A 115,074-nucleotide genomic window follows, 5' to 3' on the forward strand; every position below is an offset into this window, starting at 1 on the left:
GGTGGCTACCGCGGTGGTCAGCGTGATGACCGTGGTGGCCGTCCTGCCGGTGGTGGGTTCGAGCGCCGTGACGACCGGCCGCGTGGCCCGCGTCGCGACGACGACCGCCCCGGCGGCTTCCGCCGCGACGACAACCGGGGCGGCGGTGGCGGCTTCCGCCGTGACGACCGAGACCGTGACCGTGGCCCCCGCCGTGATGACGACCGGCCGAGCAGCTTCCGTCGTGACGACCGGGCTCCGCGCCGTGAGGACGACCGTGGTGGCCACCGCGGTGGCCAGCGTGACGACCGTGGTGGCCGTCCTGCCGGTGGCGGGTTCGAGCGCCGTGACGACCGGCCGCGTGGCCCGCGTCGCGACGACGACCGCCCCGGCGGCTTCCGCCGCGACGACAACCGGGGCGGCGGCGGTGGCTTCCGCCGCGACGACCGGAGCGGCGACCGTGACCGCGGTCCGCGTCGCGACAACGACCGGGGCAACGACCGCGGTGGCTACCGGGGCCGCGATGACCGTGGTGGCTACCAGGGGCGGGACGACCGGGACCGTGAGCCCATCAAGCGGCTCCCCATCCCCGACGACGTCACCGGCGACGAGATCGACAAGGACGTCCGGCAGGAGCTGATGAGCCTGCCGAAGACCCTTGCCGAGGACGTCGCACGGAACCTCGTCATGGTCGCCCGTCTGATCGACGAGGACCCGGAGCAGGCCTACGCATACTCGCGTATCGCCCTTCGGCTGGCGTCGAGGGTCGCCGCCGTGCGTGAGGCCGCAGGCTTCGCCGCGTACGCCACCCAGAAGTACGCGGAGGCGCTGGCGGAGTTCCGGGCGTCGCGTCGTATGACCGGTTCCGTGGATCTGTGGCCGGTCATGGCCGACTGCGAGCGCGGACTGGGCCGGCCCGAGCGGGCCATGGCCATGGCCGGTGAGCCCGAGGTCCAGAAGCTGGACAAGGCCGGACAGGTCGAGATGCGTCTGGTCGCCGCGGGTGCCCGCAGGGACATGGGGCAGATCGACGCCGCGATCGTCACGCTCCAGAGCCCCGAGCTCGCCTCCAGCGCCGTCCACTCGTGGACGCCGCGCCTGCGTTACGCCTACGCCGACGCGCTTCTCGAAGCAGGTCGCGAGGACGAGGCCCGTGAGTGGTTCGGGAAGGCTCTGGAGGCGGACAAGGACGGTGCGACCGACGCGTCCGACCGGCTCGCCGAACTCGACGGCGTCGAATTCGTCGACGCGCTCGGCGACGACGACGAGCACGCCGGAGAAGCGGGCCGGATCGTTGAAGCCCGGGCCACGGAGGCCCAGGACACGGACGACGAGGACCGGGACGACGCGGACTCGGACAGCGAGCCCGAGGTCGACGAGGATGACGAGGACGGCGAGGCGGACGGGCCCACGAAGGCCTGACCACCGCTGATAGGTCATGAAGAGGGCGGCACCCACATCGGGTGCCGCCCTCTTCTGCGTTCGGACCCACCGAGGCCCACCGAGGCCCACCGAACCTCACCGAGAGTCGAGGCGTCAGGTCTGTTCGGTCGGCCTCACCAGCAGTTGGCTGAGCGCCACGTGACGTGGACGCGTGACGACATAGGCGATGGCGTCGGCGATGTCCTCGGGCCGGAGGGTTTCGAAGGAGGCGTACCACGCCTGGTTGTGTTCGCGTACGCCGTCGCGGATGTGATCCGTGAGCTCGGTGTCGACGGCTCCGGGCTCCACCGAGCTGACGCGGACGTGCTGGGCGGCGAGCTCCTGGCGGAGCGCCTCGCTGAAGGCGGTGACGGCGAACTTGGTGGCGCTGTAGACGGCGGCTCCGCCGATGGCCTGACGCCCGGCGACCGAGCTGATGTTGACCAGGTCCGCCACCCCGCGTCCCTGATCGCGGGCCGCGGCGACCAGGTGCGGCAGGGCGGCGTGCGTCAGGTTCAGCAGGGCCGAGACGTTCAGGTCGACGTTGCGCTGCCATTCGTCGGCCGGCGCGTCCAGGGCCGGGCCGACGAGCATGACGCCTGCCGCGTTGACCAGGATGTCCAGCCGCCCCGTCTCCGCCAGGACGCGGTCGACGAGGGATACGGCCTCGCCGTTCGCGGTGAGGTCGGCAGGGAAGACATGGGCGACCCCACCTGATGAGCGGACAGCGGCGGACACCGTCTCCAGGCGGTCCTTGCGGCGAGCGGTGAGAGCGACGGTCGTTCCCCGGGCGGCCAGGGCACGGGCGGTGGCCTCGCCGATCCCGCTGCTCGCCCCGGTGACCAGGGTGACGGTGCCGGCCAGATCCATGGCGGGAGTGCTCACGATGATTCTCCTCGGGCTCATGCAGAACGAACTGGTTCGTTCTGCATGGCGACCGTAACCCGGATCCCGCCCTGCGGCAAACGAACCAGTTCGTTTAGTCTGGTGGTATGGACAAGGCACAGGCGAGCAGGCGACGGCTGCTGGACGCGGGCGCGGGCGAATTCGCCGCGCACGGGATCGCGGGCGCGCGCGTGGACCGCATCTCGGTTCAGGCGAAGGTCAGCAAGGCGCAGATGTACGCCTACTACGGCAGCAAGGAAGGACTGTTCGACGCCGTTCTCGCCGACCAGGTCGAGGGCATCCTCGACGCGGCCCCGCTGACCGCCGACGACCTGCCAGGTTATGCAGTCCGTCTCTACGACGCCTACCTGGCGCACCCGCAGCTCGTACGCCTGGCCGGCTGGGCCCGGCTGGAGCGGACACCGGTCGGCCATCTCTTCGCCGAGGCCGACGAGTCGCCCAAGCTCCGGGCCATCGCCGATGCGCAGGACGCCGGCCACATCAGTCGCGAGCTGCCGCCGGCCGATGTGCACGCCATGGTCATCTCCCTGGCGATGACCTGGTCACCGGGCAGTCTCACCTACACGGCCACGACCGCTGACCCCGCTGCTGATCACGACCGGCGCCGCAGCAGTCTCGCCACCGCCGTGCGCCACGCCTTCGCCGCCTGACAAAGCCTCCGGCAAGTTCCCTGAAGGATCTTCATGACGGGCGCTCCGGACAAGGACCGCGTCAGTCGAGGTCCAGACTGCGCAGCACCAGCCCCGTGGCCGGCTTGGGACCGAACGAGGTCGACTTCCGGGGCATCGTGACGCCCTGTCTGGCCAGTTCCCGCACCACCTCCTCGCGCACGGGGCGCATCAGCACCGCCGTGGCGTCGTGCCGTTCCGCCTGCTCGACAGCCGCCGCCGTGTCGTGGATGTAGGCGATGTGTTCGGGGGTGTCAGGGATCCGCCACACGTCGTCGAGGAGCGTGGAGTGCAGCACGGTCGCGTCCAGGGCGCGCCAGGCCGCCGGCCGGTCGGCGCGGACCGTGCGGGCCAGCAGCCGCTCGTCCGGCCGGTCGACCAGGTGGAAACGGCCGTCGCCCGCGAGCAGGAAGGCGTTGTCGTCCTCCGTGGCCGCCGCGAGCGCGTCGAGCGCCTGCTGCAGCGGTCCGTCGACGCGCCGGACGCGGAAGCGGCCTTCGAGGGCGCGGAGCGCCTCGGGGACCGGAAGGCGGTGCAGCAGCCGGTGGATGGCGCGCACCCGCAGCGGATAGCGGGCGGTGTCGACGAGCAGGACGAGACCGAAGTCCCAGGGCCCGGGGGCGGACTGCTCCCGCTGGAGCCGCAGATAGGTGGCCCAGCGGTGGTGGCCGTCGGCGATCAGTGCCTGGCGGCGGGAGAGATCGGACTCGATCTCCGCCTGTTCCGCGGGGTCGGAGACGGCCCAGAGACGGTGGCTGAAGCCGTCCTCGGTCGTCGTGGTGAGGAGCGGAAGGCGCTCCACCACCCGCTCGATGACGGCCGTCGTGCCGCTCGGCCCGCCGTCTCCCGCGTAGCTGAGGAGCAGGGGTTCGAGGTGGGCCGCCGCGGTGCGCATCAGATCGGCGCGGTCCTCCACGACATCGGCCATGACGTCCTCGTGCGGCAGGACCACACCCTCCGACGCGGGGGAGAGGGCCAGGGCCCCGATCACACCGCGCTGGAGGATGTCGCCGGCCCGCTGTTCGTAGACGTAGAGCACGGGCACCGGGTCCGGGGCGAGGACGCCCTCCGCGAGCCAGCGCTTCAGGGTGTCGGCGGCCTGCCGGTGGCGTGCCGCGGCCGTGCCGGCCTGCGGGAGGATCAGCCGGACGATGTTGTACGGGTCCGCGGACTCCAGGTGGTGCAGCCCGTCGGGCCGGACGACGACGTCGTACGGGGGCGAGGTCACCGCCGCGAGGCTGCCGACCCGTTCGGGGACGTAGCGCAGTCCACGGAAGGGGACCAGCCGCAGTCCCTCGCCGGCGGCGGGCCCGGATGTGTTCATTCGGGCATCGTATGTGCGCTCCCGCCATGCGCGATGATCGGGGGAGAAGCATGGAAAGAGGAGCGTACGCATATGAGTCAGCAGTACAGGTCCCGGCCGCTCGGAAGCGGAGTGGCGCTGAGTGAGGCGTACGACACGGCCCTGCTCGATCTCGACGGGGTGGTGTACGCGGGCGGCCACGCCATCGTTCACGCCGTGGAGTCGCTGGGCAGTGCGCGCGCGGGCGGCATGCATCTCGCGTACGTGACGAACAACGCCCTGCGGACGCCGGACGCCGTGGCGGAGCACCTGACGGAGCTCGGGGTGCCGGCCGATGCCGCCGATGTGATCACGTCGGCGCAGGCGGTGGCCCGGCTGATGGCCGATCAGCTGCCGTCCGGTGCGAAGGTGCTCGTGGTCGGCGGCGAGGGGCTGCGGGTCGCGCTGCGCGAGCGCGGCCTGGTCCCGGTGGAGTCGGCGGACGACGAACCCGTCGCGGTGGCGCAGGGGTTCGGCGGGCCCGATCTGGCGTGGGGGCGGTTCGCCGAGGCGGCGTACGCGATCTCGCGCGGGGCCGTGTGGTTCGCCTCCAACACGGACCTGACGATCCCCGGTGCCCGGGGTATCGCCCCGGGCAACGGCGCGGCGGTCGAGGTCGTACGGATCGCGACCGGTGCCGAGCCGCAGGTCGCGGGCAAGCCGCTGCCGCCGATGCACCGTGAGACCGTGCTGCGGACCGGGGCGGAGCGGCCGCTGGTCGTCGGGGACCGGCTGGACACGGACATCGAGGGCGCGTTCAACGGCGGCGTGGACTCGCTGCTCGTCCTCACCGGGGTCACCGACGCGGCGCAGCTGGTCGCGGCCGAGCCCAAGTACCGCCCGACCTATGTGGACCGGGACCTGCGGGGCCTGCTCACCGGCCAGCCCGAGGTGTCGGAGGAGGACGGCGCGTTCCGCTGCGGCGGCTGGACGGCCGTGGTGCGCGGGGGCGCGCTCGTGCTGGAAGGCGACGGCGACGCGATCGACGGGCTGCGGGCCCTGTGCGGAGCGGCGTGGACGCATGCCGGGGACGGCTCGTGCGGGCTGGACGCGGGGAAGGCCGTGGCCAGGCTCGGCCTGTAGCGGTGGAGGGCCCGTCCGGCCCGCTCCACGGCGCGGTGGACGTCCTGGTCGGCCCGCTCGCGGGGCCGGCGGCCGGGGCAGCGGTTGCCTCCGGCTCCCCCTGGTGGCCGGAACCGGAGGGTAGGCTACCCTAACCCGGTGTTGGTCGAGAGCCCTGAAACGAACGCCGGTCCCGCGGCAGCGCCGGACGAGCCCGCGCGCACCGGGCGCCACGCGGTACGAGCCGTGGGGCTGCTGGTCGCCGTAGGCGTGCTGGTGCTGGTGTGCCTCGCGAGTATCGCGATCGGGGCCAAGGCCCTGCCCCTCTCCGAGGTGTGGCACGGCCTGTTCCACTACTCGGGCACCAACGGCGACGTCCTGGTGCGGGATGTGCGGGTCCCGCGCACCGTGCTGGGGCTGATCGTCGGGGCCGCCCTGGGACTGGCCGGCGCCGTGATGCAGGCGCTGACCCGCAACCCGCTCGCCGAGCCCGGTCTGCTGGGCGTCAACGCGGGCGCGGCGGCAGCCGTCGTCTCCGCCATCACCTTCCTCGGCGTCACCTCGCTCACCGGATACGTCTGGTTCGCGTTCGGCGGCGCCGCGATCGTGTCCGTCGCGGTGTACCTGCTCGGCGGGAGCCGGTCCGCCAACCCCGTACGCCTGGCGCTCGCCGGCACGGCGGTCACCGCGGCGCTCTTCGGCTACGTCAACGCCGTACAGCTGCTGGACTCGGCGGCGCTGGACCGGCTGCGCTTCTGGACCGTGGGATCGCTGGCCTCCGCGAACCCGGAGACCGTCGGCAAGGTGTGGCCGTTCATCGCACTCGGCGTGCTGCTGGCCCTGCTCATCGCACGGCCGCTCAACGCGCTGGAGATGGGCGACGACACGGCCAGGGCGCTCGGCGCGCATCTGACCCGTACACGCGTCCTCGCGATGGTGGCCGTCACCCTGCTCTGCGGGGCGGCGACCGCCGCGTGCGGGCCGATCGTCTTCATCGGGCTGATGATCCCGCACCTGGTCCGCACCATCACCGGCCCGGACATGCGGTGGATCCTGCCCTACGCGGCCGTCCTCGCGCCCGTGCTGCTGCTCGGCGCCGACGTGGTGGGCAGGGTCGCCGCCCGGCCCGCCGAGCTCCAGGTCGGCATCGTCACCGCGCTGCTGGGCGGGCCCGTCTTCATCCATCTCGTACGTCGTAAGAGGATGGCCCAGCTGTGAAGGCCGCGCAGGACACCACGAAGACCGTCCACGCCGTGCGGACGGCCGGCGGGCTCTCCTTCCGTGTGGACGCACGGGCGTTCGCCGTGATCGCGCTGCTCGTCGCGGCGGCGGCCTTCGCCGCCGTCGTGCTGATCGGCAGCGGCGACTACTCCATGTCACCCGGACAGGTCGTCACCACCCTCTTCGGCAACGGAACCTTCCAGCAGGAGTTCATCGTCACCGAACTGCGGCTGCCGAGGGTCCTCGTCGGCCTGCTCGTCGGCGCCGCGCTCGGTGTCGGGGGCGCCGTCTTCCAGAGCGTCTCGCGCAATCCGCTCGGCAGCCCCGACGTCCTCGGCTTCGGCCAGGGTGCGGCGGTCGGTGCCCTCACCGTGATCGTGCTCTTCCACGGCGGGCCCACCGAGGTCGCGGCGGGCGCCGTCGGCGGCGGCCTGCTGACGGGCATCGCCGTTTATGTGCTGGCCTGGAAGCGCGGGGTCCACGGCTACCGGCTCGTCCTCGTCGGCATCGGGGCAGCCGCGATGCTCACCGCCGCGATCCACTACCTGATCACCAAGGCCAACCTCGTCGACGCCACCCGCGCCGTCGTCTGGATGACCGGTTCGCTGGACGGCCGGGACTGGTCCCAGGTCTGGCCGCTCCTCGCGGTCTGCTGTGTCCTGATCCCCCTGGTCCTCGGCCACGGGCGGGCGCTGCGCATGATCGAGATGGGCGACGACGCCGCCCACTCCCTGGGCGTACGGGTGGAATGCACCCGGCTCGTCCTGCTGGGCTGCGCCGTGCTGCTCGTCGCCGTCGCCACCGCCGCCGCGGGGCCCATCGTCTTCGTCTCGCTCAGCGCCCCGCAGGTCGCCCGCCGCCTCACCCGCGCACCCGGCCCCAACCTGGCCGCCGCGGCCGCCACGGGAGCGGCCCTGCTCCTCGTCGCCGACTGGACCGCCATGAACGCCTTCGGGGACCGCCAGCTCCCGGTGGGCGTCGTCACCGGTGTGCTCGGCGGCTGCTACCTGCTGTGGCTCCTCGTGTCCGAGCGCAGGGCGGGCCGCATATGAGGCCGGACGGGCCGGACCCCTCGCAGACCCATCCCACCGACTCCGGGAGTACGACCATGCAGCGCCTCACCGCGGACTCGGTGACCCTCGGCTACGACCAGCGGGTCATCGCGGAGAACCTCTCGGTCGAGATCCCCGACAACTCCTTCACCGTCATCGTCGGCCCCAACGCCTGCGGCAAGTCGACCCTGCTGCGCGCCCTCTCCCGGATGCTGAAGCCGACCGCCGGAGACGTCCTGCTGGACGGGCAGTCCATCCACCGGATGCCCGCGAAGAAGGTCGCCAGGACGCTCGGCCTGCTGCCCCAGTCCTCCATAGCCCCGGACGGCATCACCGTCGCCGACCTCGTCTCGCGCGGCCGCTACCCCCACCAGGGGCTGCTGCGCCAGTGGTCACCCGAGGACGAGCGGATCGTGAAGGAGTCCATGGAGTCGACCGGTGTCGGCGAGCTCGCCGACCGGTACGTCGACGAACTCTCCGGCGGCCAGCGCCAGCGGGTCTGGATCGCCATGGCCCTCGCCCAGCAGACCCCGCTCCTGCTGCTGGACGAGCCGACGACGTATCTCGACATCCAGCACCAGATCGACGTGCTCGACCTCTGCGCGGAACTCCACGAGACGCGGGGCCGCACCCTCGTCGCCGTGCTGCACGACCTCAATCACGCCGCCCGGTACGCCACCCACCTCATCGCCATGCGCGAGGGCGCGGTCGTCGCCGAGGGCGCGCCCGGCGACGTCGTGACCGCGCAGCTCGTGGAGGAGGTCTTCGGGATGCGGTGCCAGGTCATCGACGACCCGGAGACGGGGACGCCGCTGGTCGTCCCCGCCGCCCGCAGGAAGAGCACGGCGGCCTCCGTCTGAGGCCGCCGCCGGTCACAGCAGTGACTTGAGCTTCAGCAGATCGCGGAAGCCGGCCTCCAGCCGCACCCGGCCGGAGGCCCAGGCCTTCGCGAAGTTCAGCTCGCCGCCGACCATGGCCACCAGGTCGTCCCCGGTCATGGCGAGGCGGATCTCGGCCTTCTCCCGGGGCGGGCCGTCGTACGTGTCCAGCACCCGGATCCGGCCGTTCGCCAGCCGTCCGGTGAACGTCACGTCGAGATCCCTGATGTGGCAGCTCAGCGAGCGGTCGAGGTCGGCGGCGCCGCGGACGTCGCCGTCCGCCCCCGCCAGATTGCCGGAAAGTGTGTCGAGTGCGCTGCGGCACTCCGCCATGGTCGCCATCGTCACCGACGGTACACCGGCCCTTCGGGGTAGCGTTCCCGCATGAGCGACTGGATGCCGGGGCCGGACACGGCGCAGCGGGGTGAGGCGGACGCGGCGCCTCCCGCCGCGCCTTCCGCGCCCTCCTTCGACCCCGCCCCGCCCGCACCCCTCGGCGTGGCCCGCACCCCCACGGGGCACGCCGGTGTGGATGCCCGGCTGGAGCGGCTGGCCGACGCCGACCACCTCGCGGCGGACGGCCACACCGAGGTGTACGAGGATGTACACCGTGGGCTGCGTGACGAACTCACCGCGCTGGACGCACGGACCGCACCCGCACCGACGCCCGCGCACGACAACAGGAGCTGAACGAGAAGTGGCAGGAGTGGCACGTCGCCGCCTCGACGCCGAGCTGGTACGCCGCAAGCTCGCCCGCTCGCGCGAGCACGCGAGCCAGCTGATCGCAGCGGGGCGGGTGACCGTCGGCGGGAACACCGCGACCAAGCCGGCCACCCAGGTCGAGACCAGCGCCGCCGTCGTCGTCGTCAAGGACGACAGCGACCCCGAGTACGTCTCGCGCGGCGGGCACAAACTCGCGGGCGCCCTCGCCGCCTTCGAGCCCCGGGGCCTGAAGGTCGAAGGCCGGCGGGCACTCGACGCCGGCGCCTCGACCGGAGGCTTCACCGATGTGCTGCTGCGGGCCGGCGCCGGACACGTCGTGGCGGTGGACGTCGGCTACGGGCAGCTCGCCTGGTCCCTGCAGTCCGATGAACGCGTCACCGTCAAGGACCGTACTAACGTACGCGAGTTGACGGTGGAGCAGATCGACGGGAAGCCGGTGGACCTGGTGGTGGGAGACCTCTCGTTCATCCCGCTCGGCCTCGTGCTGCCCGCCCTCGCCCGCTGCACCGCCCCCGACGCCGACCTGGTGCTCATGGTCAAGCCGCAGTTCGAGGTGGGCAAGGAGCGCCTCGGCAGCGGCGGTGTGGTCCGCAGCCCCGAGCTCCGGGCCGAAGCCGTACGGGAAGTGGCACGACGGGCCGGTCTGCTCGGCCTCGGTGTCCTGGGAGTCACGGCGAGCCCGCTGCCCGGCCCGTCGGGAAACGTCGAGTACTTTCTGTGGCTGCGGGCCGGCGCACCTGAGCTGGATCCCGCGGATGTCGACCGCGCAGTGGCGGAGGGACCCCGTTGACAACGCAAGCGGCACAACCAGGGAACGCGGAACGCACCGTCTTCCTGCTGGCGCACACCGGCCGCCCGGCCGCGATCCGCAGCGCCGAGCTCGTCGTCCAGGGGCTGCTGCGCAACGGCCTCGGTGTCAGGGCGCTGGCCGTGGAGGCACAGGACCTGCCGCTTCCCTCGTCCGTGGTCACGGTCCCCGACGCGACGCCCACGGCCGTGGACGGCTGCGAGCTCCTGATCGTGCTCGGCGGCGACGGGACGCTGCTGCGCGGGGCCGAGATCTCCCGCGCCTCCGGCGTGCCGATGCTCGGGGTCAACCTCGGACGGGTGGGCTTCCTCGCCGAGGCCGAGCGTGACGACCTCGACCAGGTCGTCGACCGCGTCGTCACCCGGGCGTACCAGGTCGAGGAGCGGATGACGCTCGACGTCATCGTGCACAGCAACGGCGACATCGTGCACACCGACTGGGCGCTCAACGAGGCCGCCGTCCAGAAGGTCTCGCCCGAGCGGATGCTCGAAGTGGTCCTGGAGATCGACGGCCGTCCGGTGACCGGCTTCGGATGCGACGGGATCGTCTGCGCCACCCCGACCGGTTCGACCGCGTACGCCTTCTCGGCGGGCGGCCCCGTCGTCTGGCCGGAGGTCGAGGCGCTCCTCATGGTGCCGATCAGCGCCCACGCCCTGTTCGCGAAGCCGCTGGTGACCTCGCCCGACTCGGTGCTGGCGGTCGAGGTCCAGCCGCACACCCCGCACGGGGTGCTGTGGTGCGACGGCCGCCGGACCGTCGAGCTGCCCGCGGGGGCCAGGGTGGAGGTGCGGCGCGGCGCGGTGCCCGTACGGCTCGCGCGGCTGCACCAGGCGTCGTTCACCGACCGTCTGGTGGCCAAGTTCGCGCTGCCCGTACAGGGCTGGCGGGGCGCTCCGCACTGATTTCCCGGACTGCTGCTCACACCCGCGTGAGTGAATCCTTCACCGGGGCCCGTCGCACACCGGGCCCCGGACCTCGTAAGGTCATGTCCGTGTTGGAGGAGATGCGGATACGGTCGCTCGGAGTCATCGACGACGCGGTGGTGGAGCTGTCACCCGGTTTCACCGCGGTGACGGGCGAGACCGGCGCGGGCAAGACCATGGTCGTCACCAGCCTCGGGCTGCTGCTCGGCGGGCGCGCCGACCCCGCCCTCGTGCGGGTCGGCGCCAAGGCCGCGGTCGTCGAGGGGCGGATCACGGTGTCCCGGGGCGACGCGGCGGCGGTGCGCGCCGAGGAGGCCGGGGGCGAGATCGAGGACGGTGCGCTGATCATCAGCCGTACCGTTTCGGCGGAAGGGCGCTCCCGGGCCCATCTCGGGGGCAGATCCGTGCCCGTGGGGCTGCTCGCCGAGCTCGCCGACGAACTCGTCGCCGTGCACGGCCAGACCGACCAGCAGGGACTGCTCAAGCCCGCACGGCAGCGCCAGGCACTGGACCGCTACGCCGGGGGCGGTGTCGAGGGCCCGCACACCAAGTACGCGGCGGCCTACCGGCGGCTCCGCGCGGTCGTCACCGAGCTCGACGAGCTGACCACCCGGGCCAGGGAACGCGCCCAGGAGGCGGATCTGCTGCGCTTCGGCCTCGAAGAGGTCGCCGCCGTGGAGCCGCTGCCCGGAGAGGACACCGAACTCGCCGCGGAGGCCGAGCGGCTCGGCCATGCCGAGGCACTCGCCTCCGCGGCCGCTCTCGCCCACGCGGCGCTCGCGGGGAATCCGGAGGACCCGGAAGGCGTGGACGCCACCACGGTGGTGGCGGCCGCCGGACAGTCCCTGGACGCCGTACGGGCCCACGACCCCGCGCTGGCCGCGCTCGCCGACCGGATCGGCGAGATCTCGATCCTGCTCGCCGACGTGGCCGGGGAGCTCGCCGGATACGCCGACCAGCTCGACGCCGACCCGCTGCGGCTCGCCGCCGTGGAGGAACGGCGTGCCGCGCTCACCGCGCTCACCCGCAAGTACGGCCGGGCCGGTGGGGACACGGCCTCCGTGCTCGCCTGGGCCGAGGACGGTGCCTCCCGGCTGACCGAGCTCGAGGGCGACGACGACCGGATCGGGGAGCTGACGGCGGAGCGCGACGCGCTGCGCGTCGAGCTCTCCGCCCTCGGCCAGGAGCTGACCGACGCGCGGACCGAGGCTGCGGCACGCTTCGCCGAGGCCGTCACCGAGGAGCTGGCGTCCCTCGCGATGCCGCACGCCCGGGTCTCCTTCGCCATCGGGCAGACCGAGGCGCCGGACGAGGAGTCCGGCATCGACATCGGCGGCCGCAGCGTGCTCTACGGGCCCTCCGGCGCCGACGAGGTGGAGCTCCTGCTGGCGCCGCACCCCGGTGCCCAGCCCCGGCCCATCGCCAAGGGCGCCTCCGGCGGTGAGCTGTCCCGGGTGATGCTCGCCGTCGAGGTGGTCTTCGCGGGCTCCGATCCCGTGCCGACGTACCTCTTCGACGAGGTCGACGCGGGCGTCGGCGGCAAGGCGGCCGTCGAGGTCGGCCGGCGGCTGGCGAAGCTCGCCAGGTCCGCGCAGGTCGTCGTGGTCACCCACCTGCCGCAGGTGGCCGCCTTCGCCGACCGGCAGCTGCTGGTCGAGAAGACCGTGGACGGATCGGTGACCAGGAGCGGCGTCACGGTCCTCGAAGGCGAGGACAGGGTGCGGGAACTCTCCCGGATGCTCGCCGGGCAGGAGGACTCCGAGACCGCCCGGGCGCACGCCGAGGAGCTGCTGGAGACCGCGCGAGCGGACGGGTAGCGGCCCGCCGGCGTCAGTCTCGTGCCGCCCGCCTCACTCGTACGGGTGGGGCGGGCCGTCCGGCCGTCGACGCGACGACGGGAACAACGTTTCGTCAGTCCCGGAACGTGCGTACGGGCTGGCATCCTTGGCGCTGTACTTTCCACCGACTCGGGATCCCCGGGAGCCAATCAACGTGTCACAGCTGCGTACGGTCCAAGTCCTGGGCGGCGGTGCCGGAAGCAGCGCTCACGTCAGCTCGCTCGCCGCAGGGCTGGTCGCCAGAGGCGTGCAGGTCACCGTCTGCGCCCCGGCCGGCTCCGGCCGCGCCCACGGCCTCCCCGCGACGGGCGCCCGCTTCGTCGCGGTGCCCCGGCGCAGCGACCCCGCGGCCGTCGCCGCCCTCCGCACCGCCTGCACCGGGGCGGACATCGTCCACGCCCACGGACTGCACGCCGCCGTACGCGCCGGGATCGCCCTGAGCGGCCGGCGTATCCCCCTGGTCGTGACCTGGCACACGCGCACCCACGCCGACGGGGCCCGCGGCAGGCTGCTGCGGCTGCTGGAGCGGAGGGCCGCCCGCGCGGCCGCCGTCGTCCTGGGCACCTCGTGGGAGCTGGTCGACCGGGCCCGCCACCGAGGAGCCAGGGACGCCCGGCTCGCGCCGGCGGCGATCCCCGCCAGCCGCTTCGCGGACGCCCCCGACGACGGCAAGACGCGCGCCGAACTGGGGGCGGTCGGAAGGCCGTTGCTGGTATCGGTGGCACAGCACGACCAGGAGACGCTGCTGGACGCCGCGCGCGGGTGGAGCGCCCTGGACCCCGTCCCGCTGCTTGCCGTCGCGGGGGAGGGGCCCCGGGCCGGCGCCCTCCGGCGGCGGATCGCGGCGGAGGGGCTGCCCGTCGTCCTCACCGGCGGCTCGGACGGTATCGGGGAACTCCTCGCCGCCGCCGACATCGCCGTCCTGTCCGGCCGCGGGGAGGGAGGACCGCTGCTCGCCCAGGAGGCCCTGCGGCTCGGCGTCCCGCTGGTCGCGGCCCGGGCCGACGGGCTGCCCGAACTCGTCGGCGAAGCAGCCGAGCTGGTCCCGTACGGCGACGCCGACGCGCTGGCCGGAGCCGTCGTACGACTCCTCGGCGACCCCGGGCGACGTGAGCGGCTCGCCGACTCGGGGCGCGCGCAGGCCGCGGGCTGGCCGACCGAGGACGACACGGTCGCCCATGTGCTCTCCGTATACGACGAGTTGGCGCAGCCCCTGGCGGCCGCCCGCGGCTGACCCGTCAGCGGGTGTGGCGGCGGGCGCGCAGGGCCAGGCTCAGGGCGAGCACCGCCTGCGGGTCGTCCAGGTCCGTGCCGAGCAGTTCGCCGATGCGGGCCAGCCGGTTGTAGAGCGTCTGCCGGTTCAGATGCAGGTCGCGCGCGGCCTCCGCCTTGCGGCCCGCATGGGCGAGGTACGCCTCCAGAGTGGGCAGCAGGGCGGGGCGCGACGTCCTGTCGTGTTCGCGCAGCGGCCCGATCGCCCGGTCCACGAAGGACGCCAGATCCGGATGGTCCCGCAGCCGCCACAGCAGCAGATCGATGTCCAGGCTGCGCGCGTCGTACCAGGGGCGCTCCCCGAGCCCCTGCGCGGCCGTCGCCGCCTCCGCCGCGTGCCGCAGCCCCGCGCCCGCCGCCGCCCAGCCGCCCGCGGCCCCGACCACCACGACGACCGGCGTACGGTCACCGGCCCGCTCCAGGCCGGCCCGCCCCGCCCCGGCCCGCAGCGCGGTCGCCACCCGGTCACCGAGCGCCGCGCGGGTGGTCCCCGGGCGCAGCGCCAGCAGCAGCGGGACCCTGCCCTCCACCGGGCGCACCCCCACCAGCACCGGCGCGCCCACCGCCGCGAGCTCCTCCGTCACCGCCCGGGCCAGCAGCGCCCAGCTGCCCGACGGGGCCGACTCGGGCGCGAGCCTCATCACCACCGGCAGCAGCGGATCCCCGCCCGGCCGGAAGCCCAGCACACCGGCCTGCGCGGGAGCGTCCTCGGAAGCGATCCGGCCCTCGGCGAGATCCGTGAGGAAGTCGCCGCGTCCCCGCGCCGCCACCTCGTCCTCCTGACGGGCCTGCATCAGCACGACCGCCAGGATGCCCGCCGCCCGCTCGGCCGCCATCCGGTGCACCGTCACCAGCGGGCCCGACACCGCGAGCAGCACCAGCCGGGCCCGTACGGAACCGGCCCCGAGGCCGCCTCCCGGCACCTCCACCACGAGCGCGCCTGCCGGTGGCGCCTCACGGGCCGCCCGGTCCCCGCGCAGCCCCTCCCAGACCTGCAGCGGATCGGCGCCCACCGGCCCGGCCCCCGCGGCGAACAGCAGCCGGCCGTCCGGAGTCTCCAGGAAGACCGGATTCGCGGCGAAGTCCGCCAGGATCCCCAGGACCTGCGGCACCCCGCCGCCGCCGAGCACCGCCTGCGTGCACCGCCGGTGCACCTCCTCCGCCCGCTGGAGCAGGGCGTAGTGGCCGTTGACGATCTCGGTGTGGATCTCCTCGGTCACCGCCACGAACGGCACCTCGCGGTGCAGCTGCACGAGCGGCAGCCCCGCCGTCCTCGCGGCCTCCACGATCGCCGTCGGCAGCCGCTCGAAACGCGGCCCGAGCTCCACGACCAGCGCGGCGATACCGCGGTCGGCCAGCTTGCGGACGTAGGCGCGCTGGTCGGCGGGCCGGGAACCGAGGCCGAGACCCGTGGAGAGCAGCAGCTCCCCGCCCTTGAGGAGCGCGGGGATGTTCGGCGCCTCCCCGGCGTGCACCCAGCGCACCGTGCGGTCCAGCCGGTCCGCGCAGGTCAGCACCTCCGGCAGTCCGGCGCGCAGCCCCGGCAGCTCCAGCGCCCGCCGCACGGTGATCCCGCCCTCTGTCTCCACCGGCTCCGGCCTCGTGCTTCCGTATCGGCGCGTGCGCGCTCGTGTTCCGTCCGAGGGGCGGGAACGCCCCCGGTCAGGAAGTTACCGGCCCCCGGCCCGGCGCGTCACACCACGGCCACGGCGGGCCTGACGTTGTGGTTCAGATGGAACACGTTGTCAGGGTCGTAGCGTGCCTTGACCCGGGACAGCCGCTCGTAGGCGTGCTCCCCGAAGCCCGCGACGACCCGCTCCTGGCCCTCCCGCCCGATGAAGTTCAGATAGACCGCGCCGCTCGCCCACGGCATGACCGCCCCGCGCACCCGGCGCACCCATTCCTTGCTCAGGTCGTCGTCCGCCTCGCTCTCCCAGACGCCGAACGGATGCACCGCCCACGGGGAGGAGCGCCAGGGCAGGGGGTAGTCGGCCGGCCCCCGGGCCACCGCGCCGCCCATCGGGAACAGCACATGCTGCGAACCGGAGGGGACGGGCATCGTGGCGGCGCCGGCGCAGAAGGCGGCCGCGGCCTCGTCGGGGAAGCCGTCCAGATACTCCGCCGACCAGTAGTTCCGCATGCCGGGCGGGTCGTCGAGCATGCACTGAAGGTCCGCGTAGTCGACCGCGTCGATCACCTCGGCCTCGCGCTCCAGCGCCAGCAGGGGCGCCGCGACCTCGCGCAGCTCCGCCTCCGTACCGGCGTAGGTGACCAGGACCGCGCACACGAGGTGGCCCACCAGGCCCTCGGGCACCCACTCCTCGGGCGGCCCGGTGATGTAGATACAGGCACCGCCCGCCGCGTCCGGGGCGGACTCCATCACGTCCCGGTACGTACGGACCGCTTCCGGGCCGTTCTCGGGGCGGAGGAGGAGCAGCGCCATGCTCATCGCCGGCAGATCGTGGAGCCGCAGCGTCAGGGAGGTCACCACACCGAAATTGCCGCCGCCGCCGTGCAGGGCCCAGAAGAGCTCCGGGTTCTCCTGCGCGCTCGCGTGTACGGAGCCGCCGTCGGCCGTGACCACCTCGGCGGCCAGCAGATTGTCACAGGCCAGCCCGAAGGCGCGCTCCAGCCACCCCGAACCGCCGCCCAGCGTGAAGCCGCCGACGCCGGTGGTGGAGACCCGCCCGCCCGTGGTCGCCAGGGCGTACGGCTGGGTGGCCCGGTCCAGGTCGCTCATGGTCGCCCCGCCGCCGACGCGGGCCGAGCGGGCGTCCCGGTCGACCTCCACCTGGCGCATCCGGCGCAGGTCGATCACCAGACCGCCCTCGCTCAAGGCCATGCCCGCCACGCTGTGCCCGCCCCCGCGCACGGCGACCTCCAGGCCCTCCTCGCGTGCGAAGCGGAGAGCCCGCGCGACATCCGCCTCGGAGGCACACTGGGCCACCACCGCGGGTCTGCGGTCGATCATGCTGTTGAAGACGGCCCGGGCCTCGTCGTAGCCCGGGTCGCCGGGGACGTGGATCCCGCCGGCGAAACCGGAGCGGAGACCGGCCGGAGCGGAGTCCGTCGCAGGGGTGCGGGGCGTCATGGCGTGCCCCCTTCGCAAGGCGTGACAGGGCCCTTCCATCGTAGGTCCGGCCGTGGAAGCCGGCCGTCCCACCGGACCCCGTCACACCCCCCGGATCACCCGACGTACGCCCCGCTGGCCGTCAGCCGCAGCGCCGTGTCGATCAGCGGCACATGGCTGAACGCCTGCGGGAAGTTGCCCACCTGGCGCTGGAGCCCGGAGTCCCACTCCTCGGCCAGCAGGCCCAGGTCGTTGCGGAGGGACAGCAGCTTCTCGAAGAGCCGGCGGGCCTCGTCGACCCGGCCGATCATCGCCAGGTCGTCCGCCAGCCAGAACGAGCAGGCCAGGAACGCGCCCTCGTCGCCCTCCAGGCCGTCGACACCCGCGTCGTCACCCTCGGTGGGGTAGCGCAGGACGAAACCGTCCTCCGTGGACAGCTCCCGCTGGATCGCCTCGATCGTGCCGATGACCCGCTTGTCGTCGGGAGGCAGGAAGCCCATCTGCGGGATCAGCAGCAGGGACGCGTCCAGCTCCTGCGATCCGTAGGACTGGGTGAAGGTGTTGCGCTCGGGGTCGTACCCCCGCTCGCAGACGTCGCGGTGGATGTCGTCGCGCAGCTGGAGCCACCGCTCCAGCGGCCCCTCCGCGTCCCCGGACTCGATCAGCTTGATCGTGCGGTCGACGGCGACCCAGGCCATCACCTTGGAGTGCACGAAGTGGCGGCGCGGCCCGCGCACCTCCCAGATGCCCTCGTCCGGCTCGTCCCAGTGCTTCTCCAGATAGCTGATCAGCTTGAGCTGGAGGCCCATGGCGTAGTCGTTGCGGGTCAGCCCCGTCATGTGCGCCAGGTGCAGCGCCTCGGTGACCTCGCCGTACACATCGAGCTGCAGCTGGTTCGCCGCGCCGTTGCCGACCCGGACCGGGCCGGAGTTCTCGTATCCGGGCAGCCAGTCCAGCTCCGCCTCGCCGAGCTCACGCTCACCCGCGATGCCGTACATGATCTGAAGGTTCTCCGGGTCGCCCGCGACGGCCCGCAGCAGCCACTCTCGCCAGGCACGGGCCTCCTCGCGGTACCCCGTGCGCAGCAGGGACGAGAGCGTGATCGCCGCGTCCCGCAGCCAGGTGTAGCGGTAGTCCCAGTTCCGGGAGCCGCCGATGTCCTCCGGCAGGGACGTGGTCGGCGCGGCCACGATGCCGCCGGTGGGGGCGTAGGTGAGCGCCTTCAGCGTGATCAGTGAGCGTACGACGGCCTCCCGGTAGGGGCCGTGGTACGTGCACTGCTCGACCCACTCGCGCCAGAAGACCTCCGTCGCCTCCAGGGAGGCCTCCGGCTCCGGCACGCTCGGCGGCTCGTGGTGCGAGGGCTGCCAGCTGATGGTGAACGCGATCCGGTCGCCCGGGGCCACGGTGAAGTCGGAGTACGTCGTCAGGTTCTGGCCGTACGTCTCCGCGTCCGTGTCCAGCCACACCGAGTCGGGCCCCGCGACGGCGACCGTACGGCTGTCGACCTTGTGCACCCAGGGGGTGACCCGCCCGTAGCTGAAACGCATCCGCAGCTCGGAGCGCATCGGCACCCGGCCGCTCACGCCCTCCACGATGCGGATCAGCTGGGGGGCACCGTCGCGCGGCGGCATGAAATCGGTCACGCGGACCGTGCCGCGCGGGGTGTCCCACTCCGATTCCAGGATGAGCGAGTCGCCGCGGTACCGGCGGCGGTCCGCCGGCGGCGGTTCCGCCCCCTCCGGGCGGGCGGGTCCAAGCCGCCAGAAGCCGTTCTCCTCGGTACCGAGAAGTCCGGCGAAAATCGCGTGTGAATCGAAGCGGGGCAGGCACAGCCAGTCCGCTGTGCCGTCCCGGCAGACCAGGGCTGCGGTCTGCATGTCTCCGATGAGTGCGTAATCCTCGATGCGCCCGGCCACGTGCGTCTCCAGTCGAACGGCCATGTCGCCCCGGAGGGCGCTTACTGCTGGTCAAGGGGTCGTTGTAATAGAACCGACGAGCTCTTGCACGGGTGAGCGGGCTGGGGTGGAGCCGCTGGGCCGGCCAACTCGGCAGCGAGTGTCCGAGCAGGATACGACGCACCTGGGGGTTCCGCGCGACTGTCCAGCAGTTGTCCGTCGCCTGTCACGGGCGAATGGGTGGGACCTGAAACGGTCGTGGTGATCTTGTGCCCACGCGGGAGGGGCATGGCCGGAAGCGGCCTCCCCTCGTCGCTGTTACCCTGGTAGCCCGTGGACCGGTGGTCGTCCCGACAGTGGACGAGGCCCCCGAACCGCAGCGACGGCGCCTGAAGAAAATCTTCGTACGGCATGCCGGCACGCACCTCACGATCGCGACCACGGGAGCCCCCTTTGGCTATGCAGCCCACATCCACGACGACCAAGCACATCTTCGTCACCGGGGGTGTAGCCTCCTCCCTCGGCAAGGGTCTGACTGCCTCCAGCCTGGGTGCCCTGCTCAAGGCACGTGGCCTGCGGGTCACCATGCAGAAGCTCGACCCCTACCTCAATGTCGACCCCGGCACGATGAACCCCTTCCAGCACGGTGAGGTGTTCGTCACCAACGACGGCGCCGAGACCGACCTGGACATCGGCCACTACGAGCGCTTCCTCGACGTCGACCTCGACGGCTCGGCCAACGTCACGACCGGCCAGGTCTACAACACCGTGATCGCCAAGGAGCGGCGCGGCGAGTACCTCGGTGACACCGTCCAGGTCATCCCGCACATCACCAACGAGATCAAGCACCGCATCCGCCGCATGGCGACCGACGACGTGGACGTCGTCATCACCGAGGTCGGCGGCACGGTCGGTGACATCGAGTCGCTGCCCTTCCTGGAGACGGTCCGCCAGGTCCGCCACGAGGTCGGCCGCGACAACGTCTTCGTCGTGCACATCTCGCTGCTGCCCTACATCGGCCCGTCCGGCGAGCTGAAGACCAAGCCCACCCAGCACTCCGTCGCCGCCCTGCGCAACATCGGTATCCAGCCGGACGCCATCGTGCTGCGCGCCGACCGCGACGTCCCGACCGCCATCAAGCGCAAGATCTCGCTGATGTGCGACGTCGACGAGACCGCCGTGGTGGCCTGCAAGGACGCCCGGTCGATCTACGACATCCCCAAGGTGCTGCACACCGAGGGTCTGGACGCCTACGTCGTGCGCAAGCTCGACCTGCCGTTCCGCGACGTCGACTGGACCACCTGGGACGACCTGCTGGACCGGGTCCACAACCCGGACCACGAGGTCACCGTCGCCCTGGTCGGCAAGTACATCGACCTGCCCGACGCCTACCTCTCGGTCACCGAGGCCATCCGGGCCGGCGGCTTCGCGAACAAGGCCCGCGTCAAGGTCAAGTGGGTTGCCTCCGACGACTGCAAGACCCCGGCCGGCGCCCAGAAGCAGCTCGGTGACGTCGACGCCGTCTGCATCCCCGGCGGCTTCGGCGAGCGCGGTGTGGTCGGCAAGGTCGGCGCCATCCAGTACGCCCGTGAGAACAAGGTGCCGCTGCTCGGCCTCTGCCTCGGCCTCCAGTGCATCGTGATCGAGGCCGCGCGGAACCTCGCCGGGATCACCGACGCCAACTCCACGGAGTTCGACGCGGCCACGGCCCACCCCGTCATCTCGACGATGGAGGAGCAGCTCGCGTACGTCGAGGGCGCGGGCGACCTGGGCGGCACCATGCGGCTCGGCATGTACCCGGCGAAGCTCGCCGAGGGCTCCCTGGTCCGCGAGGCCTACGCCGACGAGCCGTACGTCGAGGAGCGCCACCGCCACCGTTACGAGGTCAACAACGGCTACCGCGCGGAGCTGGAGAAGAAGGCCGGACTGGTCTTCTCCGGCACCTCCCCGGACAACAAGCTCGTCGAGTACGTCGAGTACCCGCGTGAGACGCACCCCTACCTGGTCGCCACCCAGGCGCACCCGGAGCTGCGCTCCCGCCCCACCCGCCCCCACCCGCTCTTCGCCGGCCTGGTGAAGGCCGCCGTGGAGCGCAAGGTCGCGGCAGCGCAGGCGCCCGGCGCCGACGCGTAAGGCGATACGGTTGACCGGGGTACGGGTCCCTCACGGGATGCGTGCCCCGGTTTCTGTTTGTTCGTGGGAGGACGTACATGGGTTTCCAGGACACGCCCGAGGAGTGGCAGGTCACCGCGACGGTGACGCCCTTCACCGGTAACAAGACCAGCGTCCGCACCGACGACGTCGTGATGCCCGACGGGAGCGTCCACAGCCGCGACTACCAGGTCCACCCCGGTTCGGTGGCCGTGCTCGCGCTCGACGCGGACGGCCGGGTGCTCGTCCTGCGGCAGTACCGGCACCCGGTGCGCCACAAGCTGTGGGAGATCCCGGCGGGGCTGCTCGACATCCCCGGAGAGAACCCGCTGCACGCCGCGCAGCGCGAGCTCTACGAGGAGGCGCACGTCAAGGCCGAGGACTGGCGGGTGCTGACCGACGTCTACACCACGCCGGGTGGCTGCGACGAAGCCGTGCGCATCTTCCTCGCCCGGGACCTCTCCGAGGCCGAGGGCGAGCGCTTCGAGGTCTCCGAGGAGGAGGCCGACATGGAGCAGGCACGGGTGCCTCTCGAGGAGCTCGTACGGGGTGTGCTGGGCGGCGACCTGCACAACAACTGCCTGGTCGTGGGCGTCCTGTCGCTCACCGCCGTGCTCGCGGGCGACGGCGTGGACTCGCTGCGCCCGGCCGAGGCGCCCTGGCCCGCCCGCCCGTTCGAGGCCTGACCCGGTCCGGCCGGTCCGCCCTCCCGAGGGGCGGACCGATGCCGGGCCGATGCCGGGCCGACGCCGGGCCGATCAAGGGCCGATCGTACGAAACGCTGATCCGATCGAGGGACGTATCCGCCGCGCTCGGCCGTGATCGCCCGCACCACTGAACTACGCTCGAAAGGCCCCGACCGGACTTCCGGCGGGCAACCGCGTGCAGCGAAGTGGAGCGTGGCCCGTGACCGATCAGGCGGTGGACACCAGCGGCCCGGCCGGAGTGGCGGGGACGGCGGGAACCAGAGAGCCGCCGAAAGTGACTCCGTCTCAGTTCTTCGGCCGGGCACGCGAGTTGAAAGCCCTTCAGGAGGACATCGAGCGCGCGGGCCTGGACACCCTGGCGGGCCGCAAAGCCGCCCGCGCACGGGTCCTCCTGATCGCCGGCAGGCCCGGATCCGGACGCACCGCACTGGCCGCCGAGCTCGCCCGCCGGCTGGCGGAACCCGGCGACTACCCCGACGGCGTGTTCCGGGTCCCGCTCACCGAGCCCGGGGGCGAGCGCGTCCCCACGGAGCGCACCGCACGCGCACTCCTGGACCTGCTCGCCGTGGCCGCCCCGCCCGGTGCGGACGAGGACGAGCTCTCCGAGATGGTCCGCGAAGCCTTCGCCGGGCGCCGGGCCCTGATCCTGCTCGACGACGCCGTCGACGCCGAACAGGTCGAACCGCTGCTGCCGGACAACCCCGACTGCCTGGTCGTCGCCACCGCGACCGGCCCCCTCACCGGCATCCCCGACGTCCGCCCCTGCACCATCGGCGGGCTGGACGCCGGCTCCGCGGTGCAGCTGCTCGCCCGCGCCATCGGCCAGGTCCGCATCACCGTCGACCCGCGGACCGCCGAGACACTCGCGGAGGAGTGCGGCGGACAGCCCGCCGCCCTGACCCTGGTCGCCGGCTGGCTCGCGGCCCGGCCCGGCGCCTCGGTCGCCGATGTCGCCAAGCAGCTGCGCGACCAGCAGGACGGACCCGAACAGCCCGCCGGCGGCCGCCCGCTGGCCCGTGCCTTCCGGCTGGTCCACGAGTCCCTGCCGCCGGCCGCCGCCCGGATACTGCGGCTGCTCGCCCTCGCCCCCGCCGGGCTGGCGGACGCCCACACGGCCTCCGCCCTGGCCGGGTGCTCCGTCTCGGCCGCACAGACGACTCTGGACGACTTCGTCAGGTTCGGGCTCCTCGGATCGAACGGCGCCGAGCAGCCGCAGTACGAGATGCCCGGCTGCCTCGCCCCGCTGGTCCGCGCCGCGCTGGAGGAGCGGGAGCGGCCCGCCGAGATCCAGCTCGCCCGGGCCAGGATGCTGGAGCGGACCGTGCGCCGGCTCCAGGCCTGCCGTGCGGTGACCGACCCCGAGGACTCCCCGGCCCGCCGCAGGCTCGCGGGACTGCCGCGCTCGCTGCGCTTCCCCGGCCCGGAGAACGCCGCCGAGTGGCTGAGGATCCGCGAGCCGGCGCTGCTCGCCGCCGCCCGTGCCGCGGTGCGTGACGGCGACCTGGACACGCTCGCCCGCCGGCTGGTGGCCGCCCTCGTCCGCGCCCTCGCCGTACACCGGGGCACCGAGGCCGCCGCCCCCGTGCTCTACGGGCTGCACGGGCTGGTCCTCGATGTGGCGGAGCGCCGAGACCTGCCCCGGGAGAAGGCCGCCGCCCTGCTCAACCTCGCCGACCTGGACGCCAGGACCGGGCGTACGCGGGAGGCTCTGGCCCGCTACCGCGCGGCGCTGGACGCCGGACGCGCGGCGAACGACCTCTACGCGACCGGCAGGGCGATGGAATCCGCAGGCGGCGCGTACGCCGAGCTCGGGGACTTCAACCGGGCCTCCGACTGGTACGGCCGCGCGCTCGCGCAGCGGCTCACACAGGGGGAGCGGGCCGACGCGGCGCGGCTGTACGGCCGGCTCGGAGCGGTCCACACGTACGCCGGCCGGTACGGCGAGGCACTGCGCGACTGGCGTGCCGCGGCGGCCGGCCACCGCAGGCTCGGGGACCTCCCGGCCCAGGCGCGTGCGCTCAGCGAGGCCGCCCGGGTGCAGGAGTACGCGGGCAGGCCCCAGGAGTCGCTGCACACCTGCCGGGAGGCGGTCGAGCTGGCACGCAGGGCGGGCGACGCGCGTCTCCAGGCCGCGCTGGAGCTCAGGCTGGCGGACACCCTGGACCGGCTCGGGGACCCGGCGGCGGCCAGGCTGCACCGGGCGGCGGCCGACAGATTGCTGGGCGACGAGGGCTCCACCTACGAAATCCGTAGTGCTTCGAACAAAACTTAATGCTTTGTAAGGCTGGACAGCGGGAAGTCCTTCATTAATGATGGCTCTGCCGCAGATCTCTGCGGTGTCCCCCTTTATGCTTGGTTCATGCGGGTATGTCCCGCTACGCCCAGCCAGCCTCCGAGTCAAGGACCGTGATCGACGTGAAGGTCGGCATCCCCCGCGAAGTCAAGAACAACGAGTTCCGGGTGGCGATCACCCCTGCCGGAGTGCATGAGCTCGTACGCCACGGCCACCAGGTCCTCGTCGAGCAGCACGCCGGGGAGGGATCCTCCATCCCGGACGAGGAGTACGTCGCCGCCGGCGCGCGGATCCTGCCCACCGCCGACGAGGTCTGGGCCGCCGCCGACCTGCTGCTCAAGGTGAAGGAGCCGGTCGCCGAGGAGTACCACCGCCTCCGCAAGGGCCAGACGCTCTTCACGTACCTGCACCTCGCCGCCTCCCGCGCGTGCACGGACGCCCTGCTGGAGTCGGGCACGACCGCCATCGCGTACGAGACCGTCGAGACCGCGAACCGCGCGCTGCCGCTGCTCGCCCCGATGTCCGAGGTCGCCGGCCGCCTCGCCCCCCAGGTCGGCGCGTACCACCTGATGCGCTCGGTCGGCGGGCGCGGTGTGCTCCCCGGCGGGGTCCCCGGCACCGGATCGGCCAGGGCCGTCGTCATCGGCGGCGGGGTCTCCGGCTGGAACGCCACGCAGATCGCCGTCGGGCTCGGCTTCCACGTCACGCTGCTCGACAAGGACATCAACAAGCTGCGCGAGGCGGACAAGATCTTCGGCACGAAGGTGCGGACGGTCGTCTCCAACGCCCTCGAGCTCGAGAAGGCGGTCGTCGAGGCCGACCTCGTCGTGGGCGCGGTGCTGATCCCGGGCGCGAAGGCGCCGAAGCTGGTCACCAACGAGCTCGTCGCGAAGATGAAGCCCGGAAGTGTTCTTGTCGACATTGCGATCGACCAGGGAGGCTGCTTCGAGGACTCGTATCCGACGACGCACGCCGAGCCGACCTTCACGGTCCACAACTCGGTCTTCTACTGCGTCGCGAACATGCCCGGCGCCGTGCCGAACACCTCCACGTACGCCCTGACGAACGCCACGCTGCCCTACATCCTGGAGCTCGCGAACCGGGGCTGGGCCGATGCCCTGCGCCGTGACGCCGCACTGGCCAAGGGCCTCAACACCCATGACGGCCAGGTGGTTTACCGCGAGGTGGCCGAGGCGCACGGCCTCGACCACGTCGAACTGAGCGCGCTTCTCGGCTGAGCGGTCAACCCTCCCCGTCAACCTCACGCGTCCGGCCGGACCTTGCCCAGCAAGGTCCGGCCGGACGCGTGAGAGGGCCCGGACCAACTCGCCTGAGACGTAACCCTCCACCCGTTTTGCACCCCCACGAAAGGTGCGCCCCGGGCGCTCCGTGCTCTTGACAGAGGGGTGTTCGATTGCCGACACATCGGGCCCGGTCCGGCGGATTGTGTTGCTGCGAACCGGTGACACGCCATAGAGTCGCCAATCGTCGGCATGGTGCCACGCTGACCTATCGATAAGTTTCCTGGTCACATCCAAGGAGGTAAGACGACTTGTGAATGAGTCGACAATTACTCCCGGGGGTGGTCAACCAGGGATGCCTGCACGGGGTCTGAGCCCGATCGGGCTCGAAGCTGTCGGCTCCGTCGCTGTCCGCACCTTCGCCACCCACCAGCACATGACGACAGCCCCCCAGATGATGGACGGCCTACACGTGAACGCCATGGCCGGCAACGAAAGTGGCCGAGAGACCTCCCACTTCGCCGACTTCGCCGAGGTGCCCGAGGGGCACTTCTACGACCCCGATGCCGAATACGAGCCCGATCCGGAGTACGCGGCCACCCTCGCGCCCGACGCCGCCCGCCAGCGCCGCGAGCGGATCGGCCCGACCGGCCGGCCGTTGCCGTACTTCCCGATTCCAGGTCCCCTGACGGACCACGGCCCCGCGAAGATCATCGCGATGTGCAACCAGAAGGGCGGCGTCGGCAAGACCACGTCGACCATCAACCTGGGTGCCGCGCTCGCCGAGTACGGCCGCCGCGTCCTTCTCGTCGACTTCGACCCGCAGGGAGCCCTGTCCGTCGGCCTCGGGGTCAACCCGATGGAGCTCGACCTCACCGTCTACAACCTGCTCATGGAGCGGGGCATGGCGGCCGACGACGTACTGCTGAAGACGGCCGTGCCCAACATGGACCTGCTCCCCAGCAACATCGACCTCTCGGCGGCCGAGGTGCAGCTGGTGAGCGAGGTGGCCCGGGAGTCGACGCTCCAGCGCGCCCTCAAGCCGCTGATGGCCGACTACGACTACATCGTGATCGACTGCCAGCCCTCGCTCGGCCTGCTCACCGTGAACGCCCTCACGGCGGCTCACAAGGTGATAGTCCCGCTCGAGTGCGAGTTCTTCGCGCTGCGCGGTGTGGCGCTGCTCACCGAGACCATCGAGAAGGTCCAGGAGCGGCTCAACCCCGAGCTGGAGCTGGACGGCATCCTGGCCACGATGTACGACTCCCGCACGGTGCACAGCCGTGAGGTGCTCGCGCGTGTCGTCGAGGCCTTCGACGACCACGTCTACCACACCGTCATCGGACGTACGGTGCGCTTCCCGGAGACCACGGTCGCCGGTGAGCCCATCACCACGTACGCGTCGAACTCGGTCGGTGCCGCCGCCTATCGCCAGCTCGCCAGGGAGGTGCTCGCCCGGTGTCACGCCGAGTGAGTCTGCCGGGGGCCGACGAGCTGTTCCGTACCACCGGGGGCATGGGGCTCCAGGGCTCGTCCCCCGCCGAGCGGCGACGCAAGGCGAACGGCGAGGCGCGGGTTCCCGCACCGGCCGGGGGAAGCGATTCGGCACCGTCGGACACCGGCCAGGGCGGCACTCCGGGCAGCGGCGACACGCCCGCCGGGGCCTCCCGGGAGGAGCACTCCGCGGCGGACGCCGACGGCGGCGGCTCCCGCAGCCGTGCCGACGGGGACGACCGGGGCCAGGCCGCCCCGCCCCGGGCCCGTACCGCGCCCGGTCAGGAACAGACCGGGACGTCCGCCACCGTCCAGCCGCAACGCGGACGCGGGGGCGGGCGGGGAGCCAACCGGCGGCCCAGTGGCCGTGAGCGCCACGACGAGAAGATCACCGTCTATGTGTCGGCCGAGGAACTGATGGACCTCGAGCACGCGCGCCTCGTGCTGCGCGGCGAACACGGACTGGCCGTCGACCGCGGGCGCATCGTCCGCGAAGCGGTCGCGGTGGTGCTGGCCGACCTGGAGTCGCGCGGCGACGCGAGCATCCTCGTACGGAGGCTGCGGGGCCGCTGACCGGCGCGGCGCCGGTAGCCTGCCGGGGGAGGGCCGCCGTACGGACGGCCCCGCCCGGGGCCCACCGCCCGCCTCCCGCCGCACCCCTGGACCCCAGCACATGCCGACTGCCGACGACACGCCCCGCCCGACCCGCCGTGCCCTCGGCCGCGGGCCGGGGATACGGCCCGCGGAGGCGCCTGCGGCCCCGGAGGCTCCTCCCGGACCGGTGAGGGCCGCGGAGGCGCCGACGGCCCCCCCGGCCGCTGACGGGCCCGTGGAGAGCCCTCCGGAGGCGGTTCCGGTGGCCGCCGTGTCCGCGGCTGCCGAAGACGCGGCTGCCGAAGACGCGGCTGCCGAAGCCGTGCCCGCGGCGGGCGGATCCGGGGAGGTGGCCGGCGAGGCCGTCGACGACCGGCGGTTCACCGTGCGGCTGGTCAACTTCGAGGGCCCGTTCGATCTGCTCCTCCAACTGATCTCCAAGCACAAGCTGGATGTGACCGAGGTCGCCCTGTCGAAGGTCACCGACGAGTTCATGGCGCACATCCGGGCCATGGGGGCGGACTGGGACCTCGACCAGACCACCGAGTTCCTCGTCGTGGCCGCGACCCTGCTCGACCTGAAGACCGCCCGGCTGCTCCCCACCGCCGAGGTGGAGGACGAGGCCGACCTGGCCCTCCTGGAGGCACGGGACCTGCTCTTCGCGCGGCTGCTCCAGTACCGCGCGTACAAGAGGATCGCGGAGATCTTCAGCGACCGGCTGGAGTCCGAGTCCCGCCGCTACCCCCGCACGGTGGGGCTCGAACCCCAGCACGCGGAGCTGCTGCCCGAGGTCGTGATCAGCATCGGCCCGGAGGGGTTCGCGCGGCTCGCGGTGAAGGCGATGCAGCCCAGACCCAAGCCGCAGGTGTACGTCGACCACATCCACGCCCCGCTGGTCAGCGTGCGCGAGCAGGCGGAGATCGTGGTCGCGCGGCTGCGCGCGGAGGGCGAGATCAGCTTCCGGGAGCTCACCGAGGACGCGGAGGACACCCTCACGGTCGTCGCCCGCTTCCTGGCGCTCCTGGAGCTCTACCGGGAGAAGGCCGTCGCGCTCGACCAGGAGGAGGCGCTCGGTGACCTCCTGGTGCGCTGGGCCGGCGGCGAGGGGGCAGAACCGGTGGTCACGGACGAGTTCGACCAAGAGGCGCGCGAGCCACAGGAGGACGTACAGGCATGAGCACAGACGACGAGGGGCGCGACGCCCTGGTTGCCGGGCTCGACCTCAAGCCCGCGCTGGAGGCGGTCCTCATGGTCGTCGACGAGCCCGCCACCGAGGAACACCTCGCCAAGGTCCTCCGGCGGCCCCGCAGGGCCGTCGCGGACGCCCTGCGGGAGCTGGCCGACGAGTACACCGTCCAGCGCCGCGGCTTCGACCTGAGGCTCGTCGCCGGGGGCTGGCGCTTCTACACCCGTCCGGAGTACGCGGAAGCGGTCGAGGGCTTCGTCCTGGACGGCCAGCACGCCCGGCTCACCCAGGCCGCGCTGGAGACGCTCGCGGTGGTCGCGTACCGTCAGCCGGTCAGCCGGTCGAGGGTCTCGGCGGTACGCGGAGTGAACTGCGACGGCGTCATGCGGACCCTGCTCCAGAGGGGTCTCGTCGGGGAGGCGGGCGCGGAACCCGAAACAGGTGCGATCCTGTACAGGACGACGAACTACTTTCTGGAGCGCATGGGCCTGCGAGGCCTGGACGAGCTCCCGGAGCTCGCGCCCTTCCTCCCGGAGGCGGACGCGATCGAGGCTGAGACGCTAGAGGGTGTGCCGTCGTTCGATCCGGACGCACCGGACACCCCGGATACTCACGCACACGACAAGACGGATTTTTGATGCGAAGCAGTGGCAGGAACAGCGGAAGCGGCAGCAGCGGCGGTGGCCGGAGCGGAAGCGGCGGCAACAGCGGCGGCCGGAGCGGTGGCGGCGGCCGGAGCGCCAGGAACAACACCGGCACCGGCAGGAACAGCAACCCGAACCCCCGGGTCTCCGGCTCCGGGCGTGAGGACAAGCAGGAGCAGCGCCCCCGCCGGCCCCGCCCCGAGGAGCGCCGCTACGACGTGGGCTCCGACAAGCCGGGCGGCGACGGCGGCCCCCGCAAGGGCCGCGGCGCCGCGGCCCGCGGCGGTGCCAAGGGCGGACCGAAGCCCGCGCAGAACGTGAGCAAGGGCGGCCGGCGCCAGGGCGCGCCCGCCCGCCCCCGCGAGCTGGACGCCAAGATCGAGCAGCGCAACCGCGACCGTTACGCGGACAAGCCCGAGATCAGGACGCCGAAGACGCACCCCGGGGCCGAGCAGGAGGGCGAGCGTCTGCAGAAGATCCTCGCCCGGGCCGGCATGGGCTCGCGCCGGGCGTGCGAGGAGCTGATCGAGCAGGCCCGTGTCGAGGTCAACGGTGAGATCGTCCTCGAGCAGGGCAAGCGCGTCGACCCGCAGAAGGACGAGATCAAGGTCGACGGCCTGACCGTCGCGACCCAGTCGTACCTCTTCTTCGCGCTGAACAAGCCCGCCGGCGTCGTCTCCACCATGGGCGACCCGGACGGCCGCCAGAACCTCGGGGACTACGTGAACAACCGCGAGACGCGGCTGTTCCACGTCGGACGGCTCGACACCGAGACCGAGGGCATCATCCTGCTCACCAACCACGGCGAGCTGGCCCACCGTCTGACGCACCCCAGGTACGGCGTGAAGAAGACCTACCTGGCCGCCATCCAGGGGCCGCTCCCGCGCGACCTCGGCAAGCGGCTCAAGGACGGCATCCAGCTGGAGGACGGCTACGCCCGCGCCGACCACTTCCGGGTCGTCGAGAACACCGGCAAGAACTACCTGGTCGAGGTCACGCTCCACGAGGGCCGCAAGCACATCGTCCGCCGGATGCTGGCCGAGGCCGGCTTCCCGGTCGAGCGTCTCGTGCGCACGTCCTTCGGGCCGATCCCGCTGGGCGACCAGAAGTCGGGCTGGCTGCGCCGCCTGACCAACACCGAAGTCGGCATGCTGATGCGCGAGGTCGGTCTGTAACCCGCGCCCCCGCACCGAACGGCCCGCGGCCGGTTCCTCGTTCACTTTTTCGAACGGGAACCGGCCGCGGGCCTTTCGCGACCGGCGCTTCTTCTTTATAGTCAGAGTGACCATAAAAGAGGAGGGCGGCGTGACGCTCGCGGACGTACTCGATCCTTTGCAGCAGCCCCTGGTGACGGTCCTGGACACCCCGGTCAGCTGGACCGAGGTGCTGGGCTTCGGCAGCGGCGCGCTGTGCGTCTGGCTCGTGGCCCGCCAGCACCTCGCCAACTGGCCGATCGGCATCGCCAACAACCTGTTCTTCATCCTGCTGTTCGCCCAGTCCGGTCTGTACGCCGACGCCGGCCTGCAGATCGTCTTCATCTCCCTCGCCGCGTACGGCTGGTGGACCTGGACCCACGGGGGTGGACCAGGGACATCCGTCCTGCCGGTGCGGAGCACCACCCGCACCGAGTGGACCTGGCTGTTCGCGGCGGGGGCCGCGGGGACCCTCGGCCTCACCCTGCTGCTGTCCCGGGCCACGGACTCGACCGTGCCGTTCTGGGACGCCCTGACCACCTCCCTGTCGCTCATGGCGACGTACGGGCAGTGCCGCAAGCGGGTCGAGTCCTGGTGGCTGTGGATCGCCGCCGACGTGGTCTACATCCCGCTGTACGCGTACAAGGAGCTCTACCTCACCTCCCTGCTGTACGTCGGCTTCCTCACGCTCTGCCTGATCGGGCTGCGCAACTGGAGCCGGGACCTAGCCGCCGGCCGGCGGCAGGACACGGTGGTGCCCGTATGAGGCGCCACGGGCACGGACTGGTCCTCGGCAAGTTCTATCCGCCGCACGCCGGCCACCACCACCTCGTCCGCACCGCACGGGACCGCTGCGAGCGGCTCACCGTCCTGGTCTGCGCCGCCTCGGTCGAATCCGTACCGCTCGCCGACCGGGTCGCCTGGATGCGTGAGGCGCACCCGGACGTCCGGGTGGTGGGGACCGTCGACGACATCCCCATGGACGTCACCGACCCGGCCGTCTGGGACGCCCACATGGAGGTGTTCACCGGCGCCGTTCCCGAACGGGTCGACGCCGTCTTCACCTCCGAGGCGTACGGCGGCGAACTGGCCCGCCGCTTCGGCGCGGAATCCGTCCTCGTCGACCCCGGCCGCACCCTCTTCCCCGTCTCGGGCACCGCGGTCCGCGCCGACCCCGCCGGCTGCTGGGACTACCTGGAGCCGCCCGTGCGGGCCGCGCTCGCGCGCCGGGTCGTAGTCCTCGGCGCTGAGTCCACCGGCACCACCACCCTGGCCCTGGCGCTCGCGGACCACTACCGCCGGCGCGGCGGTGCGTGGGCGGGGACGCGGTACGTCGCCGAGTACGGGCGGGAGTTCAGCGAGGCCAGGCTCGCCGCCCTGCGCGAGCGGTGGCCGGACGCCCGGTGGGAGGACGTCTCCTTCACCACGGACGACTTCCCCCTCATCGCCGAGACGCAGAACGCCAGGGAGGACGCCGCCGCGCGTGCGGGGTCACCGGTGCTCATCTGCGACACCGACTCCTTCGCCACCACCGTCTGGCACGAGCGCTACGTCGGCGGACGCAACCCGCTCGTCGAGAAGACCGCCGACCGGGTCACCCACCACCTCTGGCTGCTCACCGACCACGAGGGTGTCGCGTTCGAGGACGACGGACTGCGCGACGGCGAGGAGCTGCGGCCCTGGATGACGGACCGATTCCGTGCCGAACTCACCCGTACCGGAAGGCCGTTCATCGAGATCACCGGGGACCGCGGCGAACGCCTCGAAGCGGCGGTCGCCGCCGTGGACGAGCTCCTCGCCACCGGCTGGCACTTCACCGCACCCCTGCCGGAGCGGCGATGAGCGCCGCACCCGAGGGGTACGACCCCCACGCCTTCTTCCCGTTCGCCGTCACCGTCGACCTCGCCGTCTTCACGGTCCGCGAGGCACGGCTCCATGTACTGCTCGTCGAGCGCGGCGAGGCCCCCTACAAGGGGCGGTGGGCGCTGCCCGGCGGCTTCGTCCTGCCCCGGGAGTCCGCCGAGGAGGCCGCCCGCCGCGAGCTCGCCGAGGAGACCGGCCTCACGAAGAAGTCCGTGTGCTCCTTCCACCTCGAACAACTGCGCACCTACAGCGATCCGGACCGCGACCCCAGGATGCGGGTCGTCTCCGTCGCGTACGCCGCACTCGTGCCCGACCTCCCCGAACCGCGGGGCGGCGGGGACGCCGCCCACGCCCGGTGGTGGGACGCGGGAACCACCGGGCCGCTCGCCTTCGACCACGACCGCATCCTGGCCGACGCGCACGACCGGATCGGCGCCAGGCTCGAATACTCCTGCCTGGCCACCGCGTTCTGCCCCGCCGAGTTCACCCTCGGGGAGCTCCAGGGGGTCTACGAGACCGTCTGGGGCGTCGAGCTCGACCGGCCCAACTTCCGGCGCAAGGTCCTCACCACGCCCGGCTTCGTCCAGGCCGTGGACGGACCGCCGCGCCGCACCGGCGGACGGGGAAAGCCGGCCGCTCTCTACCGGGCGGGTGCCGCCACCGCCCTGCACCCTCCACTGCTGCGCCCGGAAGGACGCCCTGAAGGACGGACATCATGATCCCGACACGGATTCTCACCAAGCAGGCGGCCACAGGCACGCTGACCGGGCTCGCGCTCGGCGACGCCTTGGGCTTCCCCACCGAGTTCAACGACGTTCCCGCGATCCTCGCGAAGTGCGGGCCCTGGCGTGAGATGCGGCTCCCGGAGCCCGCGTTCGTCACCGACGACACCCAGATGACCCTCGCCCTGGGACGCGGCATCCGGACCGCCATGGACCAGGGGCTGCTCACCCCGGAGCGGATGGTGGGCCCGGTCCGGCAGGAGTTCGTGCGCTGGAACCGCTCACCGGACAACAACCGCGCTCCCGGCCGCACCTGCCTGGAGGCGTGCGCGCTGCTGGAGGGCGACCGGGTCTGGCAGGAGGCCAGCCGGACCGGCTCCAAGGGCTGCGGCGCCAACATGCGCGTCGCGCCCGTCGGCCTCGTGCCCGGCCTCAGCGACGAACAGCGTGCCGGGGCGGCCCAGCTCCAGGCGGCCCTCACGCACGGCCACCCCACCGCCCTCGCGGCCTCCGACCTGACGGCCCGCGCGGTGTACCTCCTCGCCCAGGGGGCCGAACCGCTCGGCCTGGTGGGCCAGCTGCGTTCCTACGCGTACGAGAACCGGGGCCGGTATCTGAACCGGTGGCTCGGTGACCTGTGGCGGTACGCCCACGACGCCTCGCCCGAGGCGTTCATCAGCCGGGGCTGGGACGAGTGCCTGACCGTGCTGGGACACGTCCAGGACGCCCTGCGCCGGCCGTCGCCGGAGACCGACCCGTGCGAGCGGACCGGCGACGGCTGGATCGCCGAGGAGGCCCTCGCCACCGCCCTGCACTGCTTCCTGCTCTTCCCCGAAAACCCGTTGACCGCCCTGCGCCGCGCCGCATGCACCCGGGGCGACTCGGACTCCATCGCCTGCCTCACGGGCGCGTTCGCCGGAGCGCACCTCGGGGCGGGGGCCTGGCCCAAGGAGTGGTCGGAACGCATCGAGTACCGCAGCGACCTGCTCTCGCTGGCCGCGCTCTGGGACGCTTGACCGATGCACAGCGACACGACGCTCCTGAGACGGGCCGGGCTGCCGGTCACCGACCTGACCCCGGTACTCGGACAGGAGCCCAGCCCGCTCCTGTTCGCCACGGTCTCGGGCGCCCATCTGTACGGCTTCCCCTCGCGGGACTCCGACGTGGACCTGCGGGGGATCCACGTCCTGCCCGCGGACGTCAGTTCGTCAGGCGCATGTTGAAATTCAACGGCCATGTGCTCGAACAGCTGCTGTCCCCGCTGGTGGTGCACACCACGGAGCTCCACGCCGAACTTGTGGAGCTGGTACCGGCGGTGGTGACCCGCCACCACGCCCACCACTACCAGGGCTTCGCCGGTACGCAGTCGCGGCTGTACGAGAGGACCGGCGAGCTGAAGCCGCTCCTCGAGGCCCCCTGACGGCCCGGCGGCCGCCCTCTCACCCGCGTTCGCGCAGATGGGAGCGGCGGCCGTCCCGGTCGAAGATGCCGAGGACCTCGGCCGGGCCGCCGACGGAGCCCAGCGCGTGCGGGAGCATCGTGGTGAACTCCGCCGCCTGCCCCTGCTCCACCCGTAGCCGCCGTTCCCCCAGCAGCAGCAGGGCCGTGCCGGACAGCACCGTGAACCACTCCCGGCCGGGGTGCGCCTTGAGCGCCGAGGGGCCTTCGGCCGGAGGTCCGGTCAGCCGTATCCGGGCCACGGTGACACCGGGCTGGCCACGCAGCGCCCACTGGGTCAGGCCTCGCGCCAGATCGAGGGTGGGGTTCGTGACCACGTCGTCGGCGTCCGTCTCGACGAGCTGGTCGAGCGAGGTGCCCAGCGCCCGGGCGATCACGGTGAGCTGGTCGAGCGCGATCCTCCGGTGGCCGGTCTCGATCCGGCTGAGCGTGGAAGGGCTGAGGTGGCACCGGGCGGCGAGGTCGTCGAGCGACCAGCTGTGCGCGGCACGCAGGGCGCGGATCCGTTTGCGTACGAGGCCGTCCAGACCACTTCCTTCTTGCGTCATGAGCAAGAGAGTATGCGTTGTGCGCAAGTCTTCGTAGGCTCGGTCGCATGACATCCTCCGCTTCCCACACGCACCACCACGGCCCCGGCCACCACCACGAGCACGACCACGGACAGGCGGACACCGGCCAGGACGACGCTCTCGCCGTCGTGCTCGATCTCGACGCCGAGATCTTCGCCCCGTACCTCACCGCCGTGACCAGCCGGGTCGCCGAGCTCGCCGGGGACGGCGTCACGCACGTCGTCGACCTGGGGTCGGGCACCGGGACCGGCACGTTCGCCCTGCTGGAACGCTTCCCCCACGCCCGTGTGACCGCCGTCGACAGCTCGCCCGCCATGCTCGCCCGGCTCGTCGAGGCGGCCCGGGCGAAGGGCCTGGGCGACCGGGTGCGCACCCTGGAGACGGACGCGGGTGCCGGGCTCGCCGGCATCACGGACGCCGACCTCGTCTGGGCCTCGGCCTCCCTGCACCACGTGGACGACCCGGCCTCCGCGCTCGACGGGGTCCGCGCCGCGCTGCGCCCCGGCGGACTGGTGGCCGTCGCCGAGCTGGACGGGATGCCGCGCTTCCTCCCGGACGACGCCGTGGCCGGCCGCCCCGGCCTGGAGGCGCGGTGCCGCGAGGCTCTGGAGGGCCTCCACGCCGAGCAGATGCCGCACATGGGCGCCGACTGGGGAGCCATGCTGGCCGGGGCCGGCCTCCTCGTCGAGGACGAGCGCACGGAGCGGCTGGAGCTGCGCGCCCCGCTGCCCACCGGCGTCGGCCGGTACGCCCACGTCGTGCTCGACCGCATCCGCGGCGCCCTCGACGGCCGGGCCGACCCCGCGGACCTCGCCGCGCTCGGCACCCTGGTCGACGGAGGCCCGGCGGACGTGCGCCACCGGGACGACCTCGTCGTCCGCTCGACACGCAGCCTCTGGATCGCCCGCCGCCCGGCGGACTCCGCCTGAGCTACGACTCCGCCGACGCCCGCCGGGCCCGGATCAGGAATGCCTCCACGCGCTCCCGGTCGGGCTCCGGCGGCAGCGGGGAGCGGGCGGCCGCCTCGTCGTTCTCCCCGGCCAGGCGCGTCATGCGGCGCTCCACCTCGGCCCACGGGACCTCGCCCCGCTTCACCGCCAGCAGATCCTCGCGGGCCTCCCCGACCTCGATCCGCAGCTCGCCCGTCCGCAGCAGGTCCCGGCAGGAGGCCAGCAGCCGCAGCAGATGCATGGCGTGCTTCCAGCGCGGAGCGCCGTGCGCACGCACATCGGCCTCCAGCTTCCGCCGCTGGCCCAGCGCGTAGCGTACGAACGTTCCGTGGGCCTGCCGGGACAGGAAGGCCCCGCGCAGGCCGAGGAGTTCGCGGCCCGTGGCGTCGACCCGCTCCACGAGCGGGGAGTGCAGGCACTCCAGCACATTGGGGTTCGCCCGCAGCGCCAGCTCGCAGAAGCGCTCCAGCTCCCAGGAGAACTGCTCGTCGGCCGGGCCCTCGACGTGGCTGGGGGGCTTCGTGAAGCCCCAGAACAGCGGGGTGGGGGCGAGGAAGACCCCGCGACGGTCCGTGTCGCTGCCGTCGGTGGCCAGCCCGAAGGCGCGGGAGCCCATCACGCAGGAGTAGACGGTGTGCTCCCGGACGAGCCGCGCGCCGTCGGCGGGATCGGACGCCGCGTCAGGCGACGTTCCTGAGGGAGTGCTGAGGGGGTGCACCGTGACTTCTCCAAGAGGACGGGCCCTTGCCCCTGCGGACGGACGAGGGCCGCGCGGGCCTGGCGGCCGATCCTACGTGCGGCGTCGGCGCGGGACGCGGCGGCCGACGGGGCCGCGGTGCGCTCAGGCCCCGCCCGCGCCCTCTCCGGGCCCCGGCGCACGCCTCGGCCGGTACGGCGGCGATGGTTCCGCCGGCGACCGAGGAGACGATGCAGCCCGCGTGCGTGCAGACCGCGGAGAAGGCCTTGACCGGCCGGCCTCCGGCCGCGTCACCACGATCTCGCGGTCCGCGAAGATCGTGCCGCCGCCGGCCGGGACGTCCGAGGTCCTGGCCGGCTCGGCGTCACCGGAGGCCGGCGGGGAGCTCTCCTCGCCCCCGTCACCGCCGGACGAACCGCAGCCCGTCGCCGGTGCGGCTGCTCCCGCCGTCAGGACCGTCCTTCGCCGTGCGCTCAGGGCTCTCCGCGGGGTCGACCGGTGTCTGTCCGATGACGGCATCATGGCCCCGCCCGGCGCCCGGGCCCCACGACCCGTACGTGCGCCCGACCGGGTGCCCCGGGAGCGCCGGCCACACCTCCGCGTCTCACGGACAGAGCACCGTGACCGGCGGCGCCGCCGCACCTCTAGGCTGAAAGGGCACGCAGCACGAGGCGACGAGGGGTACGACGACGTGGCGGTACGAGCAGTCCGTGGAGCCGTCCAGCTGGACCGGGACGAAGCCGGTCACATGGACGAGCGGGTGAGTGAACTCCTCACCGCGGTCCTGGAACGCAATCAGCTCGTCGCCGACGACCTGATCAGCGTCTGGTTCACCGCCACCCCCGATCTGCACAGCGATTTCCCGGCCGCCGCGGCCCGAGGCCTCGGTATCGTCGACGTACCGCTGATCTGCGCCCAGGAGCTCGACATCACCGGCGCCATGCCCCGCGTGGTGCGCATCATGGCCCATGTGGAGACGTATCTCTCCAAGTCCGAGATCAGCCACGTCTACCTCGGCGCCACCGGCGCCCTCCGCAAGGACATCGCCCAGTGAGAACCGCCCTCGTCATCGGAACCGGACTGGTCGGCACCTCCGCCGCCCTCGCCCTCGCGGGGCGCGGCGTCCAGGTGCACCTCGTCGACCGCGACCCGTCCTCGGCACGGACCGCCGCCGCGCTCGGCGCCGGCACGGACGAGGCGCCCGAGGGCCCCGTCGACCTGGCGATCATCGCCGTACCGCCCGCCCACACCGCGTCCGTGCTGGCCACGGCCGTACGGGACGGGATCGCGCGCGCCTACCTCGACGTCGCCAGCGTCAAGGGCGGCCCGCGCCGTGAGCTGGAGGCGCTCGGCGTCGACCTCACGCCGTACATCGGTACGCACCCCATGGCCGGCAAGGAGCGCTCCGGGCCTCTCGCGGCGACCGCCGACCTCTTCGAGGGGCGCCCCTGGGTCCTCACACCGACCCGGGAGACGGACACCGAGGTCCTCAACCTCGCCCTGGAACTGGTCGCGCTCTGCCGGGCCGTCCCGGTCGTCATGGACGCCGACGCCCACGACCGCGCCGTCGCCCTGGTGTCCCACACCCCGCAGCTGATCTCGTCGATGGTCGCCGCCCGGCTGGAGGAGGCCGACGAGACCGCCGTACGCCTGTGCGGCCAGGGAATCAGGGACGTCACCCGCATCGCGGCCTCCGACCCCCGGATGTGGGTGGAGATCCTGTCCGCCAACCCCGGCCCGGTCGCCGACGTGCTGGCGGGCGTCGCCACCGACCTGGAGGAGACCGTACGAGCGCTGCGCGGCCTCCAGTCCGCCGACGAGGACAAGCGCCGCACCGGTACCGAAGGCATCGAGGACGTCCTGCGGCGCGGCAACGCGGGCCGGGTCAGGGTCCCCGGCAAGCACGGGGCCGCCCCGGCCTCGTACGAGATCGTCGCCGTGCTCATCAGCGACCGGCCGGGCGAGCTGGCGTCGATCTTCGCCGACGCCGGGCGGGCCGGCGTCAACATCGAGGACGTCCGCATCGAGCACGCCACCGGCCAGCAGGCCGGACTGGTCCAGCTCATGGTCGAGCCGAGCGCCGCACCCGCGCTGAGCGCGGCCCTCAGCGAACGGGGCTGGTCGATCCGCCCGTAAGGGCCTTTCGTCACGGAAGGCCGGGCGGGCCCGGGGGAGGGCCCCGGAGACAGGGGTACAAAGGCGCTTCGCGCACTCGGTAACCTTGTGGGGAGGGCGCCCCGGTCTGCCCTGCCCCGCTCCGCCCGTCCCCGTGTACCAGGAAGGTGTCCACCACCGTGGAAACCGTAAGCGCCGCCGCCCGGACCGCCCCGGCCGCAGTGATCGTCGCCATCGACGGCCCCTCCGGCACCGGCAAGTCGAGCACCTCCAAGGCCGTCGCCGCCCAGCTCGGCCTGAGCTACCTGGACACCGGCGCGCAGTACCGGGCGATCACGTGGTGGATGCTGAACAACGGCATCGACGTGCAGAACCCGGCCGAGATCGCCACGGCCGCCGCCAAGCCGGTCATCGTCTCCGGCACGGACCCGTCCGCCCCGACGATCACCGTGGACGGCGAGGACGCCTCGGGCCCCATCCGCACCCAGGAGGTCACCTCCAAGGTCAGCGCCGTCAGCGCCGTGCCCGAGGTGCGCGCCCTGATCACCGAGCTGCAGCGCTCGATCGCCAAGGAGGCCGAGCGCGGCATCGTCGTCGAGGGCCGTGACATCGGCACCACCGTGCTGCCCGACGCCGACATCAAGATCTTCCTGACCGCCTCCCCGGAGGCCCGCGCCGCGCGCCGCAGCGGTGAGGTCAAGGGCTCCGACCTGGCCGCCACCCGGGAGGCGCTCATCAAGCGGGACGCCGCCGACTCCGGGCGCAAGACCTCGCCGCTGGCCAAGGCCGGTGACGCCGTCGAGGTGGACACCACCGACCTGACCCTCGGGCAGGTCATCGAGTGCGTCGTCACCCTCGTCGGGGAGAAGCAGGCCGCGAAGTGACCGAAGCCACCACCGCGCCGACGCTGCGCGGAGCGGCCGTCGGGCGCGGGATCGGCATCGGGCTCATGTACGGGCTGTTCAGGCCCCGTGTGCTCGGAGCGTGGCGCGTCCCCGCCACGGGACCCGTCATACTCGCGGTGAACCACGCGCACAATCTCGACGGACCGATGCTGATGGGCACCGCGCCCCGGCCCGTCCACTTCCTGATCAAGAAGGAGGCGTTCGTCGGCCCCCTCGACCCGTTCCTCCGCGGAATCGGGCAGCTGAAGGTGGACCGTACGACCGTCGACCGCAACGCCATCACGCGGGCACTCGGCGTGCTGGACGACGGCGGGGTCCTCGGGATCTTCCCCGAGGGCACCAGGGGCGAGGGCGACTTCGCCTCCCTGCGTGCGGGGCTCGCGTACTTCGCGGTGCGCGGCGGGGCGCCGATCGTCCCCGTCGCGGTCCTGGGAAGCACGGAGCGCCGCGGACGGTTGATATCAGCGCTGCCTCCGTTGCGCAGCAGGGTCGACGTCGTCTTCGGCGACGCCTTCCAGGCAGGTGACGGCAGCGGCCGGCGTACGAGGAAGGCGCTGGACGAGGCGACTCTCCGGATCCAGGGAGAGCTGACCGCGCACCTGGAGAACGCCAGGCGCCTCACCGGGCGCTCGGTCAAGACGTGAGTAGTGGGCCGCGCGATCGCGGCCCATCGATGATGATGCAAAGAGGAACGGACTTCATGAACGACCAGATTCACTCCGGCGGCTCGGACCACGAGCACGGAGCACTTGGCGATGCCGAGTACGCGGAGTTCATGGAGCTCGCCGCGCAGGAGGGGTTCGACCCCGAGGAGGTCGAGGGGGCGATCGGTGCGGCCGGTCACGGACCGCTTCCCGTGCTCGCCGTCGTCGGCCGCCCGAATGTCGGCAAGTCGACCCTGGTGAACCGGATCATCGGCCGTCGCGAGGCCGTCGTCCAGGACAAGCCCGGCGTGACCCGTGACCGCGTCAGCTACGAGGCCGAGTGGGCCGGGCGGCGCTTCAAGGTCGTCGACACGGGTGGCTGGGAGCAGGACGTCCTCGGTCTCGACGCCTCCGTCGCCGCCCAGGCCGAGTACGCGATCTCGACGGCCGACGCGGTCGTCTTCGTCGTCGACGCGACGGTCGGCGCGACCGACACCGACGAGGCCGTCGTCAGGCTGCTGCGCAAGGCCAAGAAGCCCGTCGTGCTCTGCGCCAACAAGGTCGACGGACAGAGCGGCGAGGCCGACGCCACCGCGCTCTGGTCGCTCGGCCTCGGCGAGCCGCACCCGGTCTCGTCCCTGCACGGCCGCGGCACCGGAGACATGCTGGACGCCGTCCTGGAGGCGCTGCCCGAGGCCCCGGCCCAGACCTTCGGCACCGCGCTCGGCGGCCCCCGCCGCATCGCGCTCATCGGCCGCCCGAACGTCGGCAAGTCCTCGCTGCTGAACAAGGTCGCCAACGAGGACCGCGTCGTCGTCAACGAGCTCGCCGGCACCACCCGCGACCCGGTCGACGAGCTGATCGAGCTCGGCGGCATCACCTGGAAGTTCATCGACACGGCCGGCATCCGCCGCAAGGTCCACCTCCAGGAGGGCGCGGACTACTACGCCTCGCTGCGTACCGCGGCCGCCGTGGAGAAGGCCGAGGTCGCCGTCATCCTGATCGACTCGAGCGAGTCCATCAGCGTCCAGGACCAGCGGATCGTCACCATGGCCGTGGAAGCGGGCCGTGCGATCGTGATCGCCTTCAACAAGTGGGACACCCTCGACGAGGAGCGTCGCTACTACCTGGAGCGCGAGATCGAGACGGAGCTCGCGCAGGTCGCCTGGGCCCCGCGCGTCAACGTCTCGGCCGTCACCGGCCGGCACATGGAGAAGCTCGTCCCGGCGATCGAGACCGCGATCGAGGGCTGGGAGACCCGGATTCCCACCGGCAGGCTCAACGCCTTCCTCGGTGAGATCGTCGCCTCCCACCCGCACCCGGTGCGCGGCGGCAAGCAGCCCCGCATCCTCTTCGGCACCCAGGCGGGCACGAAGCCGCCGCGGTTCGTCCTCTTCTCGTCCGGCTTCCTGGAGCACGGCTACCGCCGCTTCGTCGAGCGCCGGCTGCGCGAGGAGTTCGGCTTCGAGGGCACGCCGTTGCACATCTCGGTGCGGGTGCGTGAGAAGCGCGGCCGCAAGAAGTGAGCTGAGGAGCATGGCGAAGCCCCCTGGACCCCGTACGGGCCCCAGGGGGCTTCGCCATGCTCCTCAGGCGTCCGTCGACCCCGGCGGCAGCGCCGCGGGCCGGGCACGCCCGGCATGCCGTCCCACCCGCTGCCAGGAACCGGGGTTGCCACCGCCGCCCGCGCTGTGGCTTCCCTGGGCGTTCGCCGCCGTACGGCCGCTCAGCGGTGCACGGCTGCCGAACGTCCCGATGCCGAACGTTCTGAAGCCGAGATTCTCCTCACCGGTGCGGTCCCCGGGAAGCGCCCGGAACGATCGCCTGTACTCGGAGTACAGGGCGTCGTAGATCGGGGTGGGGGACTTACCGCCCGAGGGGTCCTGCGACGGGCGCATGGCCGGAATCGGGGTCTGCTGCTGGCGAGGAGGGTCGTATGAGTGCACGTAGGTGCCAACGACCTCACCGCCCGTCGGATGCGGGCCTGACGGAGAAAACGCTGTTCGGCGGGCAGAGGAGGGCGGCACGGTCAGGTCCCGGCGAGCGGCATCGTCGCGGCGACCAGGAGGCCGTTGACCGCGGCCTTGTCCAGCGCGTCACGGAGCAGGTCCTCGCGCGGCTGCTGGCCGATGGAACCGGCTGGAGCGGCGAACACCAGGACGCTCTGCGCCTTGTTGGCGGCCGTCCGCCAGCCCTCGGTGACCTGGAGCGGCTGGTGAGCCTGCCACCAGGCGACCGGGCTGCCGCCGCCGGCGCCGGGCTGCAGCACCGCGTGCAGCTGGCCCATGGCGAGGAGGACGGACCAGCCGGCGAGGACACCGGGCAGCCGGTTGAGGTGGGGCGTGGGCTGGAAGCCCTGCTCCAGCAGGAGCTGGAGGAACTGGTCGCCGCCGCTGCCGTCCGTGCCGGGCCGGGCGATCGGCCCGGTCGGTTCGACGACCAGGGCCGGGCGGAGGTCGTCCTCGATCAGGACGAGACCGCTGGTGATGCCGAGGACGGCCTGTTCGGGCATGAGGCCCTCCGGATTCTGTGGCTCACTGCCGGTGATGGACCGCACGGCGCCCTGGAGCTGGTCCTCCGCGACCTGGACGACCTGCGAGGGGATGCAGGTCGCGTGGGCGAAGGCGAGCACGGCGGTCTCGTCGCCCACGAACAGCACCGTGCTGGTGCGCTCCTGGTCGGAGTCGCCGGGGGTGCGGCATGAGGTGCAGTCGTAACTGCCTGGGGCACTGTCGCCGACGAGCAGCCGGTCGGCTTCGGCATCGCCGATCTCGGCGCGTACGTCCTCGCTGACGTCGAGCATGCGCGGCACGGGTGGCTCCTCGAACTCGGTGCGTGGGCCGGGCGGTTCCCGGCTCATGGAAGACAACGGAAGACCCGGGGCCGGGGTCACGCGCGAATCGGGAGATTAAGAGACCGGTCAAGTGCCGACGCCGGCAGGCCGATGAACCGGAAGACCGCGCGGACGAACCGGAGCCCAACCTTCCGTGTAAAGGCCCCTGATGCACGCGCCTTCGTTCGAAACGTCACGGCTCTGTGCGACTCCTGTGCGAATGCTGTGGCGTGACCTGACGCCACGTAGGGTCCGATGCAGACCAGTCGAACAGGGGAAACGACTACGTAATGCACATTTCATTTCTGCTCCACAACGCGTACGGCATCGGGGGAACGATCCGTACCACCTTCACGCTCGCCAGGACCCTGGCGGAACAGCACGACGTCGAGATCGTCTCCGTCTTCCGGCACCGCGACGACCCGAAGCTCGGCGCACCCGAGGGTGTGCGGATGAGTCACCTCGTCGACCTGCGCAAGTCGAGTCCGGGGTACGACGGGGAGTCCGAGGAGCACGCCAGGCCCGCGTCGGTCTTCCCGCGCGGCGACACCAGGCACCGGCAGTACAGCCGACTCACCGACAGCCGCATCGCGGCTCATCTGGGAGCCCTGGAGGCCGATGTCGTCGTCGGCACGCGCCCCGGACTCAACGTCCACATCAGCCGGCAGGCACGGCGCGGCCCGGTGCGGGTCGGCCAGGAGCACCTCACCCTCGAGAGCCACGGCTACCGCCTCCGCCGGGAGATAAGCCACCGGTACCAGCAGCTCGACGCGGTCACCACCGTCACCGAGGCCGACGCCCGGGACTACCGCACCGGTCTGCGGCTGCCGGGTGTGCGGATCGAGGCCATCCCGAACAGCGTGCCCGAGCCCGCCGGCCCGCCCGCGGACTGCGACGCCAAGTCGATCGTGGCGGCGGGCCGGCTGCACCGGGTCAAGCGCTACGACGTACTGATCCGGGCCTTCGCCGAGGTCGCGGCGGTGCGCCCGGAGTGGCGGCTGCGGATCTACGGCGCCGGGGACGCGTCCGGCAACGAGCAGAAGCCCCTGCGCGGTCTCGTCGACGAGCTCGGACTCCGGGAGCGGGTCTTCCTCATGGGCTCGGCCGACCCCATGGAGAAGGAGTGGCCCAAGAGCTCCATCGCCGCCGTCACCTCCGAGCGGGAGTCGTTCGGCATGACGATCGTGGAGGCGATGCGGTGCGGAGTGCCCGTCGTGGCGACGGACTGCCCCCACGGGCCGGCCGAGATCATCGACGACGGCACGGACGGGCGGCTCGTTCCGCCGGGGGACACCCACGCGTTCGCCAAGGCCCTGCTCGGCCTGATCGACGACGACGCCCTGCGGCACCGCATGGGCCGTGCCGCACGGGCCTCGGCCGCGCGGTTCGACCCCGCGCCGATCGCCGAGCGGCACGAGAGACTCTTCGCCGAGCTGGCCGCACGGGGCGGCGTGACACGGTCCCAGGGTGTCCTGCGCAGCGCCTACCACCGGTCCAGGGGCGGCGTTCTGGACGGGGCGTACGCGCTGCGTTACAAGGCCGCGGGGGTGATCCGCAGGGGGGCCTGAGCCGGGGCACCCGGGAGGCCGGGCGGGAAAGGTAAGGAATGCATAAGGGGGAGTGAATTCGAGGTGGCGTGCCCGTATATTCTTCTTTCCGGGGTCTCCGAAAAGAAGATCACGTGCGGTACTCCCTCCCCCTTCAATTCCCGCCCGGCGGCTCTCGCGGGTGCATTTACCGGATGCCTCGTAATTCATCCCGGGTGGGGCCGGACTGCCGTTCGGGTGAAGTCGCCCCGGGTAAACGCGCGTGGGGATCCTGTGACACAAGCGTGACCGCCGGGGCACACGGAGATGCATCGGGACCCGTGGCCGCCACCGCTTCCGCCACGGCGCGGGGCGGCCTACGGTGAGAGGTATGGCATCTGTACCGACCCCTCCCGCCCAGCCGGACGACACCCCCGAGACGTACGTGGGCCTCGACGCGGAGGCCGCCGAACGGCAGGCCAGAGCGCGTGGCTGGAGCACGGTCCGGGCTCTCGCGCCGGGCACCGTCATCACCATGGAGTTCCGCGGCGGACGCATCAACTTCGAGGTGGACGCCTCGACCGTGACCCGCTGCTGGGTCGGCTGAACCCGGACCCGACGAGCGAAGGCCCCGACCGGAGTCGGGGCCTTCGCCGTGCGTGAGGGCGGTGACGCGTACGTCCCCGCAGGTCAGGAGGGCGGTGCGGTCAGGGGGCGACCGGCCCGCCGGCGACCGGGCGGGACGGGCCCGCGCTGCTCCTCGGCGAGCGGTCCGCGTGGGGCGGGCGGCGCGAGCCGGCCGAGGCCTGCGGCGTCCGTTCCGGGCGCACGGGGTGTGCCGGATGCGCCCGGGCCCTGGCGGCGGCTCCCGGGTGACCCGCGCCGGCGGTGCCCGGTGCCCCCGGCGCCGCCGCCCTGCTCGCGGCCCCCTGCGCCCCTTCGGCGGCCGCCCCGCCGCCCAGCGCCTGCGGCAGCAGAACCGGCTCCGGTGCCACGGGAGACGGCGGCACGGGCTTCCGGAGGCGCCTGCGGCGGTTCCGCCACTGCTCGCGCACCGAGAGGATCAGGACCTCGGCACGCGTGATCAGCGGCTCGAACCACGGCAGGGCGAGCAGGATCAGCAGGCCGGCGGCCCAGCCCAGCAGGACATCGCTGAGCCAGTGGGTGCCGATGTAGACCGTGGTGAGCCCCACGCCCAGCGAGACGAAGGCCGACAGGGCCGAGAGGTAGCGCCTGGCCCGCGGCGTGGTGGCCAGGTAGGCAAGGATTCCCCAGGTCACGACGGCGTTCGCGGTATGGCCCGAAGGAAATATATCGCCGCCGGCGAAGAGCTCCGCCGAGCCGATCTGGGTGGCGTAGTGCGGGCCGAGCCGCCCCAGGCCGAGCTTGACCGCGCCCACCGACAGATTGAGCAGCAGCAGGGACGCGCCCAGCGTGAGCAGCGGGCGCAGCGTGTGCTGGCGCCAGGAGCGCCAGCCGAGCCAGGCGGCGACCATCACGGCCGTGGGGCCACGCTGGCCGAGCACGACGTAGTAGTCGAGGAAGGCGTGGAGCTCCGGCCACTGCTGGTAGGGCCGGAACAGCATGACCTTCCAGTCGAGGGCCACCAGCCAGGACGAGACCAGCACGGCGACGACGATGGCGAGATAGAACGCCAAAGTCCCGCCGAAGAGAGCGATGCGGTGACGGCTCATCCGCGGGGTCTCTATCTTCGGCGGTTCCGGCTCCCGGTCCAGACGGGCAAAGATGTCGGTACGCACACAATGGACGTTACAGCGAGTGAGTGTGGGATCCGGCCGATCCCGCGTCTTTGTGATGACGATGTGATGTGGACTTTGTCTCAGACAGGTATCTATTCCGGGTGCCCCGGGGAATGGGTTTCGACCCGCCGCCTATTAGTTCCGCGCGCTATTCGTAGAAATGTTTGGGTGTCGATGGAATGGCGCAGCGTGACCACGCCGGGGAGTCGCCGTGTCATTCGGAGGGGGCCGTCGGCCGACGCGCCGACGCGCCGCCGGGGGACCGGCGTGGCGGGCCGGGCGCTCCCCCGACGTGAGAGGCGGAGTGGCGTACGCCACACCCGGTGGCCGGTGAACGTATGAGCTGCACCACGCGTCACCACCTGGAACTCGCGTACGCTGACGGCTCACTCGCCCGTCGATGCCGGGCCCGGGGGGACGCCGTGAGCCGGCCCCAGCAGGTCTGCCGAGCGCGAGGGACTCATTGTGGGAGGTACGTACATGACTGGGACGTCCACGGCCGTGAGCAGGCTGCGCGCGGCAGCCGACGGTGCCAACCGCTGGGTCGTCCTGGTCGTCCTCTGCCTCAGTCTCCTGCTCGTCGCGCTCGACGCGACCGTGCTCCACGTCGCCGTCCCCGCCGTCACCGAGGACCTGCGGCCCAGCGCCGTCGGCCTGCTGTGGATCGTGGACGCCTACCCGCTGGTCTGCGCCTCGCTGCTGATCCTCTTCGGCACGCTCGGCGACCGGATCGGCAGACGGCGTGTCCTCCTCTTCGGTTACGCGCTCTTCGGCGTCGCCTCCGCGCTCGCCGCGACGGCCGGCTCGCCCGGTGTGCTGATCGCCGCGCGCGCCCTGCTCGGCGTGGGCGGCGCGATGATCATGCCGGCCACGCTCTCGATACTCCGCCAGGTCTTTCCCGACCGCCGCGAGCGCGCCCTGGCCATCGGTGTGTGGACCGCGGTCGCCGCCGTCGGAGCGGCGACCGGGCCGGTCATCGGCGGCTTCCTCGTCGAGCACTACTGGTGGGGCTCCGTCTTCCTGATCAACATCCCGCTCATGATGGTGATCCTCCCGGTCGGCCGCTGGCTGCTGCCCGAGTCCCGCGGCGTGGACGACGGCCCGTGGGACGTGCTGGGCGCGCTGACGGCGGCGGCGGGGGTGCTCGGAGTGGTCCTCGGGATCAAGCGGATCGGCGGCGGCGAAGGGCTGCTGAACCCCGCCACCCTGGTCCCGCTGTTCGCCGGTGCCGCACTGGTCGTCCTCTTCGTACGCAGGCAGAAGCGGCGTACGCATCCGCTGATCGACATCGCGATGTTCTCCCGGCCCGCCTTCACCACCGCGGTCGGCTGCATCGTGCTCGCCATGCTGGCCCTGGTCGGTCTGGAGCTGATCGCGGTCCAGTACCTCCAGCTGGTGCTGGACCTGAGCCCGCTGGAGACCGGTCTGCGGCTGCTGCCGCTGACCTTCGCCGCGATGGCGGCCGGCGCCACGGGTTCGTACACCCTGAGCCGCGTCGGTCCCCGCCGGATGGTCGGCTGGGGCTTCGTGCTCACCGCGGCCTCGGTGCTCCTGCTGACCCTGATGGGCCAGCACGACCGGCCCGTGCTGCTGACCGCCGGTTTCGTGCTGCTGGGCTTCGGGCTGCAGTCCACGCTGTTCGGGGCGTACGAGTCGATGCTGAGCGAGGTCCCCGCCGAGCGGGCGGGCGGCGCGGCCGCGATCGGCGAGACCTCCTACCAGCTGGGTGCCGGCATGGGCATCGCCCTGCTCGGCAGCGTCATGAACGCCGCCTACGCGCCCGGGCTCTCCCGGCTCCACGAGGAGGGCGTCCCGGCCGCCGCGGGATCGGCGGCCTCGCACTCGCTGGGTGAGGCCTACCAGGTGGCCGGCCGGCTGGGCGGCCCCATGGGTGACCTCCTGCGGAACACGGCCCGGCACGCCTTCGTCGACGGACTCCACATCACCCTGCTGGTCAGCGCGGGACTCCTGCTGCTCGGTGCGCTCGCGGCGCTGCGTCTCCCGCGCGTCATGGACTGTCCGCCGGTGAAGGGGGCCTGCCGGGAACGGGAGGCCGCCCTCCCGGAGCAGTCCGCGGGGCCCGGAACGGCCGGGTCGGCGCCGCGTGGCGAGCACCGCCCGCTCGCGGCGTCCGACGCCCCGGCGCGCCGGGTCCCCCTTCCCTCCCGGCGTGAACCGGCCGAGGCCACGGGCTCTGGACGATCAGCCCGCTGAGCCGTAACGTCGGCACGGCGCCGTAACTACCACTGCTAGTTTTAGTACCGTGGCGCGTTTCTGTACCGTGCGAGCCGCCGGAGGCACTCATGTCCACCACCGAGTCCGCGAAGCCGTCCGCGCCGTCTGCGCCGTCGAAGGACCGGCCGTTCGATCCGGGTGACCCGCTCGGCATCGACGACCTCCTCGACCCCGAGGACCTCGCGATCCGCGACACCGTGCGCACCTGGGCCGCCGACCGGGTCCTCCCGCACATCGCCGAGTGGTACGAGAACGGCGAGCTCCCCGGCATCCGCGAGCTGGCCCGCGAGCTGGGCTCGCTCGGCGCGCTGGGCATGTCCCTGCAGGGATACGGCTGCGCCGGGGCGAGCGCCGTCCAGTACGGCCTGGCCTGTCTGGAGCTGGAGGCCGCCGACTCCGGCATCCGCTCCCTGGTCTCCGTCCAGGGCTCGCTCGCCATGTACGCGATCCACCGCTTCGGCTCCGAGGAGCAGAAGCAGCGGTGGCTGCCCGGCATGGCGGCCGGCGAGACGATCGGGTGCTTCGGCCTCACCGAACCGGACCACGGGTCCGACCCCGCGGGGATGCGGACGTACGCGAAGCGGGACGGCGAGGACTGGATCCTCACCGGCCGCAAGATGTGGATCACCAACGGGTCGGTCGCCGGGGTCGCCGTCGTATGGGCGCAGACCGATCAGGCGGGCGGCGGCTCCGGGATCCGCGGCTTCGTCGTGCCGACGGACAGCCCCGGCTTCTCCGCACCCGAGATCAGGCACAAGTGGTCGCTGCGCGCCTCGGTCACCAGCGAGCTGGTGCTGGACGGCGTGCGGCTGCCCGCCGACGCGGTCCTGCCCGGAGCCACCGGGCTGCGCGGCCCGCTCAGCTGTCTCAGCCACGCCCGCTACGGAATCGTCTGGGGAGCCATGGGCGCCGCGCGCGCCAGCTTCGAGGCGGCGCTCGACTACGCGAAGTCCCGTGAGCAGTTCGGCAGGCCCATCGGCGGATTCCAGCTCACCCAGGCCAAGCTCGCGGACATGGCCCTGGAGCTCCACAAGGGCATCCTGCTCGCCCACCACCTGGGCCGCCGGATGGACGCCGGCCGGATCCGCCCCGAGCAGATCAGCTTCGGGAAGCTCAACAACGTGCGGGAGGCGATCGAGATCTGCCGTACCTCGCGCACGATCCTCGGTGCCAACGGGATCTCGCTCGAATACCCCGTGATGCGGCACGCGACGAACCTGGAGTCGGTGCTCACCTACGAGGGCACCGTGGAGATGCACCAGCTGGTGCTGGGCAAGGCGCTCACCGGCCTGGACGCTTTCCGGTAGGACTCTCCGGCGAGCGCCCCGCTCAGCTCTGGTTGAAGAAGCCGTCGGCGGGCCGGCCGGCGGCTTCGCCGTTGACCACCTGGGTGTGGGCGGGGGACAGCAGGAAGACCCGGGTCGCCACGCGGTCGATCGAACCGTGCAGGCCGAAGATCAGTCCCGCGGCGAAGTCCACGACGCGCTTGGCGTCGCCGGGGTCCATCGCGGTCAGGTTGACGATCACCGGCACACCGTCGCGGAAGAGCTCGCCGATGGCGCGTGCGTCCCGGAAGCTGTCCGGGGTGACGGTGGCGATCCGGCGGCCCTTGTCCTCGGCCTTCTCGGAGGCGACCCGCACGCGCGGGTCGGTCACCCATGGCTGATGCGTGCCGGTCTCAGCATCCTCGGAGTACTCGTCGTCGTAGTACCGCTCGTCGTTGTCCTCCACGAGGCCCAGCCAGGCGCTCGCCTTGCGCACCGATCCCATGGACGCCTCCTCTCACCGTGGTTCGTTGGTTCCGTATCTCTTTCCTATCCCCATGGTCGTCCATGATGCGGATACAGCGCCAAGGGGATAGACGCCGCGCAGGCGATTCGTGACGCTACTGGTGCAGAAGATGTGGCGATTCGTCAGGGTTCGTACCGCATAGGGGGGCTTGCGGAAGGAAAATATGATGCACCCGACCGTACGGGTGAGATGGGGGGCGTACGGGTGAACGGACGGCTCGATACGATGCACCCCGCGCAGGCGCATGAGCGCGGCTCGTCAGGTGAACGGCTCCCGGGGGATCGTCGTGTTCGGAATCGTGAGGCCTTGTACCCATCGGCTGTCCGAGGGGCTCAAGACCGAGTGGATGGCTCATCTCTGCGGGCTCTGTCTCGCCCTTCGCGCGGACCACGGGCAGTTCGCCCGGGTCGTCACGAACTATGACGGCCTGATCGTCTCGGTCCTGACGGAGGCTCAGTCCGAGCGCTCCGCCGGACAGCGGCGCACCGCGGGCCCCTGCCCCCTGCGCTCCATGCGGACGGCTCCGGTCGCCCGCGGGGAGGGGGCCAGGCTCGCCGCCGCCGTGTCGCTCGTGCTGGCGTCGGCGAAGGTGCGCGACCATGTGGCCGACCGCGACGGGCTGTTGAAGCGGCGCCCGGTGGCGGCCGCCGCACGCCGGGTCGCGGCGGGCTGGGACAGGGCCGGTGCGCGCACCGGGGCCGAGCTCGGCTTCGACACCGCGGTCCTGGTCGACGCGGTCGACCGGCAGATCGGCATCGAGTCCCTCGCCGGTCCCGGCACCCCGCTGCTGACCGTCACCGAGCCCACCGAGACCGCGACGGCCGCGGCTTTCGCGCACACCGCCGTACTCGCCGGCAAGCCGCAGAACGCGGAGCCGCTCGCCGAGGCGGGGCGGCTCTTCGGGCGGCTCGCCCATCTGCTGGATGCCGTCGAGGACCGCGAAGCTGACGCCGCGTCGGGTGCCTGGAACCCGCTCACCGCGACCGGCACACCGCTCACCGAGGCCCGCCGCCTCTGCGACGACGCGCTCCACGGCGTGCGCCTGGCGATGCGGGACGCGGAATTCACCCACGGCACGCTGGCGCACGTGCTCCTGGTGCACGAGCTGCGGCGCTCCGTGGACCGGGCCTTCGGGCCCGGGGCGTGCTCGCACCAGGCCGGCGGGCAGCCCTCGGGCGCCTACGGCCCGCCGCCCGGCAACCCGTACGCACCGACCCCGGGGGGTCCGTCCGGTCCTCCCGGCCCGCCGCTCCCGCCCGAGCCGCCCCGCAACCGGCGCGGCCTCATAGCCGGCTGCCTGGTCTGGGCGGGGCTCGCCTGCACCTGCCAGCTGTGCTGTGCCGGCAGCTTCAACGACCCGTGGAGCGGCCAGGAGCGCGAAGGGCTCTGCCACAAGGCGGACTGTGACGAATGGTGTGAGGGCTGCTGCGAGGGCTGCAACTGCTGCGGAAACTGCTGCAGCTGCTGCGAGGGCTGCAACTGCGGGTGCGACTGCTGACGGGCGGTCACCCGTCCGCACCCGGCGGAGTCACCTGATCTCGGGCGGCGAGATCCGCGACGTCCGGATCGCCGATCCGGTGGTGCCCCACTTCTTCAGGATGCGGTCGTAGGTCCCGTCGGCCTTGAGCCCGTTGACCGCTGCCTGGAAGGCCGGTGCCAGCGGGGTGCCCTTCTTGAAGGCGAAGCCGACGTCGAGCCGTTTGAACTCGTTGAGGAAACGCAGCCCGTCCAGCTGGGTCACGCCGTAGCGCAGCCCGTTGATCGTGCTCATCACGACATCGCTGCGGCCCTGCTGGAGCGAGATCCAGACCGCGGAGGAATCGGAGTACGTCCTGACCTCGTACGGCTTCTCCCCCGCGTCGGCGCACAGGTGCTTGTTCTCCTCCAGGGTCGCCTCGAAGGTCGTGCCCGCGCCGGTGCCGACGGTCAGGCCGCAGAGCCGCGTGAGGTCGGTGACCTTCTTCAGACCGCTGTCGTCACGGACGGCGAAGCCCTGACCGTCGTTGATGTACGTGACGAAGTCGATCGTCCTCCGGCGCTCGTCCGTCACTCCGAAGTTGCCGGTGCCCACGTCGTACTTGCCGCTGCCGAGCGCCGGCAGGATCGCCTCGAAGGAGGCGGCCTCCCGCTTCAGCTTCAGCCCCAGCGCCTTGGCCACCGCGTCCGCGAAGTCGATGTCGGCCCCCGCGAGCGTCTTCCCGTCCTCCAGGTAGAAGGCGCCGGGAGGGGCTCCCACGGCGGTCGCGACGGAGAGCGTGCCCGCGGCGCGCACCTTCCCCGGCAGCAGCTTCGCCGCGTCCTCGTTCTTCTTCACCGACGAGACCACGTCGGCCGTCGGGATCCTGCCCTTGGCCGCCGATCCCGCGCCGGCCGGAGAGGTGGCGGGGCCGCCCGACCCGCAGGCGCTGAGTGCGAGAGCGGCCACGGTGATCAGTGCGAAGGCAGCGGTCTGCCTGGTTCGGGACATGACGGAGTTTCTCCGGATTCGTCGACCCCGCTCCGGGGCCAGGGCAGCACGGAGCGTCGGGGCGGGAGATCAGCTGTACGAGGGGAGGGCCGAGCCACGTCGTGTACGCGAAGGAACGCGGGGGGATCCGCTCCAGCGCCGGCAAGGGCGCGAGCGGGAGAAAAGGAGACGCAGGGGGTCAGCTCAACAGGAACAGGACCACACGCGACCGAAGTCGATGTGGGAGCGGGTGACCAGCCACTGCTGCGCGTACATGGCCCAAGTGGAACAGGCATCCGGTGACGCGTCAACTGAACTGAGACGTACGGCTCACACTGTGGACAAGCTTGACAACGGCACCGGGTGGCGCTTTTCTCGGAGGCGGACCGGCGCTGAGGGGCCCGGTCCACGTTGTGTTCCGCGCTGAAGGCACGCCCCGTGTTCGATCTCTGCATCCACGGAGCCTTCGCATGTCCGCGCAGACAGAAACCCCCACCCCGTCACTCACCTTCCCGCCGGACGAGCGCGCCGGGAAGGACACCCCTCGCATCGTCCCCGTACGCCGAACCGGCCGGTGGGCGGCGGCTGTTGCCGTCCTGCTCCTCCTCGGTGCGGCCCTGGTCTCGGTCGTCCGCAACGACGCCTTCCAGTGGGACGTCGTGGGCGCGTACCTCACGACCGGCTCCGTGCTGCGCGGACTCGGTCTCACCCTGTGGCTCACCGGCCTGGTCATGGTGCTCGGCTTCGCCCTCGGCACCCTGCTCGCCGTCTTCAGGCTCTCCGACAACCCCGTCCTCCAGGCGGTGAGCTGGGGCTACATCTGGCTGTTCAGGTCGACACCGATCCTCGTCCAGCTGCTCTTCTGGTTCAACATCGGCGCCCTCTACCCGCAGATCCTCGGCGTCGACACGGTCAACCTGCTCAGCCCCGTCGCCGTGGCCGTCATCGGCCTCACGCTCCACGAGGCCGCGTACGCCGCCGAGGTGGTGCGCGGCGGCATCCTGTCCGTCGAGCGCGGACAGCTGGAGGCGGCCCAGGCGCTCGGTCTCAGGCCCTGGCGCCGGTTCCGGCGGATCGTGCTGCCGCAGGCCATGCGCTCGATCGTGCCGCCCGCAGGGAACATGCTGATCGGGACGTTGAAGGGCACCTCGATCGTCAGCATCATCGCCGTGCAGGACCTGCTCTACTCGGTGCAGCTCGTCTACCACCGCACCTACGAGGTCATCCCGCTGCTGCTGGTCGCCACCCTCTGGTACGCGGTGATCACCTCACTGCTCTCCATCGGGCAGTACTACGTCGAACGCCACTACGCACGCGGCACGGCGGGTGCCCGGTGAGCGACACCCCGACGCTCGTCGTCATAGGCGGCGGACCGCGTGGCACCGGCGTCATCGAACGCATAGCCGCCAACGCCGCCGAGCTGTACGGCGACCGGCCCCTGGACATCCACCTCGTCGATCCCTACCCGCCGGGCGGCGGCCGGATCTGGCGGCAGGACCAGTCCCCGCTGCTCTGGATGAACTCCATGGCCGAGGACGTCACCATGTTCACCGACGACACCGTCCAGCTGGACGGCCCGGTGAGCCCCGGCCCCGCCCTGCACACCTGGGCCGCGGACGTCCGCGAGGGGCGGACCGTGATCTCCGCCGACCCCGGGGTCCTGGAGGAGATCCGCGGTCTCGGCGGCCAGGGCTTCCCCAGCCGGCGGCTGCAGAGCGCCTATCTGCGCTGGGTGTACGGACAGGCCGTCGCCGCGCTCCCGCCCGGAGTCCGGCTCCACGAACACACCGGCCGGGCCCTGCGCGTCTCCGGGCCCCGCGACGGCCGGCAGCGCGTCCGGATCGAGGGGCGCGCCGAGCCGCTCGTCGCCGACCTCGTCGTCCTCGCCGTCGGCCACCTCGACGCCGAACCGGACGCGGAACAGCGGGGGCTGGCCGCCTTCGCCGCCCGTCACGGACTGGTCCACCTGCCGCCCGACTTCACCGCCGACACCGACCTGTCCGCCGTGCCGGCGGGCGAGGCCGTCCTCGTACGCGGCTTCGGCCTCGCCTTCATCGACCTGATGGTGCTGCTCACCGAAGGGCGCGGCGGACGGTACGAGGACGGGGTCTACGTCCCCTCCGGCGGGGAGCCCGTCCTGTACGTCGGGTCACGGCGGGGCGTCCCGTACCACTCCAAGATCGGCTACGCCTGGGACGGCGAACGGCCGCCCCTGCCCCGCCACTTCGGCGGCGCCCAGGTGGAGGAGGTCCTGAGCGGGCCCGGCCCCGTGGACTACCGGCGTGACCTGTGGCCGCTGATCACCAAGGAGCTGGGCCACGCCCACTACCACCGGCTCTTCACGGCCCATCCCGAGCGCACCACCGTGGACCTGGGTGACTTCGAGGAGAAGTACGCCGTCGCCGGACCCGGCAGCCCCGAGCTCGCCGCGCTCGTCGCCTCGGCCGTCCCCGACCCGGCCGACCGGCTCGACCTCGACGCCCTCGACCGTCCGCTCGACGGGGTGCGCCATGCCACGTACGACTCACTGCAGGACGGGCTGCGCGCCTACATCGCCGCCGATCTCGAACGCCGCCACGACCCGGCGCACAGTTCCGACCTCGCCGTGTTCCTCGGACTGCTCTCCGTGTACGGGCAGTTGGCCGGAGCCGGCGACATCGGCGAGCGGTGGCACGGCTTCTTCAGCTACCTCGCCTCCGGGCCCCCCGGGCCACGGCTGCGCCAGCTCCTCGCCCTCTCGAAGGCCGGGGTCGTCCGCTTCCTCGGCGCCGGCATGACCGTCGAGACCGACGAGGAACAGGGCGTCTTCCGTGCCCGCAGCGCCACCGTGCCCGGCGCGTACACCGAGGCCCGCGCCCTCGTCGAGGCCCGGTTGCCCGACCCCTCGCTGCGCAGGACCCGCAGCCCGCTGCTGAGCGCGCTGTACGAGGACGGGGCGGCCGGCACCGACACGGGACTGCTCTCCGTGGACCCCGCCGACAACCGCATCCTGGAGCTCGACGGCAGCCCGCACCCGCGCCGCTTCGCCCTCGGCCCCTGCACCACCGCGCGTGGCGGCGGCGCCTTCACCCGGCCGCGCACCGGCGGCCCGGCCTTCCGGCAGAACGACGCCACCGCCCGCGCGGCCCTCGCGTTCCTGCGCGACCTCTCCTGTCGGGACCGCCTGGGTGTCTGAGCACGGCAACCGTCCGCCGCGCCCGGATTCCACTCCAGCATCACGCCGAACGTCACTACGCCGAAGGGGCCGTGCGATGAGCACACCCAGGGACCGAGCAACCGGTCCCGACGTCATGGTCGAGATCCGGTCCGTGCACAAGAGCTTCGGACCGGTCCAGGTGCTCCGCGGCATCGACCTGTCCGTACGCGCGGGAGAGGTGACCGTCGTCCTCGGCCCCTCCGGGTCGGGGAAATCCACCCTGCTGCGCACCATCAACCACCTGGAGAAGGCCGACCGGGGCTGGGTCGTTGTCGACGGCACCCTGGTCGGCTACCGGAGGTCCGGCAGCAAGCTGTACGAGCTGCGGGAGCGCGAGGTCCTGCGCCAACGCACCCTGATCGGCTTCGTGTTCCAGAACTTCAACCTCTTCCCGCACCTCACCGTCCTCGAGAACATCATCGAGGCCCCCGTCGCCGCCCTCGGCCGCCCCCGTGCGGAGGCCGTCGCCGCGGCGGAGAAGCTGCTGGCCCGAGTGGGGCTCGCCGACAGGGCCGGGGCCTATCCCCGGCAGCTCTCCGGCGGCCAGCAGCAGCGCGTCGCGATCGCCAGGGCCCTCGCCCCGGAACCGAAACTGCTCCTGTTCGACGAGCCGACCTCGGCTCTCGACCCCGAACTCGTCGGGGAGGTCCTCGACGTCATCAAGGACCTGGCCCACGGGGGCACGACGATGATCGTCGTCACGCACGAGATCGGCTTCGCCCGCGAGGTCGCCGACACCGTCGTCTTCATGGACGAGGGACGGATCGTCGAACAGGGGCCGCCCGCCGATGTACTCGACCGCCCGGTCCAGGAGCGCACCCGCGCCTTCCTCTCCAAGGTCCTCTGAGCCGGCCCCGCATCTCCCCCCGACCGAGAATCGACCCGAGAGGTCCTTCATGCCCGCCACCAGGCCACTCCACCTCGCCGCCGAGATCGGAGGCCCCCCGCGCTACGCCGCGGGTTCCCACGTCACGCTCGCGCGCCTCGCCGAAGGGGGAGCGCTCGACTACGTCACCCTGAGCGACTCCTTCGGCCGCCCGGGCCCCGACGCGCTCGCCGTACTGGCCCGCGTCGCCCCGGCCACCACGCGGATCGGTCTCGTACCGACCGTCACCACCACCCACACCGAGCCCTTCCACGTCTCGTCCGCCGTCGCCACCCTCGACTGGGTCAGCAAGGGCCGGGCCGGGTGGCAGGCCGACGTGTCGACGACCGAGGCCGAGGCCCGGCTGTTCGGCCGGCGGTCCGCCGCACCCGCCGGCGCCCTGTGGCAGGAGGCGGGGGAGGTCGCCGACGTCGGGGCCCGGCTGTGGGACAGCTGGGAGGACGACGCGGAGATCCGGGACGTCGCCACCGGCCGCTTCATCGACCGCGACAAGCTGCACCACGTCGACTTCGAGGGCAGCACCTTCTCCGTCCGGGGCCCGGCCATCGTGCCCCGGCCGCCGCAGGGCCGGCCCGTCACCGTCATCGACGGCACGAGCGGCCCCGCCCGGGAGACCGCCGCGCGGTACGCCGACGTCGTCCACGTACGGGCGACCTCGCCCGAGCAGGCGGCCGCGCTCCGGGACGACCTGCGCCGGAGTGCCGCGGCCCACGGCCGGGACCCCGACGCCCTGCGGATCCTGGTCGCCCTCACCGTCGATCTCGGGGACGCCGAGAAGGCACCCGAACCCGGACTGGAGAGCGGTCCGCAGCTCGCCGGGCGGGGGACCTACTTCCGGGGCGGCCCGGTCGACCTCGCCGAACTCATCATCCGGTGGCACCGGGGCGGAGCCGTGGACGGCTTCCACCTCACCCCCATCACACCGGAGCGCGACCTGGAGAGGATCGTCAACGGGACGGTGGCCCTGCTCCAGCACCGCAGCCTGTTCCGCACCTTCTACCCGGGCGGCACACTCCGCGAGCACCTCGGCCTCGGCCGGCCCGCCAACCGTCACACACTCGCGAGGACCTCAGGGGGCCGTTCATGAAGCAGATGCATCTCGCCGCCCATTTCCCGGGCGTCAACAGCACCACCGTGTGGACCGACCCGCGCTCCCGGAGCCAGATCGACTTCTCCTCGTTCGAGCACCTGGCGAGGACGGCGGAGCGCGGGAAGTTCGACTTCTTCTTCCTGGCGGAAGGGCTGCGGCTGCGCGAGCACAACGGCCGCATCCACGACCTGGACGTGGTCGGCCGCCCCGAGTCCCTCACCGTCCTGAACGCCCTGGCGGCCGTCACCGAACGCCTGGGGCTCGCCGCCACGGTCAACGCCACCTTCAACGAGCCGTACGAACTCGCCCGGCGCCTCGCCACGCTCGACCACCTCAGTGACGGGCGCGCCGCGTGGAACGTGGTGACCTCGTCCGACGCCTTCACCGGCGAGAACTTCCGCCGCGGCGGCTACCTCGACCGGGCCGACCGGTACACACGGGCAGCCGAATTCGTCTCCACCGCACGGCAGTTGTGGGACTCCTGGACACCGGAGGGCGACTCGCGGCCGTTCGCGCACTCGGGGCAGCACTTCGACATCTCCGGGGAGTTCACCGTCCCGCGCTCCCCGCAGGGACACCCGGTCGTCATCCAGGCCGGGGACTCCGACGAGGGCCGGGAGTTCGCCGCGTCCGCCGCCGACGTCATCTTCACCCGGCACGGCACCCTGGAGGCCGGCCGGCGGTTCTACGCCGACGTCAAGGCGCGGCTCGCGAAATACGGCAGACAGCCCGGTGACCTGAAGATCATGCCCGGGGTCACCGTCGTCCTCGGCGACACCGACGCGGAGGCCCAGCAGAACGCCGCCGAGATCCGCCACCAGCAGGTGTCGCCGCAGAACGCGATCCTCGCCCTCGAACAGATCTGGGGCCGCGACCTCTCCTCGTACGACCCCGACGGGCCCCTCCCCGACATCGACCCCGACCCCGGCTCGGACCTGGTCCAGGGCAGGGTCCGGGTCGCGGACCCGCTGGCCGAGGCCGCGCGATGGCGGGAGCTCTCCGAGGCGAAGGGGCTGTCCATCCGCCGGACGGCCATCGAGGCCACGGCCCGGCAGTCCTTCATCGGTTCCCCCGCGACGGTCGCCGCCGAACTGGAGAAGTTCGTCGCCACCGACGCGGCCGACGGCTTCATCCTCGTACCGCACCTCACCCCGGGCGGCCTCGACGGCTTCGTCGACCGGGTCGTCCCGCTCCTCCAGGAGCGCGGGGCCTTCCGCACCGAATACACCGGCTCCACGCTGAGGTCGCACCTCGGCCTGGCCCGGCCCGTATGGAAAAGTTGACCGCATGAGCACGGACGCACAGCAGGACAGCGAGGAGTTCCACGCCTGGCAGCGCTGGCACGAGCGGCGCATCGTCGCCGTGGCCGCGCCGCACGGCCCGCTCTCCCTCACCGGCACCCACTGGCTCGCCGACCACCCCGAGGGTCGAATTCCGGCCGTGCCCGGTCAGTGGCGCGAGGAAGGCGGCGAGGTGGTGCTCACCGCCACCCCCGAGGACGGGCTGACCGTCGACACGAAGCCGCTGTCCGGCGCGGTCCGCCTCGGCGCCGACCGCGGACCCATCGACACCTCCCGGGTGGCACAGGGCGAGCGCCGCCTGGTCGTGCTGAGCCGCGAAGGCCTGTGGGCCGTACGGGACTTCGATCCCCGGTCCCCGGCCAGGCACGCCTTCCGGACCATCGACGCCACCCCGTACGACCCGAAGTGGTCGCTGGTCGGCACCTTCAGGCCGTACGACTCCGACCGGACCGTCCGCGTCGAGAACGCCGACGGGCGCCGGCGGGGGCTGGGGCTCGCGGGCGAGATCGCCTTCACCCTGGACGGCGCCGAGCACACCCTCCAGGTGGCGGTCGAGCCCGACGGTTCGCTCTGGGCCGTCTTCGCCGACACCACCAGCGGGGACGGCAGCTACCGCTTCCGCTTCCTTAGGCCTCCGGCGCCCGACGCGGAAGGTCGGGTGCACGTCGACTTCAACCGCGCCCTGCTGCCGCCGTGCGCCTTCGCCGACCACTTCATCTGCCCCTTCCCGCCGCCGGGCAACACCCTCACGGTGGCGGTCCCCGCGGGGGAGCGGAACCGTATCGACGGCTGAACCGTCCCACCCCGGGCACGAGGCGAAGACGGCCCCGTCAGCCCCGGGGGCCCCGGCGGCCCCAGGGGTGCCGGGGCCCGCCACGCCGTGCCCACCCGCGTCCGAAAAGGCGCCCTTGCGCGGCCTTCTGACGCCCCCTGATACTCCCGAGCAGCGCCCGTCAGGAGTGCGACACATCCGGAATTCGAACGCTTTTCGGAATGCTGTCGCGCTTCATGACCGCGCCTCACGGGCCCGGCCACCCCACAGGCGGGCCCCCGATTCCCCTCGGGAGGAATGAAAAGTGAGGATCAAGCGCACCAACCCCCGCAGCGGCAGCACCGCCAGACGCACCCGGATCACGGCCGTCTCCGCGGGCCTCGTAGCCGTCGCCGCTCTCGCCGTCCCGGCGGCCAACGCCGACCAGGCCGGAACATACGGCGCCGACCAGCTCAGCGCGGCCGGAGAGGCCGTGCTCGACGCCGACATCGCCGGCACCGCCTGGAACGTCGACCCGGCGACCGGACGGGTGGTCGTCACCGTCGACAGCACGGTCTCGCAGGCGGAGATCAACGAGATCAAGGAGTCCGCCGGCGCCAACGCGGGCGCCCTGCGCATCGAACGCACCCCAGGAAAGTTCAGCAAGCTGATCTCGGGCGGCGACGCCGTCTACGCCTCCAGCTGGCGCTGCTCCCTGGGCTTCAACGTCCGCAGCGGCAGCACCTACTACTTCCTGACGGCAGGACACTGCACCGACGGCGCCGGGACCTGGTGGTCCAACTCGGCCCACACCACCGTCCTCGGCACGACCACGGGATCGAGCTTCCCGACCAACGACTACGGCATCGTCCGCTACACCAACACCTCGGTCACCAAGTCCGGCACCGTCGGCAGCCAGGACATCACCAGCGCGGCCAACGCCACCGTCGGCATGTCCGTCACCCGGCGCGGCTCGACCACCGGCACCCACAGCGGCTCCGTCACCGGCCTCAACGCCACGGTCAACTACGGCGGTGGCGACATCGTCTACGGCATGATCCGCACCAATGTGTGCGCCGAACCCGGTGACTCCGGCGGGCCCCTCTACTCGGGCACCCGGGCGATCGGTCTCACCTCCGGCGGCAGCGGCAACTGCAGCTCCGGCGGGACGACCTTCTTCCAGCCGGTCACCGAAGCACTCAGCGCGTACGGCGTCAGCGTGTTCTGACCCGGCCGGACACCGCCGCACTCCCGTGAGCCCCCGCCGATCCCCGGCGGGGGCTCCCTTTCGGCCCGTGGCTCTTGAGAGGATGTGGGGACGGTCGGTCGCAGAGGTACCACGGGGGGCGGACGCTGTGCGGTCCGGAGGGATGCCTGCCGGGAGCCCCCGCAGACACCAGGGGGGTTCCAGGTCCGTGAAACGCATCGGAGTGACCGGTCACCGTTCCATCCCCCAGGAGGCCCAGGAGCATGTGCTGGAGGGGCTGAGGGCGGCACTGTGCGGACACGAGGGCTCCCTGGAGGCGCTCTCCAGCCTGGCGGTCGGGGCGGACCAGCTCTTCGCCGACCTCGCGCTGGCCCAGGGCGCGGAGCTGACCGTGGTCATCCCCAGCGGGGACTACGAGGACGGCTTCGCCGACGAGGCGGACCTCGCGCGCTACCGGACGCTCAAGGCACGGGCCGCCCGCGAGATCCGGCTGGACTTCCCGCACTCCACCGACGAGGCCTACTACGCGGCGGGCGCCTGGATCGCCGACCACTGCGACCGGCTGATCGCGGTCTGGGACGGCATGCCCGCACGGGGCCTCGGAGGCACCGGCGACATCGTGACCTACGCCCGCAGCCTCGGCCGGCCGGTCACCGTCGTCTGGCGCGACGGCGTGGAGCGCGGCTGAGCCCCCGCGCACTCACATGCGGTGCCTGACCAGCCAGTCCGTGTGCTCGGGCGAGACGATCCGCTCGGTCTCGAAGACGGCGGCCGCCCACTGCCGTTCGGTGAGGGTGGTCTCCATCGCGGCCTGCATGTTCTCCAGGTCGTCCTCGACCAGGGAGTGCGCGGTCACCAGAGGATGGTGCCGGCGCATCTCGTTCCAGGCGAGACAGGCGGCGGCAGCGGCGGAGAACGTCCCGGTGAGCGCGAACGACCCGGCGCCGCCGAAGGTCTGCAGCACGGCGAGGACCAGCGCCGGGAGCGTCAGCGCGGCGATGGTGCTGGACCACACGAGCGCACCGCGCCGCGACACCAGCCTGCGCCTGCGGTACCAGCGCCGCTGCTCGATCAGCCGGTCCCGGACGTACGTCTCCTTGCGTACGGTGAACGCCTTCTCCCGCAACTCCCGCATGGACGCGGTGATGAGACCGCCGCCGGAGTCCGCCATCTCCTCCCTCGGGTCGTCCCATCCCACCTTCCGTAACTCCTGGAGCCCCTCCTCGAGCCGGCTGGCGAACACCGCCTCGGGGTGCTGGACGGAGGAGTCGAAGGGGGAGCCGTGGACCGCGTAGCGCCAGCAGTTGGACTTGATGAACTCCGCTGCGGAGCGGTTGAGTTGCCAGTGCGACTTTGCTTTGCGCCGGGAGCCGAGGTAGGTCGTGATCAGGACACCGAGGTACGCCAACACCGCGATACCATTGAGGAGTTGGATACCGGAACCGGTCTCGGCGCGCCACGGCAGGGCGGCGGGCACGGTGCCCAGGACGAGCAGGACCAGCTGGCCGCGGGTGGTGTTGACCGCCTCGCGCTGGCGTGCGACGGCCACGGCGTCGGTGTGGTGGAAGAGTGCGGGCAGATCAGCGCTCCTGAAGACCATGCTCTGCAGCGGTCCTGGAATCGCCGTCATGATCACCCCTGTATTCGATGTAGTGGTCGCCCCGGGCGGTGCCTGAATGGGTTATGGCCCATTTGGAGTAGTCCCGTAAATCACTCGGGTTACGGCTGTACGCGTCGAGTTGCACACCGGGGCCATGAGAGTAAAGTCGTGCCGCCGGACACTGCAATGGTGCAGGTGCCGGTGCTGTTTTCCGTGTCCGGAACGAGCCCATCAAGGACGGCCGTGAAGACCTACGAATCCACCCCGAGCTTCGCTGTCGCGAAGCGTCGTGTGCCACTCGCGAAGATCGACGCATCAGGCAGTGCAGCAGCTGAGAAGATGGGCCGGGTGCTCGCGACGGCAGGCGGCCGTCCGACACAGATCTCGACATTCAACTCCTCGCTGTAGGAACAGCAGGGCCGCCGCTGCCGTAAAACCGTAAGAATTCCACCCGTTCGGCCGATCGGCTACTGTGGCCCGTCGTCCGGATTCACGGCGCGGCTGGACTAGAGTGGTGGAATGACAGGCCCCGCGGTCCCGTTCCGCGAAATCGTTCTGAAGGTTCACAGCAGGTGTGACCTAGCCTGCGATCATTGCTATGTCTACGAACATGCTGATCAGAGCTGGAGAACCCGGCCGAAGACTGTTTCTGATCACGTCATCTCCAGAACGGCGCAGCGCCTCGCTGAGCACGCGAAGACACACGCACTGCCCTCCGTGTCAGTGATCCTGCACGGAGGGGAGCCTCTGCTCGCCGGCCCCGCCCGACTGCGGCGCGTCTGTGAGGAGTTCGGGTCGGCCCTGGCGGGCGTCTCCGAGCTGGACCTCAGGATCCACACCAACGGCCTTCAGCTCAGCCCCCGTTATCTGGACCTCTTCGACGAGTTCGACGTCAAGGTGGGCATCTCCCTCGACGGCGACCGTACGGCCAACGACCGGCACCGGCGATTCGCCGACGGACGCAGCAGCCACCCCCTCGTGCTGAAGGCGGTCGAGCTCCTCCGCCAGGACCGCTACCGCCATCTCAACCTCGGGCTCCTGTGCACCGTCGACATCGAGAACGACCCGCACGCGGTGCTGGACGCCCTGGTGGCACTCGATCCTCCGCTCATCGACTTCCTCCTTCCGCACGCCACATGGGACGAGCCGCCGCCCCGCCCGGACGGATCGCCCACGGCCTACGCCGAGTGGCTCCTCGCGGTCTTCGACCGCTGGCAGGAGGAGGGGCGCCCGGTGCCGGTGCGCCTGTTCTCCTCGGTGCTCTCCACGCTGAGCGGCGGCCCCAGTCTCACCGAGTCCCTGGGGCTCGCCCCCACGGACCTGGTGGTCGTCGAGACGGACGGTCAGCTGGAACAGGTCGACTCCCTCAAGAGCGCCTACGAGGGCGCCGCGGCCACCGGGTTCGACGTGTTCTCGCACTCCTTCGACGACGTCGCCGCCCACCCCGGGGTCCGGGCGCGGCAGCTCGGCCTGGCAGGCGTCAGCGAGACGTGCCGCCGGTGCCCCGTCGTACGCTCCTGCGGCGGCGGGCTCTACACCCACCGGTACAGCTCGGCGAACGACTTCGACAACCCGTCGGTCTACTGCGCCGACCTGGAGGCCCTGGTGCGGGGCGTCCAGGCGCGCACGAGCGCGGCCGCGGTGTCCCCGGCCCTGGCCGACCGGAGTGAACTGGCCGCCGAGCAGCACGACCTGACCCGCACGCTCCTCGCCGGCCTCCACGAGGCGCTGGACGGCCGTGGCGGCGCCCGGTGGGACGAGGCCTGGGGGCTCGCGGGCGTCCTGGAGTCCTCCGGCGAGGGCGCCGCGGCACTCGACCGCGTCATGGCGCACCCCTATACGCGCACCTGGCTGCTGGACGTCCTGGAAGGACTGCACGCCGAGCGGCCCGAAGCCGTCGGCCAGGCGCTGCGGCTGCCGGCGTACGTCGCGGCTGCCGCGGTCCGGTCCGGGCTCGGCCTGGAGGTGCCCTGTGACTACCGGGACGGCAGGCTCTTCCTCCCCACCCTCGGCGAGCTGCGGGTCGCCGGGCCGGGCGGGACGGGACGGGTCCTCGTACGAGCACTCGGTGAGGGATTCGCGGTCCGGCGTGAGAGCGGCGGTGAACGGACCGTCGTGAGCGGGACGGAGGGGCCCGCCTGGCTCCCGGTGCGGCACTTCGCCGCCGGTGGCGCCCCCCGGCTCGCCCTCGACGACCTGGATCCGTACAGGGACTGCTTCGACGCACCTGCCGCGCCCCGCCTGAGCCCGGCGGACGCGGAGGCCTGGGCCGAAGGCGTCGGCCGGGCGTGGGAGCTGCTGGAACGGGCCGCGCCGCGCCAGGCGGCGGACGCCGCGGAGAGCCTGACCACGCTGACCCCGCTCGTCGCCGGCCGCAACACGAAGCGGCCGCACGGCCACGGGACCGTGGGACTCGTATGGGCCGAGGACACCGGGGAGCTCGCCCTCGCGCTGCTGCGGGGTCTGCGCCGGGCCGGGCTGCGGGCGCTCCTGGACGTCACGGATCTCTACGCCCTGGACGGAGCCTGGGAATACCGGCTGCCCTGGGAGCGGAATGCGAAGGTCCCCTTTTCCGCACTCCTGGCCGGCACGTACGAACGCGTGGGACTCTCTCTCCTCGTTCCCGGATTCATGGACGGAGTGCAGGAGGCTCTCGACATGATGGACGCGGCGGCCGAACCCACTGTCGGAGGAATGCGGCTGCTGGGGTCGCTCCGTGACGAGGTGAGAGGTGTACATGGGACAAGTGGGATGAACATCCTCATGAATGCCGTCGGCCAAGAACGTGTTCGATGATTCCTGGGTATGGATGACTGAAAAGCGGCGTTGATTGACCGAACGCCGTGGGGGTGGAGCACAGTCCGCTCCGGAATGATGAATTCGCTCGCACCCTCTCCACAGTCCTGGGATGCGGGTGCTCACACAGGACGGGGGTCGTGTGCACGCATGACGCAACAGCGAGCAGACCATCGGCCGTACTTTTTTCTGAGCTACGCGCATACACCGGGGTACGGCGGTGGATCGGACCCAGACATGTGGGTCGAACGGCTTTTCCAAGATCTCTGCGGTCATGTGATGGCCATGACCAATCTTCCCGCGGGATCCCCGGCCGGATTCATGGACCGGGAGATACGCTCCGGCGAGGGCTGGTCCGAACGGCTGGGCAACGTCCTGGCCAACTGCCGGGTCTTCGTCCCGCTCTTCTCGCCGCGCTACTTCGCCAGCGAGATGTGCGGCAAGGAGTGGTACGCCTTCGAGCAGCGCGCCATCCACCACCGGGCCCGGTCGAACCAGCCCGCGGAGGCGATCGTGCCCGCGCTCTGGGTGCCGGTGCAGCCGAGCCAACTGCCGGGCCCCGCCGAGCGGTTACAGTTCAATCACCGTGACTTCGGGGACCGGTACGTCAGCGACGGGCTCTACGGGCTGATCAAACTCACGCTGTTCGCCCAGGATTACGAGCAGGCCGTCTACCAGCTGGCCAAACGCATCGTCCACGTCGCCGACAGCGTGCAGATCGGCTCGGGCAGACCCCTCGACTTCCGCCTCGTCCCCAGCGCCTTCGGTGCGCCGGGCAGCGGTGCGGGCGCCCCGAGGCCCATGCGGATCACCATCGCCGCCCCCACCCGCCACGACCTGCCGGAGGGCCGGAACCCGGAGTACTACGGCGACAATCCGCAGGAGTGGAACCCCTACCATCCGGCCGCCGCCAGACCGCTGGCCTACGTCGCCGAAGAGCTCGTGCGCTCCCTCAACTACCAGGCCGTCATCACGTCGTTCGACGAGGAACCCGGGCAACGGGAGGGCAAGCAGCCGCCGAGCACCCCCGAGATCCTCCTGGTGGACCGCTGGGCCCTGCGGGACGAGGACCTGAGACGCCGGCTCGCCGCCTTCGACCGGGAGAACCGGCCCTGGGTGACCATGGTCGTCCCGTGGTGCAGGGAGGACCATCAGAGCAGGGCGGCCGAAGCCGAACTGACCGAGAAACTCGAGCAGACGATGCCGGTCAAGATGCGGCAGGGGCGGGCCTTCTGCCGTGTCGCGGCCAAGGGGGTACCCAGTATGGAAGCGTTCGGCCAGATCCTGCCCCAAGTGGTCGAGGTGGCTGCCCAGCAGTATCTGAGGCACGCCACGGTCTATCCACCGGCCGGTGGGCGGCACAGCGAGCGGACGCGGCTGATGGGGCCCATGGGCAACACCCAGTTCATACCCGACATGCACGACCCTGCGACGGATGCGGAGGACGTATGACGGCCGGTCGTGACGGGCGCATCGTCACTTTCTACTCGTACAAGGGCGGTACGGGGCGCACCATGGCCCTGGCCAACACCGCCTGGATCCTGGCCGCCAACGGCAAGCGGGTGCTGGCGGTCGACTGGGACCTGGAGGCACCGGGGCTCCACCGGTTCTTCCACCCCTTCCTCGATCCCTCGACGCTCGGGGCCACCACCGGCGTGATCGACCTGATCACCGAATACGCCTGGGCCGCGACCAACCCCGCCCAGCGGGCCGACGACTGGCACCGCGACTACGCCCGTATCCAGCCGCACGCCGTCTCGCTCACCCCCGAGGCGCTGGGCTGGGAGTTCCCGAGGGGCGGCACCCTCGACTTCGTCTCCGCCGGACGGCAGAACCGCGAGTACTCCGCGACCGTCTCCACCTTCGACTGGGACAACTTCTACGACCGGCTCGGCGGCGGCCACTTCTTCGACGCCCTGCGGGACGACATGAAGGCCAACTACGACTACGTCCTCATCGACAGCCGTACGGGTCTCAGCGACATCGCCGACATCTGCACCGTCCACCTCCCGGACGTGCTCGTCGACTGCTTCACCCTCAGCGACCAGTCCATCGACGGTGCGGCCTCCGTCGCCCGGCAGATCGCCGAGCGCTACACCGGCCGACCCATCTCGATCTTCCCCGTCCCCATGCGGATCGACGAGGGCGAGAAGGAGAAGGCCGACGCGGGGCGGGCGCTGGCCCGGCTGAAGTTCGACCGGCTGCCCCGTGACCTCTCGGGCGACGAACTCACCGCCTACTGGGGCGCGGTGGAGATCCCGTACCGCCCCTACTACGCGTACGAGGAGACCCTCGCGACCTTCGGCGACGAGGCCGGGCTCAGCAACTCGCTCCTGTCCGCGTTCGAGCGTCTCACCGCGGTCGTCACCCAGCAGGAGATCACCTCGATGCCCCCGGTCGGTGAGGAGGTCCGGCTGCGCATCCGCGACGCGTTCACCCGCCGCAGGCCGGCCCTGCCCGCCGATCTCTTCCTCAGCTATGTGGCGGAGAACCGCATGTGGGCCGACTGGATCGAATCCGTCCTCACCCGGGCCGGGTTCCGGGTGGTCCCGCGCGACGTCTCCGCCGAGCCCGGCCCCATGGACGCGAACCACGCCGTCGAGACCGCGACCCGCACCGTCGTCCTGCTCTCCAGCGCCTACCTCAAGTCCCAGCGGGCCGTGGACCTCTGGGAGCGCGCCGTCTCCGAGGACCCCGGGGGCGGGCGGCGGCAGCTGCTGCCGCTCAGGGTCAGCGACGTCCGGCTCTCCGCGCCGTACATCGACCGCAACCCGGTCGACCTGTTCCGGCTGGACGAGGTGCACGCCACCACGGCCCTGATGCGCGCCCTGGACCGGCCGGTGCAGCTCGGCGACGGGATGTCGCCCGGCCCCCGCTTCCCCGGCACCGTGCCGAGGATCTGGAACGCGCCGCCCCGCAACCCCGGCTTCACCGGCCGTTCCCTGGTCCTGGAGCGGATGCGCGACCAGCTCGGCGGCGGCATGGCCGTCGTGCTGCCGCAGCCGCAGACCCTGTACGGCCTGGGTGGCGTCGGCAAGACACAGGTGGCCCTGGAGTACGTGCACCGCTTCATGGCCGACTACGACCTGGTGTGGTGGATATCGTCCGAGCAGATCGACGACGTCGTGGCCAGCCTCGCCGAACTCGCCGTACGGCTGGGTGCCCAGGGCGGGGACGACATGGCGGCCGCCTCGCAGGAGGCCGTGGACCTGCTGCGGCGGGGGGTGCCCTCGGAACGCTGGCTGCTGGTGTTCGACAACGCCGACGATCCGGAACGCCTCAGCCGGTACTTCCCGCAGGGCGGATCCGGTCACATCCTCGTCACGTCGAGGAACCAGTCCTGGTCGCAGCACGGTGACGCGCTGCCCGTCGACGTGTTCCTGCGGGAGGAGTCGATCGAGCACCTCCAGCGCCGTGCACCGGGGCTGAGCGACGAGGACGCCGCCCAGGTGGCCACCGCGGTCGGAGACCTGCCGCTGGCGGTGGAACAGGCGGCGGCGTGGATCGCGGAGACCGCGACCCCGATCGACACCTATCTGGAGCAGCTGGCCCAGCAGGCTCCGGAGGTCCTGGCCCTGAACCAGCCGGCCGGATATCCGCAGCCCGTCGCCGCCACCTGGAACATCTCCATCGAACGCCTCAAGGAGCGTTCACCCGCCGCGGTGCGCCTGCTCCAGCTCTGCGCGTTCTTCGCGCCCGAGCCGATCTCCGCGAACCTCCTCTACAGCAAGGAGATGATCGAGGCACTGAAGCCGTACGACGCCTCGCTCCAGGAGAAGCTGGTCCTGGGCCGGGTCATCCGGGAGATCGGCCGCTTCGCCCTGGCCAAGGTCGACCAGGTGTCGAACTCCATCCAGGTGCACCGTCTGGTGCAGGCGGTGATCAGGGCCCAGCTCAGCGAGGAGGAGCAGCGCGAGGCGAGGCATGTCGTCCACCGCATCCTGGCGGGCGCCCGGCCGGACGACGACGAGCCGATCGACAACCCCGAGACCTGGCCGCGCTTCGCCACGATCTGGCCGCACCTCGGCCCGTCCGACGCGCGCAACTGCAAGGATCCGGAGACCCGCAGGCTGCTCATCGACCGGGTGCGCTACCTGTGGAAGCGCGGAGACGTCCGGACGGCGGGCCGGCTCGGGGACGAACTCCGCGACACCTGGCGGGAGATGCTGGGCAACCAGGATCTCCAGTACCTCTACCTCTGCTTCCACCTCTCCAACATCCTGCGCACCCGCGGCCGGTACGTGGAGGCCAAGGAGCTCGACGAGGTCACCCTGGGCAGGCAGCGGGCGGTGCTGGGGCCGGAGCATCCGCACACGTACATGACCACCAGCAGCCTGGCGATCGACCTCGGGCTCCTCGGTGACTACGGCAAGGCGATCGAGCTGGCGACCGCGGCGCACGAGGGGTTCAGCCAGATCTTCCACGACAGGCATCCCCGGACGCTGGCCGCGGCGAACAACCTGGCACTGAACCTGCGGAGCGTCGGGCAGTACGCCCGCGCCAGGGAGATCGACCAGGACGTCTACGACCTGCGGTCCGAGGTCCTGGGCCCCGAGCACCCGTACAGCCTGTCCTCCGCGATCTCGCTGGCACGTGATCTGCGCGAGGTGGGGCGGTACGAGGACTCGGTCGGTCTGCTCAGCCGGACCTACGACGCGTACAAGGCCACCCTCGGCCGGACCTACCCCACCACGCTCAGCGCCGCCAAGAGTCTGGCGGTCTCGCTGCGCAGGGCGGGGCAGCTGGAGGACGCGCGGAGGCTGACGGTGGCGACCCGGGCGAGGTACCGGGCCAAGTACACCTCGGCCAACCCCGAGTCACTGGCCTGCGACCTCAACCTGGCGTCCGACCTGTTCGCCGCGGGGGAGGCGGTCGAGGCGAGGGACACCGCGCAGGAAGTGGTGGACCAGTACATGAACGTGCCGGGGGAGCACCATCCGTACACCCTGGCCGCGCAGAACAACCTGGGTGCCTACCTCTCGGGGGCGGGCGCCCCGCTGGAGGCGGAGAAGCTGCTGACGCGGGTGGTCGCCTCGATGCGCGAGGTGTTCGGCCGGGAGCACCCGAACACGCTGTTCTGCGTCATGAACCTGGCGAACGCGACGGCCGGACGGGGCGATCTCGAACTCGTCCTGGAGACGGAGCGGCGGGTCGCCGGCCAGCTCCGGGACGTTCTGGGGGCGCATCACCCGGAGACCCTGGCCATGACGTCGAACATCGCGGTCACGCTCGAAGCGATGGGGCGCAAGGACGAGGCGCTGAGCCTGCGGGCGGAGACGGGGGACGAACTGGCACGGCAGCTCGGCGACGAGCACCCGCTGACCCGGATAGCGCGGGACGAGCGGAGGTTCTGGCGCGAGCTGGAGCCGATGTCGGTGTGAGCCGGGGTGCCCCGGGCTCCGGACCTCCGGAGCCCGGGGCACCCTCCGGGGTCAGCAGACCGCCGCTTTCCCTGCTTCCCGTTCGTCCAGCAGCCAGTTGAGCACCTCGGGCAGCACGGACAGCGCGTCGAAGTGCGCCGCCGCCGGTTCCAGTACGGCGGTGGCGCCCGGGATCTGTTCGGCCAGCCACCGGGAGTGGCCCACAGGGGAGAACACGTCCTTCACGCCGTGCCACAGCATCACGGGACACCTGATGTCGGCGGGGTCGAACCCCCACGGCCTGCAGAACGCGAGCGCGTCGTCGATCCAGCCGTACGCCGATGTGCGCAGCCCCTCACGGAAGTTGGCGAGCAGCATCGTGCGGATCCCGGCGTCGTTGACCACGGTGCGGTCGGAGTCGGTCAGCTCCCGGCGCAGGTCGTCCAGGAGCCGCGCCGGGTTCTGCCGGATCTCCGCCGAGCGGCTGATGAAGGATTCCGCCAGTCCGTCCGGATCCGCCGCGGCCCGGGAGTACGCGAGCACGTTGGAAGCGGCCATCCCGTCGAACCAGTCGAGCCCTTCGGCGTCCGGGGGAGCCAGGCTGACCAGAGCGGCGCCACGGGTGACCCGGTCGGGCATCAGCGCGGCGCAGGCCAGAGCGTGCGGTGCGCCGCCGGAACGGCCGACCACGGCGAAGCGTTCCAGGCCGAGGGAGTCCGCGATCGCCCGTACGTCCTCGGCGACGTCCATCACCCGCCGCCCCGGCAGCCGGTCCGAGCCGCCGTACCCCGGGCGGTCGTAGGCGATCAGCTGCATGTTCCGCTGGTAGAGGACCATCCCGCGTGGGGCGGGCCCCAGCCGGCTTCCCGGCATGCCGTGCAGGAGGAACACCGGTCTGCCGCGGGGGTCCCCCTGTCGCTCGACCATCAGATGCCGTCCGTCGGCCACGCGCACCCGACTCCGCACGACGTCCCCTCCGCTCATCACCCCGCTCGGTCCGGACATCAACTGCCCGGTGTTCACTGCCAGTTCGATGATGACCTATCGGAGGCGATACCGGCACTCCCTGGCGGAACGAGCCGGTGGTGTTCGGGACGTTCGGGGGCATTCGGTGGTGTCCGGCTTCAGGAGTGCACTCCACAGCATCCGGACTCCAGGAGCCATTACAGGACAGGACTAGTCCTCACCCGCTGCAGACGGGTCATCGCCCCGGGTGTTCGCGAACGGAACCGACGTGGTGCGACGCCCGGGTTGTGAACACGGCGCGGGTGAACCGTCGTCGTCGTGTGCGCGTCCAGAAGTCGACCTTGTGTGCTATCGGCCGCATCGGAATAGTGGGCGCCCCATCCTCCGTGCTCCGGACACCCCACTTGTCCGTGCACGGCCCCACAGGAGGTCGAAGTTGAAGCACCGACGCATACCCAGGAAGCGTGTGGCCCTGGCCGGATCGGCCGTCCTCGCCCTGGTCGCGGCAGGAGTCACGTTCCAGACCGCGAACGCGAGTGACGACGTGCCCGAGTTCACCGCGAAGACCCTCAGCGCCCATTCGGCCGGAAGTCTCGCCACCACCCTGGACAAGGCCCTTGGCGGTGACAAGGCGGGCTCGTACTACGACGCCGAGGCCAAGAACCTCGTCGTCAACGTCATCGACGAGGCGGCGGCCGAGCAGGTCCGCCAGGCGGGCGGCAAGGCCAGACTCGTACAGCACACGCTCGCCGAGCTGACGAACGCGCGGCAGACCCTCACCGACAAGGCCACCATCCCCGGCACCTCGTGGGCGGTCGACCCGGTGAGCAACAAGGTGGTCGTCACGGCCGACCGTACGGTCGACGGCGCGGCCTGGGACAAGCTCAGCAAGGTGGTCGACGGGCTCGGCACCAAGGCCGAACTCAAGAAGTCCGCAGGGGAGTTCAAGCCGCTCATCGCGGGCGGCGACGCCATCTGGGGCGACGGCGGGCGCTGCTCGCTCGGCTTCAACGTGGTCAAGGGCGGCGAGCCGTACTTCCTGACCGCCGGCCACTGCACCGAGGGGATCACCAGCTGGTCCGACTCGCAGGGCGGCGCGGAGATCGGAGCCAACGAGGGCTCCAGCTTCCCGGACAACGACTACGGCCTGGTCAAGTACACCTCCGACGTCGAGCACCCCAGCGAGGTGGACCTCTACGACGGCTCCACCCAGGCGATCACCCAGGCGGGCGACGCGACCGTCGGCCAGACGGTGACCCGCAGCGGCTCCACCACCCAGGTCCACGACGGTGAGGTCACCGCGCTGGACGCCACGGTCAACTACGGCAATGGCGACATCGTCAACGGCCTCATCCAGACCACGGTCTGCGCCGAGCCCGGCGACAGCGGCGGCTCGCTCTTCGCGGGCGACACCGCGCTCGGTCTCACCTCGGGCGGCAGCGGTGACTGCTCCGCCGGCGGGGAGACGTTCTTCCAGCCGGTGCCCGAGGCGCTGGCTGCGTTCGGCGCCGAGATCGGCTGACCTCCGGCCCTTCTCCGGTTCCGGTGGACCGGCGAGCCCGCCCTCTCGTACGAGGGGGCGGGCTCTCCCGCTCGCAGGCGGCGTTTCAGTCCGGGTGGCCCGCGTCCTCGATGTGGGCCGGCCCTCGCGTGCCCCTGCGGGTCCTCCTGTGAACGAGGCCTGAGGCCGCTGCAACGGCGGCCTCAGGCCCCTGCCTCACGCAGTGAGCGAGAGGTTGCCCGCCTTGGCCGGGGCGACGCCGAAGATGTCCACGGCGTGGTAGTACGTCCACGCCGTGGCGTTGCACGAGGTCAGCGTGGCGCCGGAATAGGCGGCGCACACGCGCTTGAGGTCCGAGTAGAACGCAGAGTCGATGCGGGACTTGTTCGCGGTGAACGTGCCGGCGGCCTTGTAGTTGCGGTAGCCGAAGTCGTGGCGGGCGCAGGCCGTCTGGAAGGGGAAGCCGAACGGGTTGTCGGGCGAGGTGCTGCAGTAGTCCGTCGACCAGTTGAAGCCGTACGCGGCCCAGGCGCCCTGGTTGTTGCGGGCGGCGTTCCACGCGTTGTAGCTCGAGGCGCTCGTCTGGGTCCAGGAGCTGAGGACCTGGGGTTTGTCCGCGGGGGCGGCCGAAGCGGATGCGGCGGGTATCAGGGCGAGCGGGAGTGACATCGCGACTGCGGCGAGCGGGATGGTGAATCGGCGACGCATGAGCAACCTCCGGTGTGTGAAAGGGGGTTGGGCCGTCCGTGCTCCCCGCGGGTTACGCGAGGCCGCTCCAGAATGACGTCATGCACCTGCCATGCCTAGCTGCTTCGCCTGTTCGTCGCCAGAAATTCGGCTTTCCCCCGGCCGGGGGCGGCCGGCCGTGTCGCCCCGTTCCCGGCCCGTCCTCCAGCTCTCCCGGCCTTCGTGGCTGGGACGGCTACGACGAGGACGTGGCGGCACAGCTGTGGGCGCTGCCGGGCGCCGACGCGCACCGGGCGAAGTTCGCGTCCGCGCTTAGGCTCCCGCGCGGACCGGGAGGCGTGGGTCCCGCCGACGGGTGCGGAGAGCGTGCTGCTCGTCTCCCTGGGATCGGCGTACACGAGGCGTCGCCCGCCGCATCGGCACGGCGGACGCCACCGCCGGGGCGCTGCGCGCCGCGCTCACCGAACTCGTCGCCGACCCCGAGGTCGCCCGGCGCTCGGCGCGGCTCCGCGCCGAGGGCGGCGCGGTGCGGGCGGCCGGTCCGGTCGAGGGGGTGCCGGGCTGACCCCCGGGCTCAGGTGAGGGTCGAGCCGTTCCCGGGGGAGGCCGCCGTTCCCCCGGCCCCGGCGGCCTGCCGGTCCCGGCGGCGCATCGACAGGAGCAGGGTCAGGACCGTGCCGGCGACCGCCCAGGCGGAGAGCACCAGCAGGGGGCCGGTGACCGCGTTGCCCCTGAAGTACGCGATCGAGCGGGCCACCCAGGTGCCCGCTCCCGGCGGCAGGGCGGGGCCGATCGCCCGCCAGAAGTCCGGCAGCATCGGCAGCGGGAAGGCGCCGCCGGCGCTCGGGTTGCCCGCGATCACGATGAGCAGGACGGCCAGGCCGATGCCGACGATGCCGGTGAGCGCCTCCAGGGCGAGCGTGATCATGCCGACCGCGAAGACGGTCAGGGCGCCCAGCCCGGCCAGGGCCCAGACGCTGCCAGGGAGCGCGCCGAGGACGGGACCGATGATGACCGCGCCGCCGATGCCGCCCGCGATCGAGTACAGCGCCATGACCGCGGTGCGGATCACCGCGCGCTGCCGGTTGGCCGGCTTGGTGCCCGCGCTGATCGCCAGGATCGACGCGCAGAGGTAACCGCCCACGCACCAGCCCACGACCAGGTAGAACGACGAGAGGCCGTCGAAGTCGTCCGGGGAGGCGGGTGCCACGTCCACGGTCCGTACGGTGCGCTGCCGGGGCCCCTCCGCCTCCTTGATGATCTTGGTGAGCGAGGTGGCCAGCACGGTGCCGCCCCCGGACGCCACGAGCACGGTGTCCGTCGCCCCGGTGGGGCTGACGATCAGGGCGCCGTCGATCTCGCGGTTCTGGATCTGCCGGCGGGCCTCGGCCTCGCCGGAGACCGCGCGCGGGTCGAGCGGGCCGCCCGGCAGATCACTCAGCTGGGTGACGAGCCGCCCGGACACCTGCTGCGGGGCGACGACCCCGAAGGCGACATCCGTCGGGTCGGGCCTGTGCAGCGCGCCGACGTACGAGGCGATGAACAGCAGCTGCAGTGCCAGGACGCCGACAACCAGTAGCGCGGCCCGTGTGGTGACGGCGCTCTTCACCTCGTCAGCGAAAGTCATGCCCCCACGGTCCGGGCAGTCCGGCGTTCGCGCAGGTGGGGCCGGGCCGAATGGCGGAGAGGTGGCCCCGCACCCGGTTATCGTACGAACGTTCGAAACTTGGTCTATGGTGGAGAGCGAGGGGGTGGTGAGTACGGATCGGTCCAGGAGGTGCGGATGCCCGGGTTCACGCATCTGCATACCGTTTCCGGGTTCTCCCTGCGGTACGGGGCGTCGCACCCGGAGCGGCTGGCCGAGCGTGCCGTCGAGCGGGGGATGGACGCCCTCGCGCTGACCGACCGCGACAGTCTCGCGGGCGCGGTCCGCTTCGCCAGGGCCTGCGAGAAGGCCGGGATACGTCCGCTCTTCGGGGCGGAGCTCGCGGTGGCGCGGCAGGTCGGTGAGGCGGGCCGTACGCACAGACCGCGCACACCGGTCCGCGGAGGTGCCTTTGTCGATGAATCCGCACCCCGGGTCACCTTCCTCGCCCGGGACGGCGCCCTCGGCTGGGCCGAGCTGTGCCGGCTGGTCACCGCCGCCCACGCCCCCGGTGCCGAGGGCCGCCCGGACGCCGGGCAGCCCCTGGTCGGCCGGGACGCGCTGCCCGCCGAAGGGCTCACCGTGCTGCTCGGCCCCGCCTCCGAGGTGGGCGCCGCGCTGGCCGCGGGCCGGCCCGACCGTGCCGCCGCGCTGCTCGCCCCCTGGCGGGAGATCTACGGCGACGCCCTGCGCCTCGAAGCCGTTCACCACGGCCGCGAGGGCACCGGCCCGGGATCGCTCCGGCTCGCCGCCCGTACCGTCGGTTTCGCCGCCGAGCAGGGGGTCCGGGCCGTCCTGACCAACGCCGTCCGGTACGTCGACCCCGGGCAGGGCCCCGTCGCCGACGTACTCGACTCGGCCCGCCGGCTCGTCCCCGTCGACCCGCGCCGTTCCCCCCTCGACAGCGGGGAGCGCTGGCTCAAGGACGCCGGCGCGATGCGGGAGACCGCCGAGCGGATCGCCTCCGCCGCGGGGCTCGGGCGGGACGCGGGGCAGCGGCTGCTCGCGGAGACCCGGCACACCGCCGACGCCTGCCTCGTCGACCCGGCGGACGACCTGGGGCTCGGCAGCGTCCACTTCCCCGAACCGCACCTCGTCGGTGCCGGCCGGCGCACCGCCCAGCGGGTGCTGGCCTCCCGCGCCGCCGCCGGCATGGTGCGGCACGGCTACGACCGCAGGCGCGACTACTGGGACCGGATGCACCACGAGCTGGACATCATCGCCCACCACGGTTTCGCCTCCTACTTCCTGACGGTCTCCCAGGTCGTCGACGACGTGAAGGGGATGGGCATACGGGTCGCCGCACGCGGCTCCGGGGCCGGTTCCCTGGTCAACCACCTGCTCGGGATCGCCCACGCCGACCCGGTCGAACACGGGCTGCTCATGGAGCGTTTCCTGTCCAAGCGGCGCTTCGTGCTGCCCGACATCGACATCGACGTCGAGTCGGCCCGCCGCCTGGACGTCTACCGCGCGATCATCGGACGCTTCGGCGCCGAGCGGGTCGCGACCGTCTCCATGCCCGAGACCTACCGGGTGCGCCACGCCATCCGCGACGTCGGCGCCGCGCTCTCCATGGACCCGGCCGAGACCGACCGGCTCGCCAAGGCCTTCCCGCACATCCGGGCCAGGGACGCCCGTGCCGCGATGGAGGAACTGCCCGAGCTGCGGGCCGTGGCCGGGCGGAAAGAGCGGTACGGGCGGCTCTGGGAACTGGTGGAGTCGCTGGACGCGCTGCCGCGCGGCATCGCCATGCACCCGTGCGGGGTGCTCCTCTCGGACGACTCGCTGCTGCGGCGTACACCGGTCATGCCCACCAGCGGTGAGGGCTTCCCCATGTCCCAGTTCGACAAGGACGACGTGGAGCACCTCGGGCTGCTCAAGCTCGATGTGCTCGGCGTGCGGATGCAGTCGGCGATGGCCCACGCGGTGACCGAGGTGAAGCGGGCCTCGGGGCGGGAGGTCGACCTGGACGCCGTACCGCAGGGCGACCCGGAGACGTACCGGCTGATCAAGAGCGCCGAGACGCTCGGCTGCTTCCAGATCGAGTCACCGGGCCAGCGCGACCTGGTCGGCCGGCTCCAGCCCGCCACCTTCCACGACCTGGTCGTCGACATCTCGCTGTTCCGGCCGGGCCCGGTCGCCGCCGACATGGTGCGGCCGTTCATCGAGGCCAGGCACGGCCGCGCGCCCGTGCGCTACCCCCATCCCGACCTGGAAGGGGCGCTGCGCGACACCTACGGGGTGGTCGTCTTCCACGAGCAGATCATCGAGATGGTGAACATCATGACCGGCTGCGGACGCGGCGAGGCCGACCGGGTGCGGCGCGGGCTCTCCGACCCCGAGTCGCAGGCCCGGATCAGGGTCTGGTTCGCACAGCGGGCGGCGCGGAGGAAGTACGGCGCCGAGGTGATCGCCCGCGCCTGGGAGATCATCGAGGCGTTCGGGAGCTACGGCTTCTGCAAGGCGCACGCGGTCGCCTTCGCCGTGCCGACGTACCAGTCGGCCTGGCTCAAGGCGCACCACCCGGCGGCCTTCTACGCCGGGCTGCTCACGCACGACCCGGGGATGTACCCGAAGCGGCTGCTGCTCGCGGACGCGCGGCGGCGCGGGGTGCCGGTGCTTCCGCTGGACGTGAACCGGTCGGCGGCCGTCCATAGGATCGAACTGGTGTCTGGCGACAACGGTGATAAATGGGGATTGCGGCTGGCCCTCTCGGACGTCCACGGCATCAGCGAGGCCGAGGTCGCCCGGATCGAGGCCGGGCAGCCCTACACCTCGCTGCTGGATTTCTGGCAGCGGGCCAGGCCCGGGAAGCCGGCGGCCGAACGGCTGGCCCAGGTCGGCGCGCTGGACGCCTTCGGCGCCAACCGCCGGGACCTGCTGCTGCATCTGTCCGAGCTGCACCGCGCCCAGCGGAGCTCCGGTTCCGGCGCGGCGGGCGCCCAGCTCCCGCTCGGCGGCGGGCACAGGACCGGCACCGTCGGATTGCCCGACCTCAACGACGCCGAACGCCTCAGCGCGGAGCTCGGCGTCCTCAGCATGGACGTGTCGCGCCATCTGATGGGCGATCACCACGCCTTCCTGAAGGAGCTCGGCGCGGTCTCCGCCCAGCGGCTGCGGGAGGCGGGGCACGGGGAGACCGTGCTGGTCGCGGGGGCCAAGGTGGCCACCCAGACCCCGCCGGTCCGCTCCGGGCGCCGGGTCATCTTCACCACCCTGGACGACGGGACGGGCCTGGTCGACCTCGCCTTCTTCGACGACAGCCACGCCGCCTGCGCGCACACCGTCTTCCACTCCTGGCTGCTGCTCGTGCGCGGGGTGGTCCAGCGGCGCGGCGCGCGCAGCATGAGCGTGGTCGGCTCGGCCGCCTGGAACCTGGCGGAGCTGGCCGAACTCCGCCGCACCGGCGGCCTCGACGCGGTCGCGGCACGGCTGGCGGAGGAGCCCGCCTCCGGCGAGGAGGAGGCACCCGACGACGGCCGCCGCATCCAGCTGCCGACCGGCTACGAGATGAACCCCTGGTCCGATCTCCAGCCGGCCGGTGAAGGGACGCCCACCGGGAGGAAGCTGTGGCACCGGAGCCAGGGGAGCGCGGGATGAACGACCAGCCGGCCGTCCTGTGCCTGCGGTTCCGCCGGATCGGCGGCGGACTGCCGGACAGCGCGGGTTACGAGGGACTGCTCGCCCTCCTCGGGGCGTTCACCCCGGTCGTCGAGGCGGCCCCGCCCGGCGCCGCGCTCGCCGATGTCAGCGGCGCGCTGCGCTACTTCGGGCAGGACGCGGCGGGTCTGGCCTCCGTGATCCGGGTGCGCGCCCTCGCCCTGCACGGCGTGGACTGCGCGATCGGCGCGGCCTCCAACCCCATGCTGGCCAGGATGGCCGCACGGCAGGCGACGCCCGGCACGACCTTCGTGGTGCCCCCAGGTGAGCACGCCGGCTTCCTCGCGTCCAAGCCCGCCGCCGCGCTGGACGGCGTCGGGACGGCGACCGCGCGCACCCTGTGCGGATACGGGCTCGACTCCGTCGGCCGGATAGCCGCCGCGCCGCTCGCCACCCTGCAGCGGATCACCGGCGTACGGACCGGGCGCGAGCTGTGGGAGCGGGCCAACGGCATCGACCGTACGCGGGTCGTGCCGAACGCCGCCGCACGGTCGATCGCCGCCGAACGCTCCTTCCCCCGCGACGAACTGGACCCGGAGCAGCACCGCCGCGCGCTCCTCTCGCTCACCGAGGAGCTGGGGGCCAGGCTGCGCGGCGACGGCCAGGTGTGCCGCTCGCTCGCGGTCTCCGTGCGCTACGCCGACCGGACCGGTTACGCGACGCTGACCCGCAGCCGTACGCTCCCGGAGCCCACCGCCCACTCGGCGGCGCTCACCTCGCTCGCCTACCGGATCCAGGACTCGTTCGCCCTGCAGCGGGCGCGGGTGCGGGGGATCGGGCTGCGGGCGGAGGGGCTGCACGACGCGGAACGCGCCGCCCACCAGCTCACCTTCGACCCGGTGGACGAACGGGCGCGGCGGATCGAGGCCGTGTCCGACAGGCTGCGGGCCAGGTTCGGCCCGGGGGCCGTGAAGCCGGGGCGGCTCGCGGCCTGACCCGGGGCGCCGGAATCTTTTTACCGACGCGTAACTTCCCCCCTGACTTTACCCGTGCGTAACTTGGCATGAGCACGTTGAAAAACCGTCATTCGCTGTGGTCCGGACCGCAGGGCGCACCGACATCGCAACTCCCTTGAGCCGCAAGGAGACCACCCGATGCTGCCCTGGACCCGTGCCCGGCGCTCCCCACGCGCACGCCGCACCCTCGCCGCCCTGCTCCTCACCGTCGCCGCGCTCGTCGCCCCCACGGCGACCGCGACCGCGGCGGAAGCCGCCGCTCCGTCCCGTGGATGGAACGACTACTCCTGCAAGCCCTCCGCAGCCCACCCCCGGCCGGTCGTGCTCGTCCACGGAACCTTCGGGAACTCGGTCGACAACTGGCTGGTCCTCGCGCCGTACCTCGTCAACCGGGGCTACTGCGTCTTCTCGCTGGACTACGGCCAGCTCCCGGGCGTGCCGTTCTTCAACGGACTCGGCCCGATCGACAAGTCGGCAGGACAGCTCGACGTGTTCGTCGACAAGGTGCTCGGCGCCACCGGCGCGCCCGAGGCCGACCTCGTCGGCCACTCCCAGGGCGGCATGATGCCCAACTACTACCTGAAGTTCCTCGGTGGAGCCGACAAGGTGAACGCCCTCGTCGGGATCGCCCCCGACAACCACGGCACCACGCTTCTCGGCCTCACGAAGCTGCTGCCGTACTTCCCTGGCGCCGAGGACCTCCTCACGGCGAACACCCCGGGCCTCGCCGACCAGATCGCCGGCTCCGCCTTCATCACGAAGCTCAACGCGGGCGGCGACACCGTGCCCGGGGTCCGCTACACCGTCATCGCGACCAGGTACGACGAAGTCGTGACCCCGTACCGCACGCAGTACCTGGACGGCCCGAACGTACGCAACGTCCTGCTCCAGGACCTGTGCCCGGTCGACCTGTCCGAGCACGTCGCGATCGGGACCGTCGACAGGATCGCCTTCCACGAGGTGGTGAACGCCCTCGACCCGGCGCACGCCACCCCGACCACCTGCGCCTCGGTCGTCGGCTGAGACGCGCGGCGGGGCCCCGGAGGTCCGGAAGCCCCGCCGTCACCACCGGTCAGGCGCGGTGCGCGCCGCCGGAGGACCTGCGGCGGACCGAGACGAACAGGGCGCTCGCCCCGAGGGCCAGCGCGGCGGCTCCGCCCATCGCGAGGTACGAGGTGCTGCTGCCGCCACCCGTCTCGGCGAGGGCCTCGTCCGCCGGGGCCGTGGCCGCGGGGGAGGCGGCGACGTTGTTCGGCTCGGGCGCGTTCGCCCCGGTGTCCTCGGCCGGGGCCGCCTCGGTGACCTCCGCGCCGGTCGAGGCGTCGTCGTCACCGTGCCCGCCGTGCTCGACGGACGACTGCTCCGCACCCTCGTCGATCTCCTGCTCGGACGGGGCGGACGCGGTGGGCGCCGGCGCGGCCGCGACGGAACCGCTGCCGGACTTCTCGCCGCCGAACACCACGTCGGAGCAGGCGTAGAAGGCCTCGGGGGAGTCCGACCGCTGCCAGACCGTGTAGATCAACTGCCGTCCCGACGCCTCCGGCACCGTGCCGTCGAAGACGTACGAACCGTCCTCCAGCGTCGGGTCGGTGGCCGTGGCGAACGGCTTCTCCTGGAGGTCCGACCACTTCAGGGGCTGCGCCGGGTCGTAGCCCGCCTTGGTCAGGTACAGCTCGAACGACCCCTTGTGCGGAGCCGTCGCCCGGAACCGGAAGGTGTGGCTGCCCGCCTCCATGGGCGTGGACGGCCAGTCGGCGCGCGGCAGGTCGAGACCCTTGAACTTGTCGTTGCCCGCGCTGCACAGCTTGCCGTCGGGGATCAACTCGCGGTGGTTGCCCGCGGCGTTGGCGATGTTCACGCCGTTCCAGTCGTACAGCGCCTGGGTCCCGCCCGCCGCGACCGCCGCCTGGCAGGCCGCCGACCGCGGGCTCTCCGGCCCCTCCGCGAAACAGGCCGAGACCCGGCTGACCGGATCGCTCAGCGAACCGTGGGCGGCGGCCGGGGAGGCGGACAGCCCGGTCAGCGCGAGCGGCGCGACGCCGAGCGCGACGACGGCTCCGGCGACCTTGCGGCGAGCGGTGGTGATGACGGCCATGGTGGTGGTTCTCCTTCGGCGGCACGGCTGTTGACCAGGTCTGGTGATCAGCAAGCTAGCCGCCGCCGGAAGCGGATCCGGGCCGGAAAAGGCGCAGGTGGCGATCGTTATGGCGCCCTTAAGGAAGGGTTAGGCGAGGGCTCAGGAAGACCGGCCGGCGAGCCCGGGCGCACTTCTCACGTAGCCTCGGACGTTCGCACGGCGTGGCTCGCGGCGAAGGGCAGGAGGAGAGCCGCCACGCGGTCCGGATCCTCCAGAACGGGTGTGTGCCCGGCACCGGGCAGCAACTCGACCTCCGCGCCCGGCACGACGCGGTAGTCGGCCGCGGAAGCCGGCCGCCATCTGCGGTCCTGGTCACCGAATACCACCTGCAGTGGTTTGCCGAGGGCCCTCAGCCGGTCCGGGAGCGCGCGCGCGCTCGTTCAGATAGGCGATGGACGCCTGCATCGCCGCGGCGACCGCGCGGTAGGTCATGCCGCGCAGTTCGTCGACGAGTTCCTGCGGGACCCGGTACCCCGTGCGGAACGCGGTGCTCGCGAACGCGCCGATCCGGTCGTCGGCAGGCGGCCACTGCGCGGGGTCGAACGCGGCGGCCTCCTGCGGGATGAGGGCGTCCATGTGGGGGCCGGTGCTGATGAGCGTGAGCGCGGTCACCAGGTCGGACCGGTGCTCGGCCAGAGCGGTGGCGGCGTAGCCGCCGCTGGAGTGCCCGACGACCGTGGCCTGCCCGACACCGAGCCGGTCCAGCACCGTGCCGATCCTGCGTCCCTGCTCCGGGGTCGCGTAGTCGCCGTCGGCCGGCTCGGCCGAACGGCCGTGCCCCGGCAGGTCGATCCGGACGACCCGGTGGAGCGGGGCCAGCAGCGGAACCATGGCGTCCCACGAGCGGCTCGAGGCCGCGGACCCATGGACGAGCAGGAGCACGGGGGCGTCGCCAGGGCCGTCCTGGGAGACATGGATGTCGCCCTGCTCCAGGCGGAGGACCGAGTCCTCGGGGGCGGCGGCGGTCACATGAGGGTGTCTCTCGGGGGGAGTCATGAGCCCACTGTCGCCGCCGGTGCGCACCCACGGCTTGGACGAATGTTCCCTCCTCGGGTCCGCGTAGCATGGGGAGATGGGGTCCCTCACGGGCGAACGTGACGATCCCGCTGTGTGGGACGTCGCACGTCCGCAGCGGCCCGGCCGGGTGGCCGGCGTCGACATGGCCGGATTCCATGTGCCCGGCCCGCTGGCCGGTGGTCTGCGGGTGGTTCCGCACCCGGCCGTGACCCTGATCCTGGAGATCGGGGCGAGCGCGTCCACCGTGGAGGACGGCGCCGGCCGGCGGTGCGGCGGGAGCCTCGTCGCCGGGCCCGGGTTCGGCTCGGGAGGCGGGGTCCGGGCTTGGGGCGAACACGCCCGATGCGTGCAGGTGCGCCTGTCCCCGTTGGTCGCAGGCACGGCTCTGGGGGTGTGTCCCGCCGATCTGGCCGATTCCCCGGTCTCCCTCGACGACGTATGGGGCAGGGAGGCGGCACGCGTTCGCGAGCGACTGGGCGAGCTCCCCTCGTGGCAGGACCGCTTCGCCTTCACGGACGCGCTGCTCGCCCGGCGGCTCCAGGGGCGGTCGCCGGTGGACCCTGCGGTGGCCTGGGCCTGGAAACGGATCGTCGCGGGCAGGGGCACCGTCCGGGTCGACCACCTGGCGGACGAGCTCGGATGGAGCCGCAAGCGCCTGTGGTCCCGGTTCCGGGCCGGCATCGGCATTCCACCGAAGAGCGCCGCGAAGCTGGTCCGCTTCGACCACGCCGTGCACTGCCTGGTCGCGGGCGAGAGCCCGGCCCGCGTCGCCGCGGACAGCGGCTACCACGACCAGCCCCATCTCCACCGGGACGTCATGGAGTTCACCGGCACGACCCCGGTGACCGTGTCGGGCGAGCCGTTCCTGACGGTGGACGAGCGTGCGTGGCCGGGGGCGGGACAGCCGGTGAGGCCGCGGTTCGCGGCGCCGCCGTACGAACGGGTCAGGTAGCCCCGGCCGCGTCCCCTTCACGTGCGGCGCGGACCGGCCGCCCCTTCTCCGTCCAGCTGGTCAGGACGGAGACCTCCGCGTCCGGCGCCAGTCGCAGACCGGCCGCCGTGAGGAAGTCGGGCAGCGCGATCTCTCCGCCGTCGGTTCCGTCGTCCCACATGGTCAGGAGCCTGGAGCCCTCGCCGTCCCACGTGTCGGTATCCTCGCTCGGATGCTGCTCCACACTGCCCACTCCGCGCCGGTAACGGAGGTACAGGTACTGGTCGTCCGTCGTCCAGGCATCCCACTGGGAGGGGGAGGCCAGACAGGTCCTGACGACCTGCGCCAGCGTGACGTCCTCGTGCAGACGGGCCTCGACGGCGCCGAGGTGCCGGTCGTGGGCGACGACCAGCTCCCCGTCGAGGGCAAGCAGGCGCACCTCGCCGTCGCTGAACCCGATCGTCAGGCCGCACACGTGGTCGACGGCGCCCCCGCGACAGCGGATCTCACGGACCGAACGGATCGTCCCGCCCACGAAGTGCGTCAGCGCTACGTCCTGGGGGCCGGACACCACCGAGGTGTCGTCGGTCCAGGGTTCCGCCGTGAGCGACAGCGTGGATCCCTCCGCGTGGAACCGGACGGGCGCCGCCCCCTCAGGATGCAGCCACAGGGCCGGGACCGGACGGCTCACCAGGGCGCTCACGCCCAGCAGCCGTACGCCGATCAGGTCGGAGGGGTACAGAGCGTCGTCGTCGTCCATCCGCCGATGCTGACAGGCGGCGAGGCACGGCGAAACGGGTTTTGGGCCCGGGCGTCCCGGGCCCCCGGCCCCGGGGCGCCCGGACGTCAGACCTGGACGCCGGGAGTGCCGTCCTCCACGACCACGCTCGCACGGGTGCTGATCGTGGCGCCCGGCTTCGTCACGAAGGGCAGGACGCGGAAGTCGCTCGTCCACCGCTCCCGGTCCACCGTGACGCGTACGTAGCCGCGCTGGTTGTTGAAGAACTTCATGTGCGGGTTCGCCGCGAGGAAGGTCTCGCCCTGGGCCGTCATGTCCGCACCGTCACCTCCGCTGGTGATCGAGGTGCCCACGAACTCCGAGCCGACGGTCGGCGACTCCGGGTCGGCGAAGTCGCGCTTGAGGTCCCAGGCGTAGTTCTGGTGGCGGTCACCCGTGATCACGACCAGATTGCGCACCCCGCGGGTGTCCGCCTCCGCGAGGAGCCGGTTGCGCTCGGCGACGTAACCGTCCCACGGGTCCATGAAGACGTTCGTGGCCGGGCCCGGGTCCTGGTCGGTCTGGCCCATCGGGGCCTGGTTGCCGAGGATCCGCCAGCGCGCCTGCGAGCGGCTGAAGCCCTTGAGCACCCAGGCCCGCTGCCGGGCCCCGAGTAGGGTCCGCCCCTTGTCGAAGCGGTCGTCGCAGTCGGCCGACGAGCCGTCGCCGCACGCCTGGTCGTCGCGGTACTGGCGGGTGTCCAGCATGGTGAAGTCGGCGAGCCGGCCGTAGGGGAGCCTGCGGTACATCTGGACGTCGGGGCCGTCGGGGAGCTGGGGCCGGCGCAGCGGCGCGTGCTCGTACAGGGCCTGGAAGGCGTCGGTCCTGCGCCGCAGGAAGGTCTTCGGGTCCTCGTTGTTCTCGGAGGTCTCGTCCGCCCAGTTGTTCTCCACCTCGTGGTCGTCGAACGTCATGATCCACGGGAAGTTGGCGTGCGCCTCGCGCAGCGGGGCCTCGGACTTGTAGAGGCCGTACTGGAGGCGGTAGCGGGCGAGGTCGAGGGTCTCCGTGTGGAACTTCGCGTCGGTCGTCACGCCGCGCTTGTTCGTCTTGACGCCGTGCTCGTACAGGTAGTCGCCGAGGTGCACCACCAGGTCCAGGTCCTCCTGCGCCATGTGGTGGTACGCCGTGAAGTAGCCGTCCTGCCAGGCCTGGCAGGAGGCGAAGGCGAACTTCAGCCCGCGCGGGTCGTCCGAGGGGGCCGGAGTGGTGCGCGTACGGCCCACGGGGGAGATCGCGGAGCCGGCCTTGAAGCGGAACCAGTACGTGCGGTCGGGGGCGAGCCCGTGCACCTCGGGGTGGACGGAGTGCGCCAGTTCGGGAGTCGCGACGACGCTGCCCCGGCGTACGACCCGGCGGAACCGCTCGTCGAGCGACACCTCGTAGTGGACACGGACCGGCTTCGCCGGCATGCCGCCGAGACCGTCCTGGGCGAAGGGTTCGGGGGCCAGGCGGGTCCAGAGCACGACGCCGTCCGACGTCGGGTCGCCCGAGGCGACACCCAGGGTGAACGGGTCACCCTTCAGGGTGGGCGCGGCGAACGCGGACTGCGCCTCCCACGCCCCCGTCCCGAGCATCAGCGCGGCGGCTGCCGCCCCGCCGAATCCGAACATCTGCCTGCGGGACACGGAATTCGCGACCACGGGTTACGCCCTCCTCGGTTGATCTGCGCCAACCTCGGACACGCTGCCGGGAATTGATGTCATGCTCACACGCAGCGTATGGCCGGGGGCCGAGCGTTACGTGAACAGGACAGCTATGCGGTGAGCGGCTCGGGGGAACCGGCCGGCACGGGGACGCCGGCCCGTCTCAGGACACCGCGCGGTAGCGGCGCTCCGGCCGGCCCGTGCCGCCGTAGCGCAGCGACACCTCGGCCCGGCCGGTCTCCGCGAAGTACTCCAGGTAGCGGCGCGCGCTCACCCGGGAGAGGCTGCCCGCCTCGGCGCACTCGGAGGCCGACAGGCCGCCCGGGTGGCCGCGCAGGACGCGTTCGACCAGGTCCGCGGTGTGGGCCGCCAGGCCCTTGGGGAGCTCGCGGGAGCCCGGCGGACGGGTGCCGAAGATGCGGTCCACATCCTCCTGACGGGCTTCCTGGCGGGCCTCGTCCAGCGCGTCCAGGCGATGGCGCAGCGAGGCCACGTGCTGCAACTGCTCCTGGAGTGCCGAGCGGTGGAAGGGTTTGATCAGGTAGTGCAGGGCGCCCGCCCGCAGCGCGGCCCTGACCACTCCGGCATCGCGGGCGGCGGTGATGAAGAGGGCGTCCGTGCTGTGGGCGTCGCCGTCGCGCTCCTCCGCCGCGCGCAGCTCCCGCAGGACCTGTATCCCGTCCATGTCGGGCAGGTAGATGTCGAGCAGGACCAGGTCAGGACGCGTTCTGCGCGCCGCGCGCAGGGCCTCGGCACCCGTGTGGGCCACGCCGACGACCGTAAAACCGTCCAATGCGGACACATACCGGCTGTGCAGCTTCGCGACCATGAAGTCGTCGTCCACCACCAGCACTTTCATCACGCGGCCACGGTAGGGCGCGACCACAACGACCACAACGTCCATTGATTCCGGAAAGGCGACAGGTCGTTAACGCGCAGGCAACATGTGGGCCACCTCACACACGATCACACCCGTACACGTAGAGCTCGAAAGGCGGCATCCGGTGCGACTGCGCACTCCACTCGCCCTGTTCGGGGCAGCGCTGCTGGTGCTCGTCGGGCCGCCGCTGCTGTCCACAGGCAGCGGTTCCGACACCGGCACGCAGATCCCCGGACTGCGCTTCATGGTTCCCAACACACCCGGCGGCGGTTACGACATCACGGCGCGCACCGCGGCGAAGAACGCCGAGGACGCGGGGCTCACCCACGGCATCGAGGTGTTCAACCTGCCCGGCGCGGGCGGCACCGTCGGCGTGACCCGGCTGGCCGCCGAGCACGGCAACGGGAAGCTCGCCATGTCCATGGGCCTCGGCGTCGTGGGCGCCGTGCACACCAACAAGTCGCCCAAGACCCTGGGTGACACGACCCCGATCGCCCGGCTCACCGAGGAGCAGGACATCGTCGTCGTCGCCAAGGACTCCCCGTACAGGACGATCGGCCAGCTGCTCACCGCCTGGAAGAAGGACCCGGGGAAGATCCCGGTCGGCGGCGGCTCCTCGCCCGGAGGCCCCGACCACCTGGCACCGATGCTGATGGCGAAGGCCGCCGGGATCGCCCCCAAGCAGGTCAACTACATCCCCTTCGACGGCGGCGGCGAACTGCTCGCCTCGATCCTCGGCAACAAGGTCGGCTTCGGTGTCTCCGGCGTCGGCGAGTACCTCGACCAGATCGAGGCCGGTGAGCTCCGGCTGCTCGCCGTCACCGGCCCGAAGCGGGTCCCGGGCCTCGACGCGCCCACCCTCCGCGAGGCCGGCCTCGACACCGACTTCACCAACTGGCGCGGCATCGTCGCCCCGCCCGGGCTCTCCGAGGCCGAGCGCGACAAGCTCGTCGGGCTGGTCAGCGAGCTGCACGACTCGAAGCAGTGGCGTGACTCCATGAAGAAGAACGGCTGGGACGACGCCTTCCTCACCGGTGACGCCTTCGGTGACTTCCTGGACGCCCAGGACCGGCGCGTCGCCACCGTCCTCAAGGAGCTGGGACTGTGAGCGACGAGAACACCCCCGCCCGGCCCGCCACCGCGCGCGCCTGGCTGCGCGAGCACTCCGAACTCGGCGTCTGCGTCCTGCTGCTCGTGCTGGGCGTCCGGGTCCTGACCGACGCCCTGACGATGAGCGTGGACATCACCCAGCGCGGACCCGTCGGCCCCAGGACCGTCCCGGTCGCCGTCGGCATCGGGCTGCTGGCCGTCGCCGTGCTGCTGGCCGTAGACGTCCTGCGCGGCGGCCGCGGCGAGGCGGAGGCCGGCGAGGACGTCGACCTCGACGAACCCGCCGACCGGCGTACCGTCGCCCTGCTCACCGGCGTCTTCCTCGCCTTCGCCGTCCTCATAGGCCCGCTCGGCTTCCCGATCTCCGGCGCCCTCCTCTTCTGGGGCTCGGCCTACGCGCTGGGCAGCCGCCACTTCGACCGCGATCCGCTCATCGCGGCCGGGCTCTCCCTGGTGACCTACTTCGTCTTCGACAACCTGCTCGGGGTGCCCCTCCCGGGCGGCCCGCTGATGGGGGTGCTCTGACCGATGGATTCCCTCAACTCCCTCATCGACGGCTTCGGCACGGCGCTCACGCCGGTCAACCTGCTCTGGGCCGCGCTCGGCGTCCTCCTCGGCACGGCCATCGGTGTGCTCCCCGGCATCGGCCCCGCCATGGCCGTGGCACTGCTGCTTCCGGTGACGTACGGACTCGAACCGACCGGCGCCTTCATCATGTTCGCCGGGATCTACTACGGCGCGATGTTCGGCGGCTCCACCACCTCGATCCTCCTCAACACGCCGGGGGAGAGCGCGGCCGTCGTCGCCGCGATCGAGGGCAACCCGATGGCGAAGGCCGGGCGCGGCGCACAGGCGCTCGCCGCCGCCGCCGTCGGTCACTTCGCCGGCGGCATGATCGGCACGATCCTGCTGGTCGTCCTCGCCCCGACCGTCGCCTCGCTCGCCGTCGACATCGGCGCCCCCGACTACTTCGCCATCATGGTGCTGGCCTTCATCGCCGTCACCTCCGTCCTCGGCTCCTCCCGGATCCGCGGGCTCGCGTCGCTCCTCATCGGCCTCACCATCGGCCTCGTCGGCCTGGACCAGATGACGGGCCAGCAGCGCCTCACCTTCGGCTCGCTCCAACTGGCCGACGGCATCGACGTGGTGATCGTGGCCGTCGGACTCTTCGCCATCGGGGAGGCCCTCTGGGTCGCCGCCCACCTGCGCCGCACCAGCGGGAAGCCGATCCCCGTCGGCCGCCCCTGGCTGGGCAGGGACGACGTCCGGCGTACCTGGAAGTCGTGGCTGCGCGGACCCCTCATCGGCTTCCCGTTCGGCGCGATCCCGGCGGGTGGCGCGGAGATCCCCACCTTCCTCTCGTACGTCACCGAGAAGCGGCTCTCCAAGCACCGCGACGAGTTCGGCAAGGGCGCCATCGAGGGCGTCGCCGGGCCGGAGTCGGCGGCCTCCGCCTCCGCCGCGGGCACGCTGGTCTCCATGCTCACGCTCGGCCTGCCCACCACGGCCGTCGCCGCCGTCATGCTGGCAGCCTTCCAGCAGTACGGCATCCAGCCCGGCCCGCTCCTGTTCGAACGCGAACCCGAACTGGTCTGGGGCCTGATCGCCTCCCTCTTCGTCGGCATGGTGCTGCTGCTCGCCCTGAACCTGCCCCTCGCGCCGCTCTGGGCGAAGCTGCTGCGCATCCCGCGCCCCTACCTCTACGCGGGCATCCTGTTCTTCGCCGCCGTCGGCGCGTACGCGGTGGGCGGGGAGGCCGTCGACCTGGTGATTCTGCTGGTCATCGGGCTGATCGGCTTCGGGATGCGGCGGTACGGCCTGCCGGTGCTGCCCGCGATCATCGCGGTGATCCTCGGCCCGTCCGCCGAACAGCAGCTGCGGCGCGCCCTCCAGATCAGCGACGGCAGCGTGACCGGACTCGTCAACACCCCGTTCTCCGTGACGGTCTACGTCGTCGTCGCGCTGATCCTGGCCTGGCCGCTGGTGAGGAAGGCCCTGGTGCGGAACCGGGGCTGAGGGAATGTCGGCGGCGGCTGAGAGGATTGCGGACATGACCACGATCGACTGGGACGCCGCCGCCGACTCCTTCGACGAGGAGCCCGACCACGGCCTCCGCGATCCGGTGGTCCGCAGCGCCTGGGCGCGACGGATGGAGACCTGGCTGCCCACCGCGCGCTCCGCGGTCCTCGACCTCGGATGCGGTACGGGCAGCCTGGCCCTGCTCGCCGCCGGCCAGGGGCACCGCGTCACCGCCGTCGACCGCTCGGCCCGGATGGTGGAGCAGGCGCGGGTTAAGCTGGCCGGGACGGGCACCGAGGTGTTCGTCGGCGACGCGGCGCACCCCCCGGTCGGCAAGCAGCGGTTCGACGTGATCCTCGCCCGGCACGTCGTGTGGCTGCTGCCCGACCCGGCGGCCGCCCTGCGGCACTGGTTCTCCCTGCTGCGGCCCGGCGGCCGGCTGGTGCTGATCGAGGGAGTGTGGAACGGCACCGGGATCCCCGCGGCCGACCTCACCGCGCTCCTCGCCGAGCACACGGAACGCGTCCACCACGAGCCTCTCTCCGGGGACTCCCGGCTCTGGGGCAAGGAGGTCGACGACGACAGATACGCCCTGGTGGCCCGCGCCGAGCCGCCGCACCGGCACACCGAGGTCGTCGACGTCCACCTCATCCTGCGCAGGGGCTCCGACGTGCTGCTCGCCCGGCGGGCCGGCACGGGCTACGCCGACGGGCTGCTCCACGCCCCCTCCGGCCACGCGGAGGACGGCGAGGACGTCCGGGCGGCGATGATCCGGGAGGCGGCGGAGGAGATCGGCGTCGAACTGGACCCGGACGAGCTCCGGGTGGCCCTGGTCATGCAGCACAGGGGACCCGGCGGCAACCCCAGGATCGGCTGGTTCTTCGAGGCCGATCACGACCCCGCGCGCCCGCCCCGCAACGCGGAGCCGGACAAGTGCTCCGAGCTGGACTGGTTCCCCCTGGACGCGCTGCCCGACGACATGGTGGCGTACTGCCGGGCGGGCCTCGACGGGTACCGCGCCGAGCAGCGCTTCCTGATCCACTGGCACGAGGACGACGACACCGTCGCGTACGCACCGCGGGGCCCCCGGCGCGCCGTCCCGCTGCCCGTCGCGGCGGCCCCCACCGGCCGGCTGCACCACGTCGAGCTGTGGGCGCCCGACCCGGCCGAGGCCGACGCGGAGTGGGGCTGGCTGCTCGGACGCCTCGGCCATGTCCCGTACCAGCGCTGGGCGCACGGCCGGAGCTGGCGGCGCGGCGACAGCTACGTGGTGGTCGAACACACACCCGGCACGACCGGCGGCGGGCACGACGGCCCACGCCCGGGCGTCAGCCGCCTGGCGTTCCACGTCCGCGACCGTGCCGCGCTCGACGCCCTGCTGGCGGACGCTCCGGGGCACGGCTGGCGGCCGCTGCCGACCGGCCTCCCTCCGTACGCGGACGAGAGCGGGCCCTACGCGGCCCGTGTGACGAACACGGCGGGGCAGGAGGTGGAGCTGGTCGCGCCCTGGAGCTGAACGGTCCCGGCGACAGCCGAGTCGCGCGTCGGTACCGGAGGGTGCCGAGATGAACGTCCGTCCGGCCGCCGCACGGCCTTTCGGAGAGGGCAGACTGGCGCCATGGGGCATCCGGTGGAGAAGTGGTGGGACGAGGTCTGGGCGGGCACCCGACTCGTCGAGGTGCTGGCCGGGGGAGAGGGCCCGGAACCCCTGGAGAAACGGACGGTGCTCGCGCGGATCGACTCGGCGGAAGCCCTCGCGGAGCTGAGGACCCTGTCGACGCGGGGCACCGTCGGGGACGACTGCTGCCGTTGCCTCGGCAGTACGACTCTCGCTCTGCGCGGAGCCGAGGGGCAGTTGCTCGGACGGGCGAGCCTGCACGGGAACGACGCCCTGCTGTGGGAGGGCGGCCGGTTCTGCGGCAACCTCGACCTCGCCGACCCGGCCGGACTGCTGCTCCTGCTGGCCCGGCACGGCAGCGCCAGGCAGCTGGCGCTCCTCTCCACCCGGCTCGCGTACGCACTGGAACTGCGCGAGGGGCGACCGCAGTTCCGGCAGGCGGGCAGAGGGCCGCACGCGGCAGAGCTCCTGGAGGCGCGCCATGTGCCGCGTGTGCTGCGGACGACGCTGAGGGAGGTGCCGGGTCGCGCGTGCGCGGATCTCGGCGCGGCGCGCGTGGACGAGCTGAGCGGTCTCCTGGCCGAAGCGGAGCCGGACGGACACCGGCGCGCGCTCGGCCTGCTCGCCTGGCTGGGCAGGCTGCCGGAGCCGATGGAGGCCGGGTGGGGCGAGGGCGTTCTCGTACGGGCGCTGCTGCGCGGCCTGGACCCGGTCGCGGCCGCTGCCGGCAGCGGCCGGGAGGGCGATCCCCACCTCGTGCTGGGGCTGCTGCGGTGGGCGGACAGCGCGGAGGGGACGGCCACGGACATGGACGCGGGCGCACTGGCCGGCTTCGTCGCCCCGGTGCTGCGCCGTTTCCTGCCCCTGAGCGCGGCCCCGTAACGGCTGAGATCCCGTCAGGCTGAGCCCGTCCGCAGGTGGCGTGGGACCGGCCACCGCCGGCGCCCAGGGGGCGGCCACCGGCGTAGGAGATGCCGGGGAACGGGGCCGCCCGCCAACGGGGCCCCGTGCCCCGCTCAGGTGACGAGCCCCGCCAGCCCCTCGGTGCGGGCGAGGTGTTCCAGCTCGTCGAGGGCCCGGACGGCCGCCTCCGCCGCCGACGGGTCGCGGGCGGCCAGGCCGCTCTCCTCGAACTCGTCCTCGTCGAGCCGCAGTACGGACGAGCCGTCCGCCGACACCCACAGATCCAGGTCCAGGTCCTCGACCAGGAGTTCGGTGCCCCGCAGCACGGCGGGCCGGGTGATGTCGCAGTACCAGCCCTTCAGCTGCCCGCCCCCGGTGCGGACCTCCTTCACCGCGTACCACCGGTCACGCCAGTAGTGCTCGGTGAGGACATCGCCCGGCTCGAACCGCACGAACCCGAAGTCACGGGCGTGCGGCGCCGCCCAGGGGGCCCGGACGGTGATGCGGGTGCCGTCGTCGCGGACGAGGCCCGCGGGGTAGCGGATCTTGGTGCTGCCCGCCTTGACCAGGTTGACGGACAGGGCGTTCTCAGGGGAGACGGCGGACATGACGCACCTCCGTGGCGCAGATCTCGTAGCCGAACCAGCGGTTCACCGCCAGCATCGGGCCGTTGTCGGCGTCGTTGCCGGTGTAGGCGTCCGTGTATCCGGCGGCGCGCGCCCGGTGCAGCGAGTCGCTCTTGGCGAGCTTCGCCAGCCCCCTGCCCCGGAAGGCGCGCAGGGTGCCGGTCATGGCCGACAAGTAGCGGGTGAGACCGTCGGTCATCGCCGCGCTGAACGCCGCGACCTGCCCGTCCACCGTCACGACGGTGGTGAGTCCGTGGTCGAAGCCGGGCCGCCGCCAGGTCGTGGCCAGCCAGTCCTCGTAGTCGGAGAACTCCACCGCGACGTCGCTCGGCTCGTCCGCGGTCGTCTCCGCGTCGGCCTCGAACATCGGGCGTGGATCGTCCTCGAAGTCGGCGGCCGTGAGCAGCTCGGCCCCGGCCGGGAGCGCCGGGACCGGAGGCAGGGCGCCTTCTGCCAGGCCGAGACGGAGGAAGTGCGCCGGCCTGCGCGCCGCATAGCCGTGCTTCTCGGCGAACGCGCGGTTGCCCGGTTCGTCGAGCACCCAGGTGTAGACGGCGGTCGCGCCCACGTCCCTCAGATGCTCCTCGCCGGCCCGCGCCAGGAGCGACCCCGCGCCCCGGCCCGTCCTGTCCGGATGTACGTACGGATTGCAGAACCCCTGGCCCGGCTCCGGGCTCTCGTGGGAGATGCCCACCTGCGCGGTCCCGATCACCTCGCCGTCCTCCTCCGCGACCAGCAGCCGGTAGTGCCGGCCGGGGTGGGCCTCGGCCAGGTCGCTCAGGACCTGCTCCGGAGTCGTCACCATGTAGGGCAGCGCGGCGCGCCGCACCTGTACCCAGGCCTCCGCGTCGGAGGGCCGGAAGTCACGCACGATCACCGTCATGCGCCGGACGGTACGCGGGCGGCCCGCCCGGTCGCCTCCGATTTTCCGGCGGTGGGAGAGAATCGGCGCGTGACCCTGAAGATCGCCGTTGACCCGGACTCCGCCACCGCCCCGTACGAACAGCTGCGCGCCCAGCTGTCCGAACAGGCCCGCTCCGGCGCCCTGCCCGTCGGCTACCGCCTCCCGACCGTGCGCGGACTCGCCGGGGAGCTGGGCCTCGCCGCCAACACCGTGGCGAAGGCCTACCGCGCGCTGGAGGGCGACGGGGTGATCGAGACGCGGGGGCGCAACGGGACGTTCATCGCCGCCGCGGGCGACGCGGCGGCCCGCCACGCGGCGACGGCGGCGCAGGAGTACGCCGAGCAGGCCCGGCGCCTCGGCCTCTCCAGGGCCGACGCGCTGGCCCTGGCCGAGGACGCCGTACGGGCGGCCTACACGCGGTAGCGGGGCCGGTCGGAGGCGCAGCTCAGAGGTACAGCCCCGCGTCGGCACCCGCGTCCTGCTTCGGCACGGACGCGGGACCGCTGCCCCGCCGCAGGGCGTACAGCTCGGCGAGCGTCGCGCCCTCGCGGCCGAGCCCCTCCTCCGTACCCAGCCAGGAGACCGACTCCGCACGGGTCAGCGAACCCACCTCGATGCGGGCCAGGCAGCGGCCCGGCCTGACCACCGCCGGGTGCAGCCGCTCCAGGTCCTCGTTGGTGGTCACCCCCACCAGCACGTTGCGGCCCTGGCCCAGGAGGCCGTCCGTCAGGTTGAGCAGCCGGGACAGTGCCTGACCCGCCGTGTGCTTCGCCTCGCCGCGGATCAGCTCGTCGCAGTCCTCCAGGAGCAGCAGCCGCCAGCGCCCCTTCGCCGAACCGTCGTCCTCGCCGATGGCGATGTCCATCAGATAGCCGACGTCGTTGAAGAGCCGCTCCGGATCCAGCACGCAGTCGACCTGGCACCAGTCGCGCCAGGACCGGGCGAGGGTGCGCAGCGCCGAGGTCTTGCCGGTGCCGGGAGGACCGTGCAGCAGGAGCAGCCGGCCGGAGATGTCGTCCGGGGTGACCTTCATCAGCCGGTCCATCGCATCGGCCACCGGAGCCGTGTAGTTGGACCGGACCTCCTCCCAGGTGCCGGCGGCGATCTGCCGGGTGGTGCGGTGCGGGCCGCGGCGCGGGGACACGTACCAGAAGCCCATGGTCACGTTCTCGGGCTGCGGCTCCGGCTCGTCCTGGGCCCCTTCGGTCGCCTCGGACAGGACCTTCTGGGCCAGCTCGGCGGTGGTGGCGGTGACCGTGACGTCGGCGCCCCGGTTCCACCGTGAGACCAGCAGCGTCCATCCGTCGCCCTCGGCGAGGGTCGCGGTGCGGTCGTCGTCACGGGCGGACCTCAGGACCTCGGCCGCCGCGGGCAGCAGGGTCGCTCCCGACTTGACGCGGTCGAGGGAGGAACTGTGGGAGTACGGCTGCTCGCCCGTCGCGAAGCGGCCCAGGAACAGCGCGTCCACGACGTCGGACGGCGAATCGCTGTCGTCGACGTTGAGCCGGATCGGCAGGGCGGATTCGGGGTTGGCAGACATGGCGCCCATGATCCGGTACGCCGGCGCCCCGCGCACCCAGGTTTCAGGAGCTGCCCCTGGGGTCTTCCGCCCGGACCAGGAGGGAAGACCCCAGGGGAGCGGGCGCTCAGCCCGGTGTGTCCGGCGGCCCGGGGCCCCGGAACCCGCGGACCGCCCGGCGCGCGCCGCGCACCACGGCGAACCCCTTGGTGAGCGCCCGGTCCACGGCGAACGCCCGTGCGACAGCCCGGCCGTCGACCAGCCGGGCGAACTCGGCGGCGCCCGTACCGCGGCGGACCGTCACCCGCTCCAGGGCGTACGGCCCCTGACGGCGGCGCGCCAGGGCGTTGCCCACGGCGAGGGCCTGGGCGAAGCCCGCCGCACGCACGGACCGCCGCACCCGGCGGGTGGAGTAGCCGTAGGGATAGGCGAAGGAGGCCGGAGGAGCGCCCAGTTCGGCGGTGACGATCTCCCGGCACCGCACGGTCTCCGCCCGCAGGGCCGTCCCGCCGAGCTGGTCCAGCTGCGGATGGGTGTGGCTGTGGCCGCCGATCTCCACACCCGTGTCGGCGAGTTCGCGCACCTGGCCCCAGTCGAGCATGGTGTCCAGGGCGCCGCCCTCGTCGTACGGCCCGCGCAGCCAGCCGGTGGTGACGAAGACGGTGGCCGCGAAGCCGTGCTCGGCGAGCACCGGCAGGGCGTGCCGGTGCACCCCTTCGTAACCGTCGTCGAACGTGATGAGCACCGGCCTGGGCGGCAGGGGCCGCCCCGTGCGCCAGTGCTCGCCCAGCGCGGCTGTGGTGAGCGGGGTGAAGTCGCGCCGGGCCAGGATCTCCATCTGCGTACGGAAGGCGCCGGGCGACACCGAGAGGCCGTACACACCGTCGGCCGGGCGGTCGCCGACGGCGTGGTACATCAGGATCGGCACGGCGCCGCTCACCGGGCCTGCCCCGCTCCCCGGCCCCGCCCCGCTCACCGCACCTCCTCGACGGCGCCCGCCTGTTCGATCGCCGGCACGTCGAAGGACGCGCCGTCGCGCCGGACCCGCACGCTCCCCACGGCGTAGCCGGCCGCCGCCGTCAGCACTCCCGCGAGGACCGCGCCGGCGCGGCCCGCTCCGCCGGGGCGGCCGAGCAGGAAGTCCCGGGCGCCCCGCAGCACCCCGGCCGGGAGCACCCGGGTGGTGTAGCGGCGCTCGGACTCCAGCCCCTTGTCCGCACCGACGCTGCGGGCGACGAGCGCCTTGGAGAGCCCCTCGGCGTACGTACGGGTACGGAAGTAGCCGAAGCGCTCCCTCACCCTGGGGACCTTGTGACGGATCACGGCGCGGTCGTCGATGAGCAGGACGGCGTGGGGGAGTGCGCGGCTCAGCCGGATGCACAGCTCGGTCTCCTCACCGCCCAGCGGCCGCTTGTCCCCGTCCCGGCCGATGCCGGTGGCGAAGCCGCCCGCCGCGTCGAAGGCCGTACGACGGAACGACGCGTTGCCACCGAGGACGTTGCGGACCCGGACCGTGCCGCGCGGCAGACCCAGGTAGGTGCACCCGACGACCCAGTCGAACTCCTCGGGGAACCAGAGCGGCCTGCGGCCCGAGGCCCACGACGGGAGGGTCCGGCCGCCGACGGCCATCACCTCCGGATCGTCGTAGCCCTTGTCGAAGTGGCGAAGCCAGTCCGGCTCGGCCACCGCGTCGTCGTCGAGGAAGGCGACGATCGCGCCACGGGCCGCGGCGATGCCCGTGTTCCGGCCCGCCGAGAGACCGCGGGGGCCCGCGTTCGCGAGCACCCGCACCTCCGGGCGTTGCGCGTACTCCCCGGCAAGACGGCGCAGCAGCGCCGGATTGTGGTCCACCACCAGGAGGGTCTCCCGGGCGGGCAGGGACTGCGCGCGGACGGATGCGACGGCCTCGAGGATGTCCTCCCAGCGCTCCTCGGTGTAGACGCAGACGACGACGGAGAAGTCGCGTGGGCTCACAGCACCTGTCCCCGGCCGATCACGGCGGGCACGGCCGCCGTCCGGCGCCCGCCGCGGCGCACGCCCTTCTCCCTGAGGATCACCCTGAGCACCCGGAGCCCGTCCCGTACGGCGCGGAGGTTGCTGACGCCGTGGATGCGGTTGTACTCGTGGCTGGGCACCTCCTGGACCCTGAGGCCGGCCTTGACCACCCGGATGTTCATCAGGGTCTCGATCTCGAAGCCGGTGCAGTCCAGGGCGATCCTGTCCAGGCAGTGCTTCCAGAAGGCGTTGTAGCCGTAGCAGAGGTCGGTGTAGCGGGCCCCGAACTTGCGGTTGACCACGGTGCACAGCGCCCAGTTGCCGAGCTTGCGGACGGGCGTCATGTCGTCCGTGCCGCCGCCGTTGGCGAAGCGGGAGCCCTTGGCGAAGTCGGCGCCGCCGACCAGGGCGGAGACGTAGCTGACGATCTCCTCCCCGTCCGCCGAGCCGTCCGCGTCGACCATCACGATGATCTCGCCGGTGCAGGCGGCGAAGCCGCTGATCAGGGCGTCGCCCTTGCCCTTGCCGACCTGCTTGACGACCACGACGTCCGGCCGGAGTTCGCGGGCGACCCGGACGGTGTCGTCGGTCGAATTCCCGTCCACGAGCACGACTTCATGAATCCAGTCGGGCAGGGTCTTGAACACATAGGGAAGATTCTCCGCCTCATTCATGGCGGGGATCACGACACTCACCGGCGGCGCTATCGCGAGATGCGAAGAGATCGGACGGTATTCGCTCTTTATTCGAGCGGCTCGGGTCTCTTCGACGGCAGGTCTGATCGAGGAAGGCAGAACTGAACTCATGATTCTTTTCCCTCTCGTCCGGTGGACGGCCCGCCACCGGGCTGTCCGGATAAAGGTCCGGTTCGAAAGGGGGGTTCTCACCCCGGCCATGACGGTATGGCGCTCCGAGCTGGCGTGATGAGGTGGCACAACTGGCCGCGCGGCGACCGACTCGTTCGAGTGCGGCCGCCGGCACGGCACCCCCCTACCGTGCCCCGCTCCGGTATCCATCGCGGCTTCCTGAGCCCTCCCCTGGAGCCGCCTGCGTGATGGGCCGTTACGGGTTGGTCTACGACGGTATTAACGAGGGGAACTGTATGGCACGAGATGCGAGGGCGTCTCGCTCTTTTCAGACTTTGGCGGAACTGTCACATTCGGCTGCGGAATTGACACCTCCTATTTTTCCGGCGGCCGGGCGTGAAGTGAGCGGCCTGGGTCGCGAAGAGGTGAAAGGGCGCGCAAGAGGCGTGCGGTGGTGAATTGATGCCGACGCGTGCGTGCGCCGCGCCGCCCGTCGGAACGGCCCCCCCGACTGCCCCGTCTCATGGCTGATGATCCGCATGGGCGACTTTGCCCCCCGGTGCGCCGGATGCCGGATTTCAATGTGACGTACCGCCAGGAAGGCGTCAAGGAGACGTTGTCGAAGCTTCTTGGCATGGACACTTCCGGAATTCGGGGCGGTACTGCTACCACGGAGTAGGCAGAGATCCTGCCCAAGGAGGTTCCATGAAAATGTCCAGACTCGTGGCGTTCTCGTCCTCTCTCCTGCTCGGCACCGTCCTCGCTCTGACCGGTGCGGGCGTCGCCCAGGCCCAGGAATCCGCGCAGTCCGTCGAGGCCGTCGACTACGTGGCCCTGGGTGACTCGTACTCGTCAGGTGTCGGAGCCGGCGCCTACGACAGCGCGAGCGGTGACTGCAAGCGCAGCACCCGCGCGTACCCCGCCCTCTGGAAGGCCGCCAACAACCCCGCCTCGTTCGCCTTCACCGCGTGCTCAGGGGCCAGGACGGGCGACGTGACAGCCGGTCAGCTCGGCCCCCTGACCTCCGCGACCGACCTCGTCTCGATCTCCATCGGCGGCAACGACGCCGGCTTCGCCGACGTCATGACCACCTGCGTCCTCCAGTCCGAGGCCACCTGCCTGAGCAGGATCGCCACCGCCCGCGCCTACGTCGACTCGACCCTCCCCGGCAAACTGGACTCCGTGTACGCGGCGATCAGCGCCAAAGCGCCCGCGGCCCACGTGGTCGTCCTCGGCTACCCCCGCTTCTACAAGCTCGGCGGCAGCTGCGTCGCCGGCCTGAGCGAGAAGGAACGCTCCGCCATCAACGGCGCCGCCGACTACCTCAACGCCGCCACCGCCAAGCGCGCGGCGGACCACGGGTTCACCTTCGGCGACGTCACCTCCACCTTCACCGGGCACGAGATCTGCTCGGGCAGCGCCTGGCTGCACAGCGTGAACTGGCTCAACATCGGTGAGTCCTACCACCCCACGGCCGCCGGGCAGTCGGGCGGCTACCTGCCCGTCCTCAACTCGAAGGCCTGACCGCACCTCCGCAGCGCAGCGCGCCGGCTCAGCCGTCCGCCGAGGAGGGGACTCCGCCCCGCGGGGTCTCCTTCCCGCTCGCCACGAAGAGCTCCACGGCCTTCACGGGCCCGTGCCCCGAGGTCTCCGCCGAAGCCGCCCAGGCGCGCGTCGCTGCCTTCCCGCCGCCCCTCTCGTCCGTGTCGTCGTCGCCCGCCAGCGCCCAGACGAGGCCCCCGGCGACGAGCAGCGCGACAACCGCCCCCACGGCCACCAGAACGCCCGTGCGCCTCGTCAGGCCTACGGGCTCCAGGGTGCCCGTGGCGGACCCCGGTTCCCCTGTCGGCGCGGCCGTTTCGCCCGCCGGCGGCGTAAGCGGCGGGCCTGCCGCTCCGCCGCCGGGCGCCCCGGAGCCGCCCGCGGCCAGGATCCGCAGCCGGCGCTCCGCGTCCCCGGCGGTGAGCCGCTCGGCCGGATCCTTGCGCAGCAGCCCCTCGATGACGGGGGCGAGCGCGCCCGCCCGCCGGAGCGGCGGCGGCTCCTCCTCGCCGACCGCGCGCAAGGTGTCCGGCGGGGTGTCCCTGCCGAACGGTGACCGCCCCTCGGTGGCGGCGTACAGAAGCACTCCCAGCGACCAGAGGTCGGATTCGGGCCCCGGCGTGCGCCCCTGCGTGCGCTCGGGCGCGAGGTACTCCGGGGAGCCGATGGGCTCACCCGTGAGGCCGGACGAGCCGTCGGCCGGGGTGATGCCGAAGTCCTTCAGCATCACCCGCCCGTCGTTGGCCAGCAGCACGTTGCCCGGTTTCACGTCACGGTGCAGCACGCCGGCCTCATGGGCGCCGCGCAGCGCCGCGAGCACCTCCGCGCCGACGCGGGCCGCCCGCCGGGGGGACAGCGGGCCGTCGGCGGCCAGTACGTCGGACAGGGCCAGCCCCCGGACCAGCTCCATCACGATCCAGGGCCGGGAGTCCTGGGTGACGACGTCGTGCACGGCGACGGCGTTGCGATGCGTGACACGGGCCGCCTCGCGGGCCTCCCGCTCCAGGCGGGCGTGCAGGAGCCCGGCGCCGTCGGCGGTCAGCTCCGCCGGGGCCCGCACCTCCTTCACGGCCACCTCGCGCCCCAGCACCTCGTCGCGGGCGCGCCACACGATGCCCGCCCCGCCCTCGCCCAGCGGGTCCAGAAGTCGGTAACGATCCGCGATCACACGTCCGGTGCCCGGGACTTCGCTCATCGGTGACCCTCCATCAGCAGCTGTGCGCAGTACGGACGAATCCCCTCCAAGCTAACGCAACCCGTCCCGGAACCGACAGGATCCGGTAACGGCCCGTCAACCCTCGTGTACGGGTGTGCAATCCTGCGGCCGGGATACACGAGTGTCACCGCGGGACGATAGGGTTAACCTGCCCGGGCCGGGTGCCCTCGTACGGGTGGGGAGTGACATGGAACAGATAACGGTGCGCAGCAGGCCGCGTGTGCCTGCCATTACATGTGGGAGCGGTGCGACCAGTTCGCGCCTCGACCGCCATCTCGCAGTGCTGGGCGGCCCCGCCGTTCCGCAGCGGGAGTCGGCGGAGGCGACGCTGCTGATGCTCGAGCTCACCTCGCGCGACGCCGCGCACACCCGCAGGAGCAGGAGCGCGCGTGTCTCGCTCTTCGCCCCGCTGCGGCGACTGCGGCGCTCGCTCTTCGGCAGCCGCCGCTGACCGACGGCTCCACGACCGGTGCGGCCCTCCGCTCAGGGCCGCGTCCACGACCACTCCGTCCCGGCGCAGTGCTGCTCTCCGCCCGTCCGTCATCCCCAGGGCCGGCAGCGTTGCGTCGGTGTGCTCCGTCAGCGCCGGTACGGCACCCCATCGGCGCCGGCGCCCGCACGGCAGCGCGGCGCCGGAGCATCGGTGTTCGCGACACGCCGACAGCGGTGACCACCTCCCGCTCTCTCACAACAGCGCGAACTGCCCCTCCGGACCCTCCTCCTGGTGATCCAGCACGGACGCGGGGAGCCGGGCCGGCGCAGGGACGGGAAGCACCCCGGCCGCGCGCAGCCCGTCCCTGGTGAGGACCTCCGCCTCATCCAGCCGCTCCCGCAGCGCCTGTTGCCGGGGCCGCAGCCCGGCGAGCAGCGCCAGGACGGTGATCAGCTCCAGCAGCTCCGAGGTCCGCTCCTGCGGCCAGCCGCGCGGCCCCACCGCCGCGAGGCCCTCACCCGCCGCCGTGCGGCGCTCGAACCACAGCTCCAGCATCCGTACCCCGCTGACCCGGAACTCCCAGGCACCGGCGGGTACGGGTGAGACGCGCCCCTCGCCGACGACGAGGGTCTCCTCCTCGGCGTCGTAGCGCAGCCCGTCGGGCCGGGGCGGGATGGCGGCCCGCACATACGGGCGCCGGCCGCCCGGCAGCCGCGGTCGTTCACCGCCGCGTGCCCCGCGCAGCTGGAGCCGCAGCAGCTCCTGGCCGAGCTCCACGCCCCGCTCCCACAGCGCACCGTCGGCGGGCAGCGGGACGAGCGGCCCGGCGGGGGAGGGGCGGGCGGCGGCGAGGGCCCAGGCGAGGACGGATCCGGCGGTGACCGGCACCCCGTAGCATGCGGCCAGCTCGGCGGTCAGGCCGGGTGCGAGATTGGGCTCCAGGCCGCCCGGCCGCCGGTAGAGCGGCCGTATCCGGCCGGGCCGCCCCGCGGGGGAGTGCCCGTCGGGCAGCAGCGTGGTCGCGGAGAGGGCGGGGCCGTCGTCCTGGGGCACGTATCCGTGCTCGACGGCGAAGAGCTGGTGTCCGTCGGCGACCCGCCACAGCTCGGGGCGGGCCGCGTCGAGCAGCCGGTGGTCGGGAATCAGCCACTGTTCGTCGAAGGGCCCGTGCGCGATCCGCACCGGTTCGGGATACGGTCCGGGGTCCCGGGCGAACGCACTCGTGCCGGTGGACCTGCCCGGCAGCGCCGCGGCCGGGGTCAGCGGCGTACGGGAGCGGCTGGGGCGGAACAGCCGTTCCTGCTCGGCGCCCTCCGTCCGTACCAGCAGGTCCCAGCGGGCCCGGAGCGAGGAGGCGTCGGGGGCGGTCACCCAGGGGCGTCCCGGTCTCAGGGGGCGCACCGACCACGGCATGAGGTCGTCCAGCAGCGGGAGCGCGTCGCTCCCGCCGGCTCCGGCCGCCACCCGTGCTGCCACCGTGTCGTCCTCCCCCTCGCCACGTCCGCCGCCCCCGGCATCGTAACGGCCTCCCCCGTGACGACCGCCCGCCGCGGGCCCGCCGTCAGTGCGCCTCGACGGTCACGGAGAAGGAGAAGCGGTCGCCCCGGTAGCGGATGCGCGCCACGTCCACCACCGTGCCGTCCTCGTCGTACGTCACCCCCGTGTAGTGCAGGATCGGGCTGAGCAGCGGGACCCCGAGCAGCTCGGCCGTGACGGGGTCGGCGAGGCGCGCCTCGACGGTGTCCGTGATCCGGGCGATGCGTACGCCGAGGGAGTCGCGCAGCACCTTCGTCATCGGCCACCGCTCCAGATCGGCCACGTCGAGCCGGTCGGCGATCTCCGGGCGCACCGCGTTCTCCGCCCAGTTGGTCGGCTCGTCCGTCGCGTCGTCGCGGCGGAGCCGCCGGTAGCTGACCACCTCGGGGCAGTCCGGGAAGAACTCGGCGAGGTCGCCGGAAACGGGTGCGAGGCCGTGGCCGAGCACGGTCGTGCGCTCGCCCGACTGCTGGGCGACGATCGCGTCGATCGAACCCAGCAGCCGGACCGGCGACACCCGCCGGGCGCGCGGCTCGATGAACGTGCCGCGCCGCCGGTGTCTGCTGATCAGCCCCTCGGTCTCCAGCTCCTTGAGGGCCTGGCGCATGGTGAGGACGCTGACGCCGTAGTGCAGTGCGAGCTGCTCCTCGGTGGGCAGCCGCGTCGAGGCGTCCTGGGGGCGGCCCAGTATGGAGGCCCGCAGCGACTGCGAGACCTGGTACCAGAGGGGCAGCTTCCGGTTCAGCACCAGGGAGTCGGGGGCGAAGCCGGGCGGGCTCGCCTCGTTCACCTGATCCATCTGGTTCACCCGAACTCTCTGCGGTGCGGTCTCACGGCCGGAAGTTGCGGCTCAGACCCTGCCACACGTCGTCGTACCCGCGCTGGAGACGGTCCGTCCCCGCGGCCTGCGCGGTCGCCGTGACCGGCCAGCGGGTCTCGAACATGAACGCCAGGCCGTCGTCGATCTTCTGCGGCTTCAGCTCCGCCGCGCTCGCCCGGTCGAAGGTCTCACGGTCCGGGCCGTGCGCGGACATCATGTTGTGCAGCGAGCCGCCGCCCGGCACGAAGCCGCCCGCCTTGGCGTCGTACGCGCCCTCGATCAGGCCCATGTACTCGCTCATCACGTTGCGGTGGAAGTACGGAGGGCGGAAGGTGTCCTCGCCGACCAGCCAGCGCGGGGCGAAGACCACGAAGTCGACGCCGGCCAGCCCCGGGGTGTCGGACGGGGAGGTCAGCACGGTGAAGATCGAGGGGTCCGGGTGGTCGTAGCTGATCGTGCCCATCACATTGAAGCGGCGCAGGTCGTAGACGTACGGCGTGTGGTTGCCGTGCCAGGCGACGACGTCGAGCGGCGAGTGGCCGTACGTCGCCGACCAGAGGTTCCCGCAGAACTTGTTGATCACCTCGACCGGGCCCTCACGGTCCTCGAACGCGGCGACGGGCGCGAGGAAGTCCCGGGCGTTCGCCAGGCCGTTGGCGCCGATGGGCCCCAGGTCGGGCAGGACGAAGGGCTGCCCGTAGTTCTCGCAGACGTAGCCGCGGGCGGTCGTGTCCAGCAGCTCGACACGGAAGCGGACGCCACGCGGGATCAGCGCCACATGGCCGGGCTCGGCCCGCAGCAGGCCCAGTTCGGTGCGGAGCAGCAGCCCGCCGCGCTCGGGGACGATCAGCAGTTCCCCGTCGGAGTCGCTGAACACCCGGTCCGTCATGGAGGAGTCCGCGCTGTAGAGGTGCACGGCCATGCCGGTGCGCTGTGTGGCGTCGCCGTTGCCGCCCAGGGTCCACAGACCGGTCAGGAAGTCCGTGCCGGGCGCGGGATCGGGGAGCGGGTCCCAGCGCAGCCGGTTCGGGTCGGGGACCGTCTCGGTGAAGGGGGCGGAGCGCAGGGTGCCGTTGTCGATGCGGACGAAGGCGGGGTGGGCGGCGGACGGACGGATCCGGTAGAGCCAGGAACGGCGGTTACGGGCGCGGGGTTCGGTGAAGGCCGAGCCGCTCAGCTGTTCCGCGTACAGCCCGAGCGGTGCGCGCTGGGGCGAGTTGCGGCCGTGGGGCAGGGCGCCCGGGACGGCCTCCGAACTGTGCTCGTTGCCGAAGCCCGACATGTGGCCGAGATTCTCCGCCGTTTTCCTCGCCTGCTCGATGCCGCTCATCATGCGCTCCCGTTGGATGAGGAATCCCGTGGATCCCCTGACGAAGAATCCTATGGATCACCGTAGGAATCGAAACGTGGCCCGTCAACGGCATACAGGCATCATGGAGCCGTGTCCCACGCTCATACGAACCTCCGACGCGTCCCCGTGCAGCAGCGCAGCGCCGACCGCCTCGCCCGCATCCTCGACGCCGGGGCCGCGCTGCTCGACGAGACCGGCTACGAGCAGCTCTCCACCCGGGCGGTCGCCGACCGGGCCGGCGTGCCCATCGGCTCCGTCTACCGCTTCTTCCCCAACAAGAGGGCGCTGGTCGACGCCCTGGCCGAGCGAAACCTGGAGGTCTACGCCGGCCGGGTCGTCGCCAGACTGGAGGCGATCCCGGAGCGGGAGTGGCGCGCGGCCATCGACGCCGTGCTCGACGAGTACCTGGCGATGAAGCGCTCCGTCGCCGGCTTCGCCCTCGTGGACTTCGGCCCACCCGTGCCGGTCCCGGGGCCGCTCGACGCGGAGGTGAACCAGCGCGTCGCGGACCGCCTGACGGAGCTGCTCTCCGGATATCTCGGCCGGGGACGCGACGGGGCCGCCTCGGACGCCCGCCTGCTCCGCACCGTCCTGGTCTGCGTGCAGGCCGCCGACGCCCTGCTCCAACTGGCCTTCCGCACCGACCCCGAGGGGGACCCGGACCTGATAGCGGAGACCCGGGTGCTGCTCCGGGCCTATCTCTCAAGCGTCCTCGAATAACGGCGCGGGGCGGCGGATCAGGCGGCGGAGGGTGGCGGGCCAGGGGGCGGAGCGCTGCGGGCCGACCGGCTCGGGGGCGGCGGGACAACGGGTCACTCCAGAGCCTCGCCAGCATCCGTACCGGTCGGTATGCTCGATTCGCCGGGAGCCCGCGCCCGCCGAGTGCGCCGCGGGACGCCGGATCACGCCCGCGCGCCACCGCTGCCGCCGCCCCGGGGAGGGCCCATGTCCCACGAATCCCGTACCGCTCTGCGCGTCTGCCCGCTCTGCGAGGCCACCTGCGGACTCACCCTCACGATCGAGGGGACAGAGGTCACCGGTGCCCGCGGTGACCGCGAGGACGTGTTCAGCAAGGGGTTCATCTGCCCCAAGGGCGCGTCCTTCGGGGGGCTCGACGCCGACCCGGACCGGCTGCGCGCCCCGCTCGTCCGCACGGACGGCGTCCTGCGCGAGGCGACGTGGAGCGAGGCCTTCGACGCGATCGCCGCGAGGATCCCGGCGCTGATCGGGGAACACGGCAAGCAGGCAGTCGGAGTCTTCCTCGGCAACCCCATGGTGCACACGATGGCGGGCGGGCTCTACCCGCCGCTGCTGCTGTCCACGCTCGGCACCCGCAACGTCTTCACCGCCAGCACCCTGGACCAGATGCCCAAGCACGTCTCCAGCGGACTGCTCTTCGGTGACGCCAACGCCATTCCCGTACCGGACCTGGACCGCACCGCCCATCTGCTGCTGATCGGCGCCAACCCGCTGGAGTCGAACGGCAGTCTGTGCACGGCGCCCGACTTCCCGGGCAAGCTCAAGGCGCTCCGCAAGCGGGGCGGCACCCTCACCGTCATCGACCCGCGCCGCACCCGCACCGCCCGCCTCGCCGACCGGCACGCCGCGATCAGGCCCGGCACCGACGCCCTGCTGCTCGCCGCGCTCACCCAGGTCGTCGTCGAGGAGAAGCTCGCCGACCCCGGAGCGCTCGCCGAGCACCTCGACGGTTACGACGAACTGACCGAAGCCGTCGCGGACTTCACCCCCGAGGCGGTCGCCGGGGCCTGTGACCTGGACGCGGCCACCATCCGGGAGATCGCCCGCGAGCTGGCCGCCGCACCCTCCGCGGCCGTCTACGGGCGCATCGGCAGCTGCACCGTCGAGCACGGCACCCTGGCCAGCTGGCTCGTCGACGTACTGAACATCCTCACCGGCAACCTCGACCGCCCCGGCGGCGCCCTCTTCCCCCTCTCCGCCACCGGCCGCGCCCCGCGCGCCGCCGGGCCGGGGAAGGGCTTCTCCCTCGGCCGCTGGAGCAGCCGGGTCTCCGGACACCCCGAGGCCAAGGGCGAACTGCCCGTGGCCGCACTCGCCGAGGAGATCGAGACGCCGGGGGAGGGCCGGATCCGGGCGCTGATCGTCATCGCGGGCAACCCGGTGCTCTCCGCGCCCGACGGGGACCGCCTGGACCGGGCGCTCGCCGACGGCCTCGACTTCATGATCAGCGTCGATCCGTACCTCAACGAGACCGCGCGCCACGCGGACGTCGTGCTGCCCCCGCCGCCGCCCTCGCAGAGCGCCCACTTCGACTTCGCGTTCAACTCCCTGGCCGTCCGCAACCAGGTCCGCTACAGCGGCCCCGCCGTGCCCCTGGAGGAGGGGCGGATGGACGAGAGCGAGATCCTCGCCCGGCTCGTCCTCGCCGTCGGCGGCAACCATGGCGCGCCGCCCGGGGCCGTCGACGACCTGGTGATCACCACCACGATTGCCAAGGCGGGACTCCCCGAGTCCCTCGCGGCCGACCTGACCGGCGGCACGGGGGCCGAACGGCGCCTCGACCTGATGCTGCGCCTCGGTCCGTACGAGCTCACGCTGGAGCAGCTCCTCGCGCGGCCCCACGGGATCGATCTCGGCCCGCTGGAGCCGCGCGTCCCGCAGGTGCTCAGGACACGCAGCGGCCGCATCGAGCTCTTCCCGGCGCCGATCGCCGCCGATCTTCCCCGGCTCCGCGCGTCGCTGGGCGCGCGGCCCGCAGGCCTCGTCCTCGTCGGCCGCCGCCATCTGCGGTCCAACAACAGCTGGATGCACAACGTCGCCGCGCTGCGTGGCGGCTCGAACGTCTGCACCCTGCAGATCCACCCCGACGACGCGGCCCGGATCGGGCTCACGGACGGCGACACGGCCCGGATCACGGCCGCGGGCGGCGAGGTCGAGGCGCCCGCCGAGATCACCGACTCGGTGCGGGCCGGGGTCGTGAGCCTCCCGCACGGCTGGGGCCACAACAGGCCGGGCACCCGCATGTCGGTCGCCGGGGCGGATCCGGGCGTCAACGTGAACCAGCTCCTGGACGGCAGCCTCCTGGACCCGCTGTCCGGCACCGCGGTGCTCAACGCCATCCCCGTTTCCGTAACACCAACTCGTTGACCTGGGGTTTTGCTCGTATTGCTCACACGTCAACATCTTGTTAACGCTGCTTCGGGGCCCCTAACGTCATCCGGACCGCCGGCACCGGTGAGAGTTCAAAGGTGAACGTTAGGTATCCCATATGTTGACAATCCTCGGCTTTGCCATGATCGCGACCTTCCTGGTCCTGATCATGATGAAGAAGATGTCGCCGATCGCGGCGCTGGTCCTGATCCCCGCCCTGTTCTGCGTGGCCGTCGGACAGGGCGCGAAGCTCGGTGACTACGTCATCGAAGGGGTCGGCACCCTCGCGCCGACCGCGGCGATGCTGATGTTCGCCATCGTCTACTTCGGCGTGATGATCGACGTCGGCCTCTTCGACCCGATCGTCCGGGGCATCCTGCGCTTCTGCAAGGCCGACCCGATGCGGATCGTCATCGGGACGGCCCTGCTCGCCGCGGTCGTCTCGCTGGACGGCGACGGCTCCACCACCTTCATGATCACGGTCTCGGCGATGTACCCGCTCTACAAGCGGCTGAAGATGAGCCTGGTCGTGATGACCGGGGTCGCCGCCACCGCGAACGGGGTCATGAACACCCTTCCCTGGGGCGGTCCCACCGCCCGCGCGGCCACCGCGCTCAAGGTGGACGCGGCCGACATCTTCGTCCCGATGATCCCGGCTCTCGCCGTCGGACTGCTCGCCGTCATCCTCCTGGCCTGTGTCCTGGGCCGCCGGGAGCGCAAGCGGCTCGGCATGCTCACCCTCGACGAGGCGCTGGTGACCGAGCCGGAGACCGTCCTCGTCGGCGCGGGCGGCGGCGACCGGCTCACGAAGGCCCCGAAGGCCACCGGCGGTGCGGGCACCGCGGGCGGCACCGAAGAGGCCGACGAGGACGAGGAGTTCAAGGGACTCGACCCCGACAGGTCCACGCTCCGCCCCAAGCTCTACTGGTTCAACGCCGGCCTCACCGTCGCCCTGCTGGCCGCGATGATCCTGGAGCTCATGCCGATCCCGGTGCTCTTCCTGCTCGGCGCGGCCCTCGCCCTCACCGTCAACTTCCCCCACATGCCCGATCAGCGGGCGCGGATCGCGGCCCACGCCGACAACGTGCTCAACGTCTCCGGCATGGTCTTCGCCGCGGCCGTCTTCACCGGCGTGCTGACCGGCACCGGTATGGTCGAACACATGGCGGACTGGCTCGTCGGGGCGATCCCCGACGGCATGGGTCCGCACATGGCCATCGTCACCGGCGTCCTGAGCCTCCCCCTCACGTACTTCATGTCCAACGACGGCTTCTACTTCGGAGTGCTGCCCGTGCTTGCCGAGGCCGGCGCCGCCCACGGCGTCTCCCCCCTGGAGGTCGCCCGTGCCTCCATCGTGGGACAGCCGCTGCACATGTCGTCCCCGCTCGTGCCCGCCGTCTACGTCCTGGTCGGCATGGCCAAGGTCGAATTCGGCGACCACACCCGCTTCACCGTCAAGTGGGCCGTGCTCACCTCGCTGGTGGTCCTCGGCGCCGGGATCCTCTTCGGAATCATCTGATGCCTCCGGAACCACGGCCCGGCAGGGGCTGGCTGCTGCGCCTCGTCATCGCCTTCTCCTTCGCGCAGGGGGCGGTGTCGATGGCGCGGCCCGCCGTCTCCTACCGGGCTCTCTCGCTGGGTGCCGACGAGCGCGCGATCGGCGTCATCGCCGGCGTGTACGCGCTCCTGCCGCTCTTCGCGGCGGTACCGCTCGGCCGGCGCACCGATCACGGCCGCTGCGCTCCGCTGCTGCCCGTCGGGGTCGTCCTGATCGGCGGTGGCTGCGCGCTCAGCGGCACCGCGGGCTCCCTCCCGGCGCTGGCGGCCTGGAGCGGGGTCATGGGTCTCGGCCACCTCTGCTTCGTGATCGGCGCCCAGTCGCTCGTCGCCCGGCAGTCCGCCCCGGCCGACCAGGACCGCAATTTCGGCCACTTCACCATCGGCGCCTCCCTCGGCCAGCTCGTGGGACCGATCGCCGCCGGCTACCTCATCTCCGAGCGCGACGGCGCGATGGCCCGTACGAGCGCCCTCGCCCTGCTGGTCTCGGCGGCCGTCGCCGCCGTCTCCTTCACCTCCCTCTGGCGCATCGAGCACCGAAGGACCGCCGGCCCGCCCCGCGAATCGGCCGAAAAGGTGCCGGTCGGCAGCATCCTGCGAACCCGGGGAGTCCCGGCAGGCATCTTCATCAGCCTCGCCGTGCTCAGCGCCACCGACATCCTCACGGCCTATCTGCCCGTGGTCGGCGAGCACCGGGGCATCGCACCCGCCACCGTCGGCCTGCTGCTCAGCTTGCGGGCCGCCGCGACCATCGCCTGCCGGCTCGTCATGACACCGATGCTGCGCAGGGTCGGCAGGACCGTCCTGCTCTCCACGACCTGTCTGCTCGGCGGCCTCCTCTGCGCGGCCGTCGCCCTGCCCGTCCCGGTGTGGGGCCTCGCCGTGATGCTCGCCGTGCTGGGCTTCTGCCTGGGGGTCGGCCAGCCCCTCTCGATGACCACCGTCGTCCAGGCGGCCCCAGCGGCCGCACGCTCCACCGCGCTCGCCCTCAGGCTCACCGGCAACCGGCTCGGCCAGGTCGCGGCCCCCGCCTCGGCCGGACTGATCGCCGGGGTCGCGGGCACCGCCGCGCCGTTCGTGATGCTGGGCGCCCTGCTCGTCGGGGCTGCGGGACTCGGGCTGCGGGGCGGCGGACCCGCGGCGGCCGCCACGGACACGGCACCCGTGGCCCCCCGGCCCCGCGCCGAACGCCCCTGCGTCGAGCGCGACTCCTCCTGACCCGAGGTGTCCGGGCCCGTCTTCGGCCCGTCTTCCAACCGGTGCCCGCCCGCCCGGAGACATTCCCGGGCCCGGCGTGCGAGTGTGGCCGTCGGCCGTGCGTGACCTGTGTCTCCAGCGGTTCCCTGGCGCCAAAAAACTAACAGCGCTAGTTTGGGGCCGGGACGGCATCCGTCCGTACGACGCACGGCTTCGGCGGCAGGCACAGCGAGCCCGGGAGGAACAGCCATGAAGGCGCATGACGGGATGTACATCGGCGGGGAGTGGCGGCCCGCCTCGGGCCAGGACACGATCCCGGTCGTGAACCCGGCGGACGAGCAGGTCATCGGACACGTCCCGGCGGGCACCGCCGAGGACGTCGACGCCGCGGTACGCGCCGCGCGCGCCGCGTTCCCCGGCTGGGCGGCCACCCCGCCCGCCGAGCGCGCCGAGAGGATCGCCGCGCTGCGCGACGTGCTCGCCGCCCGCAAGGACGAGATCGCCGAGACCGTCACCGCCGAGCTCGGCTCGCCGCTGGCGATGTCCCAGGCGGTGCACGCGGGGGTACCGGTGCTGGTCGCCGGTTCGTACGCCGAACTCGCCGCCTCGTACTCCTTCGAGGAGAAGCTCGGCAACTCCACCGTCCTGCTGGAGCCCGTCGGCGTCGTCGGCGCGATCACGCCCTGGAACTACCCGCTCCACCAGATCGTCGCCAAGGTCGCCCCGGCGCTCGCCGCCGGCTGCACCGTCGTCCTCAAGCCCGCCGAGGACACCCCGCTCACCGCGCAGCTCTTCGCCGAGGCCGTCCAGGAGGCGGGCCTGCCGGCCGGCGTCTTCAACCTGGTCACCGGCATCGGGGCGGTCGCCGGACAGGCCCTCGCCGAGCACGAGGACGTCGACCTCGTCTCGTTCACCGGATCCACGGCCGTCGGCAAGCAGATCGGCGCCACCGCGGGAGCGGCCGTCAAGCGCGTCGCGCTGGAGCTCGGCGGCAAGTCCGCCAACGTCATCCTGCCCGGCGCCGACCTCGCGAAGGCCGTCAACGTCGGCGTGGCCAACGTGATGTCCAACTCCGGCCAGACGTGCAGCGCCTGGACCCGGATGCTCGTCGACTCCGAGCGGTACGAGGAGGCCGTGAGCCTGGCCGCCACGGCCGTCGCCAAGTACGTACCCGGCGAGCGGGTCGGCCCCGTCGTCAACGCCAAGCAGCAGGCCCGGGTGCGGGGTTACATCGAGAAGGGCATCGAGGAGGGCGCCCGCCTCGTCGCGGGAGGCCCCGAGGCGCCCAAGGACCAGGGCTACTACGTCAGCCCCACGGTGTTCGCCGACGTCACGCCCGGCATGACCATCGCGCAGGAGGAGATCTTCGGCCCGGTGCTCTCGATCCTGCGGTACGAGGACGTGGACGACGCCCTGCGGATCGCCAACGACACCGTGTACGGGCTGGCCGGCGCGGTCTGGGGCGCCGACGACGAGGAGGCCGTCGCCTTCGCCCGCCGCATGGACACCGGACAGGTCGACATCAACGGCGGACGCTTCAACCCCCTCGCGCCCTTCGGCGGTTACAAGCAGTCGGGGGTGGGCCGCGAGCTCGGCCCGCACGGCCTCTCCGAGTACCTCCAGACCAAGTCCCTCCAGTTCTGAGCCTCTCCGACCCACCGAGGAGTCTGTTCGTGGTCCGCGCCGCTGTACTGCCCGCCGTCGGAGCTCCCCTGGAGATCACCGACATCGAACTCCCGGAGCCCGGCCCCGGCCAGGTGAGCATCTCCCTCGCCGCCGCCGGGGTCTGTCACTCCGACCTGTCCCTGACCAACGGCACCATGTTGCTGCCCGTACCCGCCGTGCTCGGCCACGAAGGCGCCGGAACGGTGCTCTCCGTCGGCGAGGGCGTCACCCACGTCGCCGCGGGCGACCCGGTGGTCCTCAACTGGTCGCCGTCCTGCGGAGCCTGTTTCCACTGCGGGATCGGCGAGGTCTGGCTCTGCGCCGACGCCCTCAAGGGCGCGGCCAACGTCCACGCCCGTACGGCCGACGGCACCGAGCTCCACCCCGGCCTGAACGTCGCGGCCTTCGCCCAGGAGACCGTCGTCGCCGCCAACTGCGTGCTGCCCGCCCCGGCCGGCATCCCGCTCGACGACGCGGCCCTGCTCGGCTGCGCGGTCCTCACCGGCTACGGGGCGGTCCACCACTCCGCCCGGGTGCGCGAGGGCGAGAGCGTCGTCGTCTTCGGGATCGGCGGGGTCGGCCTCGCCGTCCTCCAGGCCGCCCGTATCGCCGGAGCGTCGAAGATCATCGCCGTGGACGTGTCACCGGAGAAGGAGGAACTCGCCCGCCGGGCCGGTGCCACCGACTACGTCGTCGCCTCCGACACCACGCCGCGTGCCGTCCGCAAGCTGACCGGCGGCCAGGGCGCCGACGTCGCCGTGGAGTGCGTGGGCCGGCCCGCCACGATCCGCGGAGCCTGGGAGTCGACCCGGCGCGGCGGCCGCACCACGGTCGTCGGCATCGGCGGCAAGGACCAGCAGGTGACCTTCAACGCCCTGGAGATCTTCCACTGGGGCCGCTCCCTCACCGGCTGCGTCTACGGGAACAGCGACCCGGCGCGCGACCTGCCGGTGCTCGCCGAACACATCCGCGCCGGACGGTTCGACCTCTCCATGCTGGTGACGGAGCGGATCTCGCTGGACGGCATCCCGGCGGCCTTCGACAACATGATCGCCGGC

97 protein-coding genes and 4 pseudogenes (1 of these 101 only partly in view) are annotated in these 115,074 nt (G+C 72.2%); 68 read left to right on the forward strand and 33 right to left on the reverse strand.

From position 1 onward, the window contains the following. The first annotated feature begins 618 nt into the window (after positions 1–618). On the forward strand, positions 619–1,401 hold the full coding sequence (locus ACIP63_RS35835; RefSeq protein WP_401524800.1) for a hypothetical protein: 783 nt from the start codon (positions 619–621) through the stop codon (positions 1,399–1,401). A gap of 114 nt (positions 1,402–1,515) precedes the next feature. Here the strand turns inward: ACIP63_RS35835 and ACIP63_RS35840 are convergent, their stop codons facing one another. Then, the gene (locus tag ACIP63_RS35840) at positions 1,516–2,286 is read right to left on the reverse strand and encodes an SDR family oxidoreductase (RefSeq protein WP_401524548.1); all 771 of its coding nucleotides are present in this window, start codon (positions 2,284–2,286) and stop codon (positions 1,516–1,518) included. Positions 2,287–2,393: 107 nt separating this feature from the next. Here ACIP63_RS35840 and ACIP63_RS35845 point away from each other — a divergent pair, with 107 nt between their 5' ends. Then, positions 2,394–2,957, forward strand: coding sequence for a TetR family transcriptional regulator (locus ACIP63_RS35845; protein WP_401524551.1), 564 nt, complete (start codon positions 2,394–2,396; stop codon positions 2,955–2,957). Positions 2,958–3,018: 61 nt separating this feature from the next. On the opposite strand, the gene ACIP63_RS35850 is transcribed toward ACIP63_RS35845, so the two are convergent. Then, on the reverse strand, positions 3,019–4,299 hold the full coding sequence (locus ACIP63_RS35850; RefSeq protein WP_401524554.1) for a DUF1015 family protein: 1,281 nt from the start codon (positions 4,297–4,299) through the stop codon (positions 3,019–3,021). A 72-nt stretch (positions 4,300–4,371) separates the two neighbouring features. Here ACIP63_RS35850 and ACIP63_RS35855 point away from each other — a divergent pair, with 72 nt between their 5' ends. The 4 genes from ACIP63_RS35855 (at position 4,372) to ACIP63_RS35870 (ending at position 8,512) form a co-directional block, all read left to right on the forward strand. Continuing rightward, a complete protein-coding gene (locus tag ACIP63_RS35855) occupies positions 4,372–5,400 on the forward strand; it encodes an HAD hydrolase-like protein (RefSeq protein ID WP_401524557.1) in 1,029 nt (342 codons plus the stop codon). Positions 5,401–5,538: 138 nt separating this feature from the next. Then, complete coding sequence (locus ACIP63_RS35860; RefSeq protein WP_401524560.1) at positions 5,539–6,597, forward strand: FecCD family ABC transporter permease; 1,059 nt, start codon at positions 5,539–5,541, stop codon at positions 6,595–6,597. Next, positions 6,594–7,652, forward strand: coding sequence for a FecCD family ABC transporter permease (locus ACIP63_RS35865; protein WP_401524562.1), 1,059 nt, complete (start codon positions 6,594–6,596; stop codon positions 7,650–7,652). The genes ACIP63_RS35860 and ACIP63_RS35865 overlap by 4 nt, the downstream gene beginning before the upstream one ends. Before the next feature lie 56 nt (positions 7,653–7,708). Beyond that, positions 7,709–8,512, forward strand: a complete 804-nt coding sequence (locus ACIP63_RS35870; protein ID WP_401524565.1) for an ABC transporter ATP-binding protein — start codon at positions 7,709–7,711, stop codon at positions 8,510–8,512. 12 nt (positions 8,513–8,524) lie between these two features. On the opposite strand, the gene ACIP63_RS35875 is transcribed toward ACIP63_RS35870, so the two are convergent. Beyond that, entirely contained in the window at positions 8,525–8,872 is a 348-nt protein-coding gene (locus tag ACIP63_RS35875; protein ID WP_401524568.1) for an alkyl sulfatase C-terminal domain-containing protein, read from the reverse strand. A gap of 42 nt (positions 8,873–8,914) precedes the next feature. On the opposite strand from ACIP63_RS35875, the gene ACIP63_RS35880 reads away from it, so the two are divergent. The 5 genes from ACIP63_RS35880 to ACIP63_RS35900 all read left to right on the forward strand — a co-directional run bounded on the left by ACIP63_RS35880 (position 8,915) and on the right by ACIP63_RS35900 (position 14,056). Continuing rightward, the gene (locus ACIP63_RS35880; protein WP_401524571.1) at positions 8,915–9,220 is read left to right on the forward strand and encodes a hypothetical protein; all 306 of its coding nucleotides are present in this window, start codon (positions 8,915–8,917) and stop codon (positions 9,218–9,220) included. Positions 9,221–9,227: 7 nt separating this feature from the next. Next, entirely contained in the window at positions 9,228–10,043 is an 816-nt protein-coding gene (locus ACIP63_RS35885) for a TlyA family RNA methyltransferase (RefSeq protein ID WP_401524574.1), read from the forward strand. Next, the gene (locus tag ACIP63_RS35890) at positions 10,040–10,963 is read left to right on the forward strand and encodes an NAD kinase (RefSeq protein WP_401524576.1); all 924 of its coding nucleotides are present in this window, start codon (positions 10,040–10,042) and stop codon (positions 10,961–10,963) included. Before ACIP63_RS35885 ends, ACIP63_RS35890 begins: the two co-directional genes overlap by 4 nt. Positions 10,964–11,046: 83 nt before the next feature. After that, a complete protein-coding gene (recN, locus tag ACIP63_RS35895) occupies positions 11,047–12,801 on the forward strand; it encodes a DNA repair protein RecN (RefSeq protein ID WP_401524579.1) in 1,755 nt (584 codons plus the stop codon). A 175-nt stretch (positions 12,802–12,976) separates the two neighbouring features. Continuing rightward, positions 12,977–14,056: a glycosyltransferase family 4 protein gene (locus ACIP63_RS35900; RefSeq protein ID WP_401524582.1), complete on the forward strand. Its 1,080-nt coding sequence runs from the start codon at positions 12,977–12,979 to the stop codon at positions 14,054–14,056. A 4-nt stretch (positions 14,057–14,060) separates the two neighbouring features. Here ACIP63_RS35900 and ACIP63_RS35905 read toward each other — a convergent pair whose 3' ends face one another. From ACIP63_RS35905 to ACIP63_RS35915, 3 genes are all read right to left on the reverse strand, one after another. After that, positions 14,061–15,683 carry a PucR family transcriptional regulator gene (locus ACIP63_RS35905; RefSeq protein WP_401524584.1) on the reverse strand — a complete coding sequence of 541 codons (1,623 nt, stop codon included), beginning with the start codon at positions 15,681–15,683 and terminating at the stop codon, positions 14,061–14,063. Between the two features lie 104 nt (positions 15,684–15,787). Then, positions 15,788–17,185: an FAD-binding oxidoreductase gene (locus ACIP63_RS35910; protein ID WP_401524586.1), complete on the reverse strand. Its 1,398-nt coding sequence runs from the start codon at positions 17,183–17,185 to the stop codon at positions 15,788–15,790. Between the two features lie 95 nt (positions 17,186–17,280). Continuing rightward, a complete protein-coding gene (locus ACIP63_RS35915; protein ID WP_401524803.1) occupies positions 17,281–19,083 on the reverse strand; it encodes a glycoside hydrolase family 15 protein in 1,803 nt (600 codons plus the stop codon). A 438-nt stretch (positions 19,084–19,521) separates the two neighbouring features. Between ACIP63_RS35915 and ACIP63_RS35920 the strand changes: the two genes are divergently transcribed. From ACIP63_RS35920 to ACIP63_RS35985, 14 genes and pseudogenes are all read left to right on the forward strand, one after another. Continuing rightward, positions 19,522–21,195, forward strand: coding sequence for a CTP synthase (locus tag ACIP63_RS35920; RefSeq protein ID WP_401524589.1), 1,674 nt, complete (start codon positions 19,522–19,524; stop codon positions 21,193–21,195). Positions 21,196–21,272: 77 nt separating this feature from the next. Next, positions 21,273–21,899 carry an NUDIX hydrolase gene (locus ACIP63_RS35925; RefSeq protein WP_104790117.1) on the forward strand — a complete coding sequence of 209 codons (627 nt, stop codon included), beginning with the start codon at positions 21,273–21,275 and terminating at the stop codon, positions 21,897–21,899. Positions 21,900–22,119: 220 nt separating this feature from the next. Further along, positions 22,120–24,192 carry a tetratricopeptide repeat protein gene (locus ACIP63_RS35930; protein WP_401524593.1) on the forward strand — a complete coding sequence of 691 codons (2,073 nt, stop codon included), beginning with the start codon at positions 22,120–22,122 and terminating at the stop codon, positions 24,190–24,192. A gap of 143 nt (positions 24,193–24,335) precedes the next feature. Next, positions 24,336–25,451 carry an alanine dehydrogenase gene (gene ald, locus ACIP63_RS35935; protein WP_401524806.1) on the forward strand — a complete coding sequence of 372 codons (1,116 nt, stop codon included), beginning with the start codon at positions 24,336–24,338 and terminating at the stop codon, positions 25,449–25,451. 358 nt (positions 25,452–25,809) lie between these two features. Then, positions 25,810–26,928 (forward strand): ParA family protein, encoded by a 1,119-nt coding sequence (locus ACIP63_RS35940; protein WP_104790119.1) that lies wholly within the window; start codon positions 25,810–25,812, stop codon positions 26,926–26,928. Then, positions 26,913–27,521, forward strand: coding sequence for a hypothetical protein (locus ACIP63_RS35945; RefSeq protein WP_393757875.1), 609 nt, complete (start codon positions 26,913–26,915; stop codon positions 27,519–27,521). The genes ACIP63_RS35940 and ACIP63_RS35945 overlap by 16 nt, the downstream gene beginning before the upstream one ends. Before the next feature lie 100 nt (positions 27,522–27,621). Continuing rightward, positions 27,622–28,719, forward strand: coding sequence for a segregation and condensation protein A (locus tag ACIP63_RS35950; RefSeq protein ID WP_401524598.1), 1,098 nt, complete (start codon positions 27,622–27,624; stop codon positions 28,717–28,719). Then, positions 28,716–29,366 (forward strand): SMC-Scp complex subunit ScpB, encoded by a 651-nt coding sequence (gene scpB, locus ACIP63_RS35955; protein ID WP_401524601.1) that lies wholly within the window; start codon positions 28,716–28,718, stop codon positions 29,364–29,366. Before ACIP63_RS35950 ends, scpB begins: the two co-directional genes overlap by 4 nt. Continuing rightward, positions 29,366–30,547, forward strand: coding sequence for a pseudouridine synthase (locus tag ACIP63_RS35960; RefSeq protein ID WP_401524603.1), 1,182 nt, complete (start codon positions 29,366–29,368; stop codon positions 30,545–30,547). The genes scpB and ACIP63_RS35960 overlap by 1 nt, the downstream gene beginning before the upstream one ends. 130 nt (positions 30,548–30,677) lie before the next feature. After that, positions 30,678–31,331, forward strand: coding sequence for a nicotinamide riboside transporter PnuC (pnuC, locus tag ACIP63_RS35965; RefSeq protein ID WP_401524606.1), 654 nt, complete (start codon positions 30,678–30,680; stop codon positions 31,329–31,331). Then, entirely contained in the window at positions 31,328–32,407 is a 1,080-nt protein-coding gene (locus ACIP63_RS35970; RefSeq protein ID WP_401524609.1) for an AAA family ATPase, read from the forward strand. Before pnuC ends, ACIP63_RS35970 begins: the two co-directional genes overlap by 4 nt. After that, positions 32,404–33,147 carry an NUDIX hydrolase gene (locus ACIP63_RS35975; protein WP_401524612.1) on the forward strand — a complete coding sequence of 248 codons (744 nt, stop codon included), beginning with the start codon at positions 32,404–32,406 and terminating at the stop codon, positions 33,145–33,147. Before ACIP63_RS35970 ends, ACIP63_RS35975 begins: the two co-directional genes overlap by 4 nt. Then, positions 33,144–34,166 carry an ADP-ribosylglycohydrolase family protein gene (locus tag ACIP63_RS35980; RefSeq protein ID WP_401524615.1) on the forward strand — a complete coding sequence of 341 codons (1,023 nt, stop codon included), beginning with the start codon at positions 33,144–33,146 and terminating at the stop codon, positions 34,164–34,166. The genes ACIP63_RS35975 and ACIP63_RS35980 overlap by 4 nt, the downstream gene beginning before the upstream one ends. Before the next feature lie 3 nt (positions 34,167–34,169). Beyond that, positions 34,170–34,558, forward strand: a pseudogene (locus tag ACIP63_RS35985) (DNA polymerase beta superfamily protein); the annotation flags it as partial. A gap of 31 nt (positions 34,559–34,589) precedes the next feature. Here ACIP63_RS35985 and ACIP63_RS35990 read toward each other — a convergent pair. Further along, positions 34,590–35,156 carry a helix-turn-helix domain-containing protein gene (locus ACIP63_RS35990; protein WP_401524618.1) on the reverse strand — a complete coding sequence of 189 codons (567 nt, stop codon included), beginning with the start codon at positions 35,154–35,156 and terminating at the stop codon, positions 34,590–34,592. 47 nt (positions 35,157–35,203) lie between these two features. Between ACIP63_RS35990 and ACIP63_RS35995 the strand changes: the two genes are divergently transcribed. Beyond that, positions 35,204–36,106 (forward strand): class I SAM-dependent methyltransferase, encoded by a 903-nt coding sequence (locus tag ACIP63_RS35995; protein WP_401524620.1) that lies wholly within the window; start codon positions 35,204–35,206, stop codon positions 36,104–36,106. Position 36,107: 1 nt separating this feature from the next. On the opposite strand, the gene ACIP63_RS36000 is transcribed toward ACIP63_RS35995, so the two are convergent. After that, on the reverse strand, positions 36,108–36,845 hold the full coding sequence (locus tag ACIP63_RS36000; RefSeq protein ID WP_401524623.1) for a DNA polymerase beta superfamily protein: 738 nt from the start codon (positions 36,843–36,845) through the stop codon (positions 36,108–36,110). Positions 36,846–36,933: 88 nt separating this feature from the next. Then, a pseudogene (locus ACIP63_RS36005) lies at positions 36,934–37,346 on the reverse strand (Rieske 2Fe-2S domain-containing protein); the annotation flags it as partial. Positions 37,347–37,515: 169 nt separating this feature from the next. Between ACIP63_RS36005 and aroH the strand changes: the two are divergent. The 5 genes from aroH to der all read left to right on the forward strand — a co-directional run bounded on the left by aroH (position 37,516) and on the right by der (position 42,014). Next, positions 37,516–37,878, forward strand: coding sequence for a chorismate mutase (gene aroH, locus ACIP63_RS36010; RefSeq protein WP_104790132.1), 363 nt, complete (start codon positions 37,516–37,518; stop codon positions 37,876–37,878). Then, positions 37,875–38,960, forward strand: a complete 1,086-nt coding sequence (locus ACIP63_RS36015) for a prephenate dehydrogenase (protein WP_401524626.1) — start codon at positions 37,875–37,877, stop codon at positions 38,958–38,960. The genes aroH and ACIP63_RS36015 overlap by 4 nt, the downstream gene beginning before the upstream one ends. A 146-nt stretch (positions 38,961–39,106) precedes the next feature. Beyond that, the gene (gene cmk / locus ACIP63_RS36020; protein ID WP_356716239.1) at positions 39,107–39,823 is read left to right on the forward strand and encodes a (d)CMP kinase; all 717 of its coding nucleotides are present in this window, start codon (positions 39,107–39,109) and stop codon (positions 39,821–39,823) included. After that, the gene (locus ACIP63_RS36025) at positions 39,820–40,488 is read left to right on the forward strand and encodes a lysophospholipid acyltransferase family protein (RefSeq protein ID WP_401524629.1); all 669 of its coding nucleotides are present in this window, start codon (positions 39,820–39,822) and stop codon (positions 40,486–40,488) included. Before cmk ends, ACIP63_RS36025 begins: the two co-directional genes overlap by 4 nt. A gap of 56 nt (positions 40,489–40,544) precedes the next feature. Further along, positions 40,545–42,014 carry a ribosome biogenesis GTPase Der gene (der, locus tag ACIP63_RS36030; protein WP_401524632.1) on the forward strand — a complete coding sequence of 490 codons (1,470 nt, stop codon included), beginning with the start codon at positions 40,545–40,547 and terminating at the stop codon, positions 42,012–42,014. A 63-nt stretch (positions 42,015–42,077) separates the two neighbouring features. On the opposite strand, the gene ACIP63_RS36035 is transcribed toward der, so the two are convergent. Both ACIP63_RS36035 and ACIP63_RS36040 read right to left on the reverse strand, forming a co-directional pair. Further along, a complete protein-coding gene (locus ACIP63_RS36035) occupies positions 42,078–42,386 on the reverse strand; it encodes a hypothetical protein (protein ID WP_362931909.1) in 309 nt (102 codons plus the stop codon). Positions 42,387–42,517: 131 nt separating this feature from the next. Then, positions 42,518–43,300, reverse strand: coding sequence for a hypothetical protein (locus ACIP63_RS36040; protein WP_362931936.1), 783 nt, complete (start codon positions 43,298–43,300; stop codon positions 42,518–42,520). A 311-nt stretch (positions 43,301–43,611) separates the two neighbouring features. Here ACIP63_RS36040 and ACIP63_RS36045 point away from each other — a divergent pair, with 311 nt between their 5' ends. Both ACIP63_RS36045 and ACIP63_RS36050 read left to right on the forward strand, forming a co-directional pair. Then, complete coding sequence (locus tag ACIP63_RS36045; protein ID WP_401524635.1) at positions 43,612–44,889, forward strand: glycosyltransferase family 4 protein; 1,278 nt, start codon at positions 43,612–43,614, stop codon at positions 44,887–44,889. Between the two features lie 349 nt (positions 44,890–45,238). Further along, the gene (locus tag ACIP63_RS36050) at positions 45,239–45,454 is read left to right on the forward strand and encodes an I78 family peptidase inhibitor (RefSeq protein ID WP_356716230.1); all 216 of its coding nucleotides are present in this window, start codon (positions 45,239–45,241) and stop codon (positions 45,452–45,454) included. A 100-nt stretch (positions 45,455–45,554) separates the two neighbouring features. On the opposite strand, the gene ACIP63_RS36055 is transcribed toward ACIP63_RS36050, so the two are convergent. Then, positions 45,555–46,607 (reverse strand): phosphatase PAP2 family protein, encoded by a 1,053-nt coding sequence (locus ACIP63_RS36055; protein ID WP_401524638.1) that lies wholly within the window; start codon positions 46,605–46,607, stop codon positions 45,555–45,557. A 480-nt stretch (positions 46,608–47,087) separates the two neighbouring features. Between ACIP63_RS36055 and ACIP63_RS36060 the strand changes: the two genes are divergently transcribed. Together ACIP63_RS36060 and ACIP63_RS36065 are read left to right on the forward strand one after the other, a co-directional pair. Beyond that, positions 47,088–48,821 (forward strand): MFS transporter, encoded by a 1,734-nt coding sequence (locus ACIP63_RS36060; RefSeq protein ID WP_401524641.1) that lies wholly within the window; start codon positions 47,088–47,090, stop codon positions 48,819–48,821. A gap of 89 nt (positions 48,822–48,910) precedes the next feature. Further along, a complete protein-coding gene (locus ACIP63_RS36065; RefSeq protein ID WP_401524644.1) occupies positions 48,911–50,149 on the forward strand; it encodes an acyl-CoA dehydrogenase family protein in 1,239 nt (412 codons plus the stop codon). Between the two features lie 22 nt (positions 50,150–50,171). On the opposite strand, the gene ACIP63_RS36070 is transcribed toward ACIP63_RS36065, so the two are convergent. Continuing rightward, on the reverse strand, positions 50,172–50,612 hold the full coding sequence (locus ACIP63_RS36070) for a cell division protein SepF (protein WP_356716222.1): 441 nt from the start codon (positions 50,610–50,612) through the stop codon (positions 50,172–50,174). A gap of 307 nt (positions 50,613–50,919) precedes the next feature. Between ACIP63_RS36070 and ACIP63_RS36075 the strand changes: the two genes are divergently transcribed. After that, entirely contained in the window at positions 50,920–52,131 is a 1,212-nt protein-coding gene (locus ACIP63_RS36075) for a DUF5685 family protein (RefSeq protein WP_401524809.1), read from the forward strand. 30 nt (positions 52,132–52,161) lie between these two features. Here the strand turns inward: ACIP63_RS36075 and ACIP63_RS36080 are convergent, their stop codons facing one another. Beyond that, on the reverse strand, positions 52,162–53,100 hold the full coding sequence (locus ACIP63_RS36080; RefSeq protein WP_401524647.1) for an ABC transporter substrate-binding protein: 939 nt from the start codon (positions 53,098–53,100) through the stop codon (positions 52,162–52,164). A gap of 449 nt (positions 53,101–53,549) precedes the next feature. On the opposite strand from ACIP63_RS36080, the gene ACIP63_RS36085 reads away from it, so the two are divergent. The 8 genes from ACIP63_RS36085 (at position 53,550) to ACIP63_RS36120 (ending at position 62,198) form a co-directional block, all read left to right on the forward strand. Continuing rightward, positions 53,550–54,416 (forward strand): amino acid ABC transporter permease, encoded by an 867-nt coding sequence (locus tag ACIP63_RS36085; protein WP_401524649.1) that lies wholly within the window; start codon positions 53,550–53,552, stop codon positions 54,414–54,416. Then, positions 54,413–56,254, forward strand: a complete 1,842-nt coding sequence (locus tag ACIP63_RS36090) for an FAD/NAD(P)-binding protein (protein ID WP_401524652.1) — start codon at positions 54,413–54,415, stop codon at positions 56,252–56,254. The genes ACIP63_RS36085 and ACIP63_RS36090 overlap by 4 nt, the downstream gene beginning before the upstream one ends. Before the next feature lie 115 nt (positions 56,255–56,369). Further along, the gene (locus ACIP63_RS36095) at positions 56,370–57,122 is read left to right on the forward strand and encodes an amino acid ABC transporter ATP-binding protein (protein WP_401524812.1); all 753 of its coding nucleotides are present in this window, start codon (positions 56,370–56,372) and stop codon (positions 57,120–57,122) included. Between the two features lie 49 nt (positions 57,123–57,171). Next, entirely contained in the window at positions 57,172–58,248 is a 1,077-nt protein-coding gene (locus ACIP63_RS36100; RefSeq protein WP_401524655.1) for an LLM class flavin-dependent oxidoreductase, read from the forward strand. Continuing rightward, positions 58,245–59,534 carry an NtaA/DmoA family FMN-dependent monooxygenase gene (locus ACIP63_RS36105; RefSeq protein ID WP_401524658.1) on the forward strand — a complete coding sequence of 430 codons (1,290 nt, stop codon included), beginning with the start codon at positions 58,245–58,247 and terminating at the stop codon, positions 59,532–59,534. The genes ACIP63_RS36100 and ACIP63_RS36105 overlap by 4 nt, the downstream gene beginning before the upstream one ends. A 4-nt stretch (positions 59,535–59,538) precedes the next feature. Then, positions 59,539–60,345 (forward strand): DUF1684 domain-containing protein, encoded by an 807-nt coding sequence (locus ACIP63_RS36110; RefSeq protein WP_401524661.1) that lies wholly within the window; start codon positions 59,539–59,541, stop codon positions 60,343–60,345. 283 nt (positions 60,346–60,628) lie between these two features. Continuing rightward, complete coding sequence (locus ACIP63_RS36115; RefSeq protein WP_401524664.1) at positions 60,629–61,531, forward strand: S1 family peptidase; 903 nt, start codon at positions 60,629–60,631, stop codon at positions 61,529–61,531. Positions 61,532–61,718: 187 nt separating this feature from the next. Continuing rightward, the gene (locus tag ACIP63_RS36120; RefSeq protein WP_401524667.1) at positions 61,719–62,198 is read left to right on the forward strand and encodes a hypothetical protein; all 480 of its coding nucleotides are present in this window, start codon (positions 61,719–61,721) and stop codon (positions 62,196–62,198) included. Between the two features lie 12 nt (positions 62,199–62,210). Here ACIP63_RS36120 and ACIP63_RS36125 read toward each other — a convergent pair whose 3' ends face one another. Continuing rightward, positions 62,211–63,140 (reverse strand): DUF4231 domain-containing protein, encoded by a 930-nt coding sequence (locus ACIP63_RS36125; protein ID WP_401524670.1) that lies wholly within the window; start codon positions 63,138–63,140, stop codon positions 62,211–62,213. Positions 63,141–63,278: 138 nt separating this feature from the next. Here ACIP63_RS36125 and fxsA point away from each other — a divergent pair, with 138 nt between their 5' ends. The 4 genes from fxsA to fxsT all read left to right on the forward strand — a co-directional run bounded on the left by fxsA (position 63,279) and on the right by fxsT (position 71,287). Continuing rightward, positions 63,279–63,518 (forward strand): FxSxx-COOH cyclophane-containing RiPP peptide, encoded by a 240-nt coding sequence (fxsA, locus tag ACIP63_RS36130; RefSeq protein ID WP_401524672.1) that lies wholly within the window; start codon positions 63,279–63,281, stop codon positions 63,516–63,518. A 111-nt stretch (positions 63,519–63,629) separates the two neighbouring features. Further along, entirely contained in the window at positions 63,630–65,906 is a 2,277-nt protein-coding gene (fxsBH, locus tag ACIP63_RS36135; RefSeq protein WP_401524675.1) for a radical SAM/SPASM protein FxsBH, inactivated beta-hydroxylase extension form, read from the forward strand. Between the two features lie 150 nt (positions 65,907–66,056). Then, entirely contained in the window at positions 66,057–67,358 is a 1,302-nt protein-coding gene (gene fsxC / locus ACIP63_RS36140) for an FxsC protein (protein ID WP_401524677.1), read from the forward strand. After that, positions 67,355–71,287, forward strand: a complete 3,933-nt coding sequence (gene fxsT / locus ACIP63_RS36145) for an FxSxx-COOH system tetratricopeptide repeat protein (RefSeq protein ID WP_401524680.1) — start codon at positions 67,355–67,357, stop codon at positions 71,285–71,287. Before fsxC ends, fxsT begins: the two co-directional genes overlap by 4 nt. Before the next feature lie 51 nt (positions 71,288–71,338). On the opposite strand, the gene ACIP63_RS36150 is transcribed toward fxsT, so the two are convergent. Then, the gene (locus tag ACIP63_RS36150) at positions 71,339–72,232 is read right to left on the reverse strand and encodes an alpha/beta fold hydrolase (RefSeq protein ID WP_401524683.1); all 894 of its coding nucleotides are present in this window, start codon (positions 72,230–72,232) and stop codon (positions 71,339–71,341) included. Positions 72,233–72,668: 436 nt separating this feature from the next. On the opposite strand from ACIP63_RS36150, the gene ACIP63_RS36155 reads away from it, so the two are divergent. Then, positions 72,669–73,754, forward strand: a complete 1,086-nt coding sequence (locus tag ACIP63_RS36155) for a S1 family peptidase (protein WP_401524686.1) — start codon at positions 72,669–72,671, stop codon at positions 73,752–73,754. Positions 73,755–73,949: 195 nt separating this feature from the next. Here ACIP63_RS36155 and ACIP63_RS36160 read toward each other — a convergent pair whose 3' ends face one another. Continuing rightward, positions 73,950–74,441, reverse strand: a complete 492-nt coding sequence (locus ACIP63_RS36160) for a phospholipase (RefSeq protein WP_401524688.1) — start codon at positions 74,439–74,441, stop codon at positions 73,950–73,952. A 379-nt stretch (positions 74,442–74,820) separates the two neighbouring features. Between ACIP63_RS36160 and ACIP63_RS36165 the strand changes: the two are divergent. Then, positions 74,821–74,985: pseudogene (locus ACIP63_RS36165) on the forward strand (glycosyl transferase); the annotation flags it as partial. Between the two features lie 9 nt (positions 74,986–74,994). Here the strand turns inward: ACIP63_RS36165 and ACIP63_RS36170 are convergent. Continuing rightward, positions 74,995–76,047, reverse strand: a complete 1,053-nt coding sequence (locus tag ACIP63_RS36170; RefSeq protein ID WP_401524691.1) for a DUF3533 domain-containing protein — start codon at positions 76,045–76,047, stop codon at positions 74,995–74,997. A gap of 156 nt (positions 76,048–76,203) precedes the next feature. Here ACIP63_RS36170 and ACIP63_RS36175 point away from each other — a divergent pair, with 156 nt between their 5' ends. The 3 genes from ACIP63_RS36175 to ACIP63_RS36185 all read left to right on the forward strand — a co-directional run bounded on the left by ACIP63_RS36175 (position 76,204) and on the right by ACIP63_RS36185 (position 81,704). Continuing rightward, a complete protein-coding gene (locus ACIP63_RS36175) occupies positions 76,204–79,665 on the forward strand; it encodes a DNA polymerase III subunit alpha (RefSeq protein ID WP_401524694.1) in 3,462 nt (1,153 codons plus the stop codon). After that, positions 79,662–80,660 (forward strand): hypothetical protein, encoded by a 999-nt coding sequence (locus ACIP63_RS36180; RefSeq protein WP_401524696.1) that lies wholly within the window; start codon positions 79,662–79,664, stop codon positions 80,658–80,660. Before ACIP63_RS36175 ends, ACIP63_RS36180 begins: the two co-directional genes overlap by 4 nt. Before the next feature lie 159 nt (positions 80,661–80,819). Beyond that, the gene (locus tag ACIP63_RS36185; protein ID WP_401524699.1) at positions 80,820–81,704 is read left to right on the forward strand and encodes an esterase/lipase family protein; all 885 of its coding nucleotides are present in this window, start codon (positions 80,820–80,822) and stop codon (positions 81,702–81,704) included. A gap of 49 nt (positions 81,705–81,753) precedes the next feature. Here the strand turns inward: ACIP63_RS36185 and ACIP63_RS36190 are convergent, their stop codons facing one another. Both ACIP63_RS36190 and ACIP63_RS36195 read right to left on the reverse strand, forming a co-directional pair. Continuing rightward, positions 81,754–82,776: a lytic polysaccharide monooxygenase gene (locus ACIP63_RS36190; protein WP_401524702.1), complete on the reverse strand. Its 1,023-nt coding sequence runs from the start codon at positions 82,774–82,776 to the stop codon at positions 81,754–81,756. Between the two features lie 176 nt (positions 82,777–82,952). Next, positions 82,953–83,814, reverse strand: a pseudogene (locus ACIP63_RS36195) (alpha/beta fold hydrolase). A gap of 163 nt (positions 83,815–83,977) precedes the next feature. On the opposite strand from ACIP63_RS36195, the gene ACIP63_RS36200 reads away from it, so the two are divergent. After that, a complete protein-coding gene (locus ACIP63_RS36200) occupies positions 83,978–84,787 on the forward strand; it encodes a helix-turn-helix domain-containing protein (protein ID WP_401524815.1) in 810 nt (269 codons plus the stop codon). On the opposite strand, the gene ACIP63_RS36205 is transcribed toward ACIP63_RS36200, so the two are convergent. The 3 genes from ACIP63_RS36205 to ACIP63_RS36215 all read right to left on the reverse strand — a co-directional run bounded on the left by ACIP63_RS36205 (position 84,780) and on the right by ACIP63_RS36215 (position 88,049). Further along, complete coding sequence (locus ACIP63_RS36205; protein WP_401524705.1) at positions 84,780–85,526, reverse strand: hypothetical protein; 747 nt, start codon at positions 85,524–85,526, stop codon at positions 84,780–84,782. The two genes, ACIP63_RS36200 and ACIP63_RS36205, sit on opposite strands and share 8 nt — an antisense overlap. Before the next feature lie 86 nt (positions 85,527–85,612). Continuing rightward, positions 85,613–87,187: an alkaline phosphatase D family protein gene (locus ACIP63_RS36210; RefSeq protein WP_401524707.1), complete on the reverse strand. Its 1,575-nt coding sequence runs from the start codon at positions 87,185–87,187 to the stop codon at positions 85,613–85,615. A gap of 166 nt (positions 87,188–87,353) precedes the next feature. After that, positions 87,354–88,049: a response regulator gene (locus ACIP63_RS36215; RefSeq protein ID WP_401524818.1), complete on the reverse strand. Its 696-nt coding sequence runs from the start codon at positions 88,047–88,049 to the stop codon at positions 87,354–87,356. A 145-nt stretch (positions 88,050–88,194) separates the two neighbouring features. On the opposite strand from ACIP63_RS36215, the gene ACIP63_RS36220 reads away from it, so the two are divergent. The 5 genes from ACIP63_RS36220 (at position 88,195) to ACIP63_RS36240 (ending at position 93,699) form a co-directional block, all read left to right on the forward strand. Further along, complete coding sequence (locus tag ACIP63_RS36220) at positions 88,195–89,178, forward strand: Bug family tripartite tricarboxylate transporter substrate binding protein (RefSeq protein ID WP_401524710.1); 984 nt, start codon at positions 88,195–88,197, stop codon at positions 89,176–89,178. Further along, on the forward strand, positions 89,175–89,705 hold the full coding sequence (locus ACIP63_RS36225; RefSeq protein ID WP_401524713.1) for a tripartite tricarboxylate transporter TctB family protein: 531 nt from the start codon (positions 89,175–89,177) through the stop codon (positions 89,703–89,705). The genes ACIP63_RS36220 and ACIP63_RS36225 overlap by 4 nt, the downstream gene beginning before the upstream one ends. A gap of 3 nt (positions 89,706–89,708) precedes the next feature. Further along, a complete protein-coding gene (locus tag ACIP63_RS36230; protein ID WP_401524716.1) occupies positions 89,709–91,196 on the forward strand; it encodes a tripartite tricarboxylate transporter permease in 1,488 nt (495 codons plus the stop codon). Between the two features lie 34 nt (positions 91,197–91,230). Next, complete coding sequence (locus tag ACIP63_RS36235; RefSeq protein WP_401524718.1) at positions 91,231–92,715, forward strand: trifunctional class I SAM-dependent methyltransferase/NUDIX hydrolase/VOC family protein; 1,485 nt, start codon at positions 91,231–91,233, stop codon at positions 92,713–92,715. A gap of 102 nt (positions 92,716–92,817) precedes the next feature. Further along, a complete protein-coding gene (locus ACIP63_RS36240) occupies positions 92,818–93,699 on the forward strand; it encodes a hypothetical protein (protein ID WP_401524721.1) in 882 nt (293 codons plus the stop codon). 134 nt (positions 93,700–93,833) lie between these two features. Here the strand turns inward: ACIP63_RS36240 and ACIP63_RS36245 are convergent, their stop codons facing one another. Both ACIP63_RS36245 and ACIP63_RS36250 read right to left on the reverse strand, forming a co-directional pair. Further along, the gene (locus ACIP63_RS36245; protein ID WP_401524724.1) at positions 93,834–94,328 is read right to left on the reverse strand and encodes a DUF402 domain-containing protein; all 495 of its coding nucleotides are present in this window, start codon (positions 94,326–94,328) and stop codon (positions 93,834–93,836) included. Continuing rightward, entirely contained in the window at positions 94,309–95,229 is a 921-nt protein-coding gene (locus tag ACIP63_RS36250) for a GNAT family N-acetyltransferase (protein ID WP_401524726.1), read from the reverse strand. Before ACIP63_RS36250 ends, ACIP63_RS36245 begins: the two co-directional genes overlap by 20 nt. A gap of 69 nt (positions 95,230–95,298) precedes the next feature. On the opposite strand from ACIP63_RS36250, the gene ACIP63_RS36255 reads away from it, so the two are divergent. Continuing rightward, entirely contained in the window at positions 95,299–95,673 is a 375-nt protein-coding gene (locus ACIP63_RS36255; RefSeq protein WP_362931778.1) for a GntR family transcriptional regulator, read from the forward strand. A 22-nt stretch (positions 95,674–95,695) separates the two neighbouring features. On the opposite strand, the gene ACIP63_RS36260 is transcribed toward ACIP63_RS36255, so the two are convergent. The 4 genes from ACIP63_RS36260 to ACIP63_RS36275 form a co-directional block, all read right to left on the reverse strand. Continuing rightward, positions 95,696–96,790 carry a DUF5925 domain-containing protein gene (locus ACIP63_RS36260; RefSeq protein ID WP_401524730.1) on the reverse strand — a complete coding sequence of 365 codons (1,095 nt, stop codon included), beginning with the start codon at positions 96,788–96,790 and terminating at the stop codon, positions 95,696–95,698. Positions 96,791–96,896: 106 nt separating this feature from the next. Next, a complete protein-coding gene (locus ACIP63_RS36265; protein WP_401524820.1) occupies positions 96,897–97,685 on the reverse strand; it encodes a polysaccharide deacetylase family protein in 789 nt (262 codons plus the stop codon). A gap of 56 nt (positions 97,686–97,741) precedes the next feature. After that, positions 97,742–98,743 (reverse strand): glycosyltransferase family 2 protein, encoded by a 1,002-nt coding sequence (locus tag ACIP63_RS36270; RefSeq protein ID WP_401524733.1) that lies wholly within the window; start codon positions 98,741–98,743, stop codon positions 97,742–97,744. Continuing rightward, the gene (locus ACIP63_RS36275) at positions 98,740–99,570 is read right to left on the reverse strand and encodes a glycosyltransferase family 2 protein (protein WP_401524736.1); all 831 of its coding nucleotides are present in this window, start codon (positions 99,568–99,570) and stop codon (positions 98,740–98,742) included. Before ACIP63_RS36275 ends, ACIP63_RS36270 begins: the two co-directional genes overlap by 4 nt. A 705-nt stretch (positions 99,571–100,275) precedes the next feature. Between ACIP63_RS36275 and ACIP63_RS36280 the strand changes: the two genes are divergently transcribed. After that, positions 100,276–101,094: an SGNH/GDSL hydrolase family protein gene (locus ACIP63_RS36280; RefSeq protein ID WP_401524739.1), complete on the forward strand. Its 819-nt coding sequence runs from the start codon at positions 100,276–100,278 to the stop codon at positions 101,092–101,094. Positions 101,095–101,122: 28 nt separating this feature from the next. Here ACIP63_RS36280 and ACIP63_RS36285 read toward each other — a convergent pair whose 3' ends face one another. After that, positions 101,123–102,307 (reverse strand): serine/threonine-protein kinase, encoded by a 1,185-nt coding sequence (locus ACIP63_RS36285; protein ID WP_401524742.1) that lies wholly within the window; start codon positions 102,305–102,307, stop codon positions 101,123–101,125. Positions 102,308–102,515: 208 nt separating this feature from the next. On the opposite strand from ACIP63_RS36285, the gene ACIP63_RS36290 reads away from it, so the two are divergent. Beyond that, positions 102,516–102,779 carry a hypothetical protein gene (locus ACIP63_RS36290; protein WP_104790182.1) on the forward strand — a complete coding sequence of 88 codons (264 nt, stop codon included), beginning with the start codon at positions 102,516–102,518 and terminating at the stop codon, positions 102,777–102,779. A gap of 234 nt (positions 102,780–103,013) precedes the next feature. On the opposite strand, the gene ACIP63_RS36295 is transcribed toward ACIP63_RS36290, so the two are convergent. The 3 genes from ACIP63_RS36295 to hmgA form a co-directional block, all read right to left on the reverse strand. Continuing rightward, complete coding sequence (locus tag ACIP63_RS36295) at positions 103,014–104,237, reverse strand: type ISP restriction/modification enzyme (protein WP_401524744.1); 1,224 nt, start codon at positions 104,235–104,237, stop codon at positions 103,014–103,016. Positions 104,238–104,322: 85 nt separating this feature from the next. Beyond that, entirely contained in the window at positions 104,323–105,096 is a 774-nt protein-coding gene (locus ACIP63_RS36300) for a GntR family transcriptional regulator (protein WP_401524747.1), read from the reverse strand. A 31-nt stretch (positions 105,097–105,127) separates the two neighbouring features. Further along, positions 105,128–106,447, reverse strand: coding sequence for a homogentisate 1,2-dioxygenase (hmgA, locus tag ACIP63_RS36305; RefSeq protein ID WP_401524749.1), 1,320 nt, complete (start codon positions 106,445–106,447; stop codon positions 105,128–105,130). A gap of 111 nt (positions 106,448–106,558) precedes the next feature. On the opposite strand from hmgA, the gene ACIP63_RS36310 reads away from it, so the two are divergent. The 6 genes from ACIP63_RS36310 to ACIP63_RS36335 form a co-directional block, all read left to right on the forward strand. Further along, a complete protein-coding gene (locus tag ACIP63_RS36310) occupies positions 106,559–107,188 on the forward strand; it encodes a TetR/AcrR family transcriptional regulator (RefSeq protein ID WP_401524752.1) in 630 nt (209 codons plus the stop codon). 225 nt (positions 107,189–107,413) lie between these two features. Next, on the forward strand, positions 107,414–109,594 hold the full coding sequence (locus ACIP63_RS36315) for a molybdopterin oxidoreductase family protein (RefSeq protein WP_401524754.1): 2,181 nt from the start codon (positions 107,414–107,416) through the stop codon (positions 109,592–109,594). Positions 109,595–109,715: 121 nt separating this feature from the next. Further along, positions 109,716–111,116 (forward strand): CitMHS family transporter, encoded by a 1,401-nt coding sequence (locus ACIP63_RS36320; RefSeq protein ID WP_401524757.1) that lies wholly within the window; start codon positions 109,716–109,718, stop codon positions 111,114–111,116. Continuing rightward, entirely contained in the window at positions 111,116–112,372 is a 1,257-nt protein-coding gene (locus ACIP63_RS36325) for an MFS transporter (protein WP_401524760.1), read from the forward strand. The genes ACIP63_RS36320 and ACIP63_RS36325 overlap by 1 nt, the downstream gene beginning before the upstream one ends. A 228-nt stretch (positions 112,373–112,600) precedes the next feature. Next, a complete protein-coding gene (locus tag ACIP63_RS36330; RefSeq protein WP_401524763.1) occupies positions 112,601–113,995 on the forward strand; it encodes an aldehyde dehydrogenase family protein in 1,395 nt (464 codons plus the stop codon). A gap of 29 nt (positions 113,996–114,024) precedes the next feature. Continuing rightward, a protein-coding gene (locus tag ACIP63_RS36335) for a Zn-dependent alcohol dehydrogenase (protein ID WP_401524766.1) crosses the window boundary here: on the forward strand, positions 114,025–115,074 show its 5' portion. The gene runs 30 nt beyond the window's last position; only the first 1,050 of its 1,080 coding nucleotides appear in the window; it begins with the start codon at positions 114,025–114,027; its stop codon lies off the right edge, out of view.

The sequence above is a fragment of the Streptomyces sp. NPDC088746 genome (genome assembly GCF_044751065.1).
Taxonomy (GTDB): Bacteria; Actinomycetota; Actinomycetes; order Streptomycetales; family Streptomycetaceae; genus Streptomyces.

Bases quoted from the DNA above. Each gene is read 5' to 3' on its own strand.
- ACIP63_RS36185 (WP_401524699.1), top strand. From the start codon at position 80,820: ATGCTGCCCTGGACCCGTGCCCGGCGCTCCCCACGCGCACGCCGCACC.
- ACIP63_RS36290 (WP_104790182.1), top strand. From the start codon at position 102,516: ATGGAACAGATAACGGTGCGCAGCAGGCCGCGTGTGCCTGCCATTACA.
- ACIP63_RS35880 (WP_401524571.1), top strand. From the start codon at position 8,915: ATGAGCGACTGGATGCCGGGGCCGGACACGGCGCAGCGGGGTGAGGCG.
- recN (WP_401524579.1), top strand. From the start codon at position 11,047: ATGTCCGTGTTGGAGGAGATGCGGATACGGTCGCTCGGAGTCATCGAC.
- ACIP63_RS35835 (WP_401524800.1), top strand. From the start codon at position 619: ATGAGCCTGCCGAAGACCCTTGCCGAGGACGTCGCACGGAACCTCGTC.
- ACIP63_RS36300 (WP_401524747.1), bottom strand. From the start codon at position 105,096: ATGGATCAGGTGAACGAGGCGAGCCCGCCCGGCTTCGCCCCCGACTCC.
- ACIP63_RS36175 (WP_401524694.1), top strand. From the start codon at position 76,204: ATGCCCGGGTTCACGCATCTGCATACCGTTTCCGGGTTCTCCCTGCGG.
- ACIP63_RS36230 (WP_401524716.1), top strand. From the start codon at position 89,709: ATGGATTCCCTCAACTCCCTCATCGACGGCTTCGGCACGGCGCTCACG.
- ACIP63_RS36265 (WP_401524820.1), bottom strand. From the start codon at position 97,685: ATGTACCACGCCGTCGGCGACCGCCCGGCCGACGGTGTGTACGGCCTC.
- ACIP63_RS36180 (WP_401524696.1), top strand. From the start codon at position 79,662: ATGAACGACCAGCCGGCCGTCCTGTGCCTGCGGTTCCGCCGGATCGGC.
- ACIP63_RS36050 (WP_356716230.1), top strand. From the start codon at position 45,239: ATGGCATCTGTACCGACCCCTCCCGCCCAGCCGGACGACACCCCCGAG.
- hmgA (WP_401524749.1), bottom strand. From the start codon at position 106,447: ATGAGCGGCATCGAGCAGGCGAGGAAAACGGCGGAGAATCTCGGCCAC.
- ACIP63_RS35970 (WP_401524609.1), top strand. From the start codon at position 31,328: ATGAGGCGCCACGGGCACGGACTGGTCCTCGGCAAGTTCTATCCGCCG.
- ACIP63_RS36070 (WP_356716222.1), bottom strand. From the start codon at position 50,612: ATGGGATCGGTGCGCAAGGCGAGCGCCTGGCTGGGCCTCGTGGAGGAC.
- ACIP63_RS36095 (WP_401524812.1), top strand. From the start codon at position 56,370: ATGGTCGAGATCCGGTCCGTGCACAAGAGCTTCGGACCGGTCCAGGTG.
- ACIP63_RS36065 (WP_401524644.1), top strand. From the start codon at position 48,911: ATGTCCACCACCGAGTCCGCGAAGCCGTCCGCGCCGTCTGCGCCGTCG.
- ACIP63_RS36280 (WP_401524739.1), top strand. From the start codon at position 100,276: ATGAAAATGTCCAGACTCGTGGCGTTCTCGTCCTCTCTCCTGCTCGGC.
- ACIP63_RS36240 (WP_401524721.1), top strand. From the start codon at position 92,818: ATGGGGCATCCGGTGGAGAAGTGGTGGGACGAGGTCTGGGCGGGCACC.
- ACIP63_RS36330 (WP_401524763.1), top strand. From the start codon at position 112,601: ATGAAGGCGCATGACGGGATGTACATCGGCGGGGAGTGGCGGCCCGCC.
- ACIP63_RS35870 (WP_401524565.1), top strand. From the start codon at position 7,709: ATGCAGCGCCTCACCGCGGACTCGGTGACCCTCGGCTACGACCAGCGG.
- ACIP63_RS35975 (WP_401524612.1), top strand. From the start codon at position 32,404: ATGAGCGCCGCACCCGAGGGGTACGACCCCCACGCCTTCTTCCCGTTC.
- ACIP63_RS36325 (WP_401524760.1), top strand. From the start codon at position 111,116: ATGCCTCCGGAACCACGGCCCGGCAGGGGCTGGCTGCTGCGCCTCGTC.
- ACIP63_RS35980 (WP_401524615.1), top strand. From the start codon at position 33,144: ATGATCCCGACACGGATTCTCACCAAGCAGGCGGCCACAGGCACGCTG.
- ACIP63_RS36190 (WP_401524702.1), bottom strand. From the start codon at position 82,776: ATGGCCGTCATCACCACCGCTCGCCGCAAGGTCGCCGGAGCCGTCGTC.
- ACIP63_RS35910 (WP_401524586.1), bottom strand. From the start codon at position 17,185: ATGACGCCCCGCACCCCTGCGACGGACTCCGCTCCGGCCGGTCTCCGC.
- ACIP63_RS35960 (WP_401524603.1), top strand. From the start codon at position 29,366: ATGCGAAGCAGTGGCAGGAACAGCGGAAGCGGCAGCAGCGGCGGTGGC.
- ACIP63_RS36125 (WP_401524670.1), bottom strand. From the start codon at position 63,140: ATGACGGCGATTCCAGGACCGCTGCAGAGCATGGTCTTCAGGAGCGCT.
- ACIP63_RS36250 (WP_401524726.1), bottom strand. From the start codon at position 95,229: ATGACGGTGATCGTGCGTGACTTCCGGCCCTCCGACGCGGAGGCCTGG.
- fsxC (WP_401524677.1), top strand. From the start codon at position 66,057: ATGACGCAACAGCGAGCAGACCATCGGCCGTACTTTTTTCTGAGCTAC.
- ACIP63_RS36215 (WP_401524818.1), bottom strand. From the start codon at position 88,049: ATGAAAGTGCTGGTGGTGGACGACGACTTCATGGTCGCGAAGCTGCAC.
- ACIP63_RS35845 (WP_401524551.1), top strand. From the start codon at position 2,394: ATGGACAAGGCACAGGCGAGCAGGCGACGGCTGCTGGACGCGGGCGCG.
- ACIP63_RS36045 (WP_401524635.1), top strand. From the start codon at position 43,612: ATGCACATTTCATTTCTGCTCCACAACGCGTACGGCATCGGGGGAACG.
- ACIP63_RS35920 (WP_401524589.1), top strand. From the start codon at position 19,522: ATGCAGCCCACATCCACGACGACCAAGCACATCTTCGTCACCGGGGGT.
- ACIP63_RS36260 (WP_401524730.1), bottom strand. From the start codon at position 96,790: ATGTCTGCCAACCCCGAATCCGCCCTGCCGATCCGGCTCAACGTCGAC.
- ACIP63_RS36205 (WP_401524705.1), bottom strand. From the start codon at position 85,526: ATGGACGACGACGACGCTCTGTACCCCTCCGACCTGATCGGCGTACGG.
- fxsBH (WP_401524675.1), top strand. From the start codon at position 63,630: ATGACAGGCCCCGCGGTCCCGTTCCGCGAAATCGTTCTGAAGGTTCAC.
- ACIP63_RS36100 (WP_401524655.1), top strand. From the start codon at position 57,172: ATGCCCGCCACCAGGCCACTCCACCTCGCCGCCGAGATCGGAGGCCCC.
- ACIP63_RS36085 (WP_401524649.1), top strand. From the start codon at position 53,550: ATGTCCGCGCAGACAGAAACCCCCACCCCGTCACTCACCTTCCCGCCG.
- ACIP63_RS35855 (WP_401524557.1), top strand. From the start codon at position 4,372: ATGAGTCAGCAGTACAGGTCCCGGCCGCTCGGAAGCGGAGTGGCGCTG.
- ACIP63_RS36275 (WP_401524736.1), bottom strand. From the start codon at position 99,570: ATGAGTTCAGTTCTGCCTTCCTCGATCAGACCTGCCGTCGAAGAGACC.
- ACIP63_RS36170 (WP_401524691.1), bottom strand. From the start codon at position 76,047: ATGACTTTCGCTGACGAGGTGAAGAGCGCCGTCACCACACGGGCCGCG.
- ACIP63_RS36320 (WP_401524757.1), top strand. From the start codon at position 109,716: ATGTTGACAATCCTCGGCTTTGCCATGATCGCGACCTTCCTGGTCCTG.
- ACIP63_RS35950 (WP_401524598.1), top strand. From the start codon at position 27,622: ATGCCGACTGCCGACGACACGCCCCGCCCGACCCGCCGTGCCCTCGGC.
- ACIP63_RS36200 (WP_401524815.1), top strand. From the start codon at position 83,978: ATGGCCGGATTCCATGTGCCCGGCCCGCTGGCCGGTGGTCTGCGGGTG.
- ACIP63_RS35850 (WP_401524554.1), bottom strand. From the start codon at position 4,299: ATGAACACATCCGGGCCCGCCGCCGGCGAGGGACTGCGGCTGGTCCCC.
- ACIP63_RS36060 (WP_401524641.1), top strand. From the start codon at position 47,088: ATGACTGGGACGTCCACGGCCGTGAGCAGGCTGCGCGCGGCAGCCGAC.
- ACIP63_RS35990 (WP_401524618.1), bottom strand. From the start codon at position 35,156: ATGACGCAAGAAGGAAGTGGTCTGGACGGCCTCGTACGCAAACGGATC.
- ACIP63_RS36235 (WP_401524718.1), top strand. From the start codon at position 91,231: ATGACCACGATCGACTGGGACGCCGCCGCCGACTCCTTCGACGAGGAG.
- scpB (WP_401524601.1), top strand. From the start codon at position 28,716: ATGAGCACAGACGACGAGGGGCGCGACGCCCTGGTTGCCGGGCTCGAC.
- ACIP63_RS36315 (WP_401524754.1), top strand. From the start codon at position 107,414: ATGTCCCACGAATCCCGTACCGCTCTGCGCGTCTGCCCGCTCTGCGAG.
- ACIP63_RS36285 (WP_401524742.1), bottom strand. From the start codon at position 102,307: ATGAGCGAAGTCCCGGGCACCGGACGTGTGATCGCGGATCGTTACCGA.
- ACIP63_RS36160 (WP_401524688.1), bottom strand. From the start codon at position 74,441: ATGCGTCGCCGATTCACCATCCCGCTCGCCGCAGTCGCGATGTCACTC.
- ACIP63_RS36035 (WP_362931909.1), bottom strand. From the start codon at position 42,386: ATGCGCCCGTCGCAGGACCCCTCGGGCGGTAAGTCCCCCACCCCGATC.
- ACIP63_RS35995 (WP_401524620.1), top strand. From the start codon at position 35,204: ATGACATCCTCCGCTTCCCACACGCACCACCACGGCCCCGGCCACCAC.
- der (WP_401524632.1), top strand. From the start codon at position 40,545: ATGAACGACCAGATTCACTCCGGCGGCTCGGACCACGAGCACGGAGCA.
- ACIP63_RS35875 (WP_401524568.1), bottom strand. From the start codon at position 8,872: ATGGCGACCATGGCGGAGTGCCGCAGCGCACTCGACACACTTTCCGGC.
- ACIP63_RS36110 (WP_401524661.1), top strand. From the start codon at position 59,539: ATGAGCACGGACGCACAGCAGGACAGCGAGGAGTTCCACGCCTGGCAG.
- ACIP63_RS35925 (WP_104790117.1), top strand. From the start codon at position 21,273: ATGGGTTTCCAGGACACGCCCGAGGAGTGGCAGGTCACCGCGACGGTG.
- fxsT (WP_401524680.1), top strand. From the start codon at position 67,355: ATGACGGCCGGTCGTGACGGGCGCATCGTCACTTTCTACTCGTACAAG.
- ACIP63_RS35940 (WP_104790119.1), top strand. From the start codon at position 25,810: ATGCCTGCACGGGGTCTGAGCCCGATCGGGCTCGAAGCTGTCGGCTCC.
- ACIP63_RS36245 (WP_401524724.1), bottom strand. From the start codon at position 94,328: ATGTCCGCCGTCTCCCCTGAGAACGCCCTGTCCGTCAACCTGGTCAAG.
- ACIP63_RS36080 (WP_401524647.1), bottom strand. From the start codon at position 53,100: ATGTCCCGAACCAGGCAGACCGCTGCCTTCGCACTGATCACCGTGGCC.
- ACIP63_RS36105 (WP_401524658.1), top strand. From the start codon at position 58,245: ATGAAGCAGATGCATCTCGCCGCCCATTTCCCGGGCGTCAACAGCACC.